Origin of the sequence: Paenibacillus taihuensis (assembly GCF_003386535.1) — a bacterium.
GTDB lineage: Bacteria > Bacillota > Bacilli > Paenibacillales > Paenibacillaceae > Paenibacillus_Z > Paenibacillus_Z taihuensis.
Map to the genome: position 1 here is coordinate 290,264 of NZ_QTTN01000001.1, position 115,343 is coordinate 405,606.

Below are 115,343 nucleotides of genomic sequence, written 5' to 3' on the forward strand. Positions count from 1 at the left end.
GCGAAAGAGAGTACCTGAGGGATACACATTGCGGGAAAACCGGCGAAAAGAGGGAAAGAGAGTACCTTAGGGATACACTTTGCGATCCAGGTGATGTAGAGACAGGTGTTTTGACGTCGAAAGCGCAAAGTCCCTATAATAGAACTTATGAATTCGAGAGACAGGGGACTCATGCATGGATGATCGGAATGGACAACTAAAATCGCAAGGCGAGCTGCCGATTGACGCTTTATTGCCTGAGCTTCAGCAGGTACTCGCTGAACGCAGCTCTGCGGTGCTCGTGGCGTCGCCCGGAGCGGGAAAGACGACACGCGTGCCGCTGGCATTGCTCGGTGCGCCGTGGCTGGCGGGCAAGCGCATTCTTATGCTGGAACCGCGCCGGTTGGCGGCGCGTTCCGCAGCGCGCTATATGGCGGCGTCGCTCGGCGAGCAAGTGGGCGGTACGGTCGGCTACCGCGTTCGGATGGATACGAAGGTTGGACCCTCGACGGTGATTGAAGTCATCACCGAAGGGGTATTAACGCGCATGCTGCAAGCGGACCCAGCGCTTGAAGGCGTCGGCATTGTCATCTTCGACGAGTTCCATGAGCGGCATTTGCACGGCGACTTGGGACTCGCCCTCTGTTTGCAATCGCAGTCGGTTCTTCGCGACGATCTGCGGCTGCTTGTGATGTCGGCGACGCTGGAGGCTGAGCCGGTTGCGGAGCTGCTGGGCGGCGCGCCGCTATTAGTGAGCGAAGGGCAGGCTTACCCCGTAGAGACGAATTACGCGGCGAAGCCTGTGAGCGGCCGCATCGAGGATGCCGTCGCGCGCACAGCGCTCGAAGCTGTGCAGCGCCATGAAGGCGATGCGCTTGTGTTTCTGCAGGGGGCGGCGGAGATTCACCGCGTAGCCGGTCTTCTTCGCGCTTCGGCGGCGCTGCCTGCTGCAACGGAGGTTATCCCGTTATACGGCGCATTATCGCCGGAGGCGCAGGATCGTGCCGTTGCGTCTGCTTCGCCAGGCGAACGCAAAATCGTGCTCGCGACGACGATCGCCGAGTCGAGCGTCACAGTCCGCGGCGTCCGCATCGTCGTGGACAGCGGACTGAGCCGCGTGCCGCGCTTCTCGCCGCGGACAGGCATGGCACGGCTGGAAACCGTGCCCGTGTCGGTCGCTTCCGCGGATCAGCGCCGCGGGCGTGCCGGCCGCGAAGCGCCGGGCGTCTGCTACCGGCTGTGGACGGAGCAGGAGCACCGGCAGCTGCAGCCGCAGAGCGAGCCGGAACTGCTCGGCGCTGATCTTGCGCCGCTTGCGCTGGAGCTTGCGATCTGGGGCATTGCCGATCCGTTCGAGGAGCTCGCGTGGCTGACGAAGCCGCCGGCTGCCGCGTACGCGCAGGCGGAGGAGCTGCTGCGCGAGCTTGGCGCGCTCGATGCGCAGGGCAAACCGACCGCGCACGGCAAAATGATGGCCGAGCTCGGCATGCACCCGCGCCTCGCGCATATGGTGCTCGAGGCGAAGCCGCTCGGCCAAGGCGAAGCGGCATGCGAGCTCGCCGCGCTGCTCGGCGACCGCGATCTGCTGCGCCAGACGCGCAGCATCGATATGCGGCTGCGCGTGGAAGCGCTGCGCGGTCGCGGTTATTCCGCTGCTGGCGAGCAGCCGGACCCAGCCGCGGTCAAGCGGCTCACCGCGGAGGCGCGCGAGTGGATGCGCGCCGCCGGCATCACGCCGCAGCCGCGCGGCCAAGCGTCCGCGGCAATGAGCGCGGACGCAGACGCGACCGGGCTCCTTCTCGCGCTCGCGTACCCGGATCGCATCGCACAGCGCCGCGGCGACATCCGCTTCCTGCTGCGCAGCGGACGCGGCGCGGCTGTGCAAGAGCTGCAGCCGCTCTCGAGCGCGCCGTACCTCGCGACCGCGGAGCTTGAAGACAGCGGCACTGACAGCCGCATCCTGCTTGCCGCGCCGATTACGCTCGCGGAGCTTGAGCGGCATTACGCCGACCAGATCATCGATGAGGCGGATGTCCGATGGGATCGTGGGGCTGGCGCTGTGCGTGCGCGGCGCAAGCTGCGACTTGGCGCACTAACACTCAAAGAAACTCAGCTTGAGAACGCAGATTCCGAGCTGGTCATGCAAGCGCTGTTCACCGGTATTGCCGAACTGGGGTTGGACATGCTTCCTTGGACGAAGCAGGCCCGCCAGCTGCAAGCTCGAATCGCGCTCATGCATACGCATAATACGAGCTGGCCCGATGTTTCCGAGGAAGCGCTGCTTTCATCGCTCCCGGATTGGCTCGGCCCTTATGTGGGCGGGATGCGCAGCCGAAATGATCTCTCGCGCCTGAATATGGCGCAAATCATGGAGTCGCTGCTCTCCTGGCAGGAGCGCTCGCAGCTCGACGAAGAGGTGCCGACGCATATGACGGTGCCGAGCGGCTCGCGCATCCCGGTCGATTACAGCGACCCGGCAGCGCCGGTGCTGGCGGTCCGGCTGCAGGAGCTGTTCGGCCTTCAGCGGACGCCGCGAATTGCAGGCGGCAAGCTGCCGATTACGATTCACTTGCTCTCGCCGGCGCACCGGCCCGTGCAGGTGACGCAGGACTTGGCGAACTTCTGGCAGAACACGTATTTCGAGGTGAAGAAGGACTTGAAAGGCCGGTATCCGAAGCATTATTGGCCGGATAATCCGCTTGAAGCGGCACCGACGAATCGAGCAAAGCCACGTCCCCAATCTTGATTTTTCATAGCTGAAGCCGTTGTTAGAAGAGGAGACTTATAAAATGACGCTAATTATCAAACTATTACTTGTATATCTCATCATTATGAACGTGTATGTGTTCTTTCTGATGCGTATCGATAAGCGGCGTGCAACGAAGGATCGCAGGCACCGCATTCCGGAGAAAAAGCTGCTAGGACTCAGCCTGATCGGAGGAGCGCTTGGCGGTGTGATGGCGATGCGGATGTTTCGGCATAAGACGAAGCATACCGCTTTTGCTCTTGGCATGCCGCTCATGCTGGTGCTTCACGTCGCGCTTGTTTGCTCGTTAATCCGGTATGTGATGTAACATATTGGCAGGGGCTGGTATGAATTGACACTCGCTAGTCCGGTGTGCTATATTGTTCACTCGTGCTCCATAGCGGAGCTTAAAACGCCATTATTCATATGAACAGACTTAAGCCGCATGTAACAATGCGGCTTTCGCCGCCTCTAATTCTAGGCGCGGAGAGCTGCAGGTAATCAGGCTTGAAGTCGAAGAGGGAGGTAACTGACATGACCGTTCAAAGTGCCTTTCAAGAAGAGGCTGTACGCGTCGAGAACGTGCTGAAGCACATTCACGAGCAGCTTCGTACGATTGGACCTCGTTACACAGGCAATGATTTTACAGAGCAAATGCTCGAAATTCAGCGTGAACAGCGGCAGCAGCGGCTGGAGGTCGCACAGCGGGAACCGTATTTTGGCCGAATTGATTTTCAAGAAACGGTTCAGCCGGGACCCAAACCGCTTTATATCGGCAAAGCCGGCGTCGCCCACGAGAAGTCGAATGAAGTGCTCGTCGTCGATTGGCGCGCACCGGTTGCAAGCTTGTTCTACGCGTTCAGCGGCGGGGAAGCCCCCGTTACCTACGAATCGCCGGATGGCGATGTGGAAGGGACCGTTCATCTCAAGCGCAACCTGATGGTGCGCGAAGGGAAGCTCGAACGGGTTGTCGACAGCTACGTGCGCGGGCAGGAAGAGGAGAGCGTCACCGACGAGTTCCTGTTGTACCGCCTCGGCGAGAGCAAAGACAACAAGCTGCGTGATATCGTTTCGACGATTCAGCAGGAGCAGGACCGTATTATTCGGACGGATAAAAATAAAGCCGTCTTCATTCAAGGGGTTGCCGGTAGCGGTAAAACAACCGTTGCGCTGCACCGTCTCGCGTATTTGCTGTATCGTTATGCTGGCGCGATTCGTGCGGACCGGATGGTTATTTTTGCGCCGAATCGGATGTTCCTCGATTATATTTCCGGCGTACTGCCGGAGCTCGGTGTTGGAGATATTCTGCAGACGACGTTTGCAGATTGGGCACTGGAGCAGCTGCATGATGCTGTTCGTCTCAGCGAAGACTTCGACCCGTTCACCTATTGGTTCGAACATCCGCGGACTCGAGAAGAGATGGATACGGCGACAAGCCGCTTGAAAGGGAACCTTGATTTCAAGGCAATTATTGATGCAAAGCTGGTGCTCACCGAATCGTCGCTTATCCCAGAGGAGTCCTTCGAGCCGATGGCTGGCTGGAAAGTGACGCCTGCGATGATTATCGAATGGCTGTCGACGGACGACAGCAACGAGCCTTATATGAAACGCCGCACGCGGCTGGTCAGCCGGTTGAAGCGCTGGCTCGAGTCGGAGTGGAAGACGCGCAGACTGACGGACAAAACGCTCAAGTCGAAGCTGAACACGAAGCTTAATGCCTATACGAAGAAAATTCCATCGTTTACAGCGCCGCAATTGTACAGCTCGCTATTAGGTGAAGCCGCTGCGCAAGAGCTGCTTGGCGTTGAAGCGTGCAAGAATACGATTAAATCGCTCAAGAAAAAGCTGATTCTCCCAGAGGATCTCGCGCCGCTCGTATACATTCAGCTTCGGATGTACGGCAATGAACAGCCGCCTTACGATCATATCGTCATTGACGAGGCGCAGGACTATTCGCCATTCCAGCTGGAGGCTCTTAAGCAATGCCAGCGTCAGCCGTCGATGACGGTGCTCGGCGATTTGCAGCAAGGGATTCACGGCTACGCCGGGATTCACAGGTGGAAGGAGCAAACGGCGCTATTCCCGGAAGCAGACACGGGGTATTACGAGCTTGATCGAAGCTACCGGTCAACGATGGAAATTATCGATTTCGCGAACCTGGTGCTCGGCAGTATGGGCGACGGTGTAAAGCCGGCGGTTCCTGTATTCCGCAGCGGCGAGGCTGTCGATGTGGTTGAGAGCAAATCCGATCAGGAGCGGCTCTCTGGCGTCGTGCAGACCGTGAAGGAATGGCAGGCATCCGGCCATTATCGGACGATGGCGGTGCTCGGCCGTACTGCACGTTCCTGTGCAGCAATTGCTGCTGAGCTGGAAGCAGCAGGCGTACCTTGCTCGCTGGTTGAGAGCAAGCAAGAGGCGTATGGCGGCGGATTGACCGTAGTGCCGGCTTACTTGGCGAAGGGCCTCGAGTTCGATGCCGTGCTCATCGCGGATGCCGATGTGGAGAGCTTCGGCAGCAATGATGCGAAGCTGCTCTATGTCGCGTGCACGCGTGCGCTGCATAAGCTGAAGCTGCTGTACAGCGGCGAGCTTACGTCTCTTGTTGCGGAGCGAGGACCGGTCGCGGTAGGCTGAGCGGTGGGGGAAGAAATAAGTGGAAATATCTGAAAAATCCACTTATTTGCTCATTCATGATCGATTCGCACAAGCCTTCCACCATATTAATTCAAAAAAGCTGTCTGAGCTTCGTAGCTCCGGACAGTTTTTTTTCATTCAAGTGAAACGAAGTCCATCCGGTCAGCGTTAACGTTAAATATGAAAAACGCGACTTCCATAATTTCTCTTTTTCTCCAATGCGATAGCCGTTATATTTGCAGCAAAGGCTTGGCGTTTCTAATCTCAAAGTGCGAGGTGCATCCGAACATGTTACACCCGTCCGTAGAGCGGAAGATGAGCAGGCTTGCAAGCTGCCTGCAGAGCAGAACGTCCATCATCGAATCGATCTATCTGTACGGCTCGGTCGCGTTAGGCGATTATATCGACGGAACGAGCGATATTGATTTTGTCGCCATTGTCCGCGAAAAGCTGTCTGAGCCGGACCTTCAAGCGATTCGCGAAGCGCATGAGGAGACCGAGCAGGAATGCCCAGAGGTCGATATTATGGGCATGTATGTACGCGCTCATGAACTTGGCCAGCCATATAACGAAGAACGCACTCCAGTAACCTTTTACAACAAACAGGTCCATACGAACGGTCACGGCGCGGATATGAATCCGGTCACATGGTGGATTCTGAAGCATCACGGTATCCGAGTGTATGGATCAGAACAGGCAATGACATTTGATTATGACATCCCTTCACAAGAGCTGGTCACCTATGTAATCGGAAACCTAAACAGCTATTGGTCAGGCTGGATGGAACGGTTAGAGCAGGTGCAGGCAGCTGCGGCTCTGGACCCTAGTTTACTGCAAACCCAGCTGCTGGATGAAGCGGTGGAATGGTGTGCGCTTGGTATGCTGAGGCAGCTCTACACCTTGTCGGAGCACGGCATTAGGAGTAAAGTGCAGGCCGGTCAACATGCACTCACTTTCGTTCCTGAGAAGTGGCATTGTGTGATACAAGAAGCAATCTGGATTAAGCAGCTTCGTTCGGATCGCCATTATAAGGACAATAGTGAGCGGCTTTCTGACCTTATCGGATTGATGCGATATATTCACGAGGAAGCGAATCGAATCTGCAGCGACCTGAGTTAACCTATATCACTCCGAAAACGAAATATGCTATGCTAGTGACTTGGGTGTTCTTGGACACGCAGATTTTGGAGGCAAAAGGGGTCGCATCAATGGATTTTATCGTCGAGTACTTATCGTTCTTCGTTATTCAAGGCGAGGGCGGCGACACGAGCGCTGCCAAAACCTTTAAACATTATCAGACGCTGGACCGCTACGATTATGCAGAAAGCGAGCTGAAGTCGTTCCTGGACGGCGAGTTTGCCCGGATTTGCAAGAGAAAAGCGGAGCGTCATCCGTCAACGGACAACGCGCCGACGAAGATCGGACGTTTCATCGTTGAGCCCGGCTACGAGCTGGACAGCAATCCGAACTACAATACGTTCCAGCGTCTGCGTATGGCTGAATCCGCGCAAGAGTTTCACGGATTCGCCGATGAGCTTGTTCGGCTCTATATGGAGGCGGCGGCCGTACGCGGCGGCGCGTTCATCGTCGTTCATGCAACGCCGAACCGGCATACGGACGAGCCGCTGCTGTTCGTGCTCAAGTGCGATTTCGAGCCGAAGATTGCGCGGATTACGGATGAGCATAATCTAATCTCGCAAGTCGAGATGGCGATCAGCGCTCGGAATATGAAATCGATCCAATATCCGCTCATGCCGGAGGAAGGGATGCTGGAGCTGTGGGAGCTGAAAATCCATCAAGCGTCGCATGCCCGGTATTTCGAGGATTTCCTGAGGTTCGTCAGCTATGAGAAGGCGATGCCGGAGCTGATGAGCGACCATATGCTCGAGATGGTTCACGAGTATATGGAGGATAAATGGCAGGGACAAGCGAGCGAGGCGCGGGAGCAGGAAGCGCAGCAGTTCGAGGTGTGGGCAGCGAGAGAGAAGCGGGAGCTGCAGGAGTCCTGGCCGCAGGAGCGGGTTGTTGCCGCTGCGGAACGGCTTATCGAACAGCAGCCCAACCTGAGCGTGGCGTTCAAGCTTGGCGATTGGGCGGTCAAAGGGCCGCTAGCCGAGTTCGGGCTTTCGATCCATTTTGCCACGTACAATGGTCGTTATGTCGCACTCATCGAAGGAGACGGCTTCCAGTTCGATCGCAGCATGTCGCCGGTTGAACTGCTGCAGCCGCCGGATTTGCTGGAGGTGCTGGAGTATGTCGGCAGGAAAAGAGAGAAAGAGACCGAATCGGCATCGAGGTTGGACGGTCTTCCTTACTAGGCGATGGCGGTATGCTTTCGCGGCAGGAGCCGTGATCGTGCTTGGTCTAGCGGTGAGGCGGTACTCGGAAGTGCTGCCTGAACGGATCGCCAACCATGCGGGAGATGCGCTGTGGGCATGCATGATATATTTTGGTGTTCGCTTCTGCTTCTATAGACTGAGCATAGGCATCGACACCGCAGCAATTATTAGCTTGAGCATCTGCTTCGCGGATGAATTCACCCAGCTGTACCAAGCGGACTGGATCAATCAGATACGTGCAACGACACTAGGTGCGCTTGTGTTAGGTCATGGTTTCCTGTTTGTTGATTTGATTCGGTACACGGCAGGCGTTGGAGTGGCTTACGGCTGCGACCGTTTGTTGTATCATTATCCGGGGAGGCGGGATGAATGATGAAGGAAAAGGTGAGCTGCAACAAGGCAGCCATCGTAACGGGGACATCACGCGGACTTGGCGAAGCCATTGCAGAAGAGCTAATTCTGCAAGGGTATCAGGTGTTTGGGATGGCACGCACCGCGCCGGATGAACGGCTTGCACGAGTAGACGCCTTTGCGTTTGTTCAGTGTGATCTGGCAGACACGGGGGCATTAGAAGCATCGTTTGATTATATCAGCCGATCCGTCGATATATCGCAAGTGGAGGAGCTGCTTCTCATCAATAATGCTGCGATGCTGGAGCCGCTTCGACCGCTGCCTGAGATTGCTGCTGCTGAAATGGCGAAGCACCTGGAGACAAGCCTTCTGGCGCCGATGGTGCTCTGCAGCCGATTCATTAAGCTCGTTCAGGTTCAGGAGCAGCATTCTTGTCGAGCTACGATTGTTAATGTAACATCCGGTCTTGGCGAGTACGCTGCACCGTCGATGAGTATGTATTGCAGCAGCAAAGCTGCGATCAATATGCTCACGCGCTGTATCGCCGAGGAGCAGGGGGATGCAGCAAGACCGGTGCAGGCGTATGCATACGACCCAGGCATGATCGATACGGCGATGCAGACGGCCGCGCGGGGACAGGAGCTGGGGCAGTTTCCGCTGCAGCGATTCTTTCAAGAGAGCTATGAGACCGGAAAGCTGCGTCAGGCGTCGGATGTGGCGCTGGAGCTGCTGCGAATGCTTCAGGAACCGCATGAGAATGGAAGTCTGCTAAAGGCGACTCGATATTAAGAAGCGTAACTATTATAAGAAGAAGCCGAGCCTGCCGGGAGGTTCAGGCTTCTTTTTCTTTTTGCCTGCAATTGGTAAGATGGAACTGTTCATATTGTGTTCATGATTCGATCTTATAGTGAATGCATGATTTCCCATTCTACTTTCAACCGGAGATGACTGAAGATGACCAAACTACTAATCGTCGATGACGATCCTCATATCCGCGAGCTGGTTCGGCTGTTTCTCGCCCGCGAAGGCTTTGATGTCGTTGAAGCAGGCGACGGCGAGGAAGCACTGGCGATTCTGGAGAATACGCAGGTTGATCTCGCCATTCTCGACGTGATGATGCCCAACATGGACGGCTGGGAGCTGTGCAAGGAGCTGCGTGAATCGACGGAGCTTCCGGTGCTGATGATGACAGCGAAGGGCGAGACGAGTCAGAAGCTAAAAGGATTCGAGCTTGGTGCAGACGACTATCTCGTCAAGCCATTCGAGCCGGTGGAGCTAGTTGCGCGCGTGAAAGCACTGCTCAAGCGTTATCGCATTGCGACTTCGAGTACGGTTACCGTAGGCGCTGTGCAGCTCAATCGATCTGCTTATGCGGTAACGATGGACAATACGACCATGACGCTGCCGATGAAGGAGTTCGAGCTGCTGTTCAAGCTCGCCAGCTATCCGGGCAAAACATTTTCGCGCGAGCATCTCATCGAACAGCTGTGGGGCTATGATTACGAAGGCGATGAGCGGACGGTCGATGTGCATATCAAGCGGCTGCGGGAGAAGTTCCCGGAAGAGCGCAGCCGAATCCGGATTCAGACGATTCGGGGCCTTGGCTACCGGCTGGAGGTATAGCGGATGAAGATGCCATTATGGAAGCGAATCTTGGCAGGCCTCGCCGGAATGGTGCTCATGAATATCGCGATCTATTCGACCTATTCGATCGCCTACACAGGCATATCTTTCTACAAAGAGAAACAGAATCGTTCCACTCTAACGGCAGAGCTGGTTCATGACGGGCAGCTGATTGCGGATATTCTAGTAAGCCGGCCGAACAGCGAATGGAAGGACGTTCTTCAGCCAGCCGCGCGAAGTAACGGGTATCGAATCGTACTCGTTGATACGAAGGGCCGAATGAATACCTATGGTGATGCAGAACAGGTTGGCAGCTTGCCGGATCAAGAGGTAATGGCGGCAGTGCTTGAGCATGGTCAGACGGTGGAGAAGCTGAAGCGATCGAATCCTTTTGCCAAAGGAACCGCGCTTGCAGGCATGAAAGTGAGCAGCGGCGGCCAAGTCTATGCGCTGTTTATTCAAGAGAAAGCGCCTAGCTTATTCCGCGGCTTGCCGCAGCAGCTTTTCACCTCGTTCGTCGGGTTCCTGCTCTTGTTTATCGTACTGCTGCTAATCGGCCGCCCATGGAGACATCGGGACGGGGCAAGAGTCTATATTAATGCAATAAGGCGTATGTCCAAAGGCGACTTCTCCGTCTCGATCGCCAAATCCGAGCAAATCCCGCAATTCGGCGAGCTTGCCGCAAGCATTAACGATATGGCTGCCGAGCTGAGCCAGATGGAGCAGATGCGCCAGACGTTCATCAGCAACGTCTCTCATGAAATCCAGTCGCCGCTCACCTCGATTCGCGGCTTCGCCAAAGCGCTGCAGCACGAAGGAATCGATGACGAACAGCGCAATCACTATGCAAGCATCATCGAGAACGAGAGCACAAGGCTGTCCAAGCTGAGCGATAATTTGCTGAAGCTGACGACGCTCGAAGCGAGGGATGAACCGGTGCAGCTGAAGCCGCTGCGCCTCGATCAGCAGGTGCGGTCGATGATTCTGGCGTGCGAGCCGCTCTGGATGGAGAAGGATATTGTGATGGACGTCAATCTGGACGAGGAAGTGACGATCCAGGGGGATGATGAACTGCTATCGCAGGTGTGGATGAATATTCTTGCGAACAGCATGAAGTTCACGCCTGAAGGCGGCACTGTAAGCGTGCAAGTGAAGCAGGCTGACGGGGGAGCAGTCGTCTCGATAGCTGATTCAGGGATCGGGATATCGGAGGTAGATCTGCCTCATATATTCGAACGTTTCTTCAAGGCGGATAAGTCGCGGAACCGCAAGCTCGGAGGAAGCGGACTGGGGCTCTCTATCGTCAAAAGAATCGTCGATATGCATCATGGAACCGTGACTGCGACAAGTAAAGCGGATGAAGGTACAACGATTACGGTGAAGCTGCCATTCAGCCCGCCACCGCCACCGCAGCAGTCACAGACAAAATCGCAATCACAGTCGCGAAAATAAAAAACGCACCTCCTCGGCTATGAGCTGGGGAGGTGCGTTTTTTGCTGTATGCTTCTAGCTAGTCGGCTAATTAGCTAGTTGAACCTGTTGGATGCGATCAGGAATATCCCGATATGAGCGCAGTGAATCGGAATCTTTCAAAATATGACCGGTCAAAATACAGGCTGCCGTCTCATCACGGTGGATCGTGCCATCGCGAACAAGCTTCCGCAGACCGGCAACAGCAGCTGCGGACGCCGGCTCAGCTCCGATGCCGGAGCGGTCAATATGCAGCTTCGCTTGCATAATCTCTTCGTCGGTGACAGCCGCCGTTACTCCGTTCGTGAGCTGCAGCACGTCGCGAGCTTTGCGCCAGCTCGGAGGGTTGCCGATATTGAGCGCCGACGCAACCGTGGACGGCTTCTGTTCGGGGGTTAAAGACACGTTGCCGTTTGCGATCATTCTATGAAACGGGCTCGCGCCTTCGGCTTGAATGACCGCAACCCGCGGCAGCTTCGAGATGAAACCGAGCTCGTATAGATCATGCAGCCCTTTGCCGAGCGCAGAGGCATTGCTTAGTGCTCCGCCTGGGAGCACAATCCAATCCGGCAGCGACCAGTCCATGTCCTGCGCGAGCTCGAACAGGATGCTCTTCTGACCTTCGATTCGAAACGGATTAATTGAGTTGCATACATATAAGCCTTCTGTCTCCGCGTGGTTGTCAAGCCAGCGGATGCCATCATCATAAGTGCCGGTGAAGGTTCGGACCTGTGCGCCGTAAGCAAGCGTCTGCAGCACTTTATTAAGAGCGACATCGCGGTCAGGCACGAGTATAAGGGAAGCGAGTCCTCCAGTTGCGGCATACATGGATAGCGACGAAGATGTGTTGCCGGTGGATGTGCATGCAAAGCCGCGATAGCCGAGCGACCGGCCATGGGAGATGGCGACAGTCATGCCATTATCCTTGAAGGAGCCGCTCGGATTCTCGCTCTGTGCTTTCAGCCACAGCCGTCTTATGCCAGCGAATTGTCTCACGGACTCTGTTTCGTAGAGTCCCGTGTTTCCTTCATTGCGGGTGACGATATGATCTTCGGGCAGCTTTGGCGCGATAAGCTCCTTATATCGCCATACTCCGCTGGCAGATATCGTGTGACGCAGCGCTCGGCGTTCGTAGAAACAGCGCTTCAGCTGATCCGCATCGATACCGCTGAAGTCTTGTACCAGCTGAAGCAAACCGCCGCATTCGCAGCTGTACCGCATCGGACTTGTATCCATGCTGTAGGGCGAGTTGCAAATGATGCATGAGGCTATCATAATTAGAAATCCTCCTTTAGCTGTCCTTATCTGTTTTTTTTTCTATCTTTTATCTGTTCTTTATCAGCTGTTCGCTTGATAGGCGATGTTCTACTCCTTACAATAAGTTGAAATGACCTATAATTCTAATACAGATATATTGGTTAATGATAATAATAGATTATGAATTCTCGGATTCACGAATTCTCGGGTGGATAGTCAGGTATGCGTGAGGAGGGACCTATGCGATGAATCTCTATGGGCTGATTGTATTTCATCACGTTGCAACAACAGGAAGCGTTACAAGAGCTGCGGAGCTGCTGCGGATTAGCCAGCCAGCGGTGACGGCGCATGTGCGCAATATGGCCGCGGAGCTTGGTATGACGCTTCTGGCGCCGAAAGGGAGAGGCATCCTCCTCACGGAAGCCGGTGAACGGCTTGCTGCTCATGCAGCCAGACTGTTCTCGCTGGAGCAGGACATTACGCGGGATTTGGCAGCGTTCCGCGATGGTTCGGTGGGCAAGCTGCGCATCGCGGCTACATCGCTGCCGGCGAATTTTCTGCTGTTAGAGCAGATTGCAGCTTTTAAGCAAGCATTTCCATCCGTAGCGGTGACGCTGGATACACGAAATGCAAATGATGCAGCGGAAGCGCTGTATCAATATAAAGCGGATATTGCGGTTATCGGTGGAAGCGGGGAAGCGCGAGAAGGGCTAACAAGGCATGTGCTGCTCGAGGACGAGCTGTGGTTTGTCGCCGCACCGACGCATCCGTTAGCAGGTCGAAACGTTTCGCTTGGCGAACTGTTTATGGAACCGTTCATTATGCGCGAAGAAGGCAGTGCAGCGCGCGATCGGCTGCTTGCGCTCTGTCGCATTCATGGCGCGGCGATACCCGAAACGGCGATTCAAGTAAGCGGCGTCCACGAATCGCTTCATGCGGTGGCGGCCGGACTCGGAGTTTCGTTCGTTTCGTCGTTGGAGGCAAAGCGTGCAATAGCAAGAGAAGAGTTGACGAGAGTGCAGGTACAAGGTGAAGCTGAACTGCGCAACCCGATCGTGCTCTACACGCGAGATGAGGAGATGCTCCCTCCAGCAGCGCAGCAGTTCATGAAAGCTCTGCTTCAGTCCATTCAGCATGAACATACTTCGTTCTAACTTGCGCAGGAATGCGATTGCTTATGTACAATCGCTCAGTAAATAACAGTTAAGCCAGCAACAATCCCTCGGACTCAGGTATCCATTGCCATGCGCCGGACCAACCTAAACCGTGTCCGTCAATCTAAAGAAGAGGCAGGGATCGTTCATTTATGGCAAAGCTTCTGTATATTACTGCGCATCCGCATGATCACCAAACTTCATACAGCATGGCTGTTGGCCAAGCCTTCCTTGATTCCTACCGCGAATCGCATCCGCAGGATGAAATTATTCATTTAGACTTGTACAAGATGGAGATTCCTCATATCGATGCAGATGTGTTTAGCGGATGGGGCAAGCTGCGAAGCGGCGGTGAATTCAATTCGCTCTCCGAGGCTGAGCAGAAGAAGGTCGTAAGGCTTAACGAGATTGTCGACCAATTCGTGTCAGGGGACAAGTATGTGTTCGCGACGCCGATGTGGAACTTCTCTTATCCGCCGATCATGAAAGCCTATATTGACTCCATCTGTGTTGCAGGCAAAACCTTCAGCTATACGAAGGATGGTCCTGTCGGATTGCAAAAAGGCAAATCGGCGATTCATATTCAGGCGCGCGGCGGTATATATTCAGATGGGCCTGCCGCACAGATCGAATGCGGTCACCGGCACTTGTCTGCCATTATGGGATTCTTCGGCATCACCGACTTCAAGGGCATCTTCGTTGAAGGCATGAATGCCATGCCGGAGAAAGCAGCGGAGATCAAAGAGAAGGCGATCGCTGAAGCGAAGCAAGAAGCGAAAGTGTTCGGCAATGCGGCCGTAAAGGTCTAATATAGTTTAACTGGCTCCTCCTGACGCACATGCTGACGGGGGAGCTTGATTTACATAGGCCGAGGTTGAACGACATAGAATAATGAGGTTTCGCATGAGCTTTCGATCGTCGATACATTGATTTTCCAGTTCGAGTTTGATAAAATCAATTTTCGTTTTTCTGTCATGAGAGGTGGAAATTCAGGTGAGTCTTAAATCGCAGGATTGGCAGCAGGAGCAAGCGCGAGTGGACGATGTTACAAAGCAAATTCGGGCGAAGATCCGCTCACTGGAAGAAACAACCTCAGAAACGAAGTCTGAGATGGTCGATATTCGCAAAAACTTCTGGGATGACGTGACCGTCAACTTCGAGGACTCGGCGGAAATGGCCGAGACATTCGCAAGCTTGAAGCAGCAAGCTGAAATTTTGTCGGAGCGCGAGCGTACCCATCGTCATTCTGCTCTGCAGCTGCGTACGCTTAAGAAGCTGAAGTCATCGCCTTATTTTGGGCGGATTGATTTTGTGGAGAATGAGGAGGAAGCGCTTGATCAAGTTTATCTTGGTATCGCCTCGCTTCGCGACCATAATGACGAAGGTTATTTGATCTATGATTGGCGGGCGCCGATTGCCAGCCTTTATTACGATTATCCGCCGGGTCCTGCGGTTGTTGAGACGCCGATAGGATCGATCTCCGGCGAACTGAAGCTAAAGCGCCAGTTCGTTATTCGAGACGGCGAAATCCGCAGCATGTTCGATACAGGCGTTACGATTGGCGACGAGCTGCTGCAAGAGGTGCTGGGCAAGCAGTCCGATGCCTCAATGAAGAGCATTGTCGGCACGATCCAGAAGGAGCAGAATCGCATTATTCGCGATGAACGCAGCCGATTGCTGCTTGTTCAAGGTGCAGCGGGAAGCGGCAAGACGTCTGCAGCTTTGCAGCGGGTCGCTTACTTGCTGTATCGGTTCCGCGGCACGCTTAATGCAGATCAGATCGTTTTGTTCTCGCCGAATCCGATGTTCAACAGCTATGTCTCCACGGTTCTTCCGGAGCTAGGCGAAGAGAATATGCAGCAAACGACGTTCCAGGAGTACTTGATGATTCGGATCGGAAAGTCGTTCAAGCTGGAGAATCCTTACGCTCAGCTGGAATATGCGCTAACCGCGATGGATGAACCGGATTACAACGTGCGGATGGCGGGCATTCAATATAAGGCATCAACACATTTTGTGGCACTTATTGATCAATACTTAGTTCATCTTGGATCGGGAGGTCTCGTATTCCGTGACATCGCGTTCCGTGATGAGATAGTCGTGTCTGCGGTTGAAATTCATGATTACTTCTATGCGATTGACCGCAATATCGCGATCCCGAACAGGCTGCGCCTTGTTGCGGAATGGCTGCTCGGCCAGTTGAGAGAAAGGCAGAAGGCTGCGCTCAAAGAAGAATGGGTCGACGAGGCTGTCGAGCTGCTTGATAAAGAAACGTACTTAAAGGCGTATCAAATCGTCCGGAAGAGCAATCGCAACATCCGCGACGATTCCTTCGACGATTTCGACCGCGAGCGGGAGCTGCTTGGCCAATACGTCGTTTCGGAGGAGTTTAAGCCGATCCGGTCACGGCTGCGCAAGCTTGCTTTTGTCGACTTGCGTGCCGCATACCTGAGCATGTTCCGCGATCCGGCATTTGCTGCTTCGTTGCTTGAAGGTACGGCTAGCGCTGAACTGCCGGCAGAATGGCAGGAAATCTGCGCATGGACGATCGATAAGCTGATGAATCGCGTCATGCCGTATGAGGATGCAACGCCATTCTTGTACGTCGTGGAACGAATTCGTGGTTTCCAAACGAATACTTTGGTGCGTCATGTCATCATCGATGAGGCGCAGGACTATACGGCATTCCAATTCGCTTATATGAAGCGCTTGTTCCCGTTCAGCCGAGTAACTGCGCTCGGCGACTTGAATCAATCCATCAACGCGCATACCGCATCGGATGGTCTGACCGGTTTCAGCGCGCTTGCTGCGCTCTATCCAGCGGAAGAGACCGAGACAATTGTGCTGCGGCAGAGCTATCGCTCGACGCGTCCGATCGTCGAGTTCACGAGCCAGCTTATACCAGGCGGTGAAGGGATTCAGCCGTTCAATCGGGACGGTGTGAAGCCGACTTTGACCGTTGCAGGAAATACGGCAGAGCTTCACTCCCGCATTGTGGAGCGCATTCAGAAGCTGAATGGCGAAGGCAACAGGACCATTGCTGTTATCTGCAAAACAGCCGCTCAAAGCGCGCAAGTCTATGAGGCATTGCGCAACATGCTTCCGATTCGTCTGATCGAGCGGGAAACGTCAACTTTTGCACCGGGCATCGTCGTAATTCCATCTTATCTGGCAAAAGGTGTAGAGTTTGACGCCGTTCTGGTGTATGATGCATCTGATCATGCTGCGGCTGGCTATCGGCTGGAGCGGGAACGGAGACTGTTCTACACGGTATGTACGCGAGCGATGCATGAGCTTCATCTGTTCGTATCCGGCTCTGGGCAGATCAGTCCTTTTATCCCGGGACATTCATTAACGCTATCGTTGAAAGAGGTATAATTCGTGGAATACTTAAGAGCTAATACGAGAGAACTGCTTGAAGAAGCCATTGCGGTACGATTCGAAGTGTTTGTTGATGAACAGAAAGTGCCTGCTGATTTGGAGCGGGATGAATACGATGATACGCCAGAGTCTTGTCATCATTTTGTCGTGAAGGATAACGGCAAAGCGGTTGGCGCCGGCAGATGGAAAGAGTATGAGCCAGGTGTCGCGAAGCTGCAGCGTATTGCGGTTTTGCTTCCGTACCGCGGTCACGGCGTTGGCAAGAAGCTGATTGAAGTGATGGAGCAGGACGCAAAAGCGGCTGGTTATTCCGCTGCATTCCTTGGCGCGCAATGCACGGCAGAAGGGTTTTATAAGAAACTAGGGTATACGACGGAATCGGATGAGCCATTCCTCGATGCGAATATCCCGCACGTGAATATGCGCAAACCATTATAATTGGTTGATGCCCGCGCGGGGCACAAAACATCCCATTCGAGCAGGACGTTGATCGCTCGGGTCCGGGATGTTTTTTGCGAGGATGTAAGGAGGCGTGAACATGATGAAACGCTGGTTCATTATCGGATTCTATATGATTGTCGTCGTTGCTGTTTGGAGCAATCGGACGGAGCTGATAGCGTGGATGCGTGACGGCGATGTGCCGGTGCTGCTGCTTCTGCTGCTTGTCATCGGCTTGGCGTGTATTCCTATCATCCCGTTCAGTGTTGTAATCGGCACGATGGGATATTTATATGGTCCGCTGCTTGGCGCATTGCTGAGCTTAATTGGCGCGTGGATTGCCGCACTGCTGCTCTATGGTTTGTTCCGGTATGCACTGCGTGAGCGTGGACGAGCTATGCTGCGACGCTATCAGCTTACGGAGCGTTGGACGGTCATGGTGGAGAAGTATCCGTTCCGGTCCATTCTGCTGGCTCGGTTGATGCCGATCGTCCCGCAAGTGGCGGTCAATATCTATGCCGCCGTAGTGTCGATCCCCTTCTTGAGCTACGCCTTCGCATCGCTGCTTGGCAAAATCCCGGGCATGCTCGTGTTCGCTTTTATCGGCGGAAGTGTCGCTTCGGGGTGGCGTTCGCTAGTGCTTGCAGTGGCTGTTTATGTCGTCTTCCTGCTCACCGTGTACGTGTCGATACGATGGTGGAAGGCTCGGGAGGCGTGAGAGAGGGGCTGGGCACGGGTATTATGAACAGTCTAAGTTTATTGAACGTTCTGCGGCTAGTACGACTTGATTGAGCCCCGGTGGTGAGTGGTGATCCGGGGCTTTTTTTGTTGAGAGTCGGATATTCCGACTCTCGGGGTTCAAATTGGACGAATTTATTGTTGAGAGTCGGATTATCCGACCCTCGGAAACCATGGGCGTGGATGGGAGAAGTGGATAGTCTATCTCGCGAGTCGGATCCGTCTGGTAGCGGCGCATTCCCCGGTCGAGAGATCCTAATAGGCACTCTCAGCGTGGAAAATCAACGTTCCTCCTGCTGAGAGATCAAGATAGGCACTCTCGCGAATTGAATCCGTCTGGTAGCGGCGCATTCCTCGGTCGAGAGATCCTAATAGGCACTCTCAGAGTGGAAAACCACCGCTTCGCCTGTTGAGAGATCCAGAAAGGATCTCTCGCGAATCAAACCGCCGGAACACGGCGCTTCCTCACCCGAGAGAACCTATATTTTATATGTTCTCTCTGCTCGAAAAACCTTCGTTTCGCCTTCTGAGAGAACAAATACGTTCTCTCGCCAATCCACTCCTCCGGAGAACAGTTTCTACCTCACTCTCGCGAACCGAATCTGCTTTTACTAATCAGCATTTTAGCGTAATCTCCAATCATCCTCACTCATATGCTTGTCGTACAAGACTGTGCTTGGGAGGGCTTGATTTGAGATTGATCCTATTGATCGTCGGAGTCATCATCCTTGGACTAAAGTGGACAAACCCGACAACGCCGCGATTTGAGCAATGGGTAACTAAACAAGAAACTCAAAGCGGCCAGAATACCAAACTGTCCGACCTGCATGATGTGCGGAGGAAGAGCTACTTGTTCTTCTCGATTCATGAGCTCTTGATTATCAGGGAGCATAATGATCGGTACACCAGATCTGTCAGTTACTCTGGAGTTGGAATCCTCGGTATGATCTTCCCAACCTCTAAACCTACTAATGTCGGGAAGCAAGCTCCTCTTTTTAAAGATAAATTTCAACTCAAGTCGGATGACAGGGCATTAATAGAAAGCTTGGTTGAGCTTGAAGCTCATGATGAGCCGTATATTACTCAAGTTGCTATCGCCGCTGTCGTGTTTAATCGGATGAAACTTGTTGATTTCTCAGGAAGTGTCCCGGATGTCATTATGCAGTTAAACGCAGCAGCGATGGAGAATATCGCCGTATCTGAATCAGCGAAGAAGTGCGGTTGAAGATGCGTGGAACGGGATGGACCCTGGGGGCGGGTCTACGCGTTATTTTAAGACGGATCAAGAAGCAATTGATTCTAAAATGAATGTGATAAAGAAAATCGGAAGTATTACGTTTTGGAAATAATTCGGCAAATTCAGGATTCTCAGATATTTCCGCGAATGTTAGAATGGGGGATATTCATGGGCAAAGCAAGGTGAGAAGGAGGGTTTCGCTACGGCATGAGGCTCTATCCTTCGAGCCTGCAGTGTCAGCATGCGAAGAGGCATATGACACAGATGCAGAGCGTTCAAACCGAGTTTAATGATAATCAATGCAACTAGCGACATAGAGGAGGCCACTAATGAGGGTCAGCGTAGGCGTTCAAGCGGTTATTTTCCAGAACAATAGGGTGCTAACGGTTAAGAAAAGGGAAGATGATGGCGGTGTAAGCTATATCCTGCCAGGCGGCAAGCAAGAATTTGGCGAAACGATAGAGCAGGCGATTCGCCGTGAAGTGTTTGAGGAAGTAGGCATAGCCGTTAAGGTGAACGAACTGTTATTTCTTCGAGAATTTATTGGCGCGAATCATGATCATGCTGAAGCGAATAAGGAGCTGCATATCGTCAGCCCGATCTTCTCATGCAGCTTATTGAACGCCGACGATGATATTCCCCAAACTCCCCCTCACCCTGATCCAGACCAAATCGGAGTGGAATGGATCGAGGTAAGCAAGCTCAGTGAAGTACGATTTTATCCAAAAGAGTTAGTTCCTCGCTTAATCGAAATCGCATCCGGCGTTAAAATCAATCCATGCTACGTTGGCGACATGAACTAATGCTCAGCTAAAACGGCTGGCGAAGGGGACGAGCTTCTATGAATGAGGACGTATTTCTTCAAACTCCTTTTCGAGTGCGATTTGAATGGGGAACAGAAGGGGTAAGACGATTGGCTCCTTTATCGAGAGTAATAGTCATCATCGATGTACTCTCTTTTACAACCTGTGTTGAAGTCGCCGTTTCAAGAGATGCAGCGGTGTTCCCATGTCGACATAAAGATGATTCCGCGATTACGTTCGCAGAGTCTGTCGGTGCCGTCCTTGCAAAGAAGCGTGGGGAGACGCCGTCACTTTCCCCGGCATCCTTACTCTCATTACCGCCACAATCCCGGATCGTATTACCTTCCCTCAATGGCTCCACATGCACCATTGTGGCACAGGAGTCAAACGTGACAACAATAGCTGGCAGTTTGCGGAATGCTGCGGCTGTTGCAGCGTACATCAATCAGCATTATCCGAACGAAGTTGTAAGTTTTATCGCGTGCGGCGAGCAGTGGTCAAATGGTAGCTTACGCCCTGCGATCGAGGACTTGCTTGCAGCCGGTGCGATTATTAGTCGATTGGACCAAGTGAGTCTATCCCCTGAGGCAAAAGTAGCTGTGAGTGCATTTAATCAGGCAGAAGTTGATATCGCGATGACATTGCAGCAATGTTCGTCTGGTCGTGAGCTTATCGAGAAGGGCTTTGCGCAGGATGTAGATCTTGCCAGCGAGCTGAATGTGAGTGAAGCCGCCCCTGTGTTTCAAGGCGGGGCTTATATGAAGAAGGGCGGAAGCACATGAACATTACGGACTACAAATCATTCTACGACAATGTCGGCAAAACCAACGGATGGGATTTCAGCCGCGTAAAATGTACGATCGAAGGAAACGACCGGGATTTCTATAAGGAAGTCAAGCAGTCCTGCGGAAAAGGGGACATGTTGCTTGATATCGGCACTGGCGGCGGCGAAGCGATTTTAACAATTGCAGCTGATTCTGCGTTGCTCCTGATTGGGATCGACCAATCCGCTTGGATGATCGAGACGGCAGCGCGAAACGCGGCGAAGTCGGGCTTGCCTAATGTACGATTTCTGCAGATGGAAGCTGAACGATTGATATTCCCAGCGAACTTATTCAATGTTGTCTCGTGCAGGCATTCGGAGTTCTATGCTGAAGAGGTTGCGAGAGTTTTGACCAACAGCGGAGGTCTATTCTTCACCCAGCAAGTAAGTGAGAACGACAAGTTCAACCTGAAGCTAGCCTTTGGAAGAGGGCAATCGTTTGGCATCGAAGCGGGTACGTTGAAGCAGCGATATTTGAGCGAATTGAGGGAGGCTGGGTTTAGCGATATTCAGTCCTGGGATATTAGCGGCATCGAGTACTACCACGCCGCGGAAGACCTGAGTTTCTTATTGAAGCACACGCCGATTATCCCTGACTTCGGCCGAGAAGAAGCGGACTTCAAGCTGCTGCAGCAATTTATTGAGCAGAATCAAACCGAGAAAGGAATTCGAACAAACTCGGAGCGATTTGTGATACAGGCTAGATTATAGAATCGGTTGAAGGCAGTTGAGTTGGATGGAGAATCGGCTGCTCTTTTTTGTTGACTGAACAGCTTGAATGGAGTATTATCTTTCCAATTTACATATTCGCATTTTGAAGGGGAATGGCAGGCTATGGATCCGATAATGATGGATTTCCCGGATGAGTTTCACACGGAGCGACTATGGATTCGAATGCCGAGGCCAGGCGATGGAAGAGCTGCATTCGAAGCGGTTAACGCGTCGTTAGACGAGCTGAAGCCATGGATGAAATGGGCACAAAACGAGCTGTCCGAGTATGATGCGGAACTTGGCATGAGAGAGTCTCATATCAAATTTCTAAGCCGGGAGAAATTAAGATTTCTGGTATTCTTAAGAAGTACGGGGCAGTTCGTCGCGGCAACCAGCTTGCATAGTATTGATTGGGAAGTACGAAAGTTCGAGATTGGCTACTGGATTGATACGCGTCTCAGTGGTAACGGATATATGCTTGAAGCTGTTCGCGGGCTATGTGAATTTGCATTTAATCAATTGAATGCCAGAAGATTGGAAATACGTTGTGACACGACAAATAGCAAAAGCATTAAGATCCCGGAGCGACTGCAGTTTGAATTAGAAGGTACGTTCAGAGCTGATGATGTTTCTGCAGATGGTACAGAGCTAAGGGATACCTATTTGTTTGCGAAGTTGGGCTTCAGCTGATGATCTTCAACATCGAAGTAAACCTTAGAAAAATGACCACCGACGATTATTCCTGCATGCTGGGCTGGCGGAATGATCCCGAAGTGATGCGGTTTTATGGTAACCCTAACGATATCCATACCATGGAGAAAGTCATTCAGAAGTATCAGGCGAGAGTTGACGGTGCAGATCGGAAAATCCCTTGTATTATTGAGTATCTCGGCAATCCAGTCGGTTACTTGCAATATTACGAGCTGGATAGCGAACAGAAGCAGGAGTACGAGCAAGACGCTCAGTTGAATATGATCGGGATGGATATTTTCATGGGAAGCAGCGAACATCGCAATAAAGGTATTGCTACACAAGCTATTCAGCTGCTCCAATCTTATTTAAGAGAGAAATCGATCGCAGGCCGTATCATTTTGAAAACAGCAATTGATAACCCTACCGCCGCAAGATGTTATGAAAAGTGTGGTTTTGTGAAAATAAAAGCTCTTTCAGAGAAGCTCATTCTAATGGAGTATTCTTTCAACTAGCCAATCAGAAGGTTACATGTCCCTTGGATGTTGTAATCTTCTTGTTATTTCCAGCTCTTTCAGTGACTGCTATAATGAATAGATATTATTGCGGAGCAACTGATTCCAGCATAGAAGGCGGTACATGAAATATGATGAAACCATTCTTTAACGAGATCGTTCATACTGATGAGGAGCTGCGTTCCTTGCTTGGATATCCAAGCGAGCTCGTACGGAATAAAGTCGTTACGAAGTTGGACCGGCACTGCCGGGATTTTATTGCGAAGTCGCCATTGGTTTTTGTAGCAACGAGCGATGCGTCTGGGGCATGCGATGTATCGCCCCGCGGCGATACAGCTGGGTTCGTGGCTGTGCTTGATGATACGCATCTGCTTATCCCGGAGCGTCCGGGCAATAAGCGAATGGATGCACTTCGGAATATTTTGGCGAATCCGCAGATCGGACTGATCTTTATTATTCCAGGCCTAGAGGAGACGCTGCGCATTAATGGCCGCGCCTGTATAACCAAGGATCCGGAACGGTTGCGGCCGCTTGAAGCCCATGGCAAAATACCTCTTCTCGGTATCGGTATAGAAATGGAGGAAGGCTTCATCCATTGTGCCAAAGCGTTCAAACGCTCGAAGCTGTGGGAGCCGGCAAGTTGGCCCGAGCAGGCAGCGCTTCCGAATCCGGCACGAATACTTGTAGAACATGCAAGCAGACTTGGAAAGACAGAGGAAGAAATCGCTGCAGCTTTACGAGATAGCTATGAGAAAAGGTTGTATTAAACTCCTACTAAAATGAATTAGAGGTGGTTCATGATGATTTTGCTATCCGATGTGATCTCGACCCTCCTGCAGGCGCTTGGCGAGTTGGTGGCAGACCTGAGTGACGGCTTCTTCGCAAGTAAAGACGAGCGGCGCTATAGAAGGAGACTGAACAGGCTGAGGCAAGAACAAGAATGGTTCGACCAGTTCTATACGAACGGCGAGCAGTATAGGTTCGTGATGAAGACGGATGAAACGATCAAGAACCTGCTTCTTAATAACGAATATGTGCGCGATCTGGAGCTGAACGCATCGGCTAGAGCGAGCTTCCGCAAGCTCGTTGCTGAGCTGCACGAGAAATCTCGGGACGCAGACCCAAAGGATGTGAAGCATGGAATTCTCAGCCCTCGTACTTGATCTCGATGGCACGCTGCTAGATTCGAACAAACAAGTATCGGAGCGAAACAAACAAGCTGTAATCTCCTGTCATCAACGGGGGCTCACGATTATCTATGCGACTGCGCGTCCGCCTCGAGCGGTGAAAGAGCTGCTCCCTGAAGAGCTGTACACAATCGGCTCGTTCGTTTATTACAATGGGGCACTTGTTCGCAGTTCGCATTGCGGTGAGGAACATCATTTTCCGATTGAGAGGGATTTGTTCGGCGAGTTTCTTGATCATTGCCTGGATATCGCGCCGAGTGTGGAATTTAGCATTGAAGTAATGGACGAATGGTATTGTCTTGGCGAGATTGAAGTCGCTGTCGTCGCCCGAAGGAAGGGCAATCCGATTCAACGCGAAATTGATGAGCTGAAGCAGTATCATCCTACCAAAATCTTGCTTTCATCCATAGACGAATCAAACGCTGCAGCACTTGTAGATCCATTCGCTACCCGACTTAACATTGTCATTACCGATGGCGGTAAGCTGATCCAGATCATGTCTCTGACTGCCTCGAAGGAAGCTGGAGTTCAGCTGCTCTGCGATAGCTTTGGCATCTCGATGTCGGAGTTGATCGTTTTCGGCGATGATTACAATGACACCGGCTTGCTGGGAGCGGCTGGTTATTCCGTGGCGATGGGGAACGCGCCGCATGATGTGAAGGAAGCGGCGGATGAAGTTGCGTTGACGAACGATGAAGATGGGGTCGGCGTGGTGCTTGAACGGATTTTAGCTGAATAAGGGGTGGAAATGCGCACGTGATCAGACAAGCAACCTTAGATGAAATCAAGACCATTGTAGAGTTGAAGATCAGAATGTTTGAAGAGGCGGGCATTAAGCATTACCTTAAAGCTCATGCAGAGTCGAGTGTTTATGACAAATATTGTGAAATGTATCGTAACTTTCTTGGGATCCATTTCGTCATGGAAGAAGAAGGCAGGATCGTCGCATGTGCAGGCGCATTTTTGAAGTCCGATATTCCCTACTGTTTCTATGAACCGGACCAGTATGGATTTATTGGAGATATCTATGTAATGCCGGAATACCGCAAACGCGGCTTTGCACGCAGATTAACGGAAGAGACGATTGGCTGGCTGCAAGCTTGCGGTGTGAAGACGATTCGGCTGCTTGCATCGCCTGACGGTCGGCATCTGTATGAGACGATGGGCTTCAAGCCTACGCACGAGATGGAGCTGAAGCTGTAGCAACGATGGAATTCTTATGATGGAGGCGAATGTGGATGCCTTGGCCAATGGTTCATTTTGGAATTGCGGTCCAGCTGTACAACGGACAGCCTTCCCCAAGCTTCCTGCTGGGAAGCATAGCTCCGGATGCGATTCATACGCGAGGTCATGTGACTCGTGAGGAGAAAGGCGCCACGCATTTCGTCACAGGAGGCCGGTTTCCGACTATTGCGGAATTGGAGCAGGCTTGCGTGAATGAGCTCGGAAAACGTGGAGAGATGGATCGGGCGGACTTCGTGCTCGGGTATATCGCGCACGTGTATGCGGACATCAGGTGGACGGATACGATTTACGCATCATTCGAGCGTGCGTATGAAGATGGGAAGCAGGGTCGAATTATACGGAATGTGTACAATGAGGAGATGGCCCAGACCGAGTTCAACCTGCTTCGTACGAAAGCGTGGTCGGATGAAATTTTAGATGCGCTAAGGAGAGCTGAGATTGATGGGCTCGAACCGCTGGTCTCGGAACATGAAGTAAGCCTCTACCGGGAGATGAAGCTCGACTATTTAAGCGAACCGTCGCATGAGCCGAAGATAGAGTCCGTTTATTTCACTGATGAAGCGGTGCTTGCTTTTATTGCACGAACTGCGGAGGAATTAAAGCTGTTGTTTGTTGAGTGGGAGGTTGCAGATATCTCAGTCCCAGGTGCAGCATCAATATGAAGCTGATACATATCAAGGGCATTGGATATTCGGCTTGCGTGTTAGCAGTGATTATCTGGGCGTTGCTCGCGTGGGAAAATCCTTATTTTGACGGGATGACGCAGTTTAGTCCCGTTCATTCGTTTATGATGATCGTATTGCCAGCTTGCTTGTTCGCGCTTGGTTTACTGCAATCGCGCGTCAGTATTCTCATCGGCGCATTCCTATGGAGTTTACCGTATGGGGTTGTAATGCTCACGACTTCAGGCATTTATCTCTTGATCGGGGCTATTTGTATCATCTATTTGATCTGCTTGATGCTTTGTCGGGTTAGAAGAATGAGGTATTGGTAGGGAGGCTGACATGCGTACGATTCTTAGACTAAAATGGCTGCTAGCATCCTTGCTCGTGTTTATGATCGTCTATTGTGAAGGATACGCTCAATACCATTTACATGCACCCTGAGAGGGATAGTGAGTTGCGAGGCACTTATGTAGCAGAGGATGTCTGGCCTATATTAAGCATACTCCCGAGGTGAAGTTGCATGTATGAAACAACTATTCAAACGGCAAGATTGCTAGCGGAGACTGTCATTCGCGAGGCAGGGCAAATCTGCAAGGCGAAATTCGATCATTTTGCCGAGCTGCGGACGAAGGATGAATTTGGCGATGTCGTCACGGAAGTGGACTTGATTGCGGAAGAGGTTATTATTAAGCGCATCCGGGAAGCTTTTCCCGAGCATCAAATCCATAGCGAAGAAGCGGGCATCATCGGTTCGGAAAATGACTGGCTGTGGATGATTGATCCGCTCGACGGAACGAATAACTTCGCAATCGGGCTGCCGGTGTTCTCGACTTCGATTACACTGCTGTATAAGCGGGAGCCTGTACTAGGCGTTATATATGAGCCATTGACCGATCGGCTATTCGTCTCTGCACGAGGAGAAGGCGCGTTTTGCAATGGCCGGCGGATTGGAGTAAAGCCTATAGCCAATATCTACAGAGGCAATATAGGGTGGATTCAAGGACATGGCGTGCAAAATGATCCGAAAGCCGTCGCGCTCAGACAGCATATTGATGTAAGCTTCCGCAGAATGCTCAGACTATGGGCGCCAACCTTGCTCTGGTGCATGCTGGCCAAAGGAAATCTCGATGGCATCGTGCTCTACAATTCGGAAGGCGATGATCTATATTCGGGACTGCTTATGGTGCAGGAGGCTGGCGGTGTCGTCGTTGATTTTGACGGCAATCCGTTCACGGGTATGAAGGATGAGCCGTACATCATCGCGTGCCATCCGGATCATAAGGAACCGCTGCTTGCGGCTGTAAGAGCCGGGCTTGGGGAGAGGGATGATTCGAATGAAGAACGTTAGATTGGTATTATCGGTCGCATCGATGTTAATCGGCGTCATCATAATCACTGGCACTAAGCTGGTCGAGGAGTTTACGGTCAAGCTAGGCTTTGCTGCATATCAAGCGGCAGCTGCCGGATCGTACAGCTCAGAGAATTATGAGCTCGATCTCTCGCTCAATTATTGGTTAGGGTCACTCTGTATTATAATCGGAGCTGTGTTTGCACTGCTTGACCCCATAAAGCGCTATTCGGATAAAGTGAAAGAAATGAATAAAGAATTCGATCCACAAAATAAGGACGTGTAAACGTGAGCATTCACCTGGAGAAAGTTTCAACAGATCATGAGGATTTTGGCTATTTAATCGAGCTGCTCGACCGGGATTTGTGGAAGCGGTACCCCGATACGCAGCAGTTCTTCGATCAGTTCAATAAAGTGAAATTAGATGCCAAAGCAATCGTAGCCTATCTGGACAACAAGCCGGTAGGCTGCGGATGTTTCAGGGAAGCTGCGGATGCTGGCGTTGTCGAGATGAAGCGGATGTTTGTGTTGGATGAAGCGCGCGGCAAAGGAATTGCCAAAGCAGTTCTGAGCGAGCTCGAACAATGGGCGAAGCAAGAAGGCAATCGCCGAGCGATTCTCGAGACGGGCACGGGACAGCCGGAAGCGATCGCGTTGTATACGAAGATGGGCTATGACCGGATCCCGAATTATGAGCCGTATGTTGGCAGCGATGAAAGTGTTTGTATGGGGAAGGACCTATAGGGGATCATTCGAAAACAAAGGAGCCGCTCTTGAAAAATATCGTATTGCTCGTGTTTGTTACCATTGTCGCGTACTTCGCCGTTATGGCTGTTGTTGATCATGATCAAAGCGGGTTCACGATTACAATACAGAATAACCTCGATCAGACTGTGAACGAGCTAACGATTACATATCCCGGTGGACCGAAAATGGTTTCATTGAAAGCTCATTCGAAGAAACGAATCCACATTGTGCCAAAAGTGCATGGGGAAGGCAGTATTAAGCTTGAGTATGAGACGGGGCATGGGAAGCAGGAGTCGTACATATTCGGTTATATTGAACCTGGATACTCAGGTAAAGCCACAGTCGATATTGATTCCTCTAAAGAAAACGGCGAGCTGGATTTTAAGGTAAAAGACGAACTCGACTTGTATTAGTCAATTTCAATAACAATTACGATGGTGGTTACTGGAGGGAGGGTAGCCGATGACTTATTATCGCGAGATGACCGCTGCCGATGTACGGCTGCTGCGGCAAATCGACCGTTCCGAGCATATCGACCTCATCTATGAGATGCAGAATGGCCAGATGACAGAACGTTCAGCGGATCATGAATGTCCGACATGGGATGTTCAGCTGTTAACCGAGATGGAACAGCGTTTCGTTGAGGAGTGCCACCGAGGCGGTTTCGCTATAGGTGCTTTCATCGAAGGAGAGAATGCGGAGCGCTTCATCGGCTTTGGCGTGCTTGCGGCACCGTTCAGAGGTGAGCAGCGGGACCGGCTGCAAGTGGACCTAATGTATGTGAGCCGTGATTATCGCCGGCAAGGCATTGGCAGTCGGATTTTCGAGCAACTGCGAGAGGAAGCGATTCGAAGAGGGGCGAAGGGGCTCTATATTTCGTCGACGGAAACCCGCTCGGCTGTATCGTTCTATCGCAGCAGCGGGGCGCAGCTCACCGATAAGCCCGATGAAGAGCTGTTAAAGAAAGAACCGCTCGACATCCATATGGTTGTGGAGCTGAAGGGGGAATAAGGATGTACATTCCAAAACATACCCGCGTGGAAGACGAAGCGACGCTATTCGCGTTCTTGGAGCGATACAGCTTTGCAACCCTGATCTCGACGAGCGGAGGTCATCCGACTGCATCGCATCTTCCGCTAGTGTTGGACCGGGAGAACAGGTGCTTGATGGGACATTTTGCCAGAGCGAACAGCCAGTGGACCGATATTAGCGGAGAAGAGGTGCTGGCTATCTTTCACGGGCCGCACACCTATATTTCCTCCTCGTGGTACGAGACGAACCAGTCTGTGCCGACGTGGAACTATGCCGCCGTTCATGCATATGGCCAGGCCGAGTTGATCGAGGATGAAGCAGAACTCTTGCAATGTTTGAACGAGATGGTTGCCAAGTACGAGGAACCAGGAAGCGCGTACCGCATTGATGACTCGAATCGTGACACCATTGACGGACTTATGAAGGGAATCGTCGGGTTCCGGATTCGGCTCGATCGGCTAGAAGGCAAATGGAAGCTGAGCCAAAATCATTCCAAAGAGCGTCAAGCGCTTGTCATCAGCAAGCTCGAGCAATCGTCCAGCAACAATGCGCAGGAAATCGCCAGGTTAATGCGAGAGAACAACGCATGAGCGCGGGATGTCTAGGCTGCAGTATCGCAAATAAACGGCAAGCGTGCGAAGTTGCAGCAAGCAATCCAGCCCATTTCAAAAAAGTAGGAGGCGCACGGAAGTGAATCGCATTCTCATCGTAGGCTCATCAGGTTCTGGTAAATCCACGCTCGCGCAACAGCTTGGCCGCATCTGGTCGCTACCTGTGATTCATCTTGATGCATATTACTGGAGACCGAATTGGGTGGCGCCGCAGAAAGCAGAGTGGGATCAAACGATCACACAGCTAACGATGCAAGAGCAATGGGTGATTGACGGGAACTATGCTCGCACGATGGAGAAGCGGATTGAACGCGCTGACCTCATTATTTTGCTGGACATGCCTAGATGGCTCTGTATGGTTCGAATATTCAAACGGAGAATTATGTTTCATAAGAAGACGAGGCCGGATATGAACGAAGGCTGCCAGGAGAAGATCGACTGGGCGTTCATCAAGTGGGTATGGAATTATCCGAAGCGCAGCCGGTTAAGTACGCTGAGCAAGCTGGAGACGGCTGCCGCACAAGGGAAGCAAGTGATCATCGTTAATACGAGAAAACAAGTAAAGGAACTGCTCCATGATCAAATACAATATTGCCTTCATACGCAGAAATGATCAAATCTTGCTGCTGAACCGGGAGAAGCCATCGTGGATGGGCGCATGGAACGGTGTCGGCGGCAAGCTGGAAGAAGGAGAATCCGCGCGGGATTCGATGATTCGCGAGATTCAGGAAGAGACGGGAATCGAGTCTGCAGCTTTACGTGTGAAGTTCAAAGGGCTTGTAACGTGGCAGGTGGATGCGGATTATTTTGGCGGGATGTATTTGTATACGGCTGAAGTAGATTCGGACTTTCCTCTCGCGACGCCTGTGAAGACAGCCGAAGGCATTCTCGATTGGAAAGACATGGCATGGATTATGCATCCGGACAATGTTGGGGTCGCGACGCACTTGCCCAAATATATGCCGCTGATGCTTGAGCAGCAAGCCTGTTATAACCATTATTGCATCTTCAAGGACGGCGTTCTCGCCAGCGTAACCTCTTACCCGATACCTGAAGCAATCGAATGGGATCGGCAGCTGCTGCTTGAGGAGCTTGAACCATTTCAATTAGGCGGGAAGGTACAGCGATGAAATCATTCTCACTTAGTCATTTATTAAGCGCTATCATTATTGCAGCTTCGATTCTCGGTGGCTGTTATATCTTGAAAGACAATCAACGCGCAGCCGAAACAAACCGATACGGACCGCTGATGAATCTTGCCGAGACGGCGGATTATCTTCATCTCACAGTAGCTGAGCTCAACACCATTATTACACTCGAGGACACGACGCTAGAGTCGACAGGCAGTTATTCGGGCAAAATGTTCCCTTACTTCAAGATTGACAAGGAAATCTATGTGAGTCGAGATGAGCTGGACGCGTGGATCAAAGAGACAGCAACGCAGCGCAAGCAATATCAATAACGTACGCATGAAGGAGCGGAAGTGCACATGCAGCTAACAAGTATGAATCATCTCTGCTTCTCGGTGTCTGACCTGGAGAAATCTATTATTTTTTACGAGCAAGTGCTTGGTGCGAAGCTGCTCGTTATTGGCAGGTCGCTGGCGTACTTTGACCTTGGCGGGTTATGGATTGCGCTGAATGAAGAGAAAGACATTCCGCGCAGCGAGATTCATAAGTCCTACACGCATATGGCGTTCACAATTGAAGAGTCGGAGTTTGATGCGTGGCTTGGCAAGCTGGAAGACCACAAGGTGAATATCCTGTCTGGTCGGGAACGGGCGGCCGAGGATCGGCAGTCGATATATTTTACAGATCCGGATGGTCATAAGTTTGAGCTGCACACGGGCAGCTTGCAGGATCGGCTTGCCTACTATCGTGAGACGAAGCCGCATATGATGTTCTTCGAATAGGGGAGGTCGAGATTACATGTCGTCAGATCCTATCATCGTAGTCCCGCATGACCCGAGCTGGGCGAGAGAGTTCCAAAAAATTGGTGCACGGATGCGTCAGTCACTCGGCGGCATCGCAACGCGAATCGATCATATTGGCTCGACCTCAATCGCTGGACTTGCGGCTAAACCTGTCATTGACATTCAAATCTCAGTTCGCTCCTTAGAGCCGGTAAGTGTCTATCAACTTCCGTTAGCATCGCTCGGCTACGTATATAAGGCGGGCAATACGGAGCGGACGAAGCGGTATTTTCGCGAAGGAGCGGGTATGCGGAGAACCCATATTCACGTGCGGGAAGAAGGAAGCTTCGGCCAGCAATTTGCACTATTATTTCGCGATTACTTGCGAGCGATGCCGGATGAAGCGAAGTACTATGAAGATGCCAAGCTCAAGCTGATGGCACTTTATCGAGAAGAACGGCAGCGTTACGTAGACGAGAAAGATCCATATATTTGGGACATTATGCGCAGGGCGACCAGCTGGAGTCAGGAGATTGGCTGGCGGCCAGGCGATTCGGATATATAGCTGAATAAGGAGGACAAGCCATGATCACAATCGAGCAATTGCAAGATCAGTCACGCGAATTTATTGATCGTGCGATTCAATATTACTGGTCCCAATGGGGGACAGGACAGAATCTCGCATTCTATCGGGATTGCATCGATCATTCATTGACCTCTGAGGTAGATGTGCCGAAATTTTATGTCGCTCTTGACGGGGAGAAGTTCGTCGGTATGTGTGCATTGCTTCGCAATGATCTAATCAGTCGGCAAGACTTGTATCCCTGGCTTGCTTGTCTATTCGTAGACCCTGCCTATCGGGGGCAGCAGCTAGGGAGCCGGTTGATGGAGCATGTGCAGCGAGAAGCTGCAGCGAGAGGCTACCGCGAGCTCTATCTGAGCACAACGTTAAACGACTATTATGAGCGATATGGATGGATTTATGCAGCAATCGGCTATTATTCATACGGCGGCAAATCAAAGATTTATAAGAAGTGTTTGATAGATTCTATTGACTAGAGTGAGGGATGTCCATGATCGAAATCAAGCTCATTACGCCCGATGAAGTAGAAGCCTATTGGCAGCTCCGGCTGGAGGCGCTGCAGGACAGTCCCGAAGCATTCGGCGCGACCTATGAGGATTCGGTTGTCACGCCGCTCGAAACGGTCAGAGGCCGTATCCAGCTCCGTGACGATAATTTCATCCTAGGTGCGTACACGGAGGAAGGCGAGCTGGTCGGCATGGTCGGTTTTCGCCGGGAAGACGGCACGAAGGTGAGGCACAAAGGGTTCATCTGGGGCATGTTTGTCAGTGCGCGAGCAAGGCAGCAAGGTGTCGGCAGGAAAATGCTGCAGCGCCTATTGGAGCGAGTCGATGGAGTTGAAGGGCTGGATCAAGTCACGCTTATGGTCGTCACGAGCAACGAGCAAGCCCGCAAGCTGTATCTCTCACTCGGATTTGAAGTGTTTGGTCTGGAGCGGCATGCGCTGAAATATAAAGGCGTCTATTACGATGAAGAGCTGATGGTTTATTGGTTGAATCGGCGATAGAAGAAGGGAGGAAGCAGGATGGTGGAGGTTCGCGCGTATGCCGAGTCGGATTTAGCGGGGCTTGCGGCATTGATGACTGACCTGGGCTCGCCTACTTCGATTGAAGATATGCAGATCAGGATGAGGCGGATATCCGAGAGTCCGAATTATTTTACATTCGTTGCCTGGTTAGAGCATGCAATTGTTGGCATGATCGGCTTGCGGATGCAATATAGCTATGTTAGCAATGACTTGAAGACGCAGGTTTCCTCGCTTGTTGTGAGGGATGGCCTGCAAGGCAGAGGCATCGGAAAGGCGCTGCTTGCTCATGCAGAAGCGTATGCGGTGCAGCAAGGCTCTCACTTTGTTTACGTTAACAGCGGCATTAAAGAGGAGCGCACCAATGCGCATGCATTCTATAAGAAACGCGGCTATGAGGTGACGGGGTACCGGTTTGCGAAGAAGCTAAATCACTAAGGGGGACTGAAGATGGAGCAGCTGAAAGCCGTTATTTTTGACTTGGACAATACTTTGCTTGATCGGACCCACACATTCTCGAGGTTTACACGCGCATTCGTTAATCAATATTTCAGCCATGTTGAGGATGCTGAGCCACTCTGTGATCGTATTATTGTGCTGGATGAAGATGGCTACAAGGACAAAGGTCGGCTTTTCACAGAACTGCTCGAGGAGATGCCTTGGGATAATAAGCTTGAAAAGCCTGCACATCACGAGCTAATGGCATACTATGAGGAGCATTATGTGAGCAATGCCGTGCTGATGCATGAAGCGAACGAGGTCATCGCGCATGCGCGTACGAAGTATAAAGTCGGCATGATTACGAACGGCCGGACACCGATTCAATACGGGAAAATCGATCAGCTCGGCATTCGCGACTCGTTCGATTTCATTATCGTCTCTGAGGAAGCAGGCGTAAATAAGCCGGACCCGCAGATATTCGCGCTTGCTACCAGTAAACTAGGCTTGCGTGCGGACGAATGTCTCTATATCGGCGATCATCCGGTCAATGATATCGAAGGGGCATCGAAGGCTGGCATGGCGACGATATGGATGAAAGTGAATCAGCCTTGGCTTGATGAGCTGGAGGCGAAGCCGCTGCATACGATAGGGCAGCTGAATGAGCTGCTTCAGTTGATCTAAATTAATGAGTGGTCGCTATATTGAAAGGCGTGGTAAGTAAGTGATGTCAATTACGATCAGGCAGCTTCAGGATGGCGAGTCACTTCCGTATGAGCTGCTGCTTCTTGCGGATCCCGAGCGGCAAGCGATAGATGCTTACGCCGAGCGCTGCGTATGCATGCAGGCTGAAGATTACGGTGGAGAGGTCATTGGAGCTTATATGCTGCTATGCACGCGGCCGAAGACAGCGGAAATTATGAATATTGCCGTGCTTGAGGACAAGCAGGGCAAGGGGGTTGGGAAACTTCTGCTCGAGCATGCCATCGCATACAGCAAAGATCAGGGATATAAACAGCTGGAGGTAGGAACAGGTAATTCCAGCTTGGGTCAGCTTGGATTTTATCAGAAATGCGGTTTTCGCATCGTTGGCGTTGAGATCGATTATTTCGTCAGGAACTATGCCGAGCCGATCATCGAGGATGGGATTCCGTGCCGGGATATGATCCGGATGCGAATGGAGTTCACGGGATAATATTCCCGCATTGATAGAATATTGAGCTTGAATTATGATAATAGGATCAATCAGCTAGAGGAAAGGCATCACCTATGTGGAAGTACACGGCAAGTTTGGTACAAGATTTATCGCCAGGGGTCAAAAGATTTATCGCAACAGAGAGCTTATTCGGTATTGGAGCCGGAATATTCAGTCTCATTCTTAACCTGCATCTGCTCGCGCTTGGATTCTCGGAAGGGGTCATCGGTCAGATTACTTCACTCGGCGCATTGACCGTTGGAATAACGAGCCTTCCCGCCAGTATGATTGTCCGGCGTGTTGGCCGCAAGCGAATGCTAGTCCTTGGCATTACATTAGCCTGTATTTCGCTCATTGTATTCGGCTTTGGGACAAGCCGGGGCGAGATAACCGTTGCTCAGATCATCTGGTCGCTCGGCGTCACGGCTGTGGTGAACTCGGAAATTCAATTGATTTTCGGCTATTGCCGGACGAAGAAGGAAGAGACGAGCGCGTACTCGCTGCTCTTCGCGATCTTCACGTTATTCACCGGAGTCGGAACGATGCTCGGCGGTTTTCTGCCGGATTTACTTGGCGGATCGACGACCGTATATCAAAATTCCTTCTTCGTGGCTGCAGGCTGCATGGGCTTAATGGCATTGCTGCGGGGATTACTTCTGCCTGCGGGTGAAGAAGCAAGTCGTGAGAAAGCTGCAGCCGGGGCGCCGGAGAAGAGCAAGAGTCGGCATGCCTTCTACTTCCTGCTCATGCTGTCCGTGCTCATCTTCAGCAGTGGATTTAAGTATGGGCTTGTCACACCGTTCCTGAATGTCATCTTGAAGTTCCGCTTTGATATGAACGATGGGTCCATCTCCACGCTTCTTGCAGTGTGCGGCGTATTCTTCTTTATCGGATCGATCATTATGCCATACATCGTTGAACGATGGGGCAGCCGCCGGACGTTTATCTTCACGTTCGTCAGCAATATCGTGATCACAGGCTTGATGGCGGTCACGATGCCGGCTGCAGCGTTCGCGGTTCTGCTGATGCTTCGCGGTACTAGTACAACGATGCTGGACAATCATATTGACAGCGAATCGATGTCCGCCGTAGCTGATGAGGATCGCAACCTGTACGCAGGGATGCGAACCGTATCCAGAAGCATCGGCAATACGATTGCGTCGTACTGGGCGGGGTATATCTTGGCAGGCGGGCATTACTCGCTGCCTTTCCTGCTGACAACGGGCGCACTGCTGTTCGGGTTCGTACTCTATGCTTGGTTCGTTCAAGGCAAGCTGGATCAGAGACTGAAGCAGAAGGAACTGGCGGCGACCAGCCCATAGCATGAATGAAAAAAGCAGTGACCTTGAGGAAACCTTGGGGTCGCTGCTTTTTTCGCAAATAGGAGATGCTGCAGGTACTAGACAAAGTTAGTACTAGCAGGTCAGAACCCCTCGCGCCATAATAGAGCAAACTTAAAAGCGGAGGGGTTCTGATCGATCATGCGTTTATTCAAACGCTGCAGCCTTTGGCTTACGCTGATTTCAGCATGGATTGTGTACTACAACGCGACAGGAAGGGATGACAAAAACATCCTGTTGTTCTTTCAAGCCCGCCATTCTGGATAACAGAGTATCTGTCGCTCCGAGTATCATTCTCGATGCAGTATGTACTCGATCTGGTGTTCTGGTTCGCTGCGGGATCTTTCTTGGACAGCCGGCTTTTGCGGAGACGAAGACGGAAACGCAACAACTGATCCGTCAATTAGCGATCCGCTTCAAATCCGGAAAATCGTCCAAATACCCCGATTGCTTCAACTCCTGAAGCGCACGCTTCACGCTTTGCTCATCTTCGCTGGATTGGTCCGACTTTGCGAGCAGCTCGTCCAGGCTCACGTTCGGATTAGCTTTGCAATAAGTGAGCAGTCCTTTAGCTGACCAAGAGAGGCGATCGTCGTTGAATTCGCCGATGAGATGCTTGAACATTTTATGGGAGATGAGCTTGTGGTCAGCGAGATCTTGCATCGCTTTGATCACTTGCTTCACGGTCATCCGCCCCTTGCGAGACATATCGGTTAAGGTAAGTGACATCGAATCTGCCGCGGACGAGCTGAGCACGATATAGATCATTTGAGAATAAATATCGAGATGCGGATTCGTAAAAATTTCGCTGGAAACGGTAAAGCTGCGAGGAGCAGCTCCAGTCGTGGATTCAGTAGCCATAGGTTGACTCTCCTTCCAAATCGGTATCCTTATAGAATACGAGCGGGATTGTCCGATTCAGGGGTTTATGAGGAGTTTCTAACCTTTCCCAATTGCCTTCCTTGCCGCATTGTGCGCGAGTCGGTGCAGCGGATTGCCTTGTTTATGCTTGCCGATGTACTTCACTTCGACTCCGATAGAAGGGAATTTCGCTTGCAGCTGCTGACATGCGGTAGTGAATTCGCCTCTTGCTTCTTCGTAGTAAGACTTCGTGAAACTTGGCTGCGACATCAGTTTCATAATCGCATGGCAATCGGAGTAGACGATAGCGTGCTTAGGCAACTGGGCTTCCGTATGGACAAGCTGCTCCAATGCTTCTGTCAGAAGCTGAACGCCGAAAGCAATCGCGAGCATCTCCCCGAAATTCGAGCCTCGCTCATAATCATGTGCTAGCTGACGGCCGCTCACGAACATACTGCGATTGTACACGAGGCAGCAGCCCGCGCCATGAACAGCTTCCCCGGCCGCGCCGGAGTAATCGCTATAGATCGAGACGATCGCTGAATTGACAAGATGCGCGCGGACGGATGGTGTCGCATACGCTTGTTTAATATAGGAATGATTACTCGCCGTCCGATCAGTAGTTACAAACAACAGATTTTCCTCCTCGGTATTTACACAAGCTAGCATTGACTATTATAAAATGAATCAGCCTAGATAGGCTAGTTTTCGGCATCCTCGGAGGTGCTATTTGCAGAGGCAAGATGAAAAAAAGCCGCTTCTCAGCGGCTTTTCAGGCTTACAATCCTGTTGTCATCCGACCACGGCTTCAATAAAGCGCTCTAGAGAAGCAACACTCGTGATGTTCTTATTGCACGTATGACCGTTCGCGCAAATATAGTTGCCGATCGTCTTGTAATAATCCGGTGAGGCATGGACAGGCCTCTTTTTGAAGTTCGCCGAGAACAGCACCACTTCTTCCAATCGGTTGCAGGCAAAGCAATAGCTCTTCTTGCTGCTTGCCGTATACCGGCCTTCCAAGCCGATGAATTGCCCGTCGCCCGAAGGGTATACGATATACATGCGATTAGTCGCAATATCAGCCCAGCTCAAATAAGAAAGCTTGCGGTAATCGAGATGCGCGAGATCGGGCAACTTCAGCTTTTTGACTTTCGGAAAAAGCTTCAGGATATCCTTGGCCGCAAGCGATGGAAACTCATCCCGATACGGCTCAAGCAATTGCATATACTTCTGGAAATCCTCGGTTGACTGAAGGTCCGCGATAGATGCCAGCATCGTGCTCCGTTCATCTGTGATTTCCGCGAATAACTCCGCTACCTTGGCTTGCGCTTCGGATCGAACCGATGCTACGATCTTCGGATCCCCAACCGTTCGGAGTGCGTGCAGCACGTAGTCTGCTTGCTTGTTAATAAAGTTATAGTCGTGATTTCTAATAAATGGTTTACACATGGACTCCAGCCCCTTATTTTTAATTGATAAGCAAATAAGGCGCAAAGCCATCTATTAGAAAACGATAGATGCGAGTAGTTGACCGGCGATAAAATAATGGCCAGCCTATGCAAAGTATCGCTCCCTATTCAGGCTTTGCATAGCGCTGTTCCAATCCGGCAATCTCTGACTGCCATCAGTATCAGCTCCTCTTCTCAGGAATGGGATTATTATACCTTATCCGGCAGGATAGTTGAAACCATAAGTCGAATGCTATAAAGGTTGACGGAACGAGACGATGAAGCAGAGGTGAACGTAAGGTGAAGCGGTTACAAGAACCCCGTAAAGAAGCAGGAAGAAACGTAATGAGTATCCTCGAAACAGTTGATGTGCAAAGCGGGGAGCGTAGCGTTGCGGCTGAGTTCGATTATCTAATCGAAGCGCCGAATTGGACTCGCGATGGCAAATATCTCATCTATAACAGCTTGGGGCACCTTTATAAATTTGATCTGAGTACTTGTGAAAGCGCAATGATCGAATCGGGTTTCGCCAATCAGTGCAATAATGACCATGTGCTTTCACCAGATAACTCGCAAGTAGCCGTCAGCCATCATACCTACGAGGATGGCCAGTCCCGAATTTATATTTTCGCCTTGCAAGGCGGCAGTCCGGTGCTTGTCACGCCAATGGCACCTAGTTATTTGCATGGCTGGTCACCGGACGGAACCACGCTCGCTTATTGCGCCGAGCGGGATGAGGAGTACGATATTTATACCATTTCCGTTCATGGAGGCATTGAAACGCAGCTAACGCATACGGCAGGACTGAATGACGGGCCTGAGTATTCACCGGATGGGAAGCACATTTGGTTCAATTCCGTACGCACGGGTCTGATGCAGGTATGGCGCATGAATGCCGATGGCAGCGAGCAGATTCAGATGACTCATGATGAAAACAACAGCTGGTTTCCGCATATCTCTCCTGATGGAGACAAGGTAGCTTATATTACCTACCGCAAGGGAGATGTTGCACCCGGTGACCATCCTCCTAACAAGGAAGTAGAGATCCGCATCATGCCAAGCGCTGGCGGCGAATTCCGAACGCTTGTTAAGCTCTTCGGAGGGCAGGGAACCATAAACGTCAATTCCTGGTCGCCCGATAGCGGCAAATTAGCATTCGTTAGCTATCGAATCAAGGAATAAGAAGATAGCTGCCATAAGAGTGAATCTGAAGTTCGCATCATAATGATGCGGGCTTTTTTTTATCGACTCTTAGGCGGTCTACTGCATCAAGTCTAAGGCGTGATGTTCAATGCTAATATCGTCGATGTTGCCTTTCTCGTCCTTCAATACGTGGATAAGGTAAGGTACGCCTGCGTCAAAGGCTTTGAATATCAAGTGTTCTTTGTCGATCAGTATGACTTCATGACCGCATTCCCTCAGGCATTCCTCTACATCATTCAATGTCGGCTTTTGGCTCTCTTCCAGAAAGACAATCCCTCGCAGCAAGGAAGTTTTGTCACGGTGAATCACTTTGAAATGGATGGACTTTTCTTTAATCATGGCATTCTCCACTCCTTCACATATGTGTGCTCATTACGTTTATCATAAACGGTCTTTATTCAAGCTGGTTATCGGGGGAATCACTGATCTTTCGAGCGGGGAAATCCCTATTGATCCCTCCTCATAAATCGCGATTCTCCCTGCGGAATTTTCAGGGAATCGCTCGCCGTAGATTCCGTGTTTATCCCGATACAATGCGAACGCGACAGAAGCTATGATGAAGACAGATCGAACGAGGGAGCTGGTAGAAATGGTAATGAATTGGCTAAGAAGCAACCGCTACGCTGCGATTATGTTGACGCTGGTACGACTGTATTTAGGCTGGGAGTGGACGAAAGCCGGATGGCATAAACTCACGGGGGATAAGGCATTCGATGCGGCGGGATTTATCAAAGGCGCGATTGCCAAACCTGTGTTGGACAGTGGAACCCATGAGCGCATTTATCCGAATTTTATCGGTTTTCTTCATGACTTTGCGCTTCCGAACGTGAAATTGTTCAATATCCTTGTCCCGTGGGGAGAGTTATTCGTTGGCATTGGGTTGCTGCTTGGCGCCTTAACGACTGCGGCCGTCTTCTTCGGCCTGCTGATGAATTTCATGTATATGTTTGCGGGCACCGTGTCGACGAACCCTTGGCTGGTGCTGCTCAGCTTCTTTATCATCGCTGCGGGCAGCAACGCGGGTAAGTTCGGATTGGATCATTATATCCTGCCGTTCCTGCACCATTGGTGGCTGAAAGGGAAAGAAGCCGCAAGGGGCCGGGGAAGAACGAGAGGAACCCATGTATAACGGACTGTCAGATGTGCTCAAAATCTTGCAGGAAGAGCATTACGGCTTGGCACAGGAGTTGCATCAGTACGATATGGCGCTTCAGTCAACAGTGGATGCTTGTGTTCCGGGGGATTTGGATTGGAAGCATTCCGTTCAAGAATTACGTGTCCGGGCGATTGGATTCGCGGCGCAACTGAAGCACCATTTAAGGATCGAGGATGAGCAGCTGCTCCCGGAGCTTCAAGCCTGCTTATCGGAGGAAGATACCGTTCCGTCACTCCGATTCTCTTCCTTGCTCATGGAACAGTATTTCTGGTCGGGTCTCAGTTATTTGAATCTGTTCATTGATCAAACGGAGCAGCTAATTGAATTCAGGTCGACAAAGGACTTGAAACGGATGCTCTATTATCTACGCGAAGCGTTGATTCACTTATCGGAATATTTCAAGGTTGAGCAAGAATATGTTCTGCTTCAGGCGGTGCGAGTGCTTGAGGATGACCAGGCGGAAGGTTGATCATGGAAACATTATGGAAACAAGAAGAGCCCCCTATCAAGGGCGCTCTTCTTGTTTCCAGCTATACAGCTATTCTGCCTGCTTCGGCACAAGCAGAACGATGCTTGTGCCTTGCGTTGGTTCCGAATCAATGATGAGCTGGCCGCCAATGCTTCGCGCACGCTCCTCCATGCTGAACAGGCCGACGCCCTTCGCGCTCTGATCGCGTACGAATCCTTTGCCTGCATCCGTGATCCGCACCTCGATTCTGGCATCGGCATCGAGCAATTTCACATCGGCCTGGGATACATCCGCATATTTGCTAATATTGGTGAGCGCCTCTTGAATGACACGGTAGATCGTCGTTTCAATGGCGGCCGGAAGCCTTTTGCGCAAATTCGTCTCGAAATCGATCTGAATAGCAGTGTGCTGCGTGTAATTCTCGATGTAGGTACGAATAGCCGGAACGATGCCCAAATCATCAAGAACGGATGGGCGCAGCTCCCATGCCAATGTGCGCACCTCTTCCATAATCGAGGATACGCTCCGTCGCAGCTTCTCAAGCTCGGGATTTCCTTTCCCGGCTATGATGCTGTCGAGCTGAATCAGCAGAGAAAACATGCTTTGTCCGATACCGTCATGCAGCTCGCGGGAAAACCGTTTTCTCTGTTCTTCCTGCATATGCATCACTTGCGTCATCATCTGCTTCAGCTCTTGTTCTACGCGTTTGAGCTCGGTTACTTCATTTCTGATGGCCAGATATTGGTACGGTTCTCCATCTTCGTTCAGGAGAGGGACGATCGTTGTATTGACCCAATAGAATGAGCCGTCCTTTGCCCGGTTTCGGATGTCTCCGCGCCAAACTTTCCCGGCTGTAATCGTGTTCCATATATCGCGTATAAAGGTTTTGTCATGATGGCCGGAATTGATGATGCGATGATCCTTGCCCAGCAGCTCTTTACGGGCATATTGCGAGATTTCGCAAAATTTATCATTCACATAAAGAATCTTGCCCTTCGAATCCGTTATCGCTACGATCGATGATTCGTCGAGGGCGAATTTCAAATCAGTCAGTTGTTTCAGGGACAGCTTCAAATCGTCGCGAATCGGCACATCCACGAGCTGCACGTCGATCTGTTCCAACAAATGCTGGACGTTCTTGCCGATTACTTCGGGAAATGCAGCGTCATGCTCCTTATTCAAAGGTCAACAGTCCCTTCTTCATGGCGAACCTGACCAGCTCCGGTCTCGTTTTTAAGCCGAGCTTATCCATCAGGTTGCTCTTATGGGATTCGACGGTCTTGACGCTGATGATCAGATGCTCGGCAATTTCTTTATTGGAGTAACCTTTTGCAATCCAGCCCAAAATTTCTTTTTCGCGCTCGGATAAGGTATCGAAGATATCGGAGTGCTCTCCGCGTTTCAGCGTATCCAAGTATTCGCTCATTAGACGCTTCGTAGCCGTTGGATAGAGGTAAGCGTTGCCTTGCGAGATCGTATGAATAGCAGAAACCAACTCTTCATGCGGGGCATTCTTCAGGATATATCCGGATGCGCCGGCGTGAATGGCCCGAAACAGATATTCATGGTCATCATGCATCGTTAAGACGAGAATCGAACAGTCGGGAAGGCGTTTCTTTAACTCGGCTGTCGCGGACAGACCGTCTTTGCCATGTGGCATGCTTAAATCCATGAGAACAACGTCCGGCTTCAGGCTGAGCGCTTTCTCAATTCCTTCGTCACCCTCGGCAGCTTCGCCGACGACTTCCATGGTGGTATGATCGTTTAACAAAGTCATTAGTCCGGAACGGACGATGGCGTGGTCGTCCACAATTAAAAGTTTTATCATGTTGCCCCTCCTTTGGAGTTGCTTATTTACCTCATCTATTATATAGGAGCTGCTGAAGATGAGGTATTAAATGTTCCGCTGCATGCTTGACCAGATGCAAATGGTTGTCTTCATACAGACGTTCAGAGCGGTTCCCGACCAGCAGTACGCCGCGAATTTCATCTTGGATGGTGAGCGGAACTCCGATGGCAGCCTGCAATTGCTCCACGAGCATTATGGAATAGTCTGGCCGCAATCGTTCCCGTTCTGATGCCGGCATTCTTGCGTCTACGATGACAGGTCTTCCAAGCTTGATGACGAGACCTGATAATCCGCGCCCCGGCCTTATCACCAGCTCCGCATATCTTTCATTCGAATTCCCCGAAGCCGCCAACCAGCGAATCCGGCGATGGTACTGCTCTTCCATGGCGAATCCCGCCCAATCGCTGTCCGTTGACGTACGTATCTGATCCAGTTGAGACTGGATTTCTTTCTTCCAGGGAGCACTCATGCTTCTCACCTCTTCCCAGCTGGCCATATACCTATTACTTGTCATTCCATTATAGCCATTCACTTTGCCGTTGTAATTCAGGGAATTCCCTGAATCCGCACAAGCAGCAAACAAATAGAAAAACGCAGCAATGTCCGTTGCGACAGAAACGTAGCATACTTGAATCAGAGTGGAGCGCCCGCAGAGAAAACACATAGCGGGCTATTCGATATGCAGCGGGGAGGCGGTAACGAAACGTTGGCGTTACTTTGCAAGGGTTAAGGAGCTCGGAAGCAAGAGAGCAACTTGCAAAAACTTGCTTTGCAGGCAAAAGTTTATGCCACGCAAGATCCATGTTGAAACGGAGGAATGTTAATGAGCAATGATCGCAAAATACGCGTCCCCATGCTTGGCTTGCTGCTGTTCGGATGCGCGCTGCTATGCGCGATCCTGTTCGTGCCGAACCGTGCTTATGCAGCGGATTATACAACGCAGAACTGGCAGACGGTCGAGATTCAGCTGACCAGCACGAAGTCCTACACCGATCCATTCCAGAACGTTGATGTCACGGCAACCTTCACTGGACCTGGCGGAACGACGATTACGCGTCCGGCGTTCTGGGACGGCGGCTCTGTCTGGAAGATCCGCTTCGCACCGACGAAGACCGGCACCTGGACGATGACGACGTCGGCGAACGATCCTACCGATACGGGCTTGAACGGCATCAGCAAGTCGATTCAAGTCAATGCGTACACGGGCAGTCTCGCGATCTATCAGAAAGGGTTCCTGAAAGTGAGCAGTAACGGCCGCTACTTGACCTACAACGACGGAACGCCGTTCTTCTATCTCGGCGATACGCACTGGATTCTCCCGCACGAGCGGTTCGCGACTTCCAACGCATCCGGAGTCGCTTCGCAGTTCAAGTATGTCGTCGATAAGCGCGTTAGCCAAGGGTTTACGGTGTTCCAATCGGAGCCGATTTGGCAGCCGCATGGCGGCGGTACACATTCGGGAGCGGACGAGGAAATGGTAGCTAACTTGAGTGACGGCTTCACGAGCGCGGATCTTGCCGGATTCGCCAATTTGGACCGCAAGTTCAAATACATCGCCGACCAAGGCCTCGTCCATGCGAACGCGCAAGTCACATGGGCGCAAGATCCCGCGAATTATTCCGTGTATTCGGATGCCTACATGACGCGCGTGGCGAAATATTGGGTCGCCCGGTATGGTTCGTATCCGCTGATCTATACGATTGCGCAAGAAATCGACCAGAATATGTACGGCGCATATAACTCCACAACGATGAGCAAATGGTATGCGGTAGGTCAGAGCATCACGGACAATGACTCGTACAATCAGCCGATCATGCCGCACATGGAGAATACGAGCTCGACGGTGGCGACCAATTCGTCGTGGGCAAGCAAGCCGTACGATGACGTCTTTGCTGTCCAATGGCAGGGCGATCTGCAGGGAATGAGCACGGCAAAGAACTTTTACAATTACACCACGACCAAGCCTTCCGTCCTCTACGAAAGCGCGTACGATAACTTCTGGACAGATTCGCGCGGCGCACTCGGAGCAGGCTACAAGGCGTTCCAATACGGGATGTACGGCTACGGATACGGGGCGGCTGGCGTATGGAACGACGTCTACTCCAAATCCGGAGATCCCGATGACTTCGGTACGGGATACGACTTGCCTGCGCATTACTATTGGTGGTATGACGGAGCGAATCTGACGACAGGCAGCCAACTGACCTACTTCAAAAACTTCTATACATCGCTGGAGTGGTGGAAGCTGGTGCCTCGATTTGACGATGGGGCGTGGGGGTCTTTCAACGATACATCCACGTCGCTGCTGTCGTCGGACGGCAACAACACCTACGTGACGTTCTTCTTCAACGGGAACACGAATACGGGGACAATTAAAGGCATGGACAACGGTTATTACTATAACGCGCGGTGGTTCAATCCGAGAACAGGTGCGTACACGACGATAAGCGGGGCGGCTGCTTCGACGTCCGGGCAGTGGAATATACCGCCCAAGCCGGACAGCAACGATTGGGTACTGCTGCTGCAAAAGACGACTACCGCGGTACCGCCGCAGACGAACTTGGCGCTGGGCAAAACCTACGCGAGCTCCTCTTCGTGGGACGCGACACAAACAGCGGATAAAGCATTCGACGGTCTGCTGTCCACGAATTGGCAAGCTTGCAACACCTGCTGGAACGGACAGACGCTGGAAGTGAATTTCGGCGCGAGCACGACGTTCAATCGGGTCGTATTGTCCGAATACGATAACCGTACGACCGGCTACCGCATCGAGTATTGGAACGGATCGACGTGGCAAACCGCGTACACGGGCACGAGCATCGGATCGCCGAAGACGATTACGTTTTCCGCGGTGACCGGCAGCAAGGCGCGGATTTATTTTACATCGGGTACGTCGAACGCGCCGATCATCTACGAATTCGCCGTCTATTATGACGTCGTGAATCTAGCGCTCGGCAAATCCTATGCAAGCTCCTCTTCATGGGACGGGACACAAACGGCGGACAAAGCATTCGACGGCTTGGCGGCCACGGATTGGCAGGCTTGCGACGGATGCTGGTCAGGGCAGACGCTGGAAGTGAACTTCGCGGCAAACACGACGTTCAATAAGGTTGTATTGTCCGAATACAACAACCGCACGACGGGCTACCGCATCGAATATTGGAACGGTTCGACATGGCAAACGGCGTATACCGGCACAAGCATGGGACCGTCGAAGACGATTACATTCACCGCGGTGACCGGCAGCAAGGCGCGGATTTATTTCACCACGGGAACCGCAAACGCGCCGATCATTTACGAATTCGAAGTGTATAACGATAGCGTAGCCGTGAATCCGAATCTGGCACTCGGCAAAACTTACGCGAGTTCCTCTTCGTGGGACGCGTCACAGACGGCGGATAAAGCATTCGACGGATCTGCCGCCACGGACTGGCAAGCTTGCAGCGGCTGCTGGAGCGGACAGACGCTCGAAGTGAATTTCGGTGCGAACACGACGTTCAATAAAGTCGTGCTGACAGAGTACGATAGCCGCACGACGGGCTACCGGATCGAGTATTGGAACGGCTCGGCATGGCAAACGGCGTACACCGGCACTTCCATCGGCGCGACTAACGTACCGAAGATGATCACATTTACCGCGGTGACGGGCAGTAAGGCTCGGATATATTTTACTTCGGGCACCAGTTACGCTCCGATTATCTATGAATTTGAAGTCTATAATCAGTAACGCGCACGCATAGCAGGTCGAACAACAAAGGCAGCCGATATCGGCTGCCTTTGTTGTTAAATAAGGTTAGCATGTTTCGTTTAAACGAATAGGAAATCGAAATCGCCCTAATTAGGTATTCGCTTTACCCGCATAAACGTTGATGTGGTCGATGTGTGCAACTTGGCCTTTAGCGACTTTGCTTGGACCGACGAATTTCAGTTCGTACAGCTTCGAAGGGTGGTAGACATAGATTTTGTCCGTACCCGAGTAGCGAACTTCTTTAGGCATGCCAAGTGTTTTGATAACGGACGCGAATGTCAGCGACTTGACGCCAACCGTCCGATCAATGGACTGCCCGAAATTGCGCAGATCGTAGATGACGCCGGATTTGTTAATACCGAAGCCATAAGCGCCTTGACCCATTCCGAAGTTGTACAATTCATAATGGTTGCCTTTCAGGTCGCCGCCAACGTCCGGAATGCCCCATTTGTAATGAACGTCGGAGATCTTCGTTTTGCCTGCGATCGCGTTTAGTCCGGGAATTTTACCTTCACTCGCAAGCATGTAAATGCTCTTGATATATGTGCTGCCCTTCTGCGCGCTAAGGCTGGTCGCTGCGGACTGTGCAGGTGCCGCAGTGGATGCCGCATTGACATTCGAATGGGACATAGCGGCCATCGAGCTTACTGCAATTAATCCAGCCAAGGCAAGCTTATTGGTTAATTTCATTGTTTGTTTTAATTTGTTCTTCATCATTAATTCACCTCTTCTATTTTGTGGACACCAGGGACGGTTACCTAACTTACAAATTCATAGTAACCAATCTATTAATAGAAGGAATGACAGAATGGTAACGAAATAGTTACAATAAAGTAACGATGACAGACGATTATAACTCAAAATAGTATATTTTCCACAATCTGGAATAATCCTCCGATCACAATCTCTCTATTGCGAACTTGTTCGGCGGCATAGTATGGTTACCATACAGCACCATATGAGAGCTAGGGGGAAGGCTAAGCATGTGGAACGTCATGATCGTTGAAGACGAGATGCTTGTCCGTTTAGGCTTCAAAAATTCCGTGCAATGGGATCACTATGGGATGACCGTTTGCGCAGACGCGGCTAATGGCAGAGAAGCATGGGACTACTACAATAGCGAAGTGAAGCCAGATGTCATCATTACCGATTTGCGCATGCCGATTATGGGCGGAATCGAGCTCATTAAGAAAATACGCGAGCACGATACGCAGACACGGATCGTTATTCTCTCCTGTATGGAAGATTTCGATCTGATTCGCCAGGCGATGCAGCTTGGCATTTCGAATTATATTTTGAAATTAACGATGACGGAGGAAGAGATCCACAATGTACTGATGCGGGTACGCGAGGAGCTTGGGACGCAGCTGTCGCTTGGAACCTCGAAAGGCATCATTCGCAACCCCGATTCGCTGAAAGAGAACATTATCAAGAACTTCGTATTCTACCACCTTTACTCCAAAGAAGAATTTGCCCGCCATATTGATCAGTTAAAGTTTCGGCTCCATCCCGAGCGGCTCGTCGTCTGCATGATGGAAATCGACCATTTCGAGCAAGTCCAGACCAAATTTAACGATGAGAAAGGCGAACTCATTCGCGTAACGTTCTTGAATGTGCTGAATGAGCTGCTGTCGCAGTCGCAGCGCGGTGAAGTTGTATCGGACGAGGACAAGCGGTATCTGTTTATCTTCAGCTTCCGGGATATGGCGAGCGAGCTCCAAATACGTGAAGACTTGAGTGCCACAATGACGCAGATTCAGAAGGTGCTGAAGCGCTTCTTCAATATCTCGGCGTCGTTCGGCGTAAGCGGGATGAAGAGCGGGTATGCTTCGCTGCATGCGTTGTACCGGGAGAGCGAGAAGGCGGTTGGCCAGAAGTTCTTCTACGGCACGGAACGCATCCTTCATCTGCGGGAGATCGAGCTGGAAACGGGGGACGACGTTGTAAGGCGTAAGCTGCAGCAGTTCCACGAGAAGTGGTCCATGATTGAAGAAGGCGCGCAGCGGGATGTGGAATCGATTGTGCAAACCTTCCTCGCGACCGGCAGGCTGCGGCATGAGCAGGATATCCGGAATCTGTTCGTCCGGCTGCTGCATATTCCGTCCGTAACGGCGACGCTGAACGAGACGGAAGTGATGCTAATCATCTCGACATATAGCGAAGAGATGCAGCGCTCCGAGACACTTGATGAATGCGCAGGCATCTACAGCCGCTTTCTCGCGGAAGTGCTGACGACCGGCGGGACGAAGAAGCAGCTGAACAAAGATATTGCGAAGACGGTCAAATATGTGCAGGAGCGGTTCAATGAGGATATTTCCCTGCAGCAGATCGCCGAATTTCTGGAGCTGTCTCCAAACTATCTAAGCGTGCTGTTCAAGAAAGAGCTGCAGATGAACTTCTCCGAATACTTAAACCGGATTCGCCTGGAGAAAGCGAAGGAGCTGCTCCTTGGCACGAATCTCAAATCGTACGAAATCGCGCAGCAGGTCGGATTCACCGATGACAGCTACTTCAGCCGCGCGTTCAAGAAGCATACCGGCGTCCGGCCGAACGGCTTCCGCCGGCTGTGGATCAACGATTGGACGGGAGTGGCGGAGGACAAATGATACGCCTGAGCCGATCTACCTTTAAGCCAGCCGGATTCTCGCTTCGAGCACAGCTCATCTTCTCGTTCGTAGCGGTCACATTGCTCGTGCTCTCGATCAGCTCTTACTACAGTTACGTGAAAACCCTCGATATTTTTAAGGAACGCACCCAAGAGACCACGTTCTCGCAATTTCGCCAGATAGAAATGAATACGCTTACGCTGCTGCACGAAGTCGATAAGCTGTCCAATACGTTCCTGATGGAGAGTAAAGTTCAGTCGTTTCTGCAGAGCGATAAGCTGTCGAATCTCGAGTTCATATCGCTTGAGCGCGACATCATGGAGCGGATCAATCAATATTTGACCAACTATGATTACTTGGATTCGATCTACATCTTTACGGAGAACGGTACTGTTATTGGCGGGACGCTGACGCAGAACCAGAGCGCTTTTCAAATCGGCCGCGGCTATGCGTTCTACAATACCGAGCTGTACAGCAAAGTGAAAACAAGCTTTCCGCAGTCGATCTGGACCGGCGGTCTGAAGACGAGCGACTTCATGCGCAGCTCCATTCCGGAGGGGCTTACGAATTCGCGTCTCATCTCCTCGATTCGCGGGGTGAGATGGATCGGCGGCAGCCAGATGAGCGCGGAGCTCGTGCTGAACGTGAACGAGCGTTTCTTCAATGCCGGATACGGGAGTCTGCAAAGCTTGCCCGGAGGCTCCATCCACATCATTGACGGCAGCGGCAAGGTCATCTCCAGCACGAACCAGGAGACGATCAATGCGCCGTACTTGTTCAACACGAGAATAAAGCCGGGCGTGAATTTCGGTTCGTTCTCCACGGATCGAGACGGTTCGCACGAGCAAGTCATCTATTACCGGATGAGCGAAACGGGCTGGATGCTCGTCAATGAAGTGCCCACCGAGCTGTATACGAAGGACGTTGTCGGTATCGGACGGTTTATTGCGGCCATCTTCTTGCTGTCGCTCGTGCTGATCGTACTAATTTCCACCTTATGGATGAACCGGATTATGAAGTCCTTCCATCAGCTGGTCAAAGGGATGCGCTTCATTGGAAAAGGGAATATCGGCCATACGCTCCCGAAAGCGTCGAACCTGGAGATGGGGCAGCTCATCGAGCAGTTCAACCATATGTCGACCGGTATTCTGGAGCTGATGCAGCAGAACGAAGAGACGGAACGGACGAAGCGGCAGCTCGAGATCGAAGCGCTGCAGTCGCAGATCAATCCGCATTTTCTATACAACACGCTCAATACGGTCAAATGGATGGCGGCCATCGCCAAAGCGCCGAACATTATGGAATGTATGACGAGTCTCGGCAACATGCTGCGTCCGATCTACTATGATCCATCACCGCTCTGGTCCATTAAGGAAGAGCTGGAGTTCGTCCGCAACTATATCAACATTATGAATTTCCGCTACGGGGAAGAGTTGAAATTCGAGTTCGACGTGCCGGAGCAGCTGCTGCATTGCCGGACGCTGCGATTCATGATCCAGCCGTCCATCGAGAACGCGCTCATTCATGGCGAGATGCATCAAGGGGTTATACAAGTGTCGGTCGCGGAGCTGAATGGCGATCTGCAAGTCGTTGTACGGGATACTTGCGGCGGCATGTCGCCGAGCAAGGTGTTGGAAGTGAACGAGCGGATCAAGGCGAATGACAAGGCGGAACGGCCGGCCAAAGGGATCGGACTGAGCAATGTGAACAAGCGGATTCAGCTGCATTTTGGCGAACGGTACGGGATTGAGGTACGCAGCAGCGAGGGCGTTGAAACGCGGGTTTATATGATGATTCCTATTATTACAGGCAGTGAAGCTTCTTAGTCGTAGTGAGGGGGAGTGCTTGTGGAACGGATTCGAAGTCTTAGTCGCAGAAGAATAATCGCTTGCTTGCTTGCTATGATGCTATTCGCACTGCCTGCTTGCAAGTCAGGGGATTCGGATGGCAATGGAGACACAGCGGCATCGAATGCTGCGGTTTCTGCGGAGAGCTCAGGGGCTGCAGAACCGATCACGTTGAAGGTGCAAGTGAGCAGTACGGGAAAAGATTTTGAGAATACCGATGTGTACAACGAAATTAAGCGGATTACCGGCGTGACGATGGACATGGAGACGTATGACGAGCAGAAATTCAAGGTCCAGCTGGCCGGTGGCGATCTGCCGGACATTATCCAGGTGCCGAATAAGAACATCAAGGAACTGATTGAGGGGAATAACATCATTCCGCTCGACGAGCTCGTGAAGACGAATGGCCCGAACATTATGAAGCCGGTCTACGAGAAGAGCCTTGCGTATATCCGGAAGTTCTGGAGCGATAACACGAACAAGCTGTATATGATCCCTGTCCAGATCGGGTCGAGCAGCTTCGGCTTCGAGCAGCAGATCGGGTTCAACGTCAGATGGGACTACTACAAGGAGCTCGGCTATCCGAAAATTACGAGCATGGACGATATGATTAACGTGCTCGCGGAAATGGTTGAGCGTCATGGGACGACGAGCGACGGCAAGAAGGTGTACGGAGTCAGCATGTGGAACGATTGGGGTTCGGGAGGAACGTGGGGGCTCCGCAGTATGGGGCTTATTACGGGCAACGGCTTGTTTAATGTGAATACCGGGCAGCTTGCGAATGAATATACGGAGCCGGATAAGAGCGGTATCTGGGATACGGCTTACTTTATGTTCAAGGCGCAGCAGAGAGGGATTCTCGACCCCGATGCGTTCACCGCGAAGTATAACGATATTGTGGCAAAAGGTTCAGAAGGAACGCTGTTATCCTCCATCGCGACTTGGCCGTTCTACGCAGCGAATGCGGAGCTGCTGGGGGAAGGTCCGGACAAAGGCTTCGTCACGATCCCGCTGGAATGGGGTTTTACGAACATTGGCGGGACAACAATCGCGGGCTGGAATGACCGGGCATGGGCGATTTCGTCAAACTGCAAAGATCCGCAGCGCGCGATGGATCTGATCAACTTCCTCGTCTCGGAGGAAGGCTCGCGGCTGATCGAGAGTGGGATTGAAGGGACGCATTGGGATAAGGCGAGCGGCAAGCCGACGATGAAGATGGACACGGTGAAGCTGGCAGCCGCGGGCGGCGACAGCTGGAAGAAGACCGGCATCGGGCAAATGGCGAATCAGCAAGGCTTCTCTGACTATACCAGGCTAAGCGACGGCGGTGTCGTCAACTTGTTCAATACGCCGGAAGTGTTCGCCACGAAGGTCAATTCGCTCAATCAAGACTATGATGCCTACTATGGCGTCACGTACCCGGCGGAAGCGTATAAGAAATATGCGGATGAGGGCAAAGTGAAAACATTAGACCAGGTTCCGCAGGATGTCATGAACGCGATGCCGCCTCAGCCGGACGACATCAAGCGAATTGTAGCGAAGGTGGAGGAGCTGCTGGTGAAAGGAATGCCGAATGTCGTGCTAGGCTCGAAGACGGATGAGGAGTATAAGCAGAATCAGCAGGCACTCATTCGAAAGCTGGTTGAAGCTGGCGCGGAGACGTATTTCGCTTGGTTCAAGCAAGCTTTCGAGGAGACGAAGGCGAAGCTGGTTGGTCAAGAGTGAGCGCTTAGTATGGTGAGTGGTGAGTGCTGAGAATGGCGAGCGGTGGGAGGCTAGCATATGATTGTATGTCCGTATTGCGATAGTGAAGTTGAGATTCAGAATGGCCGATGTCCGAAGTGCAAGGAGCATCTGCATGAAGTGAAGGATGAGGATTTCTCGGAGGATCGCGAGACGGAAGGCATGAGCGTGACCGAGCTGATCGAGCATCGGTTCAAGTGTGCGAAATGCCAGTCGACCAGCGGCCGGGTCAAGGAAGTATCGATGACAGGCGCGGGGCTGAGCAAGCTGTTCGATATTGAGCATAACCATTATTTGTTCGTCTCGTGCCAAAATTGCGGGTTCGTCGAGGTGTACGACCCGGATGTGCTGTACGGGAAGAAGGCGGGCAGTCTCGGCACGGTATTGGATATTTTGTTTGGTGGTTGAGTGGAGGAAGGTCCTCTCTTGGCAGCATGCGGCTGCTGGGGGAGGGCTTTTTTTGTTTGGTGTGTTTGTAATTGCAATTTCCGTATAGCTCCTTGCCATGCAGCAGCCTTGCAAAGCACTACCTTGCAAAGCACTACCTTGCAAAGCACTACCTTGCAAAGCTCCCCCATGCTAAGTTAACTCTTGCTGAGCGCCACCTTGCCAAACTGCTCCTCGCAAAACAGCATCCTTGCTAAGGAATCGTACAGCACTTATTTTCCGTTTTTCGGCCAGTCTGGTGTTCTAAGGAACCTCAGCAAGCTTATTTGGTGCTATTCGACAGATTTTCATCGAAGAGGCGTGCAAATAGCATGTGTGGGGTTCCTTAGCTGAGCTAGACCGCTATTTTCGCCCGAATAGTGTTGCTGGAGTACCTTAGAGCTACGCCGAGCTCAGACGTAATCGCGATAAACTGACGAGCGAGGGATTCGCAGAGGAGCACGCACCCGCACCCGCATCCGCACCCGCACCCGCACCCGCACCCGCACCCGCACCCGCACCCGCACCCGCACCCGCACCCGCACCCGCACCTACTAGTTGTAACCTATATGGGATTTATCCAACGTAGAAAGGCCAGAATCGCCGAAATTGCAATCTATATTGGAAAAATCCACTCATTTACGCCTGAAATCGACCATTTTAACCCTATCTGTAGAAAATGAGTGGATAAATCCAATATACGTACCGATAATCGCCTTTTTGACGTAAAATGAGTGGATTTTTCCACTATAGCTTTTACGCAGGCACATTTTGCCCCACGCAAACCGCAATCGCCATGATACGACGATTACGATTTCGCTCCAACGCAAATCGCAATCGCCATGATACGGCGATTACGATTTCGTGTTAGTCCAAAAATCGTAGATTTCTCCATATTTCCGTATTTTCGCATTACGTATACTTGGCTTAGAAATCGAATCCCGGCTGGAGTGATTAACAATGAAGCTCAAAGCAAACCGCGTCACACTTTTTCTCATGGTCATCCCGTTCGTCATTATCGTCTTCCTCTTTAACTACATCCCGCTGTTCGGATGGCTCTATGCATTCTACGATTATAAGCCCGGCATCCCGCTGTCTCATACCGAGTTTGTCGGCTTGAAGTACTTCAAGTGGGCGATTGAGGAGAAGGATGACCTCATCCGCGTTCTTACGAACACGCTCGCGCTTAGCTTCCTGTCCATTCTCGCTTCTCCGCTGTCCGTGATTTTTGCGATCATGATCAATGAAGTGAACAGCAAGCGGTTTCGTAAAGTCGTGCAAACGCTCACCACGCTCCCGAACTTTATCAGCTGGATTATCGTGTACTCGCTGGCCACATTCATGTTCTCCTCCGGCGGGCTGCTCAACGAAGTGCTGATGAAGCTGCACTGGATCGAGGAGCCGACGACGGTACTCGGCAACTCGAATGCGACCTGGTGGTTCCAAACCGCGATCACTGTTTGGAAAAACTTGGGCTGGGGCGCCATCATCTACTTGGCCGCCATTGCCGGTATCGATACGGAGCTGTACGATGCCGCGAAAGTGGACGGCGCCGGACGATTCCAACGCATTCTCGCGATAACCGTGCCGGGAATCATGCCAACCTTCTTCGTCCTGCTGCTGCTCAACATTGCAAGCGTTCTCTCCAACGGCGCCTCCGGCTTCGAGCAGAACTTCGTTTTCTACAACTCGCAGGTCGGCGATAAGATCGAAGCGCTCGATTACTACGTGTACCGGGTCGGTATTGCGACTGGCGACGTTTCCTTCGGTACGGCGATCGGCATCGCCAAGACATTAATCAGCGTCATTCTACTATTCTCGATGAATGCATTATCCAAGCGGGTAAGAGGACATTCGGTATTCTAGGAAGGAGGAACTTCGCCAATGAAAAATGATTCATCCATCTGGTTCGACATCGTCAACTATACGCTCCAAATCCTGTTCACACTGCTCTGCGTATATCCGTTCTACTACATCTTGATCTATTCCATCAGCGATCCGCAGCAAGCACTGAAGGGCGTGTTCCTGCTGCCGAATGGCTTCACCATTGTCAACTATACGCACATCTTCCGGCTCGATAACATGCTGAACTCGTTCTTCATCTCCGTCCTACGAACGGTGAGCGGCACAATCTTAACCATAGCATGCAGCTCGTGGCTTGCTTATGCAGTCACGAAGAATGAGCTTTATTTTCGCAAAACGATCTATCGTTTCGTCGTTATCACGATGTACTTCAACGCAGGCTTGATTCCGTGGTACATCACGATGAAAGAGCTGGGGCTGAAGAACAACTTCCTGCTCTACATTTTGCCAGTCGCTGTCGTCGCTTACTATGTGGTCCTGTTCAAGACGTTCATCGAGCAGCTGCCTCCAGCGCTTGAGGAGTCGGCGATGATTGACGGAGCGGGGTTCCTGAAAATTTTCACGCACGTCATCTTCCCGTTATCCATGCCGATCATCGCAACCATCGCGGTGTTTGCCTCCGTCGGGCAGTGGAACACATGGTATGACAATTATTTTCTCGTGTCGGACGATCGCCTTCAGACGCTTCAGCTCATTCTGTACAACTATTTGACCGACGCACAGCGGATCGTATCCAGCAGCAACCTGCAAGATTTGAACCGGGGTCTCGCTGCCAAAATATCGCCGGATTCCATTCGCATCACCATCACGATGGTCGTGACAATTCCCGTGCTGCTTGTTTATCCGTTTCTTCAGCGGTTCTTTGTCAAAGGGCTTATGGTCGGCGCCATCAAGGGCTAACTCTCTCGGCTCTCCCAGGTTAGGATGCAATAGCTCTCTCCCAAGAAGCTATCATCATATCGCGTCAAACAAAAATAGGAGGTCATGGTATGAAGGTGAAGCAGGCTTTTAAAGGTTCAGCAGCCTTCTTGCTTGCGACGACGATGGTCGTTCTGGCAGGCTGCGGCGGCAATAATGCGAATTCTGGGGCGAACAACACGGCCAGCACGAATAACGCAGCAACAACGACGAATAACTCGAGCGGGACAACAAACAACAGCGCGACAACAGATAATACCGCGACGACGAATGACAGCACGTCGACGAACAATTCGAGCACGAACGAGACAACCGCGCCTGCGAAAGAACCGGTAACGTTGAATGTGCAGATGGCCGCGACAACGAATGAGCTGGAGAACACGGACGTTTACAATGAGATCGTGAAGCAGACCGGCGTTACGATGAAAGTCGAAACGTACGACGAAGAGAAGTTCAAGGTGCAGCTGGCGGGCGGCGACCTGCCAGACATCATTCAGGTACAGAGCAAGTATCTGAAGCAGCTTATCGATGGCAACCTCATCATTCCGCTGGACGATCTTGTCGCTTCGAACGGACCTGATATTCAGAAGCCGGTGTTCGAGAAGAGCCTCGCGTACAGCAAGCAGTTCTGGAGCAACGACACGGGCAAGCTCTATGAAATTCCGCTTCAAATCGGCCAGAAGGGCTGGGGCTTTGAGCAAACAACCGGCTTTACCGTTCGCTGGGACTATTACAAGGAGCTCGGTTATCCGCAAGTGAAAAGCATCGATGACATGGTGAACGTGCTGGCGGATATGGTCGCGAAGCATCCGAAAACGAAAGAAGGCAAGAAAGTGTACGGCACGGCGATTTGGAACGACTGGGGAACATGGGGCCTCAGCAGCATGGGACTAATGATCAATGATGGTTCTCCTGTCGTGAACAACTACACGGACGTTGCGAAGAGCGGCTTCTGGGCGACTTCCGAGTTTCTGTACAAGGCGAAGCAGAAGGGTATCCTCGATCCGGATGCGTTTACGGCCAAATATGATGACATCGTAACGAAAGCATCCCAAGGTACATTGCTCAATACGATTGCGACTTGGCCGTTCCAGAACGTCAACGCGGAACTGCTGAAGGAAGGTCCGGACAAAGGCTTCGTGACGCTTCCGCTGGATTGGGGCTTCGCTTGGGCTGCCGGCAACACCATTGCGGGCTGGGCGGACCGCGGCTGGGCGATTACGAAGAACGCCAAAGATCCGAAGCGTGCGATGGATCTGATCAACTTCCTCTCCTCGGAGCAAGGCTCGCGTCTGATCGAAAGCGGCGTTCAAGGCGTGAACTGGGATATGGTGGACGGCAAGCCGCAGATGAAGCCAGAAACCGTCGAGCTGTCCAAAGCAGGCGGCGACGCATGGAAGAAGACGGGTATCGGCATGATGGCCAACCAGCAAGGTCTGTCCGATGATACGGTGCTTAGCGATGGCGGCCCGGTTAATCTGTTCAATACGCCGGAAGTGTTCTCAACGAAGCTGAACACGCTGAACAAAGACTATTCCGACCATTACGGAGTGGCTTTCCCAGCCGCAGCTTATAGCAAATATGAAGATTCGGGCCAAGTGAAGTCGCTGGATTCGATGCCGCAGGACGTGCAAGCTGCAATGGCTCAGGCTCCGGACGATATGAAGCGGATTCAAACGAAGCTTGACGATCTCATTACGAAGGGCATCCCTGACATCGTCCTTCACGCGAAGAACGATGCGGACTACAAGGACAGACAGCAGAAGCTGATCGACAAGCTGAACAAAGCGGGCGCCGAAGAGTTCTACCAATGGCAGCTGAAGGCGTTCGACGATGCGAATAAGAAGTTTCAATAAAGGTTAGCTGAAGCTGCGGACCTGCCTGCGCTGGGCGGTTCGCAGCTTTTCCAATGCTTATGACGGAGGTGTAGGAGCGCGATGAAACTGACGTATGACGGAAAATCCTTTCTGCTCGGCGGGGATCGGATTTGGATCACTGGCGGAGAAATCCATTATTTTCGCTTTCCACGAAGCGAGTGGCGAGAGGTGCTGTTTCGGGCGAAGCGTGCCGGGCTGAACACGATTTGCACGTATGTGCCGTGGAACTTCCATGAGTTTACGGAAGGGCAGGCGGATTTTGCAGGAGATAAGGACCTGGCTGCTTATATGGATTTGATCGGGGAGCTCGGAATGTATGCGATGCTGAGACCGGGTCCATATATTTGCAGCGAGTGGGATGGCGGCGGCATTCCGGCATGGCTGTGCGCTTCAGGTCTTCGGCGGTTCCGGGAGGATGACCCGATCTATATGGCTGCGGTGGAAAGCTGGTTCGATCGGTTAATTCCGATCATTAGCGAGCGGCAGATTACGCGCGGCGGTCCGGTTATTACGATTCAGAACGAGAACGAGTATCCAGGCGGCTGGGATGCGTCGATGCGCCGGTACTTGGAGAAGATCAATGCGATCTATGCCAAGCATGGCATCGACATTCCGGTGCTGGCATGCAACGTTCACGGCAACACGGAAACGACAGTGAAAATCAATGACTCCACCGATGCGCGCGATCAGTTTATCGATGAGAGCATGATCCTCACGTACAACCACCATGTCGAGGTTGAGCCGGTCTATGACCTGAAGAGAAAGCAGCCGAATGCGCCGCTTATTACGACGGAGTTCTGGTGCGGAGCGCCGATCTATTGGGGCAATCAAATTACGGATTGGCCGAACAGGCTGGACCTTACTCGCGCCGTCTATGAATATACTTCATCTGGAACGCAAGTGTGCTATTACATGTTTGAAGGCGGCACGAACTTCGGGTTCTGGGGCGGCAACAACATTGTTACTTCATATGCATCCGGGTATCCGGTCGGCGAAGCAGGGAAGCTTACGGACAAATATTACGCCGTTCGACCTGTGAATCTGTTTATCGAAGGGTTCAGCAGCTTCTTCATGGACAGCGAGGAGCTAGAAGATCGCGCCGGTATCCAGTACGGAGCGGATGTTCGTCTTGTCGTGCGCGAAGGGGAACGAGGAGCGATCGCGTTTCTATCGACGCATGGTGCGAAGAGAGAGCTGCCGATCACGACACGGGAAGGCAAGCAGTTGACCGTGCATCTTGGCGAGGTGGCGGCGACTGTCCTGCCGATCGGGCTGCAGCTGTTCGATGATGTGACGGTGGATTACAGCAACCTCTGCTTACTGACGCAGGATGAGGCGAAACGGATTCTTGTCCTATACGGTCCTGCAGGAACGGTGGGCGTTGTAAGTGTGAACGGTGTCGAGCAGAAAATCCCAGTGCTGCGCCGGAAAGTCCAGTACAGCGGAGTGATTGATGGAGTCAGCGTTATCGTCGTGGATGAAGAACTCGCTAGACGTTGCTGGATTGTAGATGAGCAAATCGTCTTCGGACCTGACTATATCGCGGAAACTCTAGTTGATGGTGGGCTTGATCTTCGCGTCAGTGAAGGAACGCCAGATGTCACCTATCTGGATGCTGATGGTCTGCCTGTGACGAGATCGTTCAAGCACGAGCCGCGCGAATTTAAACTGCCGGAGCTTGGTGAGTGGAAGATGACGCCATGCCCGGAAGTCGTTACTGGCGCGGGCGATGGGTGGTCTGCGCTTGAGCAGCCGTGTTCGCACGAGCAGCTCGGTGTCGTGCAAGGATATTTGTGGTACAGCGCGGAGCTGGAGTGCGAGGAAGACGGCGTCGAAACGATGCTGCTCAGCCATACGCCGACGCGCGTAGCTGTGTTCGTGAACGGGCAGTTCTGCGGCATTCACGCCGAAGGCAGATCCGTACGGATGCGCGATGAATATGGGCATCCGGCGGATTGGGCATTCGAGGAACTGACGGTTCGCGTGAAGAAAGGGACGAACCGTTTCGTGTTCCTCTCCGATGATCTCGGCCACAACTACGATGTGCCGATATCGGTTGGTATTCAAGGACCAGTGGTTGTCGGTTCCCGACGGGTTGAGGTGGAGCAGTTTATTGAAGTTGCGCCGCAGCCGGTGTCGGACGATGCGTTCAACTTCTTGTATAACCGCTTCTACAGAGAGCAGGAACCGCTGCCAGGCGTGGAGTTTGAGCTTGCGCTCGAGCCAGAACAGGTGGTGTTCATTATGATTCACGGCGTGAAAGCCTGGGTGACGGTAAATGGCGAAGAAGTGCTGCCGATGTCCTACCCGGATTCACCGTGGACGATGTTCTCGCAGATTAAGCGCTGGATTACATGGCAGCTGCCGGAGCCGCAAGCAGCAGGTCAAGCTTGCAAGGTTCGCATCCAGTATGCAGAGCCAATTCCAACTGCCGTACAAGAGAATATCGCGGTCTATGTTGCGCCACGGAGCGGGCAGCTGACGAATTGGCAATGGAAGCAGTGGACAGGTGAAGTGGAGAATGCGTCAGCGGCTGCGGCTTCGCATGCGGTAGATGGCGGAGGGCAAGAGGCAGAGGGGCTTGTTGTGCTGCTGCCAGTCGGCACGAGACTCGCTCGCAAAGGTAGACTGCTGCGCCCTGCTTATCTGCAAACACAGTTCAAGATGCCTGAGGGCGATCGGCCGGTGTACTTGAAGATTGGCGAGCTGCAGAAGGGGCAGATCTACATGAACGGCCACAACATTGGTCGTTTCTGGGCTTACGGCGGCACGCAGGATGCTTATTATTTGCCGCGCAGCTGGATGAAGAATGACAATGAGCTCGTGATTTTTGAAGAGCTGGGGCTGAATCCGCAGCAGACATCGCTTGCGTATGGCGAGAGCGGCAGCTGGACCAGCGTGCAATTAAGCTTCGAAAAGGTGAGGTGAGCGAGAAGATGGGACTGAAGATAACTCGCGTAGAGACATTGTGTCTATCCCGGAAGCATGAACCGGAGCGGGAATGGTTCACCACGACGATGCGCATCGTGAAAGCGGACTGTACCATCGTCATCATTCATACCGATGGCGGGATTATCGGCATTGGCGAAGCTTGCTCCTACGGAGTGCCCGACCAGATTCGGGCACAAGTTACGAGGCTGACGCCGCTATTAATCGGCCGCGATCCGCTTGATCTTGGCACGACGCTGTCGCCGAACGGCCGCGCTTGGAGCTATGACTGCGCAGTATCCGGCATCGACTGCGCACTATGGGATATCCGCGGCAAAGCGGCGGGCAAGCGCGTATCGGAGCTGCTGAGCGACAACCCGCTGGAGCGGATTGAGCTGTACGCTTCCGCGGGCTGCAGCTACGATTGGCGCGATCGGCCGGAGCAGCTGATCGAGGAAGCGGTTCGCTGCATGGAGCAAGGCTTCAAGACGTTCAAGTTCCGGCTTGGCACGCATTGGGCATGGGACAGCATCAATGTCGACCGGATGCTGGGCCTCATCCGGGAGCTTTCAAGCGAGGTTGGCGGAAGAATGGCGCTCGCGCTTGACGGCAATCAGCGGCTGAACGAGGAGGATGCGCTCGCCATCGGCCGCGGGCTGGATGAGATCGGCGGCTTCGCTTGGTTCGAAGAGCCGTTCGATATGCGCAATGTCGCCGGCTACGCACGGTTGAATAGTCAATTGAATGTGCCGGTGACTGGCGGCGAGCAGTACACGACAATGGAGCAGTTTCTGCCATATCTGGAGCAAGGTGCATACGCGATCGTGCAGCAAGATGCGGGCATTTGCGGCATTACGGAAGGACTCCGCATCGCCAAGCTTGCGTATCATCACGGCGTGCCGACGATTCCGCATAACTGGCATAACGGATTAATGACGCTCGCGAACGCGCATATGGTCGCTGCGCTGCCGAAGCCGATCATGCTTGAGCTGTGCATGATCCAAGGTCCGCTGCAGTGGGGGATCTTGAAGGAGCAGCCTGTTATCCATAACGGTTATCTGGAGCTGCCATCGGCACCGGGTCTTGGCGCGGAGATTGCGGAAGGTCTTCTTGAGCAATACCCGTATATGGAGACGGATTACTATGTGACCGTCGATCGATAACAATGAAACGACAGATATAAGCGATCAAGGTAGTAGAAGCTGAATAGAGGTGAGTTACGAATGGCAGAGCAACAGACACGTACAGAATTGCAGCTGTACGTCGCCCCGCATGGTTCGGATACGAATGCGGGGACAGAAGCAGCACCTGTGCGCACGCTCTCGGAAGCATTGGCGCGAACGAGAGAAGCCGCTGGCAGCGAGGACAAACGAATTATCGTCCGAGCCGGTGAATACGAAGACGTTAGCCTCGTCCTGACGGCTGCAGATTCCGGCTTGACGATTGAGGCATATCCGAACGAGCATCCGGTGTTGTATGGCGGTTCGTTCATTACCAATTGGCAGCGGGAAGGCGATTGGCTGACCGCGCAGCTGGACGGCGTGAGCGCAGACGATCGCTCGCGCGACTTCCGTATGATCGAAGCGAACGGTACATACCGGCAGCGGGCGCGACTTCCGGAGCAAGGCGCGTTCCGGCATCTGAACGAGTTCGACGTCGAATGGCTATCGACCTTCGCAGGCGGATGGAAGAGACCGCCAGCCGAGGAAGAGATGATGACGCTTCGCGTTCGAAGCTCGGACGTCGGCGCCTGGCTGGACCCGAACAATGCGGAGTTGACCGTATTCCATGAATGGGATGAATCGCTCGTTGGCGTCGCGCAGGTTGAAGAAGCAAGCAAAGGCAACGCCGAAAGCGCAATCGAAGGCGGAAGCGATGGTGTGACCGCCATTCGCTTCGCGAATGCGCCGGGTCATCCGCCAGGCGCGTTCTATAAGCGTAACGACAACGCCATGACCTATGTGGCGTGGAATGTGCGGGAAGGGCTGCGCCAGCCAGGTCAATGGTATCTCGACCGGACGGCTGGAAAGCTAGTCTATTGGCCGCTGCCTGAGGAGATTGAGCGACCGGAAGCGCTCCGCTTGATCGCGCCTGCGAAGGAGCAGCTTCTCCGTCTCGAAGCTGGTGCAAATCGAATCCGCATCGCCGGACTCACTTTCGCCTGCGCTGCAACTGCGCTTTCCGCGGGCGGCTTCGGCGCTATTCATGTAAGCGCCGCAATCGACGCTGAAGAGGTGGAGGACGTTGCCTTCGACCGCGTCACCGTTCGCAACACGGGCGGCTGGGCATTTAAATTGAGCGGCATGCACATCAAGCTCACCGAATGCCACATCCACCATACCGGAGCGGGCGGCATCCAGTGGAGTGGCGAAGACATCACGCTTGAGCGGTCGCGTATCCACGATGTCGGGCTCGTGTACTCGAGTGCCATTGCTGTGAATGGTGACGGCACTGGGCACACGATTTCCCATAATGAGATTCATGATACGCCGTACAGCGGCATTTCGACCACAAGCTCAAATACGACGATCAGCGGAAATCTGCTATACAATACGATGAACTTCATGAAGGATGGCTCTGCGATCTATTTATCCTGGCATAGCGACCAGGTGACGGTCAGCGGCAACGCGGTCTTCGCCAAATCGAAGGAGCATGTGCGCCGTTATGCGTACTATCTCGACGAGAAATGCACGAACTGCACGGTGGTGCGCAATCTGGCTGTCAATCTCGGATTGCCAATGCTAAGCCATATGACGAGGGGCAGCCGTTATATCAGCAATATTTTTCTCGATCGGGGTCCTCAGGTGCTCTCGTTCTATAATTCCTACGGACTTGCGTTCGAGCGCAATGTGCTGGTGGCGGAGTCGATTGAGTTCATTTCACCGCAAGGCAATCCGAACAAGCTGCCTTCAGAGGAATATGACGCGCATCCGTACATGGGTACCTTCACGACCGCAGACGGGATTACATCGTTCAGGGACAATGTGCTGCACAGCCGGACCGGAAGCCGTGTCTTCAGGGAAGTGCTGCATTACACGAAGATCAATGAGTGGGAGCTTGAGGAGCAGGACGGCAATGTGTTTGCAGATCCCGGGCTGATGGGAGCAGACCAAGGGGAAATCTCCTTCGCATCAGCTCAATCCGTGACAGAACCTCGGGGTATCGAGCCGTTATCTTTTGCCGATGTGGGCTGCCAAGGTCGGTATGAAGAAATATTCGAGGCGTTCAAATAAGAAAGGAGACGCAGTCAAATGTCGACTTCACCAGTTTCAGCACCAGCATCAGCCGTTGCACCGCATCTGGAGTGGTTCGTCCATGAACGGTTCGGCATGTTTATCCACTGGGGACTCTATGCGATTCCAGCTCGAGGAGAGTGGGTTCGCAGCTTGGAAAAGCTGACGAAAGACGATTACCAACCGTTCTTTGAAGAATTTAACCCCATTAAATATGATCCCAGACAATGGGCAAAAGCAGCTAAGGCAGCCGGCATGAAATATGCCGTCATGACGGCGAAGCATCACGATGGCTTCTGCTTGTTCGACAGCAAGCTGACTGACTACAAAGCAACGAACACGCCTGCTGGACGTGATCTCATACGAGAATACATCGATGCTTTTCGCGAAGTGGGGATCCGGGTTGGCCTTTATTATTCCATCATTGATTGGCATCATGAGCACTATCCTCATTATGGCGACAAAATCCATCCGATGCGCGATAATGAAGCGTTCAAGGACTATACGTATGATTTCAATCAGTACCTCGAATATATGCATGGGCAAGTAAGAGAGCTGCTCACGGGCTACGGTCCGATCGATATTATGTGGTTCGATTTCTCCTACGACGACATGACAGGCGAGAAGTGGAGAGCAACCGAGCTTGTGCAAATGATGCGCTCGATTCAGCCGAACATCGTAATCGATAACCGGCTTGGCGGTGACGGGAAGTCTGCAAATCCGGAAATTTATGCGGGCGACTTCAAGAGTCCGGAGCAGATTTTGCCGCCTGAAGGTGTAGTGAATGAAGAAGGTAAGCCTGTACCTTGGGAATCATGCATTACGCTCAATGATCATTGGGGATACTGTTCAGGAGACAACAATTACAAATCGCCGAAGACGGTCATCCGTGGTTTAGTCGAATGCGTCAGCAAAGGCGGCAACCTGCTGCTCAATGTCGGTCCGAATGCGCTTGGCGAAATTCCGAGCCTGTCGCTCGATGTACTAGCTGAAGTTGGCAAATGGATGGATGGCAATGGCCGGAGCATCTATGGGTGCGGTCCGTCCAAGCTGGAGAAACCGGAGTGGGGACGCTACACGCAGCGTGGCAACATGCTGTACGCTCATATTTATGACCGCGGCATGGGACCGATCAACTTCCGCGGCTTGAGCGGAAAGGTCAAACGCGCGAGATTGCTATGCGACGGCACAGAGATCAAGGTAGAAACACCATGGATGGCGTGGGAGTATGCGGAGGATGCGTTCATTAGCTTCAGCAGCGCGGAGCTGCCGGACAGCATAGATACAGTTGTGGAGCTTGAGCTTCTAGATGGCGATAAATAGGGTGATAAAGGTGTTAAATAGCACGTAATGGTTCATTTCGAGAAAGCTTGAGCGATCAAGCTTTTTTGTTTGAACATTTTTATGGGAAATTAATTAAGTTTGTTAAAAAACTATAGCCAAGGACGAAAAGATGTGTTAGTTTAATACATGTAAAGCACGCAACACTACAAACGCAAACTAATCCTTGAGGTGATTATAATGAATTTGAAAGTCAGTCAAGAAGAATTGGATACGCTTACCCTTAAACCGGAAACACTAGAGCTGGCTGCCAACCTTGTTAAGATTAACGGCTACGTCATTATCGAGAATGCAGTACCGAAAGATAAAGTATCGGAGCTGTTCACATCGTTCAAGAAAGCGATGGACTGGTTCCTTGAGAAGCACGGCCACGATATTTACCTGAAGAAGAAAGGCTTCAACGAAGGCACGAACCACCTTGGTATCTTCCTTCCATTCGAAGCACCGTTCAACGATTCGCTCGTTATTGAGCATCCGTTCGCAATGGCAATCATCGACAAAGTGCTTGGTCCTGAGTACAGCGTAACATTGTTCTCGTCCAACACATCGCTGCCAGGCGGCCAGAAGACGCAACCGGTTCACGCAGACTACGGCGCTCGCTTCGGCGATCAATGCCAAGTTTCGCTGCCGATCACGGATCTTGTATTCAACATTCCGCTCGTTGATGTACACGATGGCAATGGCCCTATGGAAATTTGGCCAGGCGGCACGCACTTGATGCCGGACAGCTGGTACGGCCCGAACGCGCCGAAGCCGGAAGATCTCGCGCAATACATGCAGTCGATGAAAGTGCACATGCCAGCAGGCTCCATTCTGATCCGCGACGTTCGCATGTGGCACAGAGGAACGCCTAACCGCGGCAACGAAATCCGTCCGAACATCGCGCTTATCTACTCTTCCGTAGACCGCGATAACCGGATTCAAATTCCGCAAGAGACATACGACAACATGTCGCCGCGCGCTCAACGCCTGTTCCGTTGGCAGAAGATTGGCTTCCCTGCAATCGAGCCTACTCACGAATAAGAAAGTGTCACAAGAACTACAAGGCTTCGGCTTTGTAGTTCTTTTTATTTCCCATTTTCAGGAATATAATGGAAGGTGCGCTGGTGTGTATGAATGTGGAGGTGGACTGCATGAACAATCGGATGCCGCGGAAGCTGTCACGACGCGCTTTCCTCGGAAGTACAGGCAAACTCGCATTAGGTGTTGCTGCCGCACTATCGGGAACAACAGGCTTGTTCTATTATGGCGCGAAGACGCACAAGAACGAAGCGGAGGCTGAGCAGCGGCCGGGCAATATCGCTCTGCTGGGCAGTTATGAGGAACTGTCGGCGTTGACCGCGATGAAGATGATTCATTACGAAGCTGAACATGTGGATGCTTGGTATAAGAAGCCGCTGCGTGGGTTCGTCTACGTAACGACGGATGCTGCGGGGCAGATCCTTATCATTTCGTCGGCGTGCTCGCATTTAGGCTGCACAGTTGAACCGGCTACGGACGCACAGCGCAAGAAGACAAAGGATCTCGTCTTAATATGTCCCTGCCATGGCGCGGAGTTTGGCAAGTACGGCGATACTGTAAGTGCCTTTGTGAACCGGGGATTGGATACGTATGAGCCAATTATTGCGGGAGGGGGCGTGTACTTCGATGTCATGCAGCCCATTCAAAGAAACTTAACTATGGAATAGATTGGCGGATGAAGACACCGGCTTGAAGGCTGGTGTTTTTTTAGGTACCATTTAAGTATTGTCTCAGAGAGGAATGATTAGCACGATGACGGAATCAATTAACGATATTAAATTAACTTCATATTCGAGCAAGGGCGGCTGCGGCTGCAAAATCGGCCCGGCAGACTTGTCGGCAGTTCTTCGCAATCTGCCACCGGCGAAGCCGGACCCGAACCTGCTTGTCGGACTCGATACGAGCGACGATGCAGGGGTATATAAGCTGACGGACGAGCTGGCACTTGTGCAGACGCTCGACTTCTTCACGCCAATCGTCGACAATCCATACGACTTCGGTCAAATTGCAGCAGCGAATGCGATCAGCGATATCTACGCGATGGGCGGCAAGCCTTTAACGGTGTTAAATATCGTCGCGTTCCCGATTTCGACGCTGGACAAGCGCGTGCTCAGCGAGATTCTGCGCGGTGCTGCAGATAAAGTCGCGGAAGCGGGCGCTACGCTGGTTGGCGGTCACTCGATTGATGATAAAGAGCCGAAGTTCGGTCTGGCTGTTACCGGACTTGTCCATCCTGATAAGGTGCGGGCGAATGCTGGCGCGAAGCCGGGCGACCGCCTGATTCTCACGAAGCCGATTGGCGTGGGCATTCTAACGACTTCTATTAAGAAAGATCAGCTGTCACCAGAAGAAACAACGCGACTTACGAAAGTTATGGCAACACTCAATAAGACAGCTGCAGAAACGATGGAACCGTTCGACGTACATGGCTGTACCGATGTGACGGGTTTTGGTCTGGTCGGTCACGCGCTCGAGATGGCAAAGGGCAGCAAAGTCAGCGTACATATTCAGAAGCAAAATGTGCCGCTGCTGCCTAGAGTTCGTGAACTGGCGGAGCAAGGGTTCGTGCCAGGCGGAACGAAGAACAACTTCGCCCATGTGGAGAATGACGTTACTTTCGCTGACGACATCGATCAGATCGATCGTTATATTCTTTGCGATGCGGTCACATCCGGCGGACTTCTCATCGCAGTTGCGAGCGAGCAAGCGGAGACACTGCTTGAGGCGCTCAAGGTGAAGGGCGTAGAAGCAAGCTTGATCGGCGAAGTGACTGATGAACGTCCTGGACATATTTTCGTACAATAACTACTCAAGGGGAAACGTCGATGTTTCAAGATATTGCAATTGAAGATTTATCAGCACTGAGACAAGCTGGCAGCCTCGTCACGATTGACGTCAGGTCGCCTTCAGAATACGCGGACGCGTCAATTCCCGGCAGCTTGAACATTCCGCTCTTCAATGATGAGGAGCGCGCCGAGATTGGCACGATCTATAAGCAGGTCAGCGTTCAAGCGGCGAAGGAGCGCGGTCTTGAGATCGTTTCGGCGAAGCTGCCTGCGTTCATCAAGACGTTCGCCCAGATTCCGGGCAAGAGAGCCGTCTTCTGCTGGCGCGGCGGGATGCGGAGCAAAACATCCGCGACGGTGCTCGACCTGATGGGCATCCGCACCTACCGGCTTGAAGGCGGTTACCGCGCTTATCGCCAGTGGGTCGTTAGCCGGCTGGAGCAGATGGAGCTTACGCCTCCGGCTTTTGTGCTGCACGGCAATACGGGAACGGGAAAGACTGCGATTTTGCGCAAGCTGCACGAGCACTCCTATCCGGTGCTGGATATTGAACGTCTCGCGGGACATCGCGGATCCATCTTCGGCAACATTGGGCTGAAGTCGCACAATCAGAAGACGTTCGATGCGCTGATGTCGGATGAGCTTGACCGGTTAGAGCACGCGCCCTATTTTCTAATGGAAGCGGAGAGCAAGCGGGTTGGCAAGATTGTCATGCCGGATCGACTCGTCGCGAAGAAAGAGGAAGGCAAGCATATTTGGCTGGAGCTTCCGCTTGAAGCACGGGTTACGCATCTGCTGGAGGATTATCAGCCATGGGAACATCAAGAGGAATGCCTTCAATCGTTCCGGCTTATCAAAGCACGGATTCACACGCCGATTGCCGCCGAGATCGAATGGGCGCTGCAGCATGAAGAATACCGCATGGCGATTGAGCTGCTGCTCGTTTATTACTATGATCAGCGTTATGCGCACTCGGATACGAGCTATGATATGGACAATCGCACGGTGATCAAGGCGGGATCTGTTGAAGAAGCAGTTACGGAGATTCAGCAGCTGCTCGGAGGTGTGTCCAATGCATAATAGAAGGACGGAAGAAGGCTTTATTGATGTACCTGGGGGCAAAGTCTGGTACACGCGGCTGTCCGAAGAGGGCGCACAGGGGATTCCGCTGGTTGTTCTGCATGGAGGCCCGGGCAATACGCATGGTCCGCTGAAGTCGGAGCTCGAAGCGTTGGCGAATGAACGTCCGGTTATCTTCTACGATCAGCTCGGCTCTGGCAACTCGGAGCGTCCGACAGATGTTTCGCTCTGGAAGACCGAGCGTTTCGTGGAAGAGCTGGCTTCTATCCGGGAGGCACTGGGCCTTACGGAGATGCACTTGCTGGGACATTCTTGGGGCACGATGCTCGCGGCATCTTATCTGATCGAACGTAAGCCGGAAGGTGTATACAGCGTGATTTTCTCCAGTCCATGCTTGAGCAGCGAAATGTGGAAGCAGGATGCCGACAGGCTAATCGCACAGCTGCCAGATGACGTGCAGGCGACAATCAAGCTGCATGAAGAGCAGGGGACGACGGATTCCGAGGAATATCATGCCGCGATGCAGGTCTACTATGACCGGCATGTCGTGCGGCTCAATCCGGTGCCGGAGATTCTGAAGATCAGCAGACCGAAGAGCAACGGCGAGATCTACATGACGATGTGGGGACCGTCCGAGTTCTGTCCAACAGGCAACTTGAAGCATTATGATGTAACTCCGCAGCTGCATGAGATCGCGATTCCATCGTTGTTCCTATGTGGACGTTATGATGAAGCGACTCCGGAGTCGACGCAGCATTACCAGTCGCTCGTGCCTGGCGCGGAGCTGCATGTGTTCGAGGAAAGCTCGCATATGGGCTACTTGGAAGAGACAGACGCTTATTTGCAGACGGTAAGACAGTTTTTGCAAAAGGTGGAGGCTTACCGTGGAACGCATCAATGAATCGGCATGGCCGGTAACTCGGACCTCGATAGCCGCTGATTTGTCTGCGCTTGGCGTCACGCTGGGGATGACCTTGATCGTCCATTCCTCGCTGAAGTCGATGAATCGCTGGATTGTTGGCGGCGCTAGCGCGATTGTACTTGCCCTTGAGGATGCCATCGGTGAAGAAGGGACGCTCGTGATGCCGACGCATACCGGGGACTTGTCTGATCCGGCGCCATGGCAGAACCCGGCGGTCCCGGAAGTTTGGTGGCAGCTCATTCGCGATGAAATGCCGGCGTTCCAGCCGGATCTGACACCGACGAGGGCGATGGGCGCAGTCGTGGAATGCTTCCGCAAGCAGGATGGGACGCTTCGAAGCTGCCATCCGCAGCTGTCTTTTGCAGCGAGAGGTCCGCAGGCGGCGTACATCACTTCCGATCATTCGCTGGCAAACGGTCTTGGCGAGCAGTCGCCTCTAGCCAAACTGTACGAGCTCGGCGCTTCGGTGCTGCTGTTCGGCGTAGATCATGGCAATAATACATCCATTCATCTCGCGGAATACCGCGCGAAATATGCAAAGAAGCATGTGACCAACCATGCGCCGATTCTGGTTGATGGCAGAAGGGAATGGGCTGCACTCGAAGAGATCAACCTTGATGCGGACGACTTCGACGTGCTTGGTCAGGCATTCGAGGAAGAGACCGGCTGCGTGAAGCTTGGAAAGATCGGCGATGCGGTGATCCGCATTGTGCCGGTTCGGGAGCTGGTTGACTTCGGCGTGTCATGGATGGAACAGCATCGGGAGTAGATCATCGAAGGTAGATCGTCGGGAGTAGATATGAGACAGCAACAGCCCTATCCGGATTGGATAGGGCTGTTTTTGGGTTGGCTCCCCTTGGCCCCGCTCGCGATAACGGTTGCCATGGAGGCTATCTGGTGATTATGACGTCGAAATCATTCGATTTGAACTAAATAAGCTCACGGGCAACCGTTAAAGCAGAAAAAGGCTGTTTGTGGTACGAATAAGCGCTGTGCATCCGTTAGCAAGTTAATGAAGCCACTATAGCGCTGTCGGCAGCTGCTGCAAATACATTTCCAGCGCGTTCGTCGCTTGATGCAGCACAGCAACCGTGCTCGGATATGGATGGATGTAGATCGTCGGATAATCGATTTCCCCATAATATGTCCGAATCGGGAAAGCGAGCTGCTCCTCTTCCAGTGAGAACTGGGCGTCGATGCCGGGCTTGTTGCCGCGTGCGTCGAGTCTGACCCATCTGCCGAGAGACTCAAGGTATACGCCGTTCAGCGCATGGATGACATGGCCGGTGTCAGGCGTATCGCCGAGCGTCAGCCGCTGGTAGCAGAAGCCAGCCGGCACGCCTTTGCTCCGCAGCAGTGCACAGAGCAGCATCGACTTGGCATAGCAAATTCCTTCACGATGCAGCAGAGCGCCGGAAGCAGAGGAGGTGACGCGTGTGCTCTGGATGTCCCATGTGTGCGAGATGTGGTCGCGGACATATTCGAACGCTGCACGTACGAAAGCGAGCTCGTTGCCCGCCTCCCGGCTCAGCTCATCTGCAAGCGCAGCTACGGCTGTATTGGAGAAATCGACTTCAGCGGATTCGATCAAGTAATCCTCTAATTGCTCAGATTCTAGCAGCAACCTCATGCTCATGCTCGACCAACCTCACTCTCTACGCTTTCAATTTTGCCAAACCGGCAGCTTCAATGCTCGTTCCAAGATACGCGGCAAATCGCTCCAAGCAAGCCAATACGCCGTCTCGCATTGCCGCATCTACCGTTACATCGCGCTCCCACCACCAATTCACAAGCGTAAGCGGCGAATTTTTGCGTTGGTTCGCAAACTCGACACGTGCGACGAGCTGGTCGCCATAAACGACGGGAAGCACATAGTACCCGTACTCGCGCTCGGCAGCTGGCTTGTACACTTCCCAGCGATACTCGAACCCGAACAGTTCTTTGATAAGCGCGCGATCCCAGAGAAAATTATCTAAGGGAGCCAGCAGGCTGGCGCGATTCGCGCGGTCAGCGAAGCTGCTTCCGCCTTCCATAGCTCGCTCGAACAACTCGCGATCTGACGAGCGAAGGTAGAGCGGATGCTCCACGCCTTCGATCTTAACCTCGATGAGCTGACCGCTCGCGATCAGCTGCTTGAACGCCTCGTTCCGATGACGGCTCTTCATGGAGCGAATGCCAATCCAGGCATCGCTTGGCCGGTTCCAGAGTAGGCCGATACTGCCAACCCGGCGAAGCACATTCCATGCGAAATACCGCTCGTCCGATTCGATGGGATCGGAAGCACTGAAGAACTCGCCAGGGATATGCCGCTCAGCCAGATCGTAAAATCTCCGTGTCCCTGCCTTATGATGAACGATCAGCTTTCCCGCATAATACATGCTCTCCAATGTTGCTCGAGCCAATCTTGTCGGTCCCCAGCCCCAATCGATTTTCTCCGCATAATCCAGATCGCTCGAGCAGAGGGAGCCGCGTTTCTCAATCTCGGCATGGACTTGATCGACGGTTTCCTGATTCGCGAGGCACCACGCGTCATGCTGTTTGCGGAAGCGGTTGAAATTCGGCCAATCCGTAACAGGTACGATTGACATGCATTTATCCCATTGGTCGATCAGTCGACGATCCTCATAAAGCAGCTCCTGAAGCATAGACCGTTCGAAATTCGCAATGCGTGCCTGAAGGACAAGCTCATGATTCATGCTTACAACATTAAGCGGATCAAATTGAATGCAGCCGACGCGGTGAATATATGCCATAATGCCTGCTTTGCCTTCGAACTCGGCGTTCTCGCCCGAAAGTCCGTGATAGAACAGCAGGAACCGTCTTGCCTGCTGCTTCGTAATCGAAAGTTGAGCCATATCGTTCACCTGCCTGCTTGAAGTATGAGATGAAGTCTCTTTATTAAAGAGAATAATTGGAAAATCTCTAGAAGTCCATGACTTATGAATTATTTGTGAAAATAGCTGACATAAAGGGAGGAATTAGTCGACTTTTGTCGAAAAATAGCATACCACATCTTTTGGAGGCGCAACCATGGAGCATCAGGCTTCTAAAATCGCTGTACAACATCTTCTGTCCACGCCTGCAAACCGGTCTCAGCGAAGGCTTGTCTATGTCATCGGTGCTCTGATCTGTGTCCTTTCTCTGTTTGCAGTTCCGTTCGCGCGCATACAGCTGGTTGAACTACCTGCGTATCAGCCCGCGATATTCTCGACCGTAATCTGCTTCGAACTGATAACGGCTTACGTATTGTACAGTCAATTCCGGATCAATCGCTTGCCATCGGTTCTCTCTCTGGCTGCCGGGTATCTGTTCTCTGGCGGTATGAGCGCGATGTATTTATTGACATTCCCTGGCATCTTCTCCAAAACAGGCTTATTCCATGCAGGGACGCAAACCGCTCCTTCGCTATATTTAATCTGGCATATCGGGCTGCCGACAGCGATTTTCGGTTATGTCTGGTTCGAGTCCAAGTCCAAAGGGAAGCAGCTAAGCCCTGCAAAAGCAAGAAGACTCGCCGTGATGGTAACGACGGTAGTACTCTTGTCAATTGCGGGATGTACCGTACTTACGACCAAGTTTCATGACAGCCTTCCCACGCTGCTGAAGAACGGCCATCTGACTTCACTGTTCATATACTACATCAGCGTGCCAATTATCATCTACAGTGTGATCGCGCTCATTCTGTTCTTTCGGTTATCGCGAGGAAACACAGTGACAACGGCTTGGCTATGTATTGCTTTGCTGGATCGCTGCTTGATGTATGCATTATCATTTGCGGAGGCGGCCGTTTCAGCCTTGGCTGGTACGTGGCAAAGTGGAACACGTTCATGTGCGCGAATGCGGTGCTATGCGGCATGATTTACGAATTTACGAAGATGTATATGAGCTTGACGGTGCTTTACCGAAAAGTCGGAGTAAGTGAAAGTCGCTATAAAGCTCTTCTTGGTGAAAGCCGGCTCGCAGAACGCGAGATATCGAAGCGAAATGAAATTATTGCGCGGATGCTGGAGTCAAGCCAAGATTGCTACGAGCAAAGAGAAGACGCGGTATTTCGAATCTTACGTCAGTCCGCTTACAGATGAACTGGATGGGCAGCTGCACGGTCATCTGTTCGGATTCCATGACCGTACCGATGAAGTGCGCATTATGTACTACGATGAGCTGACAGGACTGCCGAACCGCCGATTTTTAGGAGAACGGTTGATCGAAGCGCTCGACCGCGCCAAGCAGCAGATTGCGAATTTCTCCGTATTCTTCATGGATTTGGACGGCTTCAAGAAAGTCAACGATACGCTGGGGCATGAGATGGGGGATCGGCTGCTTCAAGAGGTATCGAGTTTGCTTCAACTATGTGTAGGCAGCTCAGGCGTCTGTGCAAGATGGGCAGGCGATGAGTTCATCGTTCTGCTGGAGGATATCCAGAACCGGGATCAGCTCGAGGCACTTGCCGAGCAGATTATTCATGCCATCGAACAGCTTCGTGAAATCGATGGAGTTCCGATTCATGTAACGGCGAGCATCGGCGTTGCGATATACCCGAATGACGGCTCGGAAGGAAAGACGCTGCTTATGCATGCCGACCAGGCGATGTATGAAGCGAAGCTGAAGGGGAAGAACAATTGCTGCTTCTACTCTGCAGACGATTACGAGCAAGCGCAGGAGCAAGCACAACTGCAATAAGCATAATGATTTTATGGATGAGACGCTCCTGAATGGAGCGTCTTTTTCTATGTCTTCCCGAACATAGGGCGCTCGTACTAAAAAAGTTTCAGCCAATTGATATAAACGATCGATGGGCTCATAGGATTAAGTAAGATGCTGTCTTATATAGGAGCGGAAGCGGATGGAGAAAAGCATATTTTGCAAGAGCACTAATAAAATGATAGTACCGCATTTTTTCATCACTGCTCCCAATTCAAGTGTGGAAAAGGAAGTGTGGCCATGAGGAGTTATCAATGGGTAAAGTGGCGTAAATTTCTCCTCTGGCTGATTGCCCTCATCATCTTAGCCGTCTTCTTAATTAATGGAGGGCCGACGGTCTGGAACATTACGCTTACGATTCTTAGTTTATTGTTTCAGCTCTTGTTTGCCGTGTTGTTCATCATTATTCAGTTCGTGGCGCTGTTCTGGTTTCTCGCGCGAGGGCGAACGTATTGGATATTGCCTGGCGAAACCGGCTCGACATGGGAAGATTACCGTGGGAATCCGGAAATTGTCGAGAATGCGAAGCGAATCGTCCTGCTGCTTAAAGGAGTGCGGGAGTTCAAGCAAATGGGAGGCGAGGTCATCCGCGGTTTCCTGCTGTGCGGACCGCCCGGTACCGGTAAATCCTACCTCGCGCAAGTCATAGCGAATGAAGCGAAGGTTCCTTTCGCTTATGCTTCGGCGCCAAGCTTTCAGAACATGTTCTTTGGCGTCGGAAACCTTAAAGTCATGGGCATATATAAGAAGGCAAGGAAGCTCGCTAGAATGTATGGCGCTTGCATCATCTTCATCGACGAAATTGATGCGATAGGAATGAAGCGTCAAGGTGGCGGCGGCATGGCACTTGGCGGCATGATGGGTATGGGTGGCGGTTCAGGCCTTCTTAACGAACTGCTCCTGCAGATGGACCCGCCGAACTTGGACAATTCAAAGTTTAAGAAATTGCTAAGGCAGCTTGGCCTTCGCCGCAAGAGAGCGGAGCGTGAAGCGGTGCTTACCATCGCGGCAACGAACCTGCCGGATGTACTTGATCCGGCGCTGCTGCGCCCTGGCCGGTTCGACCGTCAGCTATGGGTCGATACGCCGGATTATGATGGCCGCGTCGACGTCTTCCACTATTACCTCAATAAAGTGAAGCGCGGCGAATCTCTCACCGCAGAGAAAGCAGCGCTCGATACAATCGGCTACAGCCCTGCACAGATTAAGCATATCGTCAATGAAGCAGTTGTCATTGCCCATCAACGCGGCGCGCAGGAAGCCGAATATCAGGATTTCCGCGTAGCGATGGAAACGTACGAGTGGGGGCTGAAACAGCCGCTCCGTTCGATGCGCGACGATGAGAAACGGAATGTGGCGTATCACGAAGCGGGCCACGCCGTTGCCCAATATTTGCTGAAGCCGCATGATCGCGTCTGGAAGGTAACGATCATTCGCCGCGGCAACGCGCTCGGTCTTGCTGCGACGAAACCGACGCACGAGCGGTATAATCGCAGCGACAGCGAAATTCTCGCCAGCATCCAAGTTTGCCTCGCGGCGAGAGCAGTCGAGGAAGAGTTCCTAGGCAAGAAGCTGAATGGCGTCACCTCCGACCTGCAGCAGGCGACCAATATGGCAGGCGCCTTCCTTGGCGCGGTCGGCATGGGCGATGAGCTGTTCAGCTGGCTCGCGATCGGCTCGCATGCAGACTCGCTGCGCGCACTGCGGCCGAAGATCAACGAGCTGCTGAAGGAACAGATGCTGCAGGTGAAGAAGCTTATCCTCGCGCATTCCGAGTTCGTACATGCGATTGCGGAGGAACTGTTGAACCAAGGTGATTTGACAGGCGAGGAGATAGAGCAGATCTATCTGGGTCTCTATGGGCAAATTCGTCCGGAGCCGCCGGTTGTGAGGACGATGCTATTCGTAGGCGATGCGAAGAAGCCTGAAGAAGAAATTGTTGAGGAAGAGCCGCCGATTAAGGAACCGTCTGAGGATGGGGAGCAGGGCGAGCAAGGCGAGGAAGAGAAGAAACCAGAGGACGATACGAAGGAATCTTGAGGCAATGACGTGAGACGAGACATAGAGAAAGGCTGCCTGATGGCAGCCTTGGGCTTTAAAGAACCCCATGTCTGTTACGAAGACATGGGGTTCTTTTTGGTGTCTTTCTGCATCTTACTGCATCTTACGCGTGCTCGTTGGTGCTTTGGCCAACCCTGTCCTCTTTTCTAGCGTTCTCGCTACAGCCTAAACAAATGACTGTGGCTGAGAGTCGGAAAATCCGACTCTCACGCTCGAAAGGCGTTGATATCACACCTGAGAGTCGTAAAATCCGTTTCTCAGCTGCGCTTTGGCAGTATTCGCCTATCTCTTGGCGTCGAGAGTCGTAAAATCCGTCTCTCAGGTTCGCCCGAGCGGTATTCGCTTTATATCGTCGCGCCGAGGTGCCTGATGGCAGCCTTTTGTCGATCAGCCGTTATAGTGTTTGTCTTTCAGATTGTTCTCTGCAAGTTTCCTTAGTTGGATGAGCTCTTCTCTTATTGACAAAGACTCATCCTCTAATTCGCTGATCAGTCTCAGTAATATGAAACCAATCGATGAAACGATAGTCCCGAGAAGGGGAATGACGTATACTTTTAGCGCAATCATATTATCTGGTGCATTGAATCCGTGGGGCGACAAGAATTGCCCAAACCAATAGAGGATAAGCAGGATTCCTGCGGTAATCAAGCCATACACGAGCTTCCTTGTGGTGTTGTAAAACATATGCGTCAGCCTCCCAAGCCACTAAGTATTTCCATTCATGTATATACTTCGATGGGCAAGAGAAGTTGCGAATGTATCAGGATCTACCGCTTCCGCAGCAATGCTCGGAAACAGTAGATGCCGCCCCAATATTCCGTATGGAGCGCATTGCGAGGCATCGCGGTGTCGATCGGTCCATAAAATTCAAGCCCGGCTCGGCGGACAATCGACTGGAAGTAACCGAGGTTGACTGCCGGATAGTCGAGCGTCACGACGATTAAGCCATCGTCTTGCAAAGTTCGCTCAAACTCCTTCAGTGCTAACAGTGCATCTGCTGGCGTCAAATGCTCCAGAACAGAGATACAGAAGATTTTGTCGAAGAGTCGATTCTCGTACGGGAGCGCTGTTATGCTCGCTTGGTTGAAGGTGATGCGTCCTTCTTCATATGTGGAAGCGACAGTTTCTGCAGCTGCTTCGCCAATGTCCAGCGTGACATCCCGCAGTATGCTCGGTATAGAAGTGATGCGAGGATCCATGTCACAGGCATATGTCTTGCGAGCTCGGCTCGCCAGGTAGAATTTGAACGGATGCGAAATGCCGCATGCCGCATCGAGCACCGTATCGGTCGATGCCACAAATTGCGAGCACCATGCGTATTCATAGGGTCTGCTCCACCATTCTAATGGCAAGCTGTAGACAAATTGCCTTGAAGCAGGATCATCCGAACGTACGAATCGGGACACGGTTTGTTCCATCGGTAGCGGCATCGTCTGTTTTGCTCCTTCCATAGCTTTGGAGATGAGTATAGGCTTCGATTCTATTTCAGTCTATGAATCACGGTCTCGGAATATATCATAACTATCATATACAGTTCGAAAGTCTTTCGTTCCGGGCAAGAGGTTATGCTATGATAGCGAAAGATTGTCAGTTTCGATAGGAGGCATGGGCGAAAATGAAAGTGCTAGTAACAGGTGCAAGCGGCAATGGAGGTCAGGCAGTTTGTCGTGAGCTATTGCAGGCTGGTTATGAAGTTCGCATGGCTGATGTGATGCCGCCGAGCGCGGCTGATCTGAAGGAGCTGGAGTTTGTACGCTGCGACTCGCGTACCGTTACGGACGTGCAGCAAGCGGTAAAAGGCGTAGATGGCGTCATTCATCTGGCAGCTTGGCATTGCGCACATAATCCGCCGGTCAGTGACGATACGATCTTCGCGGTTAATGTTGACGGTACATTTCAGGTGCTGGAAGCGTGCCGTAGAGAAGGTATCCAGTCGATCGTATATGCCTCGTCGATGGCTTATGGCTGGGGATCGGTATACGGCGTGACCAAAGTGATCGGGGAAGACCTGTGCCGCTCCTATCATGAAATGACAGGCGCATCAATCGCGATGCTTCGTTATCATGAGTTCATCCCTAGATCTTACTTGGAGTTCGGCGGCAAGTTGCTCCGCAACGGCGTCGATCGTCGCGATGTGGCGCGGGCAACAGTAGCTGCATTGGCAGCGGCGAGCAAACGTGAATTCGGCCTATTCCGGACGATCGTCCATTCGAACCACGGCATGTCGGAAGAGGTTCGCGCGAATTTCCGCTCGCTCGGTCAAGCTTGGTGCGAAGAGCGATTGCCAGGTGCTTCGGCCCTTATCGCCAAATACGACATCTCACTTCCTGGGGAAGTGGAACAGCATGATCTGACAGAGGCGCGCGAGGTGCTCGGATGGACGCCGCAGGTCGGGTTTATCGAGTTTTTGCGCGATTTGAAGCAGCGCGATGAGCGTGGCGAGGATGTGCGAAGCTTGTTCGTGCCATCGGAGCTGCCGCAAGTGTAAGAAGCTGGGTCAAGCTGCCGCAAGCGTATGTATTTGTTTACTTTGCAAGACCGCTTTCGGGCGGTCTTTTTTTTATGATAATCTAACTCCCAGCGGTGAACCTATAGGCGTATAGGCGGTAAGGCGGTAAGGTGGGGTGAGAGCACATATACGTTCTCTCAAAGGCACAGTAACCTGAAATGGCGGCATTCATGTAGTCTGAGAGAACACATACGCTCTCTTAAGAACAAGAAACGCGCGAAAAAGGTATCGAGAGAACCTATGCGCTCTCTTCATAACTTTCATAATAATCATTGACTCATCATAGTCATGATTTTTTTTACTTTTTTTTGGCCAACAGGCTACACGTGATAGTGAGTAATTCGTTCCCGAATTGGAAAATATAAGCAGGAATTTTCAAAGCTGCAAAGGAGCTTACTACTGTGAAAAGAACGATATCTGCGCCATATCGAGAGGCGGTCATTGATGAGATTCGGAAAGCTTCGAATAAGCTCGAGCAGGATCAGGATTTGAAACCGCTCGCTGATGCAGCGGGGAAGGCGAAGATCGTGCTGCTCGGCGAGGCGAGCCATGGTACGAGCGAGTTTTATACGTGCCGAACCGCGCTGTCCAAGATGCTCATCCAAGAGCATGGCTTTACGTTCATCGCCGTGGAAGGCGACTGGCCGTCATGCTATGAGGTGAACAATTATGTGAAGCATGCACCTGACGCGAAGTCTTCGATGGACGAGGTGCTGCAGTCCTTCGACAGGTGGCCGTCCTGGATGTGGGCGAATACAGAGACGAGAGATCTGGTCACTTGGCTGCGCGAATATAACCGTGAGCTTCCCGAGTCGAAGCGGGTCGGCTTCTATGGGCTTGATGTGTATAGCCTGTGGGAGTCGATGGACGAAATCATCAAGCATCTGAAGCAGACGAATTCGCCGGAGCTGGAAGCTGCACGGAAGGCTTTTGCCTGTTTCGAGCCCCATGCACGGGAGGGTCAGAATTACGGCATGACAGCAGCGTTCTTCTCGGAGACATGCCAGGACGAAGTGGTGCAATTGCTGGCGCAGCTTGAGGCGAAGCGCAGCGGCGGCACAGCCCGCACGCATGAGGCGCTGCTGAACGACGAGATCAACGGCCTCGTTGCCGTCAATGCCGAGCGGTATTACCAATCGATGGTGAGAGGCGGTCCAGATTCGTGGAACATTCGGGATCGGCACATGGTCGAAGCGCTCAATCGGGTCATGGAATTCTATGGTTCAGCGGCAAAAGCAATCGTATGGGAGCATAACACCCACATCGGCGATGCCCGCGCGACGGACATGCTCGCAGACGATATGGTCAATGTCGGGCAACTGGTGCGAGAGCAAGCGCAGCAGCCTGACGACGTGTTCGCGATCGGCTCCGGCACTTATCGCGGTACGGTCATCGCTGGCGATGCTTGGGAGTCGCCGCTCGAAGTGATGCGCGTGCCGCCGGCTATGAAGGGCAGCTGGGAAGAGCTGATGCACGAGGCGGGTGCGCATGATCAGTGGCTGATCTTCAAAGGTGCCGAATCGCCGCTGTTTCACGACACGTACGGCCACCGGGCAATTGGTGTCGTCTATCACCCGCATTATGAACGCGGCAATTATGTGCCGAGCGTCATGGCGGAGCGGTACGACGCCTTCGTATTCTACGATGAGTCGCATGCGCTGACGCCGCTTACACCTGTACACGCATAACTCACATATCTCGCATAACTCACATGACTCATATGACAGCATTACAAGGTTACAATGGTTAACCGGGAGACTGCCGAAGAGAAGGCGGTCTTCTTTTTCTTTTGCATCAAGTCCATCTTTTCCAACTTTTAGCAATATAGTAGAATGAGAGGTACGGGTCTAAATTCCGAAGATCCGGTGAGGAGGAACGGGTTATGATTTCATTTATTCCGATGAGCAAGCTGTCTCCTGAACAGCTGGTAACGATGTGGAACCGCGGTTTTGAAGGTTATTTTTCCAATATGACGCTCGGTGTGGATCGGTTCATTGCACGTGCGGGCAGCGAAGGGCTCTCCTTGGAGCATTCGATTGCGGCTTATGACGGTGAAGAGCCGGTCGGGTTCGTGATGAATGGGTTCCGTACGATTGAAGGGAAGAAGGTAGCTTGGAACGGGGGGACAGGCATTTCGCCTTCGTATCGGGGGCAAGGCCATGGCAAGCTGCTGATGCAGCAGAATGTGCAGATATACCGGGAGCAAGGCGTGGATATTGCGCTCCTTGAAGCGATGAGTCAGAATGAGCCTGCAATCAAGCTTTATACGAACACCGGCTACCATATTACCGAACGGCTTGTCGGCTTGCAGCAGACAGGTTCGCTGCAGGATGTTCTTGTACAACCGCAGGCAGAAGCCGAGCAATACTCTCTCTCGAAGGTGCTGCCGATTGAAGTGAAGCAGGTGTCTTATTATCATCAAATGGCAGCTTGGCAGACGCAGTGGGGAAGTCTGCGAGATGGCGAATGCTTGTTTGTAACCGAGCGCAGTGGCGAGACTGATGAACCGATTGGATATGCGCTCTTCAGACGCAACTTTGATGCAGAGGGGAACCTTGCATCTATCGTACTCTTCCAATGCGAGGCTTCACCGGACCGCGAGGATGCGGAAGCGATTATGCTGGCGGCGCTCGCACAGCTCTACATGCCGGAACAAAGCACGTGCAGGCGGATCGCGCTTAACCTGCGCGACAGCAATGAGACTCTTATCGCTCTGCTCGAGCGTCTCGGATTCAGCCGGTTTATGGAGCAGGTTCATATGGAGCTGCGATTCTAGCAGGGGAAAACTTGCATCCGCTTCCAATCAATTTTATAATGTGCTTGTACTGGAAGAATTGCAGACTTGCAGACTTGAAGACTTGAAGTGAATACCAATTCGAGGATGAGGAGCTGTTTTATGTTTGACATTGCCATCATCGGTGCTGGACCAGCAGGAGCCAGCGCAGCGTTGTTCACCGCAAAGGCCGGAAAGAAAACTTTGCTTATCGATAATGATAAAAGCGTTACGAAGCGAGCATGGATCGAGAACCATTACGGCGTTCCAGGCGCCAAAGGTCCAGACCTTGTTGAGACAGGCAAACAGCAGGCGGTCAAATTCGGTGCTGAGCTCGTTGCCGATGCAGTCGTGAATGTGACAAAGCAAGAGAACGGCTTCAAGGTTGAGACGGAGAGCGAGTCCTTCGAGGCAGCTCATGTCATCTTCGCAACTGGCCTTGCTGCTGATCTTGCGGAGAAAGTCGGCCTTGAGATCAAGCCTGGCACTGAGCCGCGCATTAAATCGATTATCGCTTGCGACGCAAGCGGCAAGACGAATATCGAAGGCATCTGGGCAGCGGGTACAATTGCTGGCGTCAGCATGCACACGATTATTACTGCTGGCGACGGCGCGAAGGTTGCGATCAACGTCATCAGCGAGCTGAACGGCACACGTTATGTCGATCACGACGTGCTTACATCCTAATCACATTGAACACATATACAAATAAGAGGAACTGCCTAAGGTGTGGGCGGTTCCTCTTTGTATTTTGGGCGAATATCGTATCGTATTGAGCATGAGAGGAGCAATACAACATGAGCGTTTATGTCGTCCAAATCGATGATTCATTAGGCAGCATCGCTTCGCGGTTCCGCACGACGGTGCCGAAGCTGCTGGATGTGAATGTGATTTGCGATCCGAAAGTGATTTTTGTCGGTCAACCCATTCTCGTTCCGGATGCCGGATTCGAGTATCAGCGCGCAGGCGGCTACCCCTATTATATTGTTCAGTTCGGGGACACGCTGTCCTGTCTAGCCGCGCAATTCCATCAGACGGAAGCGGGGCTCGCTGCCGCGAATCAACTCCAGCCGGGCAATCCGCCAGTGATGGATAGCGAGCTCGTCGTCGGGTTCACAAGACCGGACCCGGCTCAGCTTGCCGCAAGCTGGAGGAAGACGGCGGCCGATGCAAGCTGCGACTTCAACTCCATGCAGCAGCATGGCATCTACTACATCGGCTCCTATCAGTGGGAGACGATAGGGGAGAGTGCCGTTCCATACTTGCTTCCTTTTCTAAAAGATTCATGTGCTATGGTTCGATATTACGCCGTTCTTAGTCTTGGCCGCATCGCGACAGGTCCAGGCGTGCAAGCCGCGCTTCAAGGAGCGCTCCAAGACAGCGATCCTTCAGTCGCGGAACTTGCTGCGTATGCTCTTGCCCGTGCGCAGCTCGTGCCTGGATCAACAAAGCGGCTTCATATTACAACCTCGGATCAGCAGCTCTACAAAGAACCGAGCGGTACTTCAAGCTCCACGCTGGTGCCGAAGGGAAGCGAAGTGATCTCGCTTCGCTGGAATATTCCGAGCGGCACGAACGAGGAAGGGCCGCGTGGCGGGCTTGAATATTATGATCAAGTGCAGGTGCGGAGCACAGGACAGATCGGTTACTTCGGAAGAGTAGGATTCAACGATAGCCAGCTGATCTAACGGGTAATCCGCCACTGAACCAGCTTGAGTGTCGCCGTTATCGATACAATCGCAAAGCCGAGCAAGACGATGCAGTTCACCATCACATCATGTGTCCAGCCGGTAAGCAGCGCGCCTCTCAGCGCTTCCGCCGCATACGTTGTCGGGAGCAGATACGAAATCCACTGTACGGGAAGCGGGAGTTGATCGAGCTGTACCATGACCGGCGACAAGAAGGTGATGAGCATCATTAAGGCTTGGGCGAGCATGTTCGTGAGCTGGTGATTCGGCGACCAGAAGCCCATACACACGCCGATGCCGACGACGCTGGCCAGGGATAGAATGGCGACAAGCGGGAGCGCCCAGGAAAAGTGGAATTGGATATCATACATCCATTGCCCGATGATGCTCAGCAAGGCAAAGGAAGGCAACGTACTCATTAATCCTCTGAGCAAAATGGCGATGACGAAGTTTAGCTTCGAGATCGGAAGCGAGGCGTAGAACGTGAAATGGCCATCATGCTTCTGCCACGAAATTTCTTGCGCCATTGCGTTTAACCCCATCACGAGCAGCCCAAAAATCATGTTGCCGGCGATCATCTGGATCATCGTTTCCCGAGTCGGATTCTCCACGAAGAAGCGCATGAACAGGAGCGTCGTTAAGGGGAACATGGTCGCCATGAGCACGATCCATACCCAGCTGTCCCGCACGATCGCGAACTGAATCCGGAACAGGATGCTGAGCTCGGTCCGAAATCTCGCCGGACCTGTGAGAACAGACGCATGATGGATAGACTGGAGCTCCGCTTGTGCAGCTGTTTTCATACTCCGATCACCTCGCTTTGCGCCGCATTGTCAATATGGAAATATACATCTTCCAGGCTGGAGGGCTTGATGGAGTACTCGAGAATGGGCAGTTCCGGATGAGTCGTAATGAAATCCAGCAACTCGCTGGCATCTCGCTTATCAGCTAGAAGGAGCAGACGATTCTCGGCGAGCACAAGAGCTGTTCCGAATCGGGCTAGGATTGCTTCCATTTCATCTCGTTTGCCGATTGAGGTTAACAGCTCGAATTTGAGACGAGGATCGACCTGCTGCTTCAGCTTCGCCACGGAATCGATAGCGAGCAGCTTGCCGTGATTGATTACGGCAACGCGGTGCACGACCTGTTCGGCTTCCAATACATTATGCGTGACGAGGATGACGGTAGCGCCTTCACGATTTCGCTGGTTAATCAAGTCCCATACAAGTCGGCGATTACGCGGATCAAGCTCATTCGTCGGTTCATCGAGAATAAGAACCGGGGAGTGGCCGATCAAGACCGTTCCGATGCCGATCATGCGTTTCTGCCCGCCGGACAGCTGCTTGAGCAGTTTGTCGCGGAAGCTGCCCATCTCGAATTGCTCTAGAAGTTCATTCGCTTGCCGCTCGGCCTCCGCTTTTGGCACGCCACGAAGTCTCCCTGTGAAGGACAGCGCTTCATGCACCTTGAGCGCGGATATTGCATGCGGCTCTTGGGCGTAATATGCGACTAGAGTAGCCGCACGCTTCGTCTGCTGCGCAATATTCATCCCGTCGAACCGAACCTCACCTGCTGTCGGTTTCAGCAAACCGACCATTTGCTTGATCAAGGTGGACTTGCCGGCGCCATTCGGACCGAGAACGCCGAGAATTTCGCCGGCCGGGATGTCGAAGGAGATGTTGTCATTCGCTTTCACTTTCCCTTTGGTGCGTCCTTTGCCTTTATATTCATGGCTAACCTGATCGATCTCATAGATCAAATGGTTCACGTACATACCTCCCAGCCGTAGTTAGCCTCATTATACGAAGTCCCAAATAAAGGAGCATTAGCCTGGAGAATGGAATTCCACTCCTCCGTAAGGTGCTTCTGTTTCTACATCTGCAGACGGAGAATCGCCTACAATTAAGGTGGAAAAAGTACAATAACTGCTGGAACCCGTTCATTGTTTGACAGCGCTTACTGCTAGATAATTGAGCGAATGGCAAGTGATCCTGTGACTATGAATTGATCAAGGAGTGAGCGATATGATGTTGAATGCGGAGCAGTTGAAGCATTATGAGGAGCAAGGTTATGTCATCCTGGAGAATCTGTTCTCGAATGAAGAGATGGATCGTATTCGTTCGATCATCGATGTGTTTGACTGGGAGGGTGAAGAGGCACTGAAAGTGGGAAGCAAAGGCTTTAACAATATACCGAACCAAATTAATTTTACTTGTAATTTGGCTCGCCGTCACGAGAATTTGGAGCAGTTCATCTGCGATCGGCGCTTCGTCGATTTGACGACAACCGTGCTTGGCCCGGACATTCGTCTATATTGGGACCAATCGGTGTATAAGCGTCCGGAGGCTGATCGTGATTTTCCATGGCATCAAGACAATGGCTATGTACCGACAGATCCTGTCGAGTATATGACCTGCTGGCTCGCGCTCGAAGATGCGACGCTTGAGAACGGCTGCATCTGGATTCAGCCGGAATCACATAAGAAGGGCTTCGTCGAGCATAAGAAGACGGATATCGGCTGGCAGTGTTATTTTGGCGAAGACCCAGGTATGCCGGTACCGCTCCGGAAGGGAAGCATGGTGATTTTCAACTCGCTGCTGTTTCATCGCAGTACGCCAAACCGCAGCCAAGGCACGCGGAAGGCTTATGTCATCCAATATTCCGTTGAAGGCGTGAAAAATCCGGATACCGGTGTCGTATTCGATAACGGACCGCTCATTGCTGTTGGCGGGAAGCAGGTTATTGCCTAATGCCGAGCGTGATTGTGTGCTGTCTTCGTAATTTGCAAGAGAATCGGCATGGCACACTGCTCGATGAGCTCGTGGAGATGGGGCATGAGGTGTCGCTTGACCGGTGCTTGAATCAATGCGTCGGATGCAGGCGCGGACCAGCGCTCTCGATGGACGGGATTTGGATCGGGTCGACGAGTGAGGCGCTGCTTCGCCAAGAACTGGAGCCGAAGCTGTTTCCTGATGGCAAGCCGTTAGTGTAAACTGGAAACAAAACGGATATTGAATCAGTGGAGGCGCGCGTGCAGACAAAATCGGTTGCGGGAGCAAGCATGGATCAGTGGCAGGTCAGTGTCTATATGGCGGATCTTGGCAAATACGAGACGCTTAATTTGCAAAATATCGTGTATCCAAACTGGGTCATCAGTCACGTGCTGGAAGGCAGCGTCATTACGTCGACCGGCGGCGAGCATCATGAGGTGAGAGAAGGAGGGGTTATGCTTCACCCTCCTTGTTTGCCGTTCTCGGAATGGTCGGCAGGCTCCGGCGTGCATGAATGGGTATCGGTTCATATTCATACAGGGACGAACCTCGACTTGTTCCAGCTATATCCGGTTCAGCCGGTTGTGGAACTGCTTGACCCGGCGGCGTACAGTGCGATCTTCCGGTCATTATTCCGCTCTTGGCGGAGCAACGATCCGTTCAAGTCGATCTCGGTTACGGCAGACATGCTCAGGCTGGCCACGATGATTCTGGAAAGCTGGGACGCGCATGGAAGGCTTGGGAGAAGCGAGGCGTATACGGCCAAATATGACCGTTTCTTCCCGATCATCCGCTACATGGCAGACAACTTGGAGCTGAAGCTGTCTCGGGATATGCTGGCGGAGCAGGTGCATCTCAATACGAATTATTTTGACCGTGCGTTTCATGAGGCGTATGGCATTAACCCGATGCAGATGCTGCGGCAGATGCGGCTGAACAAAGCGAAGCGGCTGCTCGAGACGACCGAGGAGCCGCTAAGTGAGCTGGCGCAGCTGTGCGGGCTTGGCGATGCGGCATACTTAAGCCGGCAATTCATGAAGACGTTCGGGGTGACGCCGGGCAAGTATAAGCAGATGATTCGCTCGGCGCAGACGAATTTGATGACGCTGCAGGAGTAGCTGGGGATGGACGCTCACACTAACGTCGAGCATTGGACTTGGTTTTGGTCGCTGTCGCTGTTGCTCGTGCGCGTACACGTGTAAGTGTAAGCGTGCGTGTCCTGCTGTTCCTGGACTGGCTGCTGCGATTCCGGCGGCATCGGCGTTTGGACTTCGATGAGGCTTGCTTCTGGCGAATGACTTCGTAGTAGATGCGCTCCGAGGCAGGGCTGCTCCTTATTGGTGACATTCACTGTCCCCCCAATGCGTTCACATAACGTTCCATCATATGAGTAGGAAGGGACAAAGTCGTGGGTGATCATCACCTTGCACAGATGCCAAAATGTTGAAACGGCATGCGAGCATTTACAACTGTGGAAGCTCTGTGGTAATCTATTATTCAAACTATCGCTTCAACGCCAAAAAGCGTCAAAGCGATAACTTTGACCCGGACAACTAGCGTGAAGGAGAGGCACGAAATGACGGTGAGCTTGCAAGATTTAAGAGTGAAGATTGATGCCATTGATAAACAGATGATCACCTTGCTCGCGGAGCGGTTCCAGCTGACTGAAGAGGTAGGCCAATATAAAGCGGAGCACCAGCTGCCCTCGCAAGATGCAGCCCGCGAAGCGCAGCAGTTCCAGAAAATTGCCGAGCTGTCCGAGCAGCACGGCTTGAATCCGGAATATGCGTCGGAGATCTACAGATGCATTATGGACGTTGTCATCGCGCGCCATCAGGAGCTGCTGATGAAAGTGAAGGTATAATAGGAGTTGAAGTGAAATGACCTGCCGGCGGCGGGTCATTTTTGCTTTTTTGCGAGAAGGTCCGCGTGCTTCCAATATGTGTTAAAATAGCTGTGACTATGTGGCGAAATGTGGATCTTCGTGATTAGTAGAGCTAGTAAGAAGGTGCGTTCATGAATCAGCAAATCCGAACCAAACCGAGCCATGCATAGCTTTCCAGATCACAGAATCAATCGAAGTAAACAGGAAAAAGCTGACGGGTATGGGATATCATTATTCAATAATAGATGATGAAGATGATACAGTAATTGGCTACTGTAATGAGATAGAAGTAATCAAACAACAAGATGATGCGGTCTGTTCAGTACTGGCTATACTTGGCTTTCAATTATCAGATGAAAGTAAGAAGGTAGTAAAGCTACCCTTATCAAACTTTCGTATTCATTATCTAAACAACGAAGGAGTAAGTCTTGGCGGATATTATTTCACCGCTAATCGCAGTATTAATCTCATGTCATTGGAGTTATTAGACACAAATTCATTCGAGATCTCCGGACAATTCACAGAAGAGCCAATGCCATTCGCGCATGATATTTGGCTGAAAAGGCGAGAAAATCCTAAAGTATGCGGTCAATGGGTGAGATGCTCACTTGAAGAGAAACGAGCTTGGTTACAAGTTGTACGGTTGAGTGGACATAGTCCTCAATCAGACCGAACTGATCAATTAATTACAATCGATGGAAGTCTGATTTTAGATCTCGAGTCGTTCTATGTTTGCTTAGGTGAAGCTATAAATGGCCCTTTCGGTTATTTTGGAGATAGCCTGGACAGTCTTAGTGATTGCTTATGCGGCGGTTTCGGTTTGGTTCCACCGTTCACTTTAGTATGGAGAAACTATCATAATTCCTTCTGTAATGGAGCAGCAAATCATGATGGTTACCTTACTCTATTGCTTGAAATATTGACAAGTCGTGGCTGTGAAGTACAGCTAATAGCGTAAGAAAATAACAGGCGTATGGGAAGCAATATCTCATAGAGGTGGTGATAGAAGTGGTTCGACTTTCCCCTGTCTCAAAGGAACAAAAACAGGTTTTGTATAATCTTTATCAATTGTACCAGTATGATTTTAGTCCATATACCGGGAATGACTTAGGTAATTCAGGGGCATATGAACTCCATTTGGAACATTTCTGGGAGGATGCTCGCTGGAATCCTTTTCTGATTTATTTTGAAGGCAAAATTGTTGGTTTCCTAGTCGTCCTATTCGAGAACTATGATGTTGATCCAGATCCGGTGCACGTCATTTATGATTTTATGGTTTTAAGGAAATTCAGAAGATACGGATTCGGAAGGGAAGCCGCGATACAAGCTTTCAATCTGTATAAGGCAAATTGGAAAGTTACTCAAATGAGTGCGAACGAGCCGGCTATTCATTTTTGGCGTGAAGTCATTAAGGAGTACACGGGCGATAGATTTACAGAAGAGTTTCGAGAGGATCTGAATAAATACGTTCAGTCTTTCAGCACAAAAGATTCGGCAAGTTCGAGCTAACCAGCGGAGAGGTGACCAAGTGACTTCCTATAAAGTCAAAGGAATTATATTCGATATGGACAATACGATTCTTCGATCGAAGATCAACTTCGGTGCGATGAAAGAAGCGGTGTTCCAGTGCTTAGTAGGGAATGAACTCCTTCATGGCGACTTTCCAATTACAGATCATACCACCTCAACAATCCTTGAACATGTTCAACGTACAACTCACTGGAATGCAGCGTTGCAGGTGGAACTTTGGGATATTTTGAAGGAGCATGAGCTTCTCGGTATGCAAAATGCAGAGCTGGAGCAGGGAGCTAGAGAGGTTCTGCAACTGTTGCACGGTACGTTTAAGATGGTCATTATGACGAATAATTCAGATGCGGCAGCGTTGTCCGCTCTATCAGAGCACGGAATCGATCATTATTTCGACACGATAATAGGCAGAGAACAGATGAAGTTCATGAAGCCAGCCCCTGATGGATTGTTTGCAATACTAGCCAAGTACCCTGAATTGTCGCCTGATGATTGGATTTCAGTAGGAGATGCTTGGATCGATGGGAAAGCGTCGCAAGGTGCGGGTGTTAAGTTCATTGCCTACCGAGCGGATAGCGAGAAAATGAAGAGTAGAGGTGTCATTCCGGACGCATTAATAGATGATTTGGCTCAATTAGTTTCTATATTAAAGGAGAGCTCATGGACCCAACCATAAAATCAATGTTCCAAGACGAGCATGCCGCTGAAGGTGCTGCCCACTTTGGGGTTAGCCTCAGGGATCTGACTTTCATAGGCGGCTTTCAAAATTTTATCTATTCCTACACTCGGGATGAGCAGCAATATATCCTTCGATTCACGCCCAGCACGCTCCGTTCGGCAGAAGAAGTCGCAGCTGAAATAGAATGGATTCGCTACCTTTCGGACAATGGGGTATCTGTTACAGCCTCTGTTCCTTCCATCACCGGAAAAGATGTTGAACATATTCAAGGAGATCCAATCGATTTCTTCGCAACCTCCTTCGAACACGCATCTGGCAAGAAGATTGGATATCCTGAATGTCTTGGGAATCCTTCACTCTATGAACAATGCGGACGCATTACTGGCCGCCTTCACGAACGGACCAAACACTACACTCCTAAGGTGAAAAGACACACGTGGGAATCCAATCATTACTTGATTCGGGCCAGAGATTATTTACCCGCAGAGCTTCAGCCCGTTCTGGATGCCCTTGATGAGCTCAAGAAAGAGTTAACTAAACTGCCAATAAATGCTGATACCTATGGATTAATTCATGGCGATATCAATGTTGGAAACTTTACAGTTGATGATTCCTGCCGCATAACGTTGTTTGATTTTGACGAGTGTCAGTACAGTTGGTATGCCGAGGATATTGCCATTCAGCTGTATTACCTGCTCTATGTGTTTGGGGAAGATTCCAAGCCTGAGCGTAAGGTGCAATTCGAGCAGTTCATGAATTATTTTGAGCTTGGCTATACTGCGGATGGTCGGCAAATGCCGGATGACTGGAAGGATCAGCTGAAGCTGTTCCTGAGACTGCGCGAGATTATCGTTGTTGTCGGTATGCATCGGAGCTGGGACCTAAGTCAACCAGATGAATGGACCCGCGATTTCTTGCGAGATAGCAGAATGCGTATTTCGAATCGGATCTCATTGATTGATGAGTTATAGAAGAGTGTAATAGGAATTTAGCTTAACAAACAGAAGAAAGGCAACCGATCATCTCAATCGGTTGCCTTTCTTCTGCTTGTGGCGATCAATCGCGAGATAGCAGCTGTTGAGCCACGATGTAGCCCGATCCACCGTTGATGCCGTGACCCGGCCATGTTGCTGCGCCAAGCATGTATAGATTCTCGATCTCTGACTGGTGGCCAGGCTGAGAAGGCAGTGGACGGAACAAGTAGCTCTGCATGAAGTCATGCGATCCACCGTAAGGGTCACCAGGTCCGGAATTTGGATTGAAGCGGGCAATGGTGTCAGGCGTAACGACGGACTTGCCGATAATCGCGTCCGGAATGTTCGGGATATGCTTCCTAACTACATCAATTACACGCTGGGCGAATCGTTCGGTTAGCTCTGGCGTCCACGTGCCATCCCCGACGTCAATCTGACCGGCAGCATCGCCGCGGGGACGGCAAGGGACCTCTAGAACCTGGAGCCTCATGATCGCTTTGCCGACCGGTGCTCGGCTCGGATCGAGATTGGTGGAGCAATCGACGGTGAAGGTCGGCTTGGCTGGCAATAGATCGGCCATTCCTTGCGCAATGGCTAGGGTAAAGCCGTCGAGTCCATCTGTCAGATGAGGCTGGCCGACTCTGTTGAAACGGGGATCGGGCCACTTCGGTGCTTCTTTCAGCGCCAGATGGATCTGAACGCAGCCTCTTCCATAACGGAATTTCTTGGCTTGGCTGAGAATGTCGGAGCTGACTTGCGTATCAGCTAGCAGCGACAAGTATAGCTGGTCCGGGCCGGTGGAGGCGATGACAGCATCATTAGCATGGTACTCGTCACCTTCCGCAGTGCGTACAGCGACAGCCTTGCCGTTATTGACGACGATCCGCTGCGCTCTAGTACCGGTTACGATCGTGCCGCCCTGATCTTGCACTAACCGGGTCAATGCCGTTGCAAGCATCTCGCTGCCGCCATCGGGAATAGGCATTCCGCCGCCCATAAGTGCCATCGTTGTGAGCGGTACCCAGAAGCCGCTTCCGATTTCGTCCGGCGTGCGGCCTAGATGCGTGACCCATGATGCCAGCATTGCGCGCATGACCGGAGAGCGGAAATCGCTGACCACATTGCGGGCGGTGGAGAATAAGGAAGCGGCGAAGGAAGAGTAGCCTTTGCCCCCATTTCGCGCATCATGCAATAAACTCTGGATAATTCCGGAAGCTCGCTTGCCAGATAAGTCTAGAGAAAACAACTCGAACACATTACCTGCAAAAGGTGCAAATTCCTCGAACATACGTCCTAACACAGCACCGTCACCGGGTGCCAGACGTTCAGCTTCAGCGGCGAAGTCCTCGCTCGAGCGCGATAAGACGGCTGTTTCGCCATTCTCCATGGAAACGCCGGTTGGCAGGTCCGTGTTCACGTAACGCAGTCCTCGTGCCTCGAGCGCTTCCCTGAAGTCCGCATAAGCCGGGCCAGTCAGAAATAGCGGATGAGCTGCTGCATAGACATCATGCTTGAAGCCGGGCAGCGTCAATTCTTCCGTACGCAGAAATCCGCCGGGGCGATCATTCTTCTCCAGCACGAGAACGCTTCGCCCCGCTCGCGTCAGATAAGCGGCCGCGATCAAGGCATTATGGCCGCTGCCGATTATGATTACATCATACTTGTTCAACATCGATTCCTCCTCCGCATCTATAAACCAGTTATAGTGTAGCGTAAGCATACGGCGAGGAATCGCGCTTGTTGTCGAACAGATTATTTAAATTTACCAAATTTTGTTTTTTTCTCATATCACAATATCCGGTCATATAATGCGGCCAACTTGGCTGGCAGCTTGATAGGCAGGAAATAATTAGCGATTTGCCGAATATCCAAATTATAAAATTGTTAAGGGACTGTCGATATTGACGTTACTCGTTCGTTGTTTAAGTAGAGGCAAAATAATGCTTCAATATCGCATTAAAGGAGACAGGATAAATGAAATTTCTATGCTTAGGGTACTTGAATTCAGAAAAAATGGATGCCCGCCCAAAAGATGAGATTGAAGCTATTATGCAAGAATGTCCTCCTCATCTTGAGAAATTCTATGGCAGCGGCCAAGTCATTCTCGATGCGGGCCTTTCCGCAGAAACGAAATGCTTGCGACTTGCGAGAGGGAATTTGAAAGTCATGGACGGTCCTTTCATCGAATCGAAAGAGATGATAGGCAGTGCTTTTCTTATCGAAGCACAAGATATGGAGGAAGCGATTCGGATAGCGTCCTTGCATCCGGCCGTACAGATCGGTGCGGGGGAGCAGTTTGGATGGGGAATCGAGATCCGTCCGATTCATTATTATGAATCGAGAGGTTAACATAATACTTCAAACATCCAAGTATAAATCTCCACGCATAGCTGCTAATGCTTGCCGAAAGCTTCCGTCATAGTTATTGCCATGGGAATCAAGGGCATGTTCGCAGCGTGCAACATATGCCATACAATAGGTAGCAGCAGCGGATATTTTTGCCCGTTCGTCGCTGGAAATCTTGGTACCGCGCGCCTGCTCGTATTCATTGACGAATGCAAGCGACTCTTCCTGCGATGGCGTTATCCTAACCGGAATATCCCAAGTGGTCGTAAAAGTAGCAGCTGCAATTCCGAGTACGTTGAGCTCGTCCTCTAGCTTTAGGCTATCCCAATCATAGACCATGACCACTTCATCTCTTTGGAAACGAAAATGCTTCAGCGACCAATCCAGGTGGCCCAGTACTTCACGGCCATTTATCCGAGTAACAAGCGTCTTAGCCCTCTCGGCAATCGCATCAATCCATTCGGCCCCTTGTGATGTGCGTTCAAAGTTGAACAACTCATTGTGAGGGATCGGATATAAGGTATCGTCCGCACAGAAACGTCCATAGGTTAAACCATTCACCGATTTATACGGCTCGGTTAACTGAATCAATTGGGCCAGAGTACGAGCAATTGATCCTCGAATGGCCGGATTATGAGCGTCCTTCAGTTCGCCCGGTACTGAGAACACATCTACGGTCGCGAGAGCGGCTCCGAACTCCATAGGCTCCCCTACTACGCGGGGACAAGGAAAGCCGATTTCCGCAAGGGATTTCTGCACGCTAGAAACAGCGGTTAAGGATGCATGACTAATGGCTGTTATCGTGCCGGGCGGAGTAGGCCTATGAATTTTGATAAAGATTCGCATGCCATTTTCAAGTTCCAAGCCAAAAGAAGCTCCGACGCTAAACCCGATGTACAGAGCTGAGAATATGGCGCTGCCCAAGAGATGGATACAGAAATTGTCCAACTCTGCGGCAATATGATGCGCATCTATCGAACCGAGAATGGAGTTGCATAAGATGATGTTCTCCTTGTCCTCGAAGGAGAAGCGCAGCGCTTCTTGTAAATTCATGCTTTTAACCCCTTTGCTAAATAGCATTAATAATAATTGAATTCATTGACCGCAACTTGAGGCAGGGAGTGGAAATCCTGAAAATTGTCATTATAGGGGCCGGTATCGCTGGACTTGCAACCGCTCTTGCGCTTCAAAACAGAGAGACGGAAGTATTGGTATTTGATAAAAACGGAGGATTGGAGACGCGTGGTGCGGCTCTGACACTTTGGTCCAACGGAACATATGCCTTAAAGAAACTCCATGTATTGGAAGAGGTTCTGGAGCATTCCACAATTCTTTCGATGGGTAATATTTACTCGAGCAGGGGTGAACAGTTAGAAAGCCTGCCAATTCATTATTCCACTCCAACCGTTGGTATTCCACGTTATGTATTATTGCGCATACTGGCAGATCGGTTATGGGAAGGGACAATCGTTTGGAACAAAAAGGTCCGGGGCTTAACAGAAACTGAAGTGAAATTTGAAGATGGCACGTCAGTAGAAGCTGATATGGTGATAGCGGCTGATGGTATACATTCCATTGCTCGAAGTCAACTCACGAACGATTCATTACGCTATAGCGGATATACATCCTGGCGCGGAATATCTAGTATCAAACTTTCTTCAGAATATGAAGGAACCATGACACAGTTTTGGGGAGACGGGATACGATTTGGCTTTTTGCCTTTGAAAGGTGGAATGACGTATTGGTTTATGACTGCGAATGCGAAAGAACAAGTATCTGAAAGGGATGAAGTTCTGAGATGCGTTGGATTGCTGCCTAATCCTGCAGGTACCATCCTTGAAGGACAAGATCATTCCCAAATCATCCATTTAGATATCTATGATCGTCGCCCTATTCCTAAATGGTCTTATGGAAATGTGCTTTTGCTCGGTGACTCCGCGCATCCAATGACGCCTAGCCTTGGTCTAGGCGCTTGTATGGCGCTGGAAGATGCCGTTTGTTTCTCCGATTGCTATTCTTCATCCAAATCCATAAACCAAATCTATGGAGAATATGAAGCATTACGTGTTCCCCGAGCAAATGCTATTGTTCAGTTATCGAAACGAATCGGCATGGTCGGTCAAATTCAGCAACCACTGTTAGTCCGTCTTAGAGATCTGATTTATCCAATGGTACCACGGAAATGGAAGCAACGTGTATGGGACGAGCTATATGGTTTCATGAATAATTAAACCATTATCGAAGAGCAGAAAGACACTAGGAGGGTTATGTAGAGAAAGCCGCGATTATTCGCGGTTTGTTACATGGTACTGACTTCATTGCCTGTTCGTCCGTTGTAACCATGCGAGTGTGGGTTACTGCCATTAATCGTCGTAAATCCTTGGAAGACATGATAGTGCCCGCCGCCCGGCATGGCGATCGCTGGTCCTGTCGTCCCTTGAATGAGATGGGTGTGTCCTTGGCTGACATACGTCATCATATTATAGCCGTGTACATGAGGAACGCCGGTTGGGGCAGGCGAAGTCCAGCTAGCATATTGATGGGAATGCCCATCATCTATTGACGTTACACCTGACATCGGATGAACATGATTTTGTCTTGGATAGCCGTTCCATGAAGTGATATAGAGCCTATGGGAATGAAGGGATTCGTCATCACCTGATTGGATAATAAATCCGGATATCGGGATTCTCATAACAAACTCCTTCCAACTATGCGATTGTTACAGGATAGCGTATGGCGGAGGAGTGATGCCGTGAAACGGCTATCGCCTAAAAAAACTCCCCCCTTGTCAAAAATGTAGAGGGATTTTGCGAGTTTAGTGGAATATTTTGTACAATTATAGCCAATTGAAACATATGGATGGTGAGACACTATGCAGCTGCTTATTCCTGGACACGACAAACTTCAACTAACTCAACTCGTTTTAGATTTTAATGGAACGATTGCTTTAGACGGCATGATTTTACCTGATGTGAGGGAGAAATTAAACGAATTAGCGAAATTACTTAAGATATTTGTTTTAACCGCTGATAGTAACGGTAGTGCTGCTAAAGAATGTGAGGGACTGCCCGTAGAGCTGCATGTGATCGGCCAGAATTGTCAACGGGAGGAGAAAAGGGATTTTGTTCGTACGCTTACACCGGGTGTAGTTGTTTTAGGGAATGGCGTAAATGATGAACTGATGTTTCTTGAAGCCGATCTTTCCATCGCTGTGATAGGGAGAGAAGGCTGTGCAACGGCGACGCTAATGAGTAGTACAATAGTCGTCACAGATATTATAGATGGATTGAATTTGTTGCTCATGCATCATCGGCTTATTCCAACGCTCAGAAAATAATGATTTGTTATTGCGCTAACGGGCAAAGGAGAGAAAAGATGACGGATCACTATCGTATTGAGCTTCACGATGTGAAATTTGAATTACAAGAAAAGCATGAATTTCATTGGCTTGAAGAGCTGGGCCATGTGTTTGCCGTTTTCGACCAGCAGGATTCAGGAAACATTAGCTTCGGCGTTGTGTGTGGTACAGAGAAGTTTTTTGTTAAATACGCAGGAGCCAAAACCGTAGCTTATTCAGGTGATGTTCCTGAAGCCGTCGCGAACTTGAAATCAGCCGTACACTTATACGATGAATTACATCACCCGTCCTTAATTACGTTGGTGAATCATTTTAGCGTTGGATCGGGGTATGCTGCTATATTCAAGTGGTTCGAAGGAGAATCCCTTCATCCTCACTGGGCTTTTCCGCCGCCTGAAAAGTACACTCACCCCGATTCTCCATATTATCGATTTAGACAGCTATCTGTGGAGCAAAGGTTAGAAGCGTTAGACAGCATATTTTCATTCCATGAGCTCGTTGCTCGAAAAGGTTTCGTTGCTGTTGATTTTTATGACGGCAGCCTTATCTATGATTTTGAGAAAAATAAAATTCAGATTTGCGATATTGATCTCTATCAAAGAAAATCATTCATCAACACGATGGGAAGGCTTTGGGGTTCTTCGCGGTTCATGTCGCCTGAAGAATTTGAATTCGGCTCTTCGATTGATGAAAAAACCAATGTCTTTACTATGGGAGCAACCGCTTTTGCATTACTTGGCGGCGAGCTTGACCGTTCGATCGAGAAGTGGGAAGCGGGGGAGGCTCTTTACAAGGTTGCCCTGCGCGCGGTCCATGCTGACCGAAAGCAGAGGTATCAGAGCTTGATGGAATTCAAGAAAACGTGGGACTCGGCGTTGAACGGTAAAATATAGAAAAGCTGCTGACTGAAGTCAGCAGCTTTTCTTTCATGTAAACTTTTCTACTCGCTCAAACGAATCTGATTAATCGCTTGAGCCAAAATATCCATTGTCCGATTGGATTCCGCAAGCGTATTTGCCGTTCCGCCGACTTCGATTAATGCGCTGGACGGGGAATAATTCTGGTTATACCATCCGTTGCCGACGCTTTTATCTTTAAAGTAGACACCTCTGGATAGACCTGGGTACTTGGCCGTGACCATCGCTTGAATTTTCTTGGCGAAGGCAGCGTTCTGCTGCCAATTCGGATTTTCGAGCCCGATGACGAAATACAGTTTGGCGTAGTTCGTACCGTTTATCTTGACTGTCGTCTCGGTTCTCGGACTCGTATCGCGATGGATGTCGAATAAGTATTTGATCTGCGGATGCAGAGCGAGCTGATTAATAATCGATTTCTCTGAATAAACGTATGATTTCGCGTAGTTGAATTGGCTGCCGTAGATGTCTGCGTAGTCGTAGGAAGTATGATACACCTGCGCGCCCATCGCTTGCAGAACGCCAGCCAACCGAGCCCCTAACATGCTGACATTGGTTGTCGCATTGAATGCGAGGTCAGGATTGGTCACGCCAGGCAATTCGGGAATCCACGATTCACGATTATGCGATTGGTAAATATAGATTGCCGACTTCGTATCCGGTGACGAGGCTGCTGCAGCCAATCGAATGACTAGCTTCGACGAGTCGCCGGAGTTTTGAATTTGGTAGCTCACTTTCTGCTTTAAATCCAAGATGACGCGAACGGTCGATGATTCCGGGTCATTCATTTTGTAGTGGATCGTCGATACATAGGGGTTGCTAGCAGGAATGTTTGAAACTTCACCGCTTGTACTCTCTGCAGGTGCACTAATGGTCCCATTAAACGTCACACCAGGCAGATCGACGACCAGACGATCCGGATTGGTTAATAGGGATACATTAGGTGAGAAGCTCCCGCTAGTTGCGATCGTGAATTGATTATTGTCCAATTGAATCGCTTGCAATGCAGGATATTGATCCGGTGGTATTGCGGGCACGGTCGGATCTTCGGCCGGGTCGCTGCCGGATACGCCATTATTTGCTCTGAATAAACTGACAGCGTAAGCGGATGCATCCCATTTCACGACAAGACCCAAGTTTTCGGCAACGAAACGGATCGGAAGCAACGTTACACCATTATTGACAGTTGCAGGCTGCTCCAGTGTCTTCGCTTTTCCATTTAGAATCGCATAAGCACCGTTAATTGGCAGAACAATGGTTGTCGTATCATTGGAGAGGGTTGTGATCTGGCTCTTCTTATCCCAGGTAACGTTAACGCCGAGAGCTTCCGCGATGACACGAATCGGCACCATCGTGGTTTGATTAATCATTTTCGGAGCGACGGACGAGCTTAGCTTCTGACCGTCAAGATACAGTCGGATCGTTGATGGTGCCGCTTTGGCAGTCGGAAGTGCAAAAGAGAGCACGAACAACAGCGACATCAATGTAAGTATCGATTTTTTCATTATCCACCTCTAGTCTAGTTGTCCAAGCTAGCAAATTCTCATCACAATAAATAAACGCAAGCCTCTTAAAAATAAGAAACTTTCGCCAAATTCTCAATGCTATATTTTTGGTAATCGCTTTATTAGCTCGAAATTGTTAGGAATAGCTCCAAATAGATCGCGCCGAATCTATGAAAATCCCAGTCATCCTTAATCCCCGTTGAATAGAGTAATAGAGTAGTATCCAGTTCAAAGGAGGAATAGGGTATGGCTGTCAGCAAAAGTCAGATTTCGAAATATTACGGAAAGCAGATTTATGCGGTGAAGAAGGACGGGACCATCGTTACAGGAACACTGACGCAAATTCAGGGCAATCGAGTCGTTCTTACACAATACACACAAGGAAAAGGAAAGAAAGCACAAGCGAAATTTCTGTTTGCGTTGTTACTGTTCGATTTACTCGCTATTGGCCTGTTTGCTGGATTTGGTGAATTCGGTGGTTTTGACGGAGGGTATTACTATTAACGTGTGAGACAAGCAAAGCCGCCCAGTCTTGGGTGGCTTCTTTGTTCGATGTATATACGCATGAGAAAATAGGGAACTCTATATCGAATCGCACAGGAGGAAAGCAACGATGACGAATATCGCTGATATCAAGATTCCAGATAGTAAACTTGCCGTCCAAGCTGCTGAATTATTGCGTGAGCATGGCGATGATCTTCTGTGGAACCATTCGAATCGGGTGTTCCTGTTTGCAGCTATGAAGGGGAACCTGAATCAAATGAAATATGATGCTGAATTGCTTTATATCAGCTCGCTATTCCACGATATAGGCCTTACTTCTGCATTCCGAAGTGAGGACAAGCGTTTTGAGGTCGACGGGGCGAATGCAGCGCGTGATTTTCTTCGAAGCCACGGCATTCCGGAGGCGTCCATTCGGCTTGTGTGGGATGCCGTCGCCCTGCATACAAGTATCGGGATCGTCGAATATAAGGAACCTGAAGCTGCGCTTATGAATTTTGGCGTCAGCTATGATGTAGTGGGAAAGAACTTTGATCTGATCTCAGCAGAAGCGCGGCAGCAAGTCGTAGCGGCTTTTCCACGGAATGATTTCAAGCATGGGATCTTGAATGCCTTCTTGGAAGGCTTCAAGCACAAACCGGAAACAACATACGGAACGATAAACGCCGACGTATGCGAGATGCTTCTTCCCGGATATAAGCGCCCGAACTTCTGCCATCATGTTCTTCATTCCAAGTGGGATGAGTAGTGCGCTCCAGTAACTATATAGTTACATATACAGGCAGCTGAACTGAACCGTTCGGCTGTTTTTTGTTTGGCTTCGGGGAGGAACCTTCACTAAAATATCGAATGGTTGAAGAAGATCAAGTTCAAGCTCATAGAAAATATAGAATTTCCTACTTTCAGCTGTCGATTCAGTTGTTTCCCGTTCGTTGTTACCATAGAAGCAAATAAAAAGATAAACATGGAGGAGATCTGCGATGAGATTCATGATGGTTGTCAAAGCGACGACGGATTCCGAGAACGGTGCTGCGCCAAATCCTGAGATGTTGGACGCAATGAGAAGATATAACGAGGAGCTGGCGCGGGCTGGCGTGTTTGTCGCGGCTGAAGGGCTTCACCCAAGCTCAAGCGCGATACGCATCTCTTTTCCGAAACCAAACGGCAAGCCGAACGTCATTGACGGTCCGTTCACGGAAGCGAAGGAATTGATTGCCGGCTTCACGCTAATTGAAGTGAAGTCGAGGGAAGAGGCGATTGAGTGGGCAATGCGCATGCCTGATCCGCATGGATTTGGACAAGGGGAAATCGAGCTGCGACAAATATTCGAATTCCCGAAATTGACGGAAGACTCGGATGCTGCAGCCAGAGTCGATGAACTGCATGAACGGATAACAAGGAAGCCGAGGTCATGAATGAACAAGCCGTTCACCGCTCCATCGATGGAATCTGGAGAATCGAGTCGGCTAAAATCATTGCAGGCTTGGCACGTATGGTGCGGGATGTTGGACTTGCCGAGGATCTTGCACAGGATGCGCTTATCATAGCGCTGGAACGCTGGCCGGAGGCGGGGATACCTGACAATCCAGGGGCGTGGCTTATGACAACCGCGAAACGCCGAGCCATCGATCATCTCCGAAGGAATAAGGTGCTTGATAGGAAATACGAAGAGATAGGCTGGGAAATGGAGAGACAGCATGAGCCGGCCTGGGATGAATCGCTCGACAATCCAGTCAGCGACGATCTCCTTCGGCTAATCTTTACAACTTGCCATCCTGTTCTTCCGCCGGACGCGCGGGTAGCGCTTACGCTTCGATTGTTAGGCGGGTTAACGACAGAGGAGATCGCAACTGCATATCTTGTTCCGGCACCGACCGTCGCGCAGCGGATCGTGAGAGCAAAACGAACGCTTGCCGCAGCGAATGTCCCTTTCGAATTGCCGCCAAAAGCCGAGCTGCCAGCAAGGCTGTGCTCTGTGCTTGAGGTGATCTATCTCATGTTTAATGAGGGGTATGCTGCATCTTCAGGAGGCAGCTGGATTCGGCCCACGCTTTGTCATGAAGCACTTCGACTAGGGAGAATCTTAGCCGAGATCGCACCGGAAGAGTCAGAGGTTCATGGGCTGGTGGCTCTGATGGAAATCCAGTCCTCCAGATTCAGAGCGAGAGTCAGCCCGAGCGGAGAACCGATACTGCTGATGGACCAGAACCGGGCGTTATGGGATCACCTGCTCATACATCGGGGCTTAGCTGCCATTAAGCGCGCTGAACGGCTCGGCCATGCATTCGGTTCCTATCTGCTTCAAGCATCAATTGCTGCGTGTCACGCCCGCGCTCGTACGGCAGAGGAGACCGATTGGGTAAAGATAGCCGCACTTTATGACGCGCTTTCCCAAGTCGCGCAGTCACCTGTCGTCGAACTGAATCGTGCAGTCGCGTTGTCGATGGCATTCGGTCCGGAAGTAGGGCTAGAAGTGCTAGATGCACGGGTACAAGAGGATTCCCTGCGGAATTACCATCTCTTGCCGAGTGTGCGAGGAGACTTGCTGATGAAGCTAGGCAAGAAGCAAGAAGCATACTTAGAGTTCAAGCAAGCGGCTAGTTTGGCGCGCAATGAGAAGGAACGTGAGCTGTTATTAAGGCGTGCTTCCGAGTGTGCCGTAGAATAACGAAAGCCGCCCATCTAAGTCTAAGGGCGGCTTTTTCATGAAATGCTATAGCTTTCTCGCTTTAATGACAAAAGTTACAGGAATCATCTCGGCTTTCTTTGCAAGCTCGCTTTTATCATTCCGTGCTCGCATAAGTTCATCCTCTGATTCTTCAACCATCTGCTCAATGACCAATCCCGCTCTTGCCAATGCATTCACGTAGGTTGACAACTTACGGTCCGATAAAGTCAGCGCGCCTCCAACATGAGGTACGGAATACCAGGAATCATCGAAATAACTTTTCCTAACAACAAGCCTCTCGTCTTCTGCAGCAACACATTTATGTACCGGGTGAGACCAGCTGAAAATAAATACACCGTCTTGTTTAAGGTAGGAAGCGATCCGGCGAAAAGTCCCATCAAGGTCGGTGGTCCAGCCAATGGCATAGATCGAGTACACGTAGTCAAAATAATTCAAGGGTATGCCGCACTCCTCTTCCATGGGAGAGCAGATCAACGTTGCAGAGAAACCGCGTGCCGCCAGATGCTGCAAAGCCTTCTCGATTTGGTTTTCCGATATATCTACAGCCCATAGTTCAGCTGCTTTGCGTTCCGCCTGATATTGCAAGGAATGCCCGTTCCCACAGCCGATCTCGAGCAGCTTCTTGCCGGAGACATCGCCGAAGAGCTGGCATTTCTCTTCGGATACAAATGGGCCATAGAACGGAAGCACGATTGCGCCTAAGAAATCATTCCCTTGTGTATCCCAATAGAAGCTGTTTGTTTCATAAACAGAATGCTTGTCCATGTCGATGCCCTCCCCATGTCTTCGAACTGAGCATATCACGAATTCATGCTGTACGGCAGGTGCTCCTTGTTATAAAATTTGGAAAATAAGTAACGAAGTCGAGTCTATTAGCGTCTAAATCATGTACAATGAGCCTAAAAGAGTTGGGAGGGGCTAGTAATGAAAGAGTCGATCAATCAGCTTTTATTCGAGGCAGACATCCAATCCTTGCAATCCTCGATGACATCAGGGTTATTAACTTCGGTTGATTGCGTTCGCTGGTATTTGGAGCGGATCGAGCGGCTAAATCCGATACTGAAAGCTGTATTGGAAGTCAATCCGGATGCGATCGCAGACGCGGAGGCACTCGACGCGGAGCGACGCGAGAAAGGACCGCGCGGCTTGCTTCATGGTATTCCGATATTGCTCAAGGACAATATCGATACAGGTGACCGCATGCATACAAGTGCTGGTTCTGTCGCTCTTGCGGAGCATTTTGCGCTTAGAGATTCGTCGGTGGCTGCGCAATTAAAGGCGGCTGGAGCCGTATTCCTAGGTAAGGCGAACATGACGGAATGGGCCAATTTCATGTCGAGCAAGATGTGGTCGGGGTATAGTTCAAGGGGAGGACAGACACTTAATCCCTATGGTCCCGGCGAGCTTTTTGTTGGGGGATCGAGTTCGGGCTCTGGGTCCGCGGTTGCGGCAAATCTGTGCGCTGCTGCAATTGGAACGGAAACATCGGGATCGATTATTAGCCCTTCATCCCAAAATGGACTTGTCGGCATGAAGCCAACTATTGGTCTGGTCAGTCGTACGGGAATCATTCCAATTTCCCATAGTCAAGATTCCGCCGGTCCGATGACGCGCACAGTCAGGGATGCAGCGATCTTGCTCAGTGCCATCTCTAATACAGATCCAGAGGATGCAGCCATGCAAGACAGTCGGCGACAAGCGTATACGGATTATACTTGTTTCTTGGACGAGAAGGGATTACAAGGTGCAAGAATAGGGATTCCGAGACATTATTATCAAGGGCTTGACGAAGCTCGCGCAAAAATTATCGAGAGAGCGATCAGCTTATGCAAGGAACAAGGAGCCATTATCGTTGATCCGGTAGCCCTTCCTTGCGAGAGTGCGAAATGGAACTGGGATGTCATGCGGTTTGAATTTAAAAAAGGGTTGAATGATTATCTATCGAAAGCTGGCCAAGGTACATCCGTACGAAATCTAGATGAACTTATCGCATATAACGAAACGATGCGTGACGTCGCGCTGAAATATGGACAAGATGTTCTGATCTGGTCGAACGAGACGAGCGGCACATTGTCTGAACCGGAATATTTAGAGAGTGTACGCCTTAACCGTGAATTTTCCCAAAACCAAGGAATTGATCACGCGATTCGCGAGTATGGGCTGGACGTGTTACTGTTCTTGGGCAATGAGGAAGGTCTGGATGTATCTGCGCGAGCAGGTTATCCAGTTATTACGGTGCCTGGAGGGTATACGGATAGCGGGGTCATTGCCGATGAGGGATATCCGACTAAAGGTCCGCAAGGAATCACTTTCGTTGGTACCGCATACAGTGAGCCCGTGCTTTTGCGAATTGCCTATGCTTACGAACAAGCTAGCAAATATCGGTTTGCACCACCGGATCCAATCTAAGGTTTGTGCTAAAATGGGGTTATCTATGTAATGAAGGTCATTATGGAGGTGTGAAAGGAGCAGCCATGGATAAGAATACACCGGCTATCTCGTCGATCGATGAATATATTTCGGCAACCCCGCCAGAAGTGCAGGCAGAGCTGCAGACGTTAAGGCAAGTCATTCGCGAAGCGGCGCCGGATGCGAAAGAGAAAATCGCTTACCAGATGCCGACATTTGATCTGCATGGCAATCTCGTCCATTTCGCAGCCTTCAAGAAGCATTTCGGCTTTTATCCTACATCGAGCGGCATTGCCGTCTTCAACGATGAACTATCTGCTTATAAAACCTCCAAAGGAGCCGTACAATTCCCGATTGGAGAATCACTGCCATATGGGCTCATCCGCCGTATTGTGGAATATCGCGTCCGTGAGAACATCGAGAAAGCGGAAGTGAAAGCGAGCCGTAAGCGTGTAATTAAATCCAAATCCGTTTAGAAGAGAGAGGCATGCCATGATCCCAATTAACAAAATGGAAGTAGAGTCCGAGCTCCGGAAATTCGTTGGGGCAGAGGCGTATATCCATAGCGAAGCGACGTCATTCATGTTCGTCCGGAACTTCAAGATACAGGTAACGAACGCTTATATCGCGGGGGAAGGACCTTACCGCGCAGCTCTTCGATTCGACGGCCATGGCTGGCTGCGGATGGAAGAGCTAACGCATTTCGAGGTGGACGGGCTTGGCCGCTTGCTGCTGGCGGGCTTTGACGACAGAGGCCGCATGAACGTCGCGCTGCATCTAGGAAAGGAGCCGTTTCCGGAATGAACCAAGAACAAGCGCCGAAACGCAAGCTGCTGGCGGTATTCGCTCATCCCGACGACGAATCGTTTATCTGCGGGGGCACCTTGGCCAAATACGCCTCGGAAGGCGTCGAGATCACACTAGTAAGTGCAACGAAGGGGGATATGGGGCGCCGGATGGGCAACCCGCCATACCTCAATCGAGAAACGATGGCTTCCGCACGCGAGCAAGAGCTGCGGGAAGCTTGTGACTGCCTCGGCATCGGCAGGCTGATCTTCTTCGGCATCCGCGACAAAACCGTAGAGTTCGAGGACGAAGCCTCGCTGATTGGTCGCATCGAAGCGCTTATCCAAGAAGTGAAGCCGGACGTCGTGCTGACTTTCCATGAACGTTATGGCGGGCATCCGGACCACTGCGCGATCGGTAAGGCTACCACAACTGCCTTCCGGCGTTCAGCGGAAAAGGGATCGCTGTACTTCATTACATTCGGCGACGCCTTGGAGCGTCCGGAGCGTTATGGCTACACGAAGAAGGACGTTGTCCGTATCGACGTGCATGCGCACAAAGCAGCTAAACTCGCTGCGTTCCGCGCTCACCGCTGCCAGACCGAAATTGACGAATGGGTATGGCAATCCGATAATGCGGCGTTGTCCCGCTTAGGGAAGTATGAGTATTTCATGAAAGGGAATGTAGACGCGCCGCAGCGAGCGAGTGACGATTTATTTTAATTTATTTTTGATTTGAATGAGAAAGTTTTCGGCCATGAAATAAACAGAAGCCGCTAGTAGAAACTAGCGGCTTCTTCGTTATTTGATCTATGAAGTGCTTGCGGTGCGATAGTGTCTGCGGAGCATTACTTGCAGCGGATCGCCTATGAAGGCGCAGCCTCGCCAATCGCGGACGCGGCGAGCATCTGAAGAACCGAGCTATCCATCGGCGGGTTATGCAAGCCGGCGCGGACGTCGCGGTAATAGCGCTCCAGCGGATTCGCGCGTGACAGGCTGGTGCCGCCGACGATGCGCATCGCCAGGTCGACGACGCGGATGGAGTTGTTCGTGACTGAATATTTGGCCAGACCAAGTTCCGGCCTCATCGCAGTCCGTTCCGACGGTTCCTTGTCCCAACTGTCTGCCGCCGCATACAACAGCGTGCGGGCTGTACGAAGCTCGATCTCCATCTCTCCGATCATTTGCTGTACAGCAGGGAGGGAGGCTATCGGCTTATCCAAGGAATTAGGTTTATACGAGCGGGCGAATGCCAGCGCATAATCGCGCGCAGCCAGGGCGATGCCCATATAGCAAGCCGGAATATGCAGCAGCCACCCGCCGCCGTCATCGGTGCCTTTACCAGTCAGCCGGCTGTCCGCGCTGGCGAAAGCGCCGTCGAGCACCACGTCATGGCTGCCCGTTGCGCGCATTCCGATCGTGTCCCATGTCTCTATGATCGATACTCGATCCGACCGATGGACGAGAAAATCGGCCGTACAGTCTTCATCCGGGATGTAGGCGGAGACGACGAAACGGTTAAGAATCGGCGACAGCGTGCTGAACGTCTTCCGTCCCGTGATCCGCCAGCCTCCATCCGCGGCAACGGCGGTCGTCTCGGGACGGCCGCCGCGACTCGGACTGCCGGAGGACGCTTCGCTGGCGAAGGTGTTGATCATCGTGCCGTCTTTCACGACGGAGCGGCAAAGGGCTTCGAACGTTTCCGCCGGCCACTTCCCGGTGGTGCGCAAATGCATGATTTGGCCGAGATGCCAGCCGACGGCAAGCGCGGTTGAGCCGTCCCCGTAAGCGAGCCGTTCCTGCAGAAGGACGAACTCATACAGCGTGATTTCGTCGCCGCCGTAAGCACGCGGAACGGTCAGCTTGAGATATCCGTTCTCCCGCAGGTCAGCGAAGTTGTCGAACGGAAACGAGCCCTCGCGGTCATGCCGGGGAGCACGCTCCGAGAATCGGGCTGCCAATCGCTCGACGAGCTCGACTCGGCATCGTTCCTCATCGCCCCGAATAGGGCTGTCTATGAATCGTTTCATCATGACTACACTCCTTGAGTTACTGAAAGCCTAATACAGGATGCGGCACGTAGAGCTCTTCCAGCGCAGTAATTTCTGCGGAAGTGAGGTCAAGCGAGAGCGCTGCTGTTGCGTCCTCCAGATGGCCGGGCTTTGTCGCGCCGATGATCGGTGCCGTAACCGGTGATTTGCTCAGCACCCATGCGAGCGCGACCTGGGCTTGCGGCACTCCGCGTTCGGCTGCGATGCGAGAGACGCGATCGACGATCGCGCGGTCCGACTCAATGGCGGACGTATATAGAGTCTTGCCGAATGCGTCGGTTTCCGAGCGTTCGCTAATTTCGTCCCAACCGCGCGTCAAGCGGCCGCGGGCCAGCGGGCTCCAAGGGATGACACCTACGCCGAGATCCTCGCAGAGCGGAAGCATTTCTCGTTCTTCCTCGCGGTACAGCAGATTCAAATGATTTTGCATGCTGATGAATTTGGTCCAGCCGTGTTTCTCCGCCGTGAACTGCGCTTTGAGAAACTGCCACGCGTACATGGACGATGCGCCGATATAGCGGGCTTTACCCGACTTCACGACGTCGTGGAGTGCTTCCATCGTTTCTTCGATCGGCGTCTGCGGGTCCCAACGGTGAATTTGATAGAGATCGATATAGTCCGTACCAAGTCTTCGCAGGCTATCGTCGACTTCGCTCAGGATCGCTTTGCGCGACAAGCCGGCCCCGTTCGGACCTGGCCGCATGCGGCCGTGTACCTTGGTCGCGATGACAACGTCCTCGCGCCGGGCGAAGTCCTTCAGTGCGCGGCCGACGATTTCTTCGCTTGTTCCGTCCGAGTAGACGTTTGCGGTATCGAAGAAATTGATGCCAAGCTCGAGCGCCTTGCGGATGAAAGGGCGGCTCCGCTCTTCATCCAGCGTCCAAGAATGCGTTCCTCTTGACGGTATGCCATAGCTCATGCAACCCAGACATAGTCTGGATACTTCCAGGCCAGTTTGGCCTAGGCGGGTATAATCCATTTCTGCTTCCTCCTCTTATTTCGTCGACCTAGTAAGGCGAACGGAGTCTGCTAATCTCGTTGTTTACTCTATGGTACCGTTTTTTCGAGGGGATCACAATTTTCCCTCAGAAATGGAAGCGGGATGTTATTACCCCACCTACCCAAGCGAACGTTCGTTTGCTATAATTTAGTGAACTCTAGGAGGTGGACATGCTTGGACAGTTCAAGTATTGTGATTAATCTGCTATTAAGGAAATACAGAGCGGATCAGAAATGGACTCGTATCGTGATTGAGCAATTATCTGAAGAGGATCTCTGCTGGTCACCGACACCTGAGAGCAATAGCATAGCTAATCTAATCGCACATATATCTGGAGCAGCGCGTTATTGGTTTGATGCCGCTTACTACGGCACTCCACTGAACGAATACAGGAGCATCGAATTCGAGCGAGAGCTGCAAATGTCGAAAGATCAAGCACTGGAAATCTCGAAGAAGTCGTATGATTCCATTATCGGGGTTCTCGAGTTGATGAAAGCAAACCCTGAACGATTGCTGGAACAACCATACTTACATTACCCGCCGTTCGACTCAGGTGCCTTGAACAATCAATGTACCGTTCTAGAAATGCTTTTACATCAATTTAGACATTTACCTAGTCACACGGGACAAATCATGTACATAGCAAAAATGAGAAAGGGTCATTTGGTGTGGGATTGAAGCTTTCGTCTGCCCAGTAACCATTCCTGCAACTTCAACGAAACATCAACGAAACATCATCGAAAGTTCAGCGGCAGTCGAGGACTCTAGTCCAAGACTGCTGCTATTTTTTTTTAGCTGGTTTCGAACGCTTCCGGTACTGGTTTTCGATGAAAAGCTTTAATATCTTGAAGCGGAGGAAGACCGAAGAGTCTGCGGTATTCTCGGTTGAATTGAGCCGGGCTTTCGTATCCGACTTCCAGTGCGGCGGTGGTCGCATTCGCTGATCCGTTCAGCATCAGGCGTCTTGCCTCCTGGAGGCGCAGCTGTTTCTGATATTGCTGGGGAGCCATCGTTGTGACCGCTTTGAATTTGTGATGAAGTCCGGAGACGCTCATTTTGGACGACCTCGCTACTTCTTCGATCGTAAAGGTTCTGTTGTAATTCTGTTTAATCCATTCAATCGCTCTGCTGATCCCCTCGTTCTGTTGGTCCATGAATACGCGTTGGACAAACAAGTGCCCGTGATCCCCCGTGAGCAAGCGGAATATCATCTCGCGTTTGAGCAGCGAAGATAGGAAGCGGACCTCTGCTTCAGACTTATCCCGCAGCTCCAACAGCCGAATGAATAAGAGCTGTAATTGCTCATCGGATTTGCCGACGTATGCACCTGGACCGAGCTTTCGGTCGACTGGCTTAACGCTGATACCGGTGTCCGTTAGGACGGAAGCAATCTCATCCGCCGTTATATCGATTCGCAAACCGATATAAGGTGATTGGGGCGTAGCATCGACGATCTGGCCGGAGGCAGGTATATCGATTAATGATACCAAGTAATCGCCTGAGCCATAATAGATCGTATCCTGTCCGAGATGGAGCTTCTTTCTTCCTTGTAGAATCAGGCAAAAGGAGGGAGTGAGGACACCAGATGTCATCGCCGTCGGCCGACTGCGCCGGACCAGCGAGAAGAAAGGGATCGATGTTTCTGTACGACCCTCCGCAAGATCAAGGGAAGTTAACATGTTCACTAACTGATTCAGCTTCGTCTGCATGGGAACGTCCTCCCAAAGTCAATTTTCCTCTCCTAATTATATGTTCTTTCCTTAGTTGTGCCAACCTGTTTAACAAACGATCAAAAATCTGATTTGCAGTATTGAGCAATTTTTAAGCAGGAACGATCTACTTCCCAATGTCGCTACGCGTCATAATGACGATAGAACTTGAAAGGGAGGTTACCTTCTTGAATGAACATTCGAAACGAATGATACTGACAATGATTATTGCCTGTCAGTTGATGATGGTGCTCGACGCCTCTGTCTTGGTTACCGCGATGCCCGAAATCGGCCGCTCGCTGCATCTATCGACGGCAGCACTAACTTGGGTACAGAACGCTTATATATTGGCATTCGGAGGATTCCTGTTGTTAGGAGCTCGAGCGGGGGACATTCTAGGAAGGAGAAAAACATTCAGCGCAGGGATCGCCTTGTTCACGTTAGCCTCGATGCTGGCTGGTTTGGCACCTTCCTCTACACTGCTGCTTGCGGCTCGTGCTCTACAAGGATTGGCTGCAGCGATGGCGACGCCTTCGGCACTAGCCTTGTTGTCCGTTAGCTTCTCGGAAGCACGGGAACGATCGAAAGCGATCGCCATCTACAGTGCCGTGTCAGGAGCAGGCGGGAGCGTTGGTCTGATCATCGGCGGATTGTTGACAGACCTGATCTCTTGGCGAGCAGGGATGTTCCTCAACGTACCGATTGGCATTGCACTTCTCCTCATCGTGCCACGATACATGCAGGAGACGGAGATGAAAGCAGGCCGTCTGGATATCTTGGGAGCCTTGACGTCGGTAATCGGCATGACGGCATTAGCATTCGGCTTCGTTCAAGCTGCTTCTGTCGGATGGGGAGCGCCGGAAGTATGGGGATCGCTTGCCGTTGGAGGTGTCTCGCTTGCGGCTTTCGTGTGGATTGAAGCACGAGCGAAAGAACCGATTACGCCTCTTCGCTTGTTTGCGAGCAGAACGAGATCCGGTGCCTATTTGGGTAGGTTGTTGCTCTTGTGCGGAAATTATCCGATCTTTTTCTTCATCCCGCAATATTTACAGAACGTCCTGCACTTCGATTCCTTGGAGGCTGGACTCGCGATCATGCCGTTCACAGTCGTTCAGTTCGGGATGATGTATGCAATGCCATCGCTCGTAACCCGATTCGGGAATGTGAAAGTGCTGATCGCCGGATTGGGAATCGCGATCGCGGGAACAAGCTGGCTAAGTCAAATCTCGGCTGATTCGAGCTTCTTCCCTGAATTGTTCTTCCCATTGATCGTCATGGGTGGTGGTGCCGGGTTGATCTTCCAACCTTTCACAACGCTTGGGTTGTCGGGCGTGGACGCCAAAGACGCGGGAGCAGCGTCGGGGCTCGTCAACGTTGCTCATCAGACTGGCGCGTCGCTCGGTCTCGCGGTACTGATTGCCGTCTTCGAGGCGGCGAACCAGCAGGCAAATCCTTCGACTGCAACTTTTGCCCATGCGATCTCGATCTCGATCTGGGGCTCGGTCATGTTCTTGACAGCTTCACTCGTGGCGGTCTTGATCTTCCTGATACCTAGAGCGCGCGCAACAAGCCGCCAGGGCATGAAGCCAAGACAGATTACTCTAAGGGACCAATAATTGAACAAAGCACGATGGGCAGCCTGTCAATGTGGATCGGCTGCCTTTTTTCCATGAAAGAACGAGCAGTTAGGAGCAAAGAGTATTCCTAGTCGTGTGTGTTTAAATAAACGCAAGATGCTCATCCTAAGTGAGGGAGTTTTTCGTCGAAATTCGAGACATTTTGCATCTGTACGAAATGTGCATAATGAGCTAAAATAAAAGTATTCAAGTTCATTTGTGAATAATTTCACAGTGTGGCCGATATCAGCCTGCAGCTTAGGCTGGCGGTTTGATGATTTCATCTGAGGGAGGAAACAAGATGTCTGAAACAACAGCAGTATTGGAGCAAGGAGCTGCAGTTAAGGAAGCAGTGGCAAAGCTCGACGTGTTGGACCAGCTTTTGAAACCGGAAGTGCAGCAAGCGATCACCGCATTGGTGGATCAACTTCCGAAATTGGCGGAAATGATGACCGTCATGACGGGCATCTACGATCTCGCGCAGAAAGTCTCCAAGGACAGGGTCCTCATCCAGGATACGCTTGGCGGATTCCAAGAAGTTCTTAAGCCGCTTGGCGAAAAAGTGAAGGACTACGCTTCTGCGGCAATTGAAGCGAACGACCGTGCGGACCAAGGCGGACCTACGATCGGCGTATTCGGCATGGTCAAATTGCTGAAGGATCCTGAGCTGCAGCGCATGCTTCGCTTCGGACAAGCCTATCTGGATATCTTGGGCGAAAGAAAATCACAACAATAATAGCGACCGTTAGAATGGAGGAATACAGATGAGCAAGGAAATTCTGATTCTCGGCGGCGGTTACGGAGGCTTGCTGGCAGCGCAATCCGTCAGAGATCATCTTACAACCGAAGAAGCGAATGTTACGATCATCAACCGCTCGAGCACGCACCAAATTATCACTGAGCTGCACCGTTTAGCTGCAGGCAATGTGTCCGAAAAAGCAGTAGCGCTCCCACTCGAGAAGCTGCTGAAGAAGAAGAGCGTCAACGTTGTTGTTGGCGAAATTCAGTCGATCGACGTACAAAGCAAGAAAGTTGATCTGAGCAATGGTTCTTCCTACCGTTATGACGCGCTCGTTCTCGCTCTGGGCAGCGAAACGAACTATTTCGGCATTCCGGGACTGCAAGAAAACAGCTTGATCCTGAAGTCCGTCAACGATGCGAACAAGATTTTTGCTCATGTCGTGGATCGAGTCAAAGCATATGCGAAATCCAAAGCTCCAGAAGATGCTACGTTCGTTATCGGCGGCGGCGGTCTGACAGGCGTCGAGCTTGTCGGCGAGCTGGTTGATGAACTGCCGGCGATTTGCCGTGCGAACGGCGTAGACTTCTCAGATATCAAGCTGAAGCTGGTTGAAGCAATGCCTACGATTCTGCCGATGTTCTCGCCGGATCTGATCAACCGCGCGATGACGAGCCTGCAAGCTCGCGGCGTAGAATTCCTGACGAGCCTTCCGATCACGGAAGTAAAAGGAAATGTAGTTACGTTGAAGGACGGCCAAACGATTACGTCGAACACGATCGTATGGACGGGCGGCGTACAAGGCAACTCGCTCGTAGCGAACTGCGGTATCGAAGTGAACCGCGGCCGCGCAACAGTCAACAGCGCACTGCAGTCGACATCGCACCCTGATGTCTACCTGGCTGGCGACTGCGCAGTTGTCTTCGCACCTGAAGGCAGACCATATCCGCCGACTGCACAACTCGCTTGGCAAATGGGCGAATTGGTTGGCGTTAATATCGCTGCAGCCTTCAAAGGCACGAACACAGAAGAATTCAAGCCGGTATTCTCCGGAACGCTTGCGAGCCTAGGCCGCAAGGACGGCATCGGTGCGATTGGCGAGACGGGCATCGAGCTTCGTGGTACGCCGGCATCGTTGATGAAGAAGGCGAGCAACGCGCGTTACCTGTCGCACATCAACGGCCTCTACACACTGGCTTACTAAGAGCCGCTTGGGCACTTAAATAACATCTTTGAATGACAACCAGCAGCCTTGGTTCGGCACTATGATGCCGAATCGGGGCTGCTTTATTATTTTAATAATCATAAAGTGAGGGTTAAGAATGAATGCCAAGTCTATTCTCATCGATCAGTTAAACGCTTGTTATCACGATAAGAGCTGGTTTATTCCGCTTCAAGACATACTTAAAGATCTAAGTGCAGAACAAGCTGCGAATGAGCATGCCAGTAAACAATCGATATGGGGAATCGTGAATCATCTTATTTTTTGGAATGAGAAATGGCTGGAGAGATTTGAGGTCGGAAATTTTGAAATAGATGGTGAAATAAACAATGACGATACGTTTTATGTAGATCCAGACACGATAAATGATTCTGAATGGAATAGGAC

At 51.5% G+C, this 115,343-nt stretch carries 122 protein-coding genes (1 of these 122 cut by a window edge); 98 read left to right on the forward strand and 24 right to left on the reverse strand.

Going from position 1 to position 115,343, the window contains the following annotated elements; translation table 11 throughout:
• From A8990_RS31775 to A8990_RS01535, 10 genes are all read left to right on the forward strand, one after another.
• A partial coding sequence (locus tag A8990_RS31775) for a hypothetical protein (RefSeq protein ID WP_220376774.1) occupies nt 1-200 on the forward strand: 200 nt, incomplete at its 5' end.
• A complete protein-coding gene (gene hrpB / locus A8990_RS01495; protein ID WP_116187234.1) occupies nt 176-2,725 on the forward strand; it encodes an ATP-dependent helicase HrpB in 2,550 nt (849 codons plus the stop codon). The genes A8990_RS31775 and hrpB, both read left to right, overlap by 25 nt.
• Nucleotides 2,726-2,768: 43 nt before the next feature.
• Nucleotides 2,769-3,053 carry a DUF1294 domain-containing protein gene (locus tag A8990_RS01500; protein ID WP_220376775.1) on the forward strand — a complete coding sequence of 95 codons (285 nt, stop codon included), beginning with the start codon at nt 2,769-2,771 and terminating at the stop codon, nt 3,051-3,053.
• A gap of 206 nt (nt 3,054-3,259) precedes the next feature.
• Entirely contained in the window at nt 3,260-5,359 is a 2,100-nt protein-coding gene (locus A8990_RS01505) for a HelD family protein (RefSeq protein ID WP_116187235.1), read from the forward strand.
• A gap of 288 nt (nt 5,360-5,647) precedes the next feature.
• Complete coding sequence (locus A8990_RS01510) at nt 5,648-6,478, forward strand: nucleotidyltransferase domain-containing protein (protein ID WP_181909347.1); 831 nt, start codon at nt 5,648-5,650, stop codon at nt 6,476-6,478.
• A gap of 89 nt (nt 6,479-6,567) precedes the next feature.
• Nucleotides 6,568-7,677, forward strand: coding sequence for a DUF3900 domain-containing protein (locus A8990_RS01515; RefSeq protein WP_116187237.1), 1,110 nt, complete (start codon nt 6,568-6,570; stop codon nt 7,675-7,677).
• Between the two features lie 37 nt (nt 7,678-7,714).
• Nucleotides 7,715-8,071: a ribosomal maturation YjgA family protein gene (locus A8990_RS01520; protein ID WP_245995796.1), complete on the forward strand. Its 357-nt coding sequence runs from the start codon at nt 7,715-7,717 to the stop codon at nt 8,069-8,071.
• A complete protein-coding gene (locus tag A8990_RS01525) occupies nt 8,068-8,838 on the forward strand; it encodes an SDR family NAD(P)-dependent oxidoreductase (RefSeq protein WP_116187239.1) in 771 nt (256 codons plus the stop codon). Before A8990_RS01520 ends, A8990_RS01525 begins: the two co-directional genes overlap by 4 nt.
• Before the next feature lie 165 nt (nt 8,839-9,003).
• Nucleotides 9,004-9,672, forward strand: a complete 669-nt coding sequence (locus A8990_RS01530) for a response regulator transcription factor (protein WP_116187240.1) — start codon at nt 9,004-9,006, stop codon at nt 9,670-9,672.
• Nucleotides 9,673-9,675: 3 nt separating this feature from the next.
• Nucleotides 9,676-11,124, forward strand: coding sequence for a sensor histidine kinase (locus A8990_RS01535; protein ID WP_245995797.1), 1,449 nt, complete (start codon nt 9,676-9,678; stop codon nt 11,122-11,124).
• Nucleotides 11,125-11,190: 66 nt separating this feature from the next.
• Here the strand turns inward: A8990_RS01535 and thrC are convergent, their stop codons facing one another.
• A complete protein-coding gene (gene thrC, locus A8990_RS01540) occupies nt 11,191-12,417 on the reverse strand; it encodes a threonine synthase (protein ID WP_116187241.1) in 1,227 nt (408 codons plus the stop codon).
• Between the two features lie 227 nt (nt 12,418-12,644).
• Here thrC and A8990_RS01545 point away from each other — a divergent pair, with 227 nt between their 5' ends.
• The 34 genes from A8990_RS01545 to A8990_RS01710 all read left to right on the forward strand — a co-directional run bounded on the left by A8990_RS01545 (nt 12,645) and on the right by A8990_RS01710 (nt 36,198).
• Nucleotides 12,645-13,553 (forward strand): LysR family transcriptional regulator, encoded by a 909-nt coding sequence (locus A8990_RS01545; protein ID WP_116187242.1) that lies wholly within the window; start codon nt 12,645-12,647, stop codon nt 13,551-13,553.
• 152 nt (nt 13,554-13,705) lie between these two features.
• Complete coding sequence (locus A8990_RS01550) at nt 13,706-14,362, forward strand: FMN-dependent NADH-azoreductase (RefSeq protein WP_116187243.1); 657 nt, start codon at nt 13,706-13,708, stop codon at nt 14,360-14,362.
• A 184-nt stretch (nt 14,363-14,546) separates the two neighbouring features.
• Nucleotides 14,547-16,931 (forward strand): RNA polymerase recycling motor HelD, encoded by a 2,385-nt coding sequence (gene helD, locus A8990_RS01555; RefSeq protein WP_116187244.1) that lies wholly within the window; start codon nt 14,547-14,549, stop codon nt 16,929-16,931.
• A 3-nt stretch (nt 16,932-16,934) separates the two neighbouring features.
• The gene (locus A8990_RS01560; protein WP_116187245.1) at nt 16,935-17,372 is read left to right on the forward strand and encodes a GNAT family N-acetyltransferase; all 438 of its coding nucleotides are present in this window, start codon (nt 16,935-16,937) and stop codon (nt 17,370-17,372) included.
• A gap of 100 nt (nt 17,373-17,472) precedes the next feature.
• Nucleotides 17,473-18,090, forward strand: a complete 618-nt coding sequence (locus tag A8990_RS01565) for a TVP38/TMEM64 family protein (protein ID WP_116187246.1) — start codon at nt 17,473-17,475, stop codon at nt 18,088-18,090.
• 711 nt (nt 18,091-18,801) lie between these two features.
• A complete protein-coding gene (locus A8990_RS01570) occupies nt 18,802-19,335 on the forward strand; it encodes a hypothetical protein (protein ID WP_116187247.1) in 534 nt (177 codons plus the stop codon).
• A 341-nt stretch (nt 19,336-19,676) separates the two neighbouring features.
• Entirely contained in the window at nt 19,677-20,150 is a 474-nt protein-coding gene (locus A8990_RS01575) for an NUDIX domain-containing protein (protein ID WP_116187248.1), read from the forward strand.
• A gap of 38 nt (nt 20,151-20,188) precedes the next feature.
• On the forward strand, nt 20,189-20,932 hold the full coding sequence (locus tag A8990_RS01580; RefSeq protein ID WP_116187249.1) for a 2-phosphosulfolactate phosphatase: 744 nt from the start codon (nt 20,189-20,191) through the stop codon (nt 20,930-20,932).
• Nucleotides 20,929-21,684 (forward strand): class I SAM-dependent methyltransferase, encoded by a 756-nt coding sequence (locus tag A8990_RS01585; protein ID WP_116187250.1) that lies wholly within the window; start codon nt 20,929-20,931, stop codon nt 21,682-21,684. The genes A8990_RS01580 and A8990_RS01585 overlap by 4 nt, the downstream gene beginning before the upstream one ends.
• Before the next feature lie 123 nt (nt 21,685-21,807).
• The gene (locus A8990_RS01590; protein ID WP_116187251.1) at nt 21,808-22,374 is read left to right on the forward strand and encodes a GNAT family N-acetyltransferase; all 567 of its coding nucleotides are present in this window, start codon (nt 21,808-21,810) and stop codon (nt 22,372-22,374) included.
• On the forward strand, nt 22,374-22,889 hold the full coding sequence (locus tag A8990_RS01595; protein WP_116187252.1) for a GNAT family N-acetyltransferase: 516 nt from the start codon (nt 22,374-22,376) through the stop codon (nt 22,887-22,889). The genes A8990_RS01590 and A8990_RS01595 overlap by 1 nt, the downstream gene beginning before the upstream one ends.
• Nucleotides 22,890-23,020: 131 nt before the next feature.
• Nucleotides 23,021-23,656 (forward strand): pyridoxamine 5'-phosphate oxidase family protein, encoded by a 636-nt coding sequence (locus A8990_RS01600; RefSeq protein WP_425463872.1) that lies wholly within the window; start codon nt 23,021-23,023, stop codon nt 23,654-23,656.
• A 30-nt stretch (nt 23,657-23,686) separates the two neighbouring features.
• Nucleotides 23,687-24,052, forward strand: coding sequence for a hypothetical protein (locus A8990_RS01605; protein WP_147306750.1), 366 nt, complete (start codon nt 23,687-23,689; stop codon nt 24,050-24,052).
• A complete protein-coding gene (locus A8990_RS01610) occupies nt 24,027-24,815 on the forward strand; it encodes a Cof-type HAD-IIB family hydrolase (RefSeq protein ID WP_116187254.1) in 789 nt (262 codons plus the stop codon). Before A8990_RS01605 ends, A8990_RS01610 begins: the two co-directional genes overlap by 26 nt.
• A gap of 17 nt (nt 24,816-24,832) precedes the next feature.
• On the forward strand, nt 24,833-25,279 hold the full coding sequence (locus tag A8990_RS01615; protein WP_181909348.1) for a GNAT family N-acetyltransferase: 447 nt from the start codon (nt 24,833-24,835) through the stop codon (nt 25,277-25,279).
• A 35-nt stretch (nt 25,280-25,314) separates the two neighbouring features.
• Nucleotides 25,315-25,983 carry a hypothetical protein gene (locus A8990_RS01620; RefSeq protein WP_116187256.1) on the forward strand — a complete coding sequence of 223 codons (669 nt, stop codon included), beginning with the start codon at nt 25,315-25,317 and terminating at the stop codon, nt 25,981-25,983.
• Nucleotides 25,980-26,315 carry a hypothetical protein gene (locus tag A8990_RS01625; RefSeq protein ID WP_116187257.1) on the forward strand — a complete coding sequence of 112 codons (336 nt, stop codon included), beginning with the start codon at nt 25,980-25,982 and terminating at the stop codon, nt 26,313-26,315. Before A8990_RS01620 ends, A8990_RS01625 begins: the two co-directional genes overlap by 4 nt.
• A gap of 191 nt (nt 26,316-26,506) precedes the next feature.
• Nucleotides 26,507-27,334, forward strand: a complete 828-nt coding sequence (locus A8990_RS01630; protein WP_116187258.1) for an inositol monophosphatase family protein — start codon at nt 26,507-26,509, stop codon at nt 27,332-27,334.
• Complete coding sequence (locus tag A8990_RS01635) at nt 27,321-27,620, forward strand: hypothetical protein (RefSeq protein WP_116187259.1); 300 nt, start codon at nt 27,321-27,323, stop codon at nt 27,618-27,620. Before A8990_RS01630 ends, A8990_RS01635 begins: the two co-directional genes overlap by 14 nt.
• A gap of 2 nt (nt 27,621-27,622) precedes the next feature.
• Nucleotides 27,623-28,078 carry a GNAT family N-acetyltransferase gene (locus tag A8990_RS01640; RefSeq protein ID WP_220376776.1) on the forward strand — a complete coding sequence of 152 codons (456 nt, stop codon included), beginning with the start codon at nt 27,623-27,625 and terminating at the stop codon, nt 28,076-28,078.
• 29 nt (nt 28,079-28,107) lie between these two features.
• Nucleotides 28,108-28,494 carry a hypothetical protein gene (locus tag A8990_RS01645; RefSeq protein WP_116187260.1) on the forward strand — a complete coding sequence of 129 codons (387 nt, stop codon included), beginning with the start codon at nt 28,108-28,110 and terminating at the stop codon, nt 28,492-28,494.
• Nucleotides 28,495-28,543: 49 nt separating this feature from the next.
• On the forward strand, nt 28,544-29,092 hold the full coding sequence (locus A8990_RS01650; protein WP_116187261.1) for a GNAT family N-acetyltransferase: 549 nt from the start codon (nt 28,544-28,546) through the stop codon (nt 29,090-29,092).
• A gap of 2 nt (nt 29,093-29,094) precedes the next feature.
• Nucleotides 29,095-29,703, forward strand: a complete 609-nt coding sequence (locus A8990_RS01655; RefSeq protein WP_116187262.1) for an FMN-binding negative transcriptional regulator — start codon at nt 29,095-29,097, stop codon at nt 29,701-29,703.
• Between the two features lie 100 nt (nt 29,704-29,803).
• Nucleotides 29,804-30,337: a DNA topology modulation protein gene (locus A8990_RS01660; protein ID WP_116187263.1), complete on the forward strand. Its 534-nt coding sequence runs from the start codon at nt 29,804-29,806 to the stop codon at nt 30,335-30,337.
• Nucleotides 30,300-30,854, forward strand: coding sequence for an NUDIX hydrolase (locus A8990_RS01665; RefSeq protein ID WP_116187264.1), 555 nt, complete (start codon nt 30,300-30,302; stop codon nt 30,852-30,854). Before A8990_RS01660 ends, A8990_RS01665 begins: the two co-directional genes overlap by 38 nt.
• Nucleotides 30,851-31,186 (forward strand): MerR family transcriptional regulator, encoded by a 336-nt coding sequence (locus A8990_RS01670; protein WP_116187265.1) that lies wholly within the window; start codon nt 30,851-30,853, stop codon nt 31,184-31,186. Before A8990_RS01665 ends, A8990_RS01670 begins: the two co-directional genes overlap by 4 nt.
• 27 nt (nt 31,187-31,213) lie before the next feature.
• Nucleotides 31,214-31,636 (forward strand): metallothiol transferase FosB, encoded by a 423-nt coding sequence (fosB, locus tag A8990_RS01675; RefSeq protein WP_116187266.1) that lies wholly within the window; start codon nt 31,214-31,216, stop codon nt 31,634-31,636.
• 16 nt (nt 31,637-31,652) lie between these two features.
• A complete protein-coding gene (locus A8990_RS01680) occupies nt 31,653-32,201 on the forward strand; it encodes a GrpB family protein (RefSeq protein ID WP_116187267.1) in 549 nt (182 codons plus the stop codon).
• Between the two features lie 20 nt (nt 32,202-32,221).
• Entirely contained in the window at nt 32,222-32,695 is a 474-nt protein-coding gene (locus tag A8990_RS01685) for a GNAT family N-acetyltransferase (RefSeq protein ID WP_116187268.1), read from the forward strand.
• A gap of 14 nt (nt 32,696-32,709) precedes the next feature.
• Nucleotides 32,710-33,225, forward strand: a complete 516-nt coding sequence (locus A8990_RS01690; protein WP_116187269.1) for a GNAT family N-acetyltransferase — start codon at nt 32,710-32,712, stop codon at nt 33,223-33,225.
• A gap of 18 nt (nt 33,226-33,243) precedes the next feature.
• Nucleotides 33,244-33,681 carry a GNAT family N-acetyltransferase gene (locus tag A8990_RS01695; RefSeq protein WP_116187270.1) on the forward strand — a complete coding sequence of 146 codons (438 nt, stop codon included), beginning with the start codon at nt 33,244-33,246 and terminating at the stop codon, nt 33,679-33,681.
• Between the two features lie 12 nt (nt 33,682-33,693).
• Nucleotides 33,694-34,365, forward strand: coding sequence for an HAD family hydrolase (locus tag A8990_RS01700; RefSeq protein ID WP_116187271.1), 672 nt, complete (start codon nt 33,694-33,696; stop codon nt 34,363-34,365).
• A 43-nt stretch (nt 34,366-34,408) separates the two neighbouring features.
• Complete coding sequence (locus tag A8990_RS01705; RefSeq protein ID WP_425463873.1) at nt 34,409-34,876, forward strand: GNAT family N-acetyltransferase; 468 nt, start codon at nt 34,409-34,411, stop codon at nt 34,874-34,876.
• Nucleotides 34,877-34,950: 74 nt separating this feature from the next.
• On the forward strand, nt 34,951-36,198 hold the full coding sequence (locus tag A8990_RS01710; RefSeq protein WP_116187272.1) for an MFS transporter: 1,248 nt from the start codon (nt 34,951-34,953) through the stop codon (nt 36,196-36,198).
• A 417-nt stretch (nt 36,199-36,615) separates the two neighbouring features.
• Here A8990_RS01710 and A8990_RS01715 read toward each other — a convergent pair whose 3' ends face one another.
• The 3 genes from A8990_RS01715 to A8990_RS01725 form a co-directional block, all read right to left on the reverse strand.
• Complete coding sequence (locus A8990_RS01715; protein ID WP_116187273.1) at nt 36,616-37,077, reverse strand: hypothetical protein; 462 nt, start codon at nt 37,075-37,077, stop codon at nt 36,616-36,618.
• A 78-nt stretch (nt 37,078-37,155) separates the two neighbouring features.
• Complete coding sequence (locus A8990_RS01720) at nt 37,156-37,710, reverse strand: ribonuclease H family protein (protein ID WP_116187274.1); 555 nt, start codon at nt 37,708-37,710, stop codon at nt 37,156-37,158.
• 159 nt (nt 37,711-37,869) lie between these two features.
• A complete protein-coding gene (locus A8990_RS01725) occupies nt 37,870-38,526 on the reverse strand; it encodes a FusB/FusC family EF-G-binding protein (protein ID WP_116187275.1) in 657 nt (218 codons plus the stop codon).
• A gap of 299 nt (nt 38,527-38,825) precedes the next feature.
• Between A8990_RS01725 and A8990_RS01730 the strand changes: the two genes are divergently transcribed.
• Nucleotides 38,826-39,707: a TolB family protein gene (locus A8990_RS01730; protein ID WP_220376777.1), complete on the forward strand. Its 882-nt coding sequence runs from the start codon at nt 38,826-38,828 to the stop codon at nt 39,705-39,707.
• A 78-nt stretch (nt 39,708-39,785) separates the two neighbouring features.
• On the opposite strand, the gene A8990_RS01735 is transcribed toward A8990_RS01730, so the two are convergent.
• Nucleotides 39,786-40,067 carry a hypothetical protein gene (locus A8990_RS01735; protein WP_116187277.1) on the reverse strand — a complete coding sequence of 94 codons (282 nt, stop codon included), beginning with the start codon at nt 40,065-40,067 and terminating at the stop codon, nt 39,786-39,788.
• A 250-nt stretch (nt 40,068-40,317) separates the two neighbouring features.
• Here A8990_RS01735 and A8990_RS01740 point away from each other — a divergent pair, with 250 nt between their 5' ends.
• Together A8990_RS01740 and A8990_RS01745 are read left to right on the forward strand one after the other, a co-directional pair.
• Nucleotides 40,318-40,857: a DoxX family protein gene (locus A8990_RS01740; RefSeq protein ID WP_116187278.1), complete on the forward strand. Its 540-nt coding sequence runs from the start codon at nt 40,318-40,320 to the stop codon at nt 40,855-40,857.
• Nucleotides 40,850-41,353, forward strand: a complete 504-nt coding sequence (locus A8990_RS01745) for a hypothetical protein (RefSeq protein ID WP_116187279.1) — start codon at nt 40,850-40,852, stop codon at nt 41,351-41,353. The genes A8990_RS01740 and A8990_RS01745 overlap by 8 nt, the downstream gene beginning before the upstream one ends.
• A gap of 69 nt (nt 41,354-41,422) precedes the next feature.
• Here the strand turns inward: A8990_RS01745 and A8990_RS01750 are convergent, their stop codons facing one another.
• Genes A8990_RS01750 through A8990_RS01760 form a run of 3 tightly spaced genes read right to left on the reverse strand, consistent with a single transcriptional unit; the run spans nt 41,423 to nt 43,671 of the window.
• A complete protein-coding gene (locus A8990_RS01750) occupies nt 41,423-42,535 on the reverse strand; it encodes a PAS domain-containing sensor histidine kinase (protein WP_116187280.1) in 1,113 nt (370 codons plus the stop codon).
• Nucleotides 42,528-43,181 carry a response regulator gene (locus tag A8990_RS01755; protein ID WP_116187281.1) on the reverse strand — a complete coding sequence of 218 codons (654 nt, stop codon included), beginning with the start codon at nt 43,179-43,181 and terminating at the stop codon, nt 42,528-42,530. The genes A8990_RS01750 and A8990_RS01755 overlap by 8 nt, the downstream gene beginning before the upstream one ends.
• A gap of 31 nt (nt 43,182-43,212) precedes the next feature.
• Nucleotides 43,213-43,671, reverse strand: a complete 459-nt coding sequence (locus tag A8990_RS01760; protein WP_181909349.1) for a GAF domain-containing protein — start codon at nt 43,669-43,671, stop codon at nt 43,213-43,215.
• 354 nt (nt 43,672-44,025) lie between these two features.
• Between A8990_RS01760 and A8990_RS01765 the strand changes: the two genes are divergently transcribed.
• A complete protein-coding gene (locus A8990_RS01765) occupies nt 44,026-46,929 on the forward strand; it encodes a discoidin domain-containing protein (RefSeq protein ID WP_181909350.1) in 2,904 nt (967 codons plus the stop codon).
• 111 nt (nt 46,930-47,040) lie between these two features.
• Here A8990_RS01765 and A8990_RS01770 read toward each other — a convergent pair whose 3' ends face one another.
• Complete coding sequence (locus A8990_RS01770; protein WP_116187284.1) at nt 47,041-47,667, reverse strand: YjgB family protein; 627 nt, start codon at nt 47,665-47,667, stop codon at nt 47,041-47,043.
• A gap of 266 nt (nt 47,668-47,933) precedes the next feature.
• On the opposite strand from A8990_RS01770, the gene A8990_RS01775 reads away from it, so the two are divergent.
• The 17 genes from A8990_RS01775 (at nt 47,934) to A8990_RS01860 (ending at nt 71,310) form a co-directional block, all read left to right on the forward strand.
• Nucleotides 47,934-49,556 carry a helix-turn-helix domain-containing protein gene (locus tag A8990_RS01775; protein ID WP_116187285.1) on the forward strand — a complete coding sequence of 541 codons (1,623 nt, stop codon included), beginning with the start codon at nt 47,934-47,936 and terminating at the stop codon, nt 49,554-49,556.
• Nucleotides 49,553-51,382 carry a cache domain-containing sensor histidine kinase gene (locus tag A8990_RS01780; RefSeq protein ID WP_116187286.1) on the forward strand — a complete coding sequence of 610 codons (1,830 nt, stop codon included), beginning with the start codon at nt 49,553-49,555 and terminating at the stop codon, nt 51,380-51,382. The genes A8990_RS01775 and A8990_RS01780 overlap by 4 nt, the downstream gene beginning before the upstream one ends.
• A gap of 21 nt (nt 51,383-51,403) precedes the next feature.
• Nucleotides 51,404-53,128, forward strand: coding sequence for an extracellular solute-binding protein (locus A8990_RS01785; RefSeq protein WP_147306751.1), 1,725 nt, complete (start codon nt 51,404-51,406; stop codon nt 53,126-53,128).
• A gap of 180 nt (nt 53,129-53,308) precedes the next feature.
• A complete protein-coding gene (locus tag A8990_RS01790) occupies nt 53,309-53,554 on the forward strand; it encodes a zinc ribbon domain-containing protein (protein WP_116187383.1) in 246 nt (81 codons plus the stop codon).
• 978 nt (nt 53,555-54,532) lie between these two features.
• Nucleotides 54,533-55,438, forward strand: a complete 906-nt coding sequence (locus A8990_RS01800; protein WP_245995798.1) for an ABC transporter permease — start codon at nt 54,533-54,535, stop codon at nt 55,436-55,438.
• 18 nt (nt 55,439-55,456) lie between these two features.
• Nucleotides 55,457-56,335, forward strand: coding sequence for a carbohydrate ABC transporter permease (locus A8990_RS01805; RefSeq protein ID WP_116187288.1), 879 nt, complete (start codon nt 55,457-55,459; stop codon nt 56,333-56,335).
• Between the two features lie 89 nt (nt 56,336-56,424).
• Nucleotides 56,425-58,209, forward strand: a complete 1,785-nt coding sequence (locus A8990_RS01810) for an extracellular solute-binding protein (RefSeq protein ID WP_116187289.1) — start codon at nt 56,425-56,427, stop codon at nt 58,207-58,209.
• 81 nt (nt 58,210-58,290) lie between these two features.
• Nucleotides 58,291-61,158, forward strand: a complete 2,868-nt coding sequence (locus A8990_RS01815; RefSeq protein ID WP_116187290.1) for a beta-galactosidase — start codon at nt 58,291-58,293, stop codon at nt 61,156-61,158.
• A gap of 8 nt (nt 61,159-61,166) precedes the next feature.
• Entirely contained in the window at nt 61,167-62,321 is a 1,155-nt protein-coding gene (locus A8990_RS01820; protein ID WP_116187291.1) for a mandelate racemase/muconate lactonizing enzyme family protein, read from the forward strand.
• Between the two features lie 60 nt (nt 62,322-62,381).
• On the forward strand, nt 62,382-64,391 hold the full coding sequence (locus tag A8990_RS01825) for a right-handed parallel beta-helix repeat-containing protein (RefSeq protein WP_116187292.1): 2,010 nt from the start codon (nt 62,382-62,384) through the stop codon (nt 64,389-64,391).
• 18 nt (nt 64,392-64,409) lie between these two features.
• Nucleotides 64,410-65,714: an alpha-L-fucosidase gene (locus tag A8990_RS01830; protein ID WP_116187293.1), complete on the forward strand. Its 1,305-nt coding sequence runs from the start codon at nt 64,410-64,412 to the stop codon at nt 65,712-65,714.
• A 198-nt stretch (nt 65,715-65,912) separates the two neighbouring features.
• Entirely contained in the window at nt 65,913-66,755 is an 843-nt protein-coding gene (locus A8990_RS01835; protein WP_116187294.1) for a phytanoyl-CoA dioxygenase family protein, read from the forward strand.
• Nucleotides 66,756-66,865: 110 nt separating this feature from the next.
• Nucleotides 66,866-67,420, forward strand: a complete 555-nt coding sequence (locus tag A8990_RS01840) for a Rieske (2Fe-2S) protein (protein ID WP_181909351.1) — start codon at nt 66,866-66,868, stop codon at nt 67,418-67,420.
• Nucleotides 67,421-67,505: 85 nt separating this feature from the next.
• Nucleotides 67,506-68,558, forward strand: coding sequence for a selenide, water dikinase SelD (selD, locus tag A8990_RS01845; RefSeq protein ID WP_116187296.1), 1,053 nt, complete (start codon nt 67,506-67,508; stop codon nt 68,556-68,558).
• A 20-nt stretch (nt 68,559-68,578) separates the two neighbouring features.
• Nucleotides 68,579-69,619, forward strand: a complete 1,041-nt coding sequence (mnmH, locus tag A8990_RS01850; RefSeq protein ID WP_116187297.1) for a tRNA 2-selenouridine(34) synthase MnmH — start codon at nt 68,579-68,581, stop codon at nt 69,617-69,619.
• Complete coding sequence (locus tag A8990_RS01855; protein ID WP_116187298.1) at nt 69,612-70,520, forward strand: proline iminopeptidase-family hydrolase; 909 nt, start codon at nt 69,612-69,614, stop codon at nt 70,518-70,520. Before mnmH ends, A8990_RS01855 begins: the two co-directional genes overlap by 8 nt.
• A complete protein-coding gene (locus A8990_RS01860; RefSeq protein WP_245995799.1) occupies nt 70,504-71,310 on the forward strand; it encodes an AAC(3) family N-acetyltransferase in 807 nt (268 codons plus the stop codon). The genes A8990_RS01855 and A8990_RS01860 overlap by 17 nt, the downstream gene beginning before the upstream one ends.
• A 252-nt stretch (nt 71,311-71,562) precedes the next feature.
• Here A8990_RS01860 and A8990_RS01865 read toward each other — a convergent pair whose 3' ends face one another.
• Both A8990_RS01865 and A8990_RS01870 read right to left on the reverse strand, forming a co-directional pair.
• Entirely contained in the window at nt 71,563-72,171 is a 609-nt protein-coding gene (locus A8990_RS01865) for a transglutaminase-like domain-containing protein (protein ID WP_116187386.1), read from the reverse strand.
• A 25-nt stretch (nt 72,172-72,196) separates the two neighbouring features.
• Nucleotides 72,197-73,396, reverse strand: a complete 1,200-nt coding sequence (locus tag A8990_RS01870; RefSeq protein ID WP_116187299.1) for a winged helix-turn-helix domain-containing protein — start codon at nt 73,394-73,396, stop codon at nt 72,197-72,199.
• 175 nt (nt 73,397-73,571) lie between these two features.
• On the opposite strand from A8990_RS01870, the gene A8990_RS01875 reads away from it, so the two are divergent.
• The 3 genes from A8990_RS01875 (at nt 73,572) to A8990_RS01885 (ending at nt 77,282) form a co-directional block, all read left to right on the forward strand.
• Nucleotides 73,572-74,399: an MASE4 domain-containing protein gene (locus A8990_RS01875; RefSeq protein WP_116187300.1), complete on the forward strand. Its 828-nt coding sequence runs from the start codon at nt 73,572-73,574 to the stop codon at nt 74,397-74,399.
• 126 nt (nt 74,400-74,525) lie between these two features.
• Nucleotides 74,526-75,221, forward strand: a complete 696-nt coding sequence (locus A8990_RS01880; RefSeq protein WP_147306752.1) for a GGDEF domain-containing protein — start codon at nt 74,526-74,528, stop codon at nt 75,219-75,221.
• A gap of 261 nt (nt 75,222-75,482) precedes the next feature.
• Nucleotides 75,483-77,282, forward strand: coding sequence for an AAA family ATPase (locus A8990_RS01885; protein WP_116187302.1), 1,800 nt, complete (start codon nt 75,483-75,485; stop codon nt 77,280-77,282).
• Between the two features lie 408 nt (nt 77,283-77,690).
• On the opposite strand, the gene A8990_RS01890 is transcribed toward A8990_RS01885, so the two are convergent.
• On the reverse strand, nt 77,691-77,987 hold the full coding sequence (locus A8990_RS01890) for a hypothetical protein (RefSeq protein ID WP_116187303.1): 297 nt from the start codon (nt 77,985-77,987) through the stop codon (nt 77,691-77,693).
• Nucleotides 77,988-78,070: 83 nt separating this feature from the next.
• Nucleotides 78,071-78,733, reverse strand: a complete 663-nt coding sequence (locus A8990_RS01895) for a class I SAM-dependent methyltransferase (protein WP_181909352.1) — start codon at nt 78,731-78,733, stop codon at nt 78,071-78,073.
• Between the two features lie 185 nt (nt 78,734-78,918).
• Here A8990_RS01895 and A8990_RS01900 point away from each other — a divergent pair, with 185 nt between their 5' ends.
• The 5 genes from A8990_RS01900 to A8990_RS01920 all read left to right on the forward strand — a co-directional run bounded on the left by A8990_RS01900 (nt 78,919) and on the right by A8990_RS01920 (nt 84,273).
• The gene (locus A8990_RS01900; RefSeq protein WP_116187305.1) at nt 78,919-79,791 is read left to right on the forward strand and encodes an NAD-dependent epimerase/dehydratase family protein; all 873 of its coding nucleotides are present in this window, start codon (nt 78,919-78,921) and stop codon (nt 79,789-79,791) included.
• A gap of 422 nt (nt 79,792-80,213) precedes the next feature.
• On the forward strand, nt 80,214-81,500 hold the full coding sequence (locus A8990_RS01905) for an erythromycin esterase family protein (protein ID WP_245995800.1): 1,287 nt from the start codon (nt 80,214-80,216) through the stop codon (nt 81,498-81,500).
• A 194-nt stretch (nt 81,501-81,694) separates the two neighbouring features.
• A complete protein-coding gene (locus A8990_RS01910) occupies nt 81,695-82,588 on the forward strand; it encodes a GNAT family N-acetyltransferase (protein ID WP_116187306.1) in 894 nt (297 codons plus the stop codon).
• Between the two features lie 120 nt (nt 82,589-82,708).
• A complete protein-coding gene (locus A8990_RS01915) occupies nt 82,709-83,272 on the forward strand; it encodes an FAD-dependent oxidoreductase (RefSeq protein WP_116187307.1) in 564 nt (187 codons plus the stop codon).
• 110 nt (nt 83,273-83,382) lie between these two features.
• On the forward strand, nt 83,383-84,273 hold the full coding sequence (locus A8990_RS01920) for a HEAT repeat domain-containing protein (protein WP_116187308.1): 891 nt from the start codon (nt 83,383-83,385) through the stop codon (nt 84,271-84,273).
• Here A8990_RS01920 and A8990_RS01925 read toward each other — a convergent pair.
• Both A8990_RS01925 and A8990_RS01930 read right to left on the reverse strand, forming a co-directional pair.
• Entirely contained in the window at nt 84,270-85,076 is an 807-nt protein-coding gene (locus A8990_RS01925) for an ABC transporter permease (protein WP_116187309.1), read from the reverse strand. The two genes, A8990_RS01920 and A8990_RS01925, sit on opposite strands and share 4 nt — an antisense overlap.
• Nucleotides 85,073-86,041 carry an ABC transporter ATP-binding protein gene (locus A8990_RS01930; protein ID WP_181909353.1) on the reverse strand — a complete coding sequence of 323 codons (969 nt, stop codon included), beginning with the start codon at nt 86,039-86,041 and terminating at the stop codon, nt 85,073-85,075. The genes A8990_RS01925 and A8990_RS01930 overlap by 4 nt, the downstream gene beginning before the upstream one ends.
• Before the next feature lie 256 nt (nt 86,042-86,297).
• On the opposite strand from A8990_RS01930, the gene A8990_RS01935 reads away from it, so the two are divergent.
• The 3 genes from A8990_RS01935 to A8990_RS01945 are packed head-to-tail and all read left to right on the forward strand — an operon-like array spanning nt 86,298 to nt 88,162.
• A complete protein-coding gene (locus A8990_RS01935) occupies nt 86,298-87,023 on the forward strand; it encodes a phytanoyl-CoA dioxygenase family protein (protein WP_116187311.1) in 726 nt (241 codons plus the stop codon).
• Nucleotides 87,023-87,265 carry a hypothetical protein gene (locus tag A8990_RS01940; RefSeq protein ID WP_116187312.1) on the forward strand — a complete coding sequence of 81 codons (243 nt, stop codon included), beginning with the start codon at nt 87,023-87,025 and terminating at the stop codon, nt 87,263-87,265. Before A8990_RS01935 ends, A8990_RS01940 begins: the two co-directional genes overlap by 1 nt.
• Nucleotides 87,266-87,304: 39 nt before the next feature.
• The gene (locus tag A8990_RS01945; RefSeq protein WP_116187313.1) at nt 87,305-88,162 is read left to right on the forward strand and encodes an AraC family transcriptional regulator; all 858 of its coding nucleotides are present in this window, start codon (nt 87,305-87,307) and stop codon (nt 88,160-88,162) included.
• Between the two features lie 19 nt (nt 88,163-88,181).
• Here the strand turns inward: A8990_RS01945 and A8990_RS31210 are convergent, their stop codons facing one another.
• Nucleotides 88,182-88,391, reverse strand: a complete 210-nt coding sequence (locus tag A8990_RS31210; RefSeq protein WP_147306753.1) for a hypothetical protein — start codon at nt 88,389-88,391, stop codon at nt 88,182-88,184.
• Nucleotides 88,392-88,620: 229 nt separating this feature from the next.
• On the opposite strand from A8990_RS31210, the gene A8990_RS01950 reads away from it, so the two are divergent.
• The 5 genes from A8990_RS01950 (at nt 88,621) to A8990_RS01970 (ending at nt 92,106) form a co-directional block, all read left to right on the forward strand.
• Nucleotides 88,621-88,908: a chorismate mutase gene (locus A8990_RS01950; RefSeq protein ID WP_116187314.1), complete on the forward strand. Its 288-nt coding sequence runs from the start codon at nt 88,621-88,623 to the stop codon at nt 88,906-88,908.
• Nucleotides 88,909-89,149: 241 nt separating this feature from the next.
• Nucleotides 89,150-89,887 carry a barstar family protein gene (locus A8990_RS01955; protein WP_116187315.1) on the forward strand — a complete coding sequence of 246 codons (738 nt, stop codon included), beginning with the start codon at nt 89,150-89,152 and terminating at the stop codon, nt 89,885-89,887.
• 50 nt (nt 89,888-89,937) lie between these two features.
• On the forward strand, nt 89,938-90,438 hold the full coding sequence (locus tag A8990_RS01960) for a GNAT family N-acetyltransferase (protein WP_245995801.1): 501 nt from the start codon (nt 89,938-89,940) through the stop codon (nt 90,436-90,438).
• A 19-nt stretch (nt 90,439-90,457) separates the two neighbouring features.
• Entirely contained in the window at nt 90,458-91,132 is a 675-nt protein-coding gene (locus tag A8990_RS01965) for an HAD family hydrolase (protein WP_281272474.1), read from the forward strand.
• Nucleotides 91,117-92,106: a phosphotransferase enzyme family protein gene (locus A8990_RS01970; protein WP_116187317.1), complete on the forward strand. Its 990-nt coding sequence runs from the start codon at nt 91,117-91,119 to the stop codon at nt 92,104-92,106. The genes A8990_RS01965 and A8990_RS01970 overlap by 16 nt, the downstream gene beginning before the upstream one ends.
• An 85-nt stretch (nt 92,107-92,191) precedes the next feature.
• Here A8990_RS01970 and A8990_RS01975 read toward each other — a convergent pair whose 3' ends face one another.
• The gene (locus A8990_RS01975) at nt 92,192-93,781 is read right to left on the reverse strand and encodes a phytoene desaturase family protein (protein WP_220376778.1); all 1,590 of its coding nucleotides are present in this window, start codon (nt 93,779-93,781) and stop codon (nt 92,192-92,194) included.
• A gap of 302 nt (nt 93,782-94,083) precedes the next feature.
• On the opposite strand from A8990_RS01975, the gene A8990_RS01980 reads away from it, so the two are divergent.
• Complete coding sequence (locus A8990_RS01980; protein WP_116187318.1) at nt 94,084-94,458, forward strand: YciI family protein; 375 nt, start codon at nt 94,084-94,086, stop codon at nt 94,456-94,458.
• Nucleotides 94,459-94,467: 9 nt separating this feature from the next.
• Here A8990_RS01980 and A8990_RS01985 read toward each other — a convergent pair whose 3' ends face one another.
• Entirely contained in the window at nt 94,468-95,508 is a 1,041-nt protein-coding gene (locus A8990_RS01985; RefSeq protein ID WP_116187319.1) for an aminoglycoside phosphotransferase/kinase family protein, read from the reverse strand.
• A gap of 68 nt (nt 95,509-95,576) precedes the next feature.
• Between A8990_RS01985 and A8990_RS01990 the strand changes: the two genes are divergently transcribed.
• Entirely contained in the window at nt 95,577-96,686 is a 1,110-nt protein-coding gene (locus tag A8990_RS01990; RefSeq protein ID WP_181909354.1) for an FAD-dependent oxidoreductase, read from the forward strand.
• A gap of 68 nt (nt 96,687-96,754) precedes the next feature.
• Here the strand turns inward: A8990_RS01990 and A8990_RS01995 are convergent, their stop codons facing one another.
• Nucleotides 96,755-97,150 carry a YmaF family protein gene (locus tag A8990_RS01995; protein ID WP_116187321.1) on the reverse strand — a complete coding sequence of 132 codons (396 nt, stop codon included), beginning with the start codon at nt 97,148-97,150 and terminating at the stop codon, nt 96,755-96,757.
• A gap of 180 nt (nt 97,151-97,330) precedes the next feature.
• Here A8990_RS01995 and A8990_RS02000 point away from each other — a divergent pair, with 180 nt between their 5' ends.
• Both A8990_RS02000 and A8990_RS02005 read left to right on the forward strand, forming a co-directional pair.
• Nucleotides 97,331-97,795 carry an HAD family hydrolase gene (locus A8990_RS02000; RefSeq protein WP_116187322.1) on the forward strand — a complete coding sequence of 155 codons (465 nt, stop codon included), beginning with the start codon at nt 97,331-97,333 and terminating at the stop codon, nt 97,793-97,795.
• Between the two features lie 38 nt (nt 97,796-97,833).
• Nucleotides 97,834-98,709, forward strand: coding sequence for a protein kinase family protein (locus A8990_RS02005; RefSeq protein WP_116187323.1), 876 nt, complete (start codon nt 97,834-97,836; stop codon nt 98,707-98,709).
• Nucleotides 98,710-98,756: 47 nt separating this feature from the next.
• On the opposite strand, the gene spoIIP is transcribed toward A8990_RS02005, so the two are convergent.
• Entirely contained in the window at nt 98,757-100,235 is a 1,479-nt protein-coding gene (gene spoIIP, locus A8990_RS02010; protein ID WP_116187324.1) for a stage II sporulation protein P, read from the reverse strand.
• Nucleotides 100,236-100,481: 246 nt separating this feature from the next.
• On the opposite strand from spoIIP, the gene A8990_RS02015 reads away from it, so the two are divergent.
• The 4 genes from A8990_RS02015 to A8990_RS02030 all read left to right on the forward strand — a co-directional run bounded on the left by A8990_RS02015 (nt 100,482) and on the right by A8990_RS02030 (nt 103,404).
• Entirely contained in the window at nt 100,482-100,739 is a 258-nt protein-coding gene (locus tag A8990_RS02015) for a 50S ribosomal protein L33 (protein ID WP_116187325.1), read from the forward strand.
• 109 nt (nt 100,740-100,848) lie between these two features.
• Entirely contained in the window at nt 100,849-101,484 is a 636-nt protein-coding gene (locus tag A8990_RS02020; protein ID WP_116187326.1) for an HD domain-containing protein, read from the forward strand.
• A 232-nt stretch (nt 101,485-101,716) separates the two neighbouring features.
• Complete coding sequence (locus A8990_RS02025) at nt 101,717-102,151, forward strand: YciI family protein (protein WP_116187327.1); 435 nt, start codon at nt 101,717-101,719, stop codon at nt 102,149-102,151.
• Nucleotides 102,148-103,404: an RNA polymerase sigma factor gene (locus tag A8990_RS02030; protein ID WP_116187328.1), complete on the forward strand. Its 1,257-nt coding sequence runs from the start codon at nt 102,148-102,150 to the stop codon at nt 103,402-103,404. The genes A8990_RS02025 and A8990_RS02030 overlap by 4 nt, the downstream gene beginning before the upstream one ends.
• A gap of 45 nt (nt 103,405-103,449) precedes the next feature.
• On the opposite strand, the gene A8990_RS02035 is transcribed toward A8990_RS02030, so the two are convergent.
• On the reverse strand, nt 103,450-104,190 hold the full coding sequence (locus A8990_RS02035; RefSeq protein WP_116187329.1) for a class I SAM-dependent methyltransferase: 741 nt from the start codon (nt 104,188-104,190) through the stop codon (nt 103,450-103,452).
• 159 nt (nt 104,191-104,349) lie between these two features.
• On the opposite strand from A8990_RS02035, the gene A8990_RS02040 reads away from it, so the two are divergent.
• The 4 genes from A8990_RS02040 to A8990_RS02055 all read left to right on the forward strand — a co-directional run bounded on the left by A8990_RS02040 (nt 104,350) and on the right by A8990_RS02055 (nt 107,342).
• The gene (locus A8990_RS02040) at nt 104,350-105,834 is read left to right on the forward strand and encodes an amidase family protein (RefSeq protein ID WP_116187330.1); all 1,485 of its coding nucleotides are present in this window, start codon (nt 104,350-104,352) and stop codon (nt 105,832-105,834) included.
• A gap of 65 nt (nt 105,835-105,899) precedes the next feature.
• Nucleotides 105,900-106,310 (forward strand): iron chaperone, encoded by a 411-nt coding sequence (locus A8990_RS02045; protein WP_116187331.1) that lies wholly within the window; start codon nt 105,900-105,902, stop codon nt 106,308-106,310.
• Nucleotides 106,311-106,326: 16 nt separating this feature from the next.
• Nucleotides 106,327-106,638 (forward strand): DUF1806 family protein, encoded by a 312-nt coding sequence (locus tag A8990_RS02050; protein WP_116187332.1) that lies wholly within the window; start codon nt 106,327-106,329, stop codon nt 106,636-106,638.
• Nucleotides 106,635-107,342, forward strand: a complete 708-nt coding sequence (locus tag A8990_RS02055) for a PIG-L family deacetylase (RefSeq protein WP_116187333.1) — start codon at nt 106,635-106,637, stop codon at nt 107,340-107,342. Before A8990_RS02050 ends, A8990_RS02055 begins: the two co-directional genes overlap by 4 nt.
• Before the next feature lie 143 nt (nt 107,343-107,485).
• On the opposite strand, the gene A8990_RS02060 is transcribed toward A8990_RS02055, so the two are convergent.
• Both A8990_RS02060 and A8990_RS02065 read right to left on the reverse strand, forming a co-directional pair.
• Entirely contained in the window at nt 107,486-108,649 is a 1,164-nt protein-coding gene (locus A8990_RS02060) for an acyl-CoA dehydrogenase family protein (protein WP_116187390.1), read from the reverse strand.
• Nucleotides 108,650-108,668: 19 nt separating this feature from the next.
• Complete coding sequence (locus A8990_RS02065) at nt 108,669-109,649, reverse strand: aldo/keto reductase (RefSeq protein WP_116187334.1); 981 nt, start codon at nt 109,647-109,649, stop codon at nt 108,669-108,671.
• Between the two features lie 195 nt (nt 109,650-109,844).
• Here A8990_RS02065 and A8990_RS02070 point away from each other — a divergent pair, with 195 nt between their 5' ends.
• The gene (locus A8990_RS02070; protein ID WP_181909355.1) at nt 109,845-110,348 is read left to right on the forward strand and encodes a DinB family protein; all 504 of its coding nucleotides are present in this window, start codon (nt 109,845-109,847) and stop codon (nt 110,346-110,348) included.
• 113 nt (nt 110,349-110,461) lie between these two features.
• On the opposite strand, the gene A8990_RS02075 is transcribed toward A8990_RS02070, so the two are convergent.
• A complete protein-coding gene (locus A8990_RS02075) occupies nt 110,462-111,379 on the reverse strand; it encodes an AraC family transcriptional regulator (RefSeq protein ID WP_116187336.1) in 918 nt (305 codons plus the stop codon).
• Between the two features lie 188 nt (nt 111,380-111,567).
• Here A8990_RS02075 and A8990_RS02080 point away from each other — a divergent pair, with 188 nt between their 5' ends.
• From A8990_RS02080 to A8990_RS02095, 4 genes are all read left to right on the forward strand, one after another.
• Nucleotides 111,568-112,995 (forward strand): MFS transporter, encoded by a 1,428-nt coding sequence (locus A8990_RS02080; RefSeq protein WP_245995802.1) that lies wholly within the window; start codon nt 111,568-111,570, stop codon nt 112,993-112,995.
• A 301-nt stretch (nt 112,996-113,296) separates the two neighbouring features.
• Nucleotides 113,297-113,731, forward strand: coding sequence for a helical membrane plugin domain-containing protein (locus tag A8990_RS02085; RefSeq protein WP_116187338.1), 435 nt, complete (start codon nt 113,297-113,299; stop codon nt 113,729-113,731).
• 28 nt (nt 113,732-113,759) lie between these two features.
• Entirely contained in the window at nt 113,760-114,938 is a 1,179-nt protein-coding gene (locus A8990_RS02090) for an NAD(P)/FAD-dependent oxidoreductase (protein WP_116187339.1), read from the forward strand.
• 118 nt (nt 114,939-115,056) lie between these two features.
• A protein-coding gene (locus A8990_RS02095; protein WP_116187340.1) for a DinB family protein crosses the window boundary here: on the forward strand, nt 115,057-115,343 show its 5' portion. Its footprint extends 193 nt past the window's final position; only the first 287 of its 480 coding nucleotides appear in the window; the start codon lies at nt 115,057-115,059; the stop codon falls past the right edge of the window.

Coding starts and splice junctions, on each gene's coding strand:
- A8990_RS01925 (WP_116187309.1), bottom strand. CDS start 85,076: ATGAAAACAGCTGCACAAGCGGAGCTCCAGTCTATCCATCATGCGTCT.
- A8990_RS01580 (WP_116187249.1), top strand. CDS start 20,189: ATGAATGAGGACGTATTTCTTCAAACTCCTTTTCGAGTGCGATTTGAA.
- mnmH (WP_116187297.1), top strand. CDS start 68,579: ATGTTTCAAGATATTGCAATTGAAGATTTATCAGCACTGAGACAAGCT.
- A8990_RS01815 (WP_116187290.1), top strand. CDS start 58,291: ATGAAACTGACGTATGACGGAAAATCCTTTCTGCTCGGCGGGGATCGG.
- A8990_RS02030 (WP_116187328.1), top strand. CDS start 102,148: ATGAATGAACAAGCCGTTCACCGCTCCATCGATGGAATCTGGAGAATC.
- A8990_RS02000 (WP_116187322.1), top strand. CDS start 97,331: ATGCAGCTGCTTATTCCTGGACACGACAAACTTCAACTAACTCAACTC.
- A8990_RS01605 (WP_147306750.1), top strand. CDS start 23,687: ATGATGATTTTGCTATCCGATGTGATCTCGACCCTCCTGCAGGCGCTT.
- A8990_RS01810 (WP_116187289.1), top strand. CDS start 56,425: ATGAAGGTGAAGCAGGCTTTTAAAGGTTCAGCAGCCTTCTTGCTTGCG.
- A8990_RS01545 (WP_116187242.1), top strand. CDS start 12,645: ATGAATCTCTATGGGCTGATTGTATTTCATCACGTTGCAACAACAGGA.
- A8990_RS01740 (WP_116187278.1), top strand. CDS start 40,318: ATGGTAATGAATTGGCTAAGAAGCAACCGCTACGCTGCGATTATGTTG.
- A8990_RS01745 (WP_116187279.1), top strand. CDS start 40,850: ATGTATAACGGACTGTCAGATGTGCTCAAAATCTTGCAGGAAGAGCAT.
- A8990_RS02015 (WP_116187325.1), top strand. CDS start 100,482: ATGGCTGTCAGCAAAAGTCAGATTTCGAAATATTACGGAAAGCAGATT.
- A8990_RS01590 (WP_116187251.1), top strand. CDS start 21,808: ATGGATCCGATAATGATGGATTTCCCGGATGAGTTTCACACGGAGCGA.
- fosB (WP_116187266.1), top strand. CDS start 31,214: ATGCAGCTAACAAGTATGAATCATCTCTGCTTCTCGGTGTCTGACCTG.
- A8990_RS01805 (WP_116187288.1), top strand. CDS start 55,457: ATGAAAAATGATTCATCCATCTGGTTCGACATCGTCAACTATACGCTC.
- A8990_RS01610 (WP_116187254.1), top strand. CDS start 24,027: ATGGAATTCTCAGCCCTCGTACTTGATCTCGATGGCACGCTGCTAGAT.
- A8990_RS01690 (WP_116187269.1), top strand. CDS start 32,710: ATGATCGAAATCAAGCTCATTACGCCCGATGAAGTAGAAGCCTATTGG.
- A8990_RS01950 (WP_116187314.1), top strand. CDS start 88,621: ATGACGGTGAGCTTGCAAGATTTAAGAGTGAAGATTGATGCCATTGAT.
- A8990_RS01710 (WP_116187272.1), top strand. CDS start 34,951: ATGTGGAAGTACACGGCAAGTTTGGTACAAGATTTATCGCCAGGGGTC.
- A8990_RS01630 (WP_116187258.1), top strand. CDS start 26,507: ATGTATGAAACAACTATTCAAACGGCAAGATTGCTAGCGGAGACTGTC.
- A8990_RS02090 (WP_116187339.1), top strand. CDS start 113,760: ATGAGCAAGGAAATTCTGATTCTCGGCGGCGGTTACGGAGGCTTGCTG.
- A8990_RS01725 (WP_116187275.1), bottom strand. CDS start 38,526: ATGTGTAAACCATTTATTAGAAATCACGACTATAACTTTATTAACAAG.
- A8990_RS01505 (WP_116187235.1), top strand. CDS start 3,260: ATGACCGTTCAAAGTGCCTTTCAAGAAGAGGCTGTACGCGTCGAGAAC.
- A8990_RS01695 (WP_116187270.1), top strand. CDS start 33,244: ATGGTGGAGGTTCGCGCGTATGCCGAGTCGGATTTAGCGGGGCTTGCG.
- A8990_RS01620 (WP_116187256.1), top strand. CDS start 25,315: ATGCCTTGGCCAATGGTTCATTTTGGAATTGCGGTCCAGCTGTACAAC.
- A8990_RS01820 (WP_116187291.1), top strand. CDS start 61,167: ATGGGACTGAAGATAACTCGCGTAGAGACATTGTGTCTATCCCGGAAG.
- A8990_RS01940 (WP_116187312.1), top strand. CDS start 87,023: ATGCCGAGCGTGATTGTGTGCTGTCTTCGTAATTTGCAAGAGAATCGG.
- A8990_RS01655 (WP_116187262.1), top strand. CDS start 29,095: ATGTACATTCCAAAACATACCCGCGTGGAAGACGAAGCGACGCTATTC.
- A8990_RS01840 (WP_181909351.1), top strand. CDS start 66,866: ATGAACAATCGGATGCCGCGGAAGCTGTCACGACGCGCTTTCCTCGGA.
- A8990_RS02020 (WP_116187326.1), top strand. CDS start 100,849: ATGACGAATATCGCTGATATCAAGATTCCAGATAGTAAACTTGCCGTC.
- A8990_RS01700 (WP_116187271.1), top strand. CDS start 33,694: ATGGAGCAGCTGAAAGCCGTTATTTTTGACTTGGACAATACTTTGCTT.
- A8990_RS01875 (WP_116187300.1), top strand. CDS start 73,572: ATGGAGCATCAGGCTTCTAAAATCGCTGTACAACATCTTCTGTCCACG.
- A8990_RS01935 (WP_116187311.1), top strand. CDS start 86,298: ATGATGTTGAATGCGGAGCAGTTGAAGCATTATGAGGAGCAAGGTTAT.
- A8990_RS02005 (WP_116187323.1), top strand. CDS start 97,834: ATGACGGATCACTATCGTATTGAGCTTCACGATGTGAAATTTGAATTA.
- A8990_RS01650 (WP_116187261.1), top strand. CDS start 28,544: ATGACTTATTATCGCGAGATGACCGCTGCCGATGTACGGCTGCTGCGG.
- A8990_RS01800 (WP_245995798.1), top strand. CDS start 54,533: ATGAAGCTCAAAGCAAACCGCGTCACACTTTTTCTCATGGTCATCCCG.
- A8990_RS01830 (WP_116187293.1), top strand. CDS start 64,410: ATGTCGACTTCACCAGTTTCAGCACCAGCATCAGCCGTTGCACCGCAT.
- A8990_RS01500 (WP_220376775.1), top strand. CDS start 2,769: ATGACGCTAATTATCAAACTATTACTTGTATATCTCATCATTATGAAC.
- A8990_RS31210 (WP_147306753.1), bottom strand. CDS start 88,391: ATGTCACCAATAAGGAGCAGCCCTGCCTCGGAGCGCATCTACTACGAA.
- A8990_RS01565 (WP_116187246.1), top strand. CDS start 17,473: ATGATGAAACGCTGGTTCATTATCGGATTCTATATGATTGTCGTCGTT.
- A8990_RS02085 (WP_116187338.1), top strand. CDS start 113,297: ATGTCTGAAACAACAGCAGTATTGGAGCAAGGAGCTGCAGTTAAGGAA.
- A8990_RS01510 (WP_181909347.1), top strand. CDS start 5,648: ATGTTACACCCGTCCGTAGAGCGGAAGATGAGCAGGCTTGCAAGCTGC.
- A8990_RS02050 (WP_116187332.1), top strand. CDS start 106,327: ATGATCCCAATTAACAAAATGGAAGTAGAGTCCGAGCTCCGGAAATTC.
- A8990_RS01625 (WP_116187257.1), top strand. CDS start 25,980: ATGAAGCTGATACATATCAAGGGCATTGGATATTCGGCTTGCGTGTTA.
- A8990_RS01680 (WP_116187267.1), top strand. CDS start 31,653: ATGTCGTCAGATCCTATCATCGTAGTCCCGCATGACCCGAGCTGGGCG.
- A8990_RS02025 (WP_116187327.1), top strand. CDS start 101,717: ATGAGATTCATGATGGTTGTCAAAGCGACGACGGATTCCGAGAACGGT.
- A8990_RS01985 (WP_116187319.1), bottom strand. CDS start 95,508: ATGAATTTACAAGAAGCGCTGCGCTTCTCCTTCGAGGACAAGGAGAAC.
- A8990_RS01975 (WP_220376778.1), bottom strand. CDS start 93,781: ATGTTGAACAAGTATGATGTAATCATAATCGGCAGCGGCCATAATGCC.
- A8990_RS01855 (WP_116187298.1), top strand. CDS start 69,612: ATGCATAATAGAAGGACGGAAGAAGGCTTTATTGATGTACCTGGGGGC.
- A8990_RS01865 (WP_116187386.1), bottom strand. CDS start 72,171: ATGAGGTTGCTGCTAGAATCTGAGCAATTAGAGGATTACTTGATCGAA.
- A8990_RS02040 (WP_116187330.1), top strand. CDS start 104,350: ATGAAAGAGTCGATCAATCAGCTTTTATTCGAGGCAGACATCCAATCC.
- A8990_RS01595 (WP_116187252.1), top strand. CDS start 22,374: ATGATCTTCAACATCGAAGTAAACCTTAGAAAAATGACCACCGACGAT.
- thrC (WP_116187241.1), bottom strand. CDS start 12,417: ATGATAGCCTCATGCATCATTTGCAACTCGCCCTACAGCATGGATACA.
- A8990_RS01735 (WP_116187277.1), bottom strand. CDS start 40,067: ATGATTAAAGAAAAGTCCATCCATTTCAAAGTGATTCACCGTGACAAA.
- A8990_RS02045 (WP_116187331.1), top strand. CDS start 105,900: ATGGATAAGAATACACCGGCTATCTCGTCGATCGATGAATATATTTCG.
- A8990_RS01775 (WP_116187285.1), top strand. CDS start 47,934: ATGTGGAACGTCATGATCGTTGAAGACGAGATGCTTGTCCGTTTAGGC.
- A8990_RS01920 (WP_116187308.1), top strand. CDS start 83,383: ATGAGCGTTTATGTCGTCCAAATCGATGATTCATTAGGCAGCATCGCT.
- A8990_RS01525 (WP_116187239.1), top strand. CDS start 8,068: ATGATGAAGGAAAAGGTGAGCTGCAACAAGGCAGCCATCGTAACGGGG.
- A8990_RS01980 (WP_116187318.1), top strand. CDS start 94,084: ATGAAATTTCTATGCTTAGGGTACTTGAATTCAGAAAAAATGGATGCC.
- A8990_RS01900 (WP_116187305.1), top strand. CDS start 78,919: ATGAAAGTGCTAGTAACAGGTGCAAGCGGCAATGGAGGTCAGGCAGTT.
- A8990_RS01825 (WP_116187292.1), top strand. CDS start 62,382: ATGGCAGAGCAACAGACACGTACAGAATTGCAGCTGTACGTCGCCCCG.
- A8990_RS02055 (WP_116187333.1), top strand. CDS start 106,635: ATGAACCAAGAACAAGCGCCGAAACGCAAGCTGCTGGCGGTATTCGCT.
- A8990_RS01895 (WP_181909352.1), bottom strand. CDS start 78,733: ATGCCGCTACCGATGGAACAAACCGTGTCCCGATTCGTACGTTCGGAT.
- A8990_RS01685 (WP_116187268.1), top strand. CDS start 32,222: ATGATCACAATCGAGCAATTGCAAGATCAGTCACGCGAATTTATTGAT.
- A8990_RS01665 (WP_116187264.1), top strand. CDS start 30,300: ATGATCAAATACAATATTGCCTTCATACGCAGAAATGATCAAATCTTG.
- A8990_RS01765 (WP_181909350.1), top strand. CDS start 44,026: ATGAGCAATGATCGCAAAATACGCGTCCCCATGCTTGGCTTGCTGCTG.
- A8990_RS01790 (WP_116187383.1), top strand. CDS start 53,309: ATGAGCGTGACCGAGCTGATCGAGCATCGGTTCAAGTGTGCGAAATGC.
- selD (WP_116187296.1), top strand. CDS start 67,506: ATGACGGAATCAATTAACGATATTAAATTAACTTCATATTCGAGCAAG.
- spoIIP (WP_116187324.1), bottom strand. CDS start 100,235: ATGAAAAAATCGATACTTACATTGATGTCGCTGTTGTTCGTGCTCTCT.
- A8990_RS01880 (WP_147306752.1), top strand. CDS start 74,526: ATGAAATTATTGCGCGGATGCTGGAGTCAAGCCAAGATTGCTACGAGC.
- A8990_RS01585 (WP_116187250.1), top strand. CDS start 20,929: ATGAACATTACGGACTACAAATCATTCTACGACAATGTCGGCAAAACC.
- A8990_RS01870 (WP_116187299.1), bottom strand. CDS start 73,396: ATGGCTCAACTTTCGATTACGAAGCAGCAGGCAAGACGGTTCCTGCTG.
- A8990_RS01885 (WP_116187302.1), top strand. CDS start 75,483: ATGAGGAGTTATCAATGGGTAAAGTGGCGTAAATTTCTCCTCTGGCTG.
- hrpB (WP_116187234.1), top strand. CDS start 176: ATGGATGATCGGAATGGACAACTAAAATCGCAAGGCGAGCTGCCGATT.
- A8990_RS01780 (WP_116187286.1), top strand. CDS start 49,553: ATGATACGCCTGAGCCGATCTACCTTTAAGCCAGCCGGATTCTCGCTT.
- A8990_RS01635 (WP_116187259.1), top strand. CDS start 27,321: ATGAAGAACGTTAGATTGGTATTATCGGTCGCATCGATGTTAATCGGC.
- A8990_RS01515 (WP_116187237.1), top strand. CDS start 6,568: ATGGATTTTATCGTCGAGTACTTATCGTTCTTCGTTATTCAAGGCGAG.
- A8990_RS02065 (WP_116187334.1), bottom strand. CDS start 109,649: ATGGATTATACCCGCCTAGGCCAAACTGGCCTGGAAGTATCCAGACTA.
- A8990_RS01535 (WP_245995797.1), top strand. CDS start 9,676: ATGAAGATGCCATTATGGAAGCGAATCTTGGCAGGCCTCGCCGGAATG.
- A8990_RS01550 (WP_116187243.1), top strand. CDS start 13,706: ATGGCAAAGCTTCTGTATATTACTGCGCATCCGCATGATCACCAAACT.
- A8990_RS01915 (WP_116187307.1), top strand. CDS start 82,709: ATGTTTGACATTGCCATCATCGGTGCTGGACCAGCAGGAGCCAGCGCA.
- A8990_RS01760 (WP_181909349.1), bottom strand. CDS start 43,671: ATGAGTGCTCCCTGGAAGAAAGAAATCCAGTCTCAACTGGATCAGATA.
- A8990_RS01600 (WP_425463872.1), top strand. CDS start 23,021: ATGATGAAACCATTCTTTAACGAGATCGTTCATACTGATGAGGAGCTG.
- A8990_RS01755 (WP_116187281.1), bottom strand. CDS start 43,181: ATGATAAAACTTTTAATTGTGGACGACCACGCCATCGTCCGTTCCGGA.
- A8990_RS01890 (WP_116187303.1), bottom strand. CDS start 77,987: ATGTTTTACAACACCACAAGGAAGCTCGTGTATGGCTTGATTACCGCA.
- A8990_RS01715 (WP_116187273.1), bottom strand. CDS start 37,077: ATGGCTACTGAATCCACGACTGGAGCTGCTCCTCGCAGCTTTACCGTT.
- A8990_RS01575 (WP_116187248.1), top strand. CDS start 19,677: ATGAGGGTCAGCGTAGGCGTTCAAGCGGTTATTTTCCAGAACAATAGG.
- A8990_RS02035 (WP_116187329.1), bottom strand. CDS start 104,190: ATGGACAAGCATTCTGTTTATGAAACAAACAGCTTCTATTGGGATACA.
- A8990_RS01995 (WP_116187321.1), bottom strand. CDS start 97,150: ATGAGAATCCCGATATCCGGATTTATTATCCAATCAGGTGATGACGAA.
- A8990_RS01770 (WP_116187284.1), bottom strand. CDS start 47,667: ATGATGAAGAACAAATTAAAACAAACAATGAAATTAACCAATAAGCTT.
- A8990_RS01910 (WP_116187306.1), top strand. CDS start 81,695: ATGATTTCATTTATTCCGATGAGCAAGCTGTCTCCTGAACAGCTGGTA.
- A8990_RS01955 (WP_116187315.1), top strand. CDS start 89,150: ATGGGATATCATTATTCAATAATAGATGATGAAGATGATACAGTAATT.
- A8990_RS01705 (WP_425463873.1), top strand. CDS start 34,409: ATGTCAATTACGATCAGGCAGCTTCAGGATGGCGAGTCACTTCCGTAT.
- A8990_RS01530 (WP_116187240.1), top strand. CDS start 9,004: ATGACCAAACTACTAATCGTCGATGACGATCCTCATATCCGCGAGCTG.
- A8990_RS02075 (WP_116187336.1), bottom strand. CDS start 111,379: ATGCAGACGAAGCTGAATCAGTTAGTGAACATGTTAACTTCCCTTGAT.
- A8990_RS01670 (WP_116187265.1), top strand. CDS start 30,851: ATGAAATCATTCTCACTTAGTCATTTATTAAGCGCTATCATTATTGCA.
- A8990_RS01970 (WP_116187317.1), top strand. CDS start 91,117: ATGGACCCAACCATAAAATCAATGTTCCAAGACGAGCATGCCGCTGAA.
- A8990_RS02060 (WP_116187390.1), bottom strand. CDS start 108,649: ATGAAACGATTCATAGACAGCCCTATTCGGGGCGATGAGGAACGATGC.
- A8990_RS01835 (WP_116187294.1), top strand. CDS start 65,913: ATGAATTTGAAAGTCAGTCAAGAAGAATTGGATACGCTTACCCTTAAA.